Annotated in this window: 99 protein-coding genes (2 of these 99 cut by a window edge); 44 read left to right on the top strand and 55 right to left on the bottom strand. The window is 29.5% G+C overall.

Features of this window, described 5'->3' with window-relative positions; all coding sequences use genetic code 11:
* From argH to AQ1685_RS09065, 6 genes are all read left to right on the top strand, one after another.
* Window positions 1–529, top strand: partial view of an argininosuccinate lyase gene (gene argH / locus AQ1685_RS09090; protein WP_095071452.1) — the 3' end only. The gene continues 743 nt to the left of window position 1, outside the view; 529 of the gene's 1,272 nt are visible here — the last part of the coding sequence; the start codon falls outside the window, past its left edge; its stop codon occupies window positions 527–529.
* 741 nt (window positions 530–1,270) lie between these two features.
* On the top strand, window positions 1,271–2,473 hold the full coding sequence (locus AQ1685_RS09085; RefSeq protein ID WP_095071450.1) for an exonuclease SbcCD subunit D C-terminal domain-containing protein: 1,203 nt from the start codon (window positions 1,271–1,273) through the stop codon (window positions 2,471–2,473).
* Window positions 2,474–2,485: 12 nt separating this feature from the next.
* Window positions 2,486–6,139: an AAA family ATPase gene (locus AQ1685_RS09080; protein ID WP_095071448.1), complete on the top strand. Its 3,654-nt coding sequence runs from the start codon at window positions 2,486–2,488 to the stop codon at window positions 6,137–6,139.
* A 247-nt stretch (window positions 6,140–6,386) separates the two neighbouring features.
* Window positions 6,387–7,115 (top strand): hypothetical protein, encoded by a 729-nt coding sequence (locus AQ1685_RS09075; protein ID WP_157730166.1) that lies wholly within the window; start codon window positions 6,387–6,389, stop codon window positions 7,113–7,115.
* Between the two features lie 6 nt (window positions 7,116–7,121).
* Window positions 7,122–8,075 (top strand): hypothetical protein, encoded by a 954-nt coding sequence (locus AQ1685_RS09070; protein WP_095071445.1) that lies wholly within the window; start codon window positions 7,122–7,124, stop codon window positions 8,073–8,075.
* Window positions 8,076–8,528: 453 nt separating this feature from the next.
* Complete coding sequence (locus AQ1685_RS09065; RefSeq protein WP_095071443.1) at window positions 8,529–10,691, top strand: CBM35 domain-containing protein; 2,163 nt, start codon at window positions 8,529–8,531, stop codon at window positions 10,689–10,691.
* Window positions 10,692–10,769: 78 nt separating this feature from the next.
* Here the strand turns inward: AQ1685_RS09065 and AQ1685_RS09060 are convergent, their stop codons facing one another.
* The 9 genes from AQ1685_RS09060 to AQ1685_RS09020 form a co-directional block, all read right to left on the bottom strand.
* A complete protein-coding gene (locus AQ1685_RS09060) occupies window positions 10,770–12,953 on the bottom strand; it encodes a T9SS type A sorting domain-containing protein (RefSeq protein ID WP_157730165.1) in 2,184 nt (727 codons plus the stop codon).
* Window positions 12,954–13,067: 114 nt separating this feature from the next.
* Entirely contained in the window at window positions 13,068–15,608 is a 2,541-nt protein-coding gene (locus AQ1685_RS09055; RefSeq protein ID WP_095071439.1) for a fibronectin type III domain-containing protein, read from the bottom strand.
* A 209-nt stretch (window positions 15,609–15,817) separates the two neighbouring features.
* Window positions 15,818–18,703 (bottom strand): fibronectin type III domain-containing protein, encoded by a 2,886-nt coding sequence (locus AQ1685_RS09050; RefSeq protein ID WP_095071437.1) that lies wholly within the window; start codon window positions 18,701–18,703, stop codon window positions 15,818–15,820.
* Between the two features lie 230 nt (window positions 18,704–18,933).
* On the bottom strand, window positions 18,934–21,657 hold the full coding sequence (locus AQ1685_RS09045; RefSeq protein ID WP_095071435.1) for an RICIN domain-containing protein: 2,724 nt from the start codon (window positions 21,655–21,657) through the stop codon (window positions 18,934–18,936).
* Between the two features lie 493 nt (window positions 21,658–22,150).
* A complete protein-coding gene (locus AQ1685_RS09040) occupies window positions 22,151–22,828 on the bottom strand; it encodes a lycopene cyclase domain-containing protein (RefSeq protein WP_095071433.1) in 678 nt (225 codons plus the stop codon).
* A complete protein-coding gene (locus tag AQ1685_RS09035; RefSeq protein ID WP_095071432.1) occupies window positions 22,828–23,277 on the bottom strand; it encodes a sterol desaturase family protein in 450 nt (149 codons plus the stop codon). The genes AQ1685_RS09040 and AQ1685_RS09035 overlap by 1 nt, the downstream gene beginning before the upstream one ends.
* The gene (locus AQ1685_RS09030; protein ID WP_095071430.1) at window positions 23,277–24,119 is read right to left on the bottom strand and encodes a phytoene/squalene synthase family protein; all 843 of its coding nucleotides are present in this window, start codon (window positions 24,117–24,119) and stop codon (window positions 23,277–23,279) included. Before AQ1685_RS09030 ends, AQ1685_RS09035 begins: the two co-directional genes overlap by 1 nt.
* On the bottom strand, window positions 24,116–25,585 hold the full coding sequence (locus tag AQ1685_RS09025; RefSeq protein ID WP_095075041.1) for a phytoene desaturase family protein: 1,470 nt from the start codon (window positions 25,583–25,585) through the stop codon (window positions 24,116–24,118). Before AQ1685_RS09025 ends, AQ1685_RS09030 begins: the two co-directional genes overlap by 4 nt.
* 82 nt (window positions 25,586–25,667) lie before the next feature.
* Window positions 25,668–26,561, bottom strand: coding sequence for a MerR family transcriptional regulator (locus tag AQ1685_RS09020; RefSeq protein ID WP_095071429.1), 894 nt, complete (start codon window positions 26,559–26,561; stop codon window positions 25,668–25,670).
* A gap of 123 nt (window positions 26,562–26,684) precedes the next feature.
* Here AQ1685_RS09020 and AQ1685_RS09015 point away from each other — a divergent pair, with 123 nt between their 5' ends.
* The 3 genes from AQ1685_RS09015 to AQ1685_RS09005 are packed head-to-tail and all read left to right on the top strand — an operon-like array spanning window position 26,685 to window position 28,297.
* On the top strand, window positions 26,685–27,179 hold the full coding sequence (locus tag AQ1685_RS09015; protein WP_095071427.1) for an RNA polymerase sigma factor: 495 nt from the start codon (window positions 26,685–26,687) through the stop codon (window positions 27,177–27,179).
* Window positions 27,180–27,187: 8 nt separating this feature from the next.
* Window positions 27,188–27,796, top strand: a complete 609-nt coding sequence (locus AQ1685_RS09010) for a hypothetical protein (protein ID WP_095071425.1) — start codon at window positions 27,188–27,190, stop codon at window positions 27,794–27,796.
* A gap of 9 nt (window positions 27,797–27,805) precedes the next feature.
* A complete protein-coding gene (locus AQ1685_RS09005; RefSeq protein WP_095071423.1) occupies window positions 27,806–28,297 on the top strand; it encodes a hypothetical protein in 492 nt (163 codons plus the stop codon).
* A 1-nt stretch (window position 28,298) separates the two neighbouring features.
* On the opposite strand, the gene AQ1685_RS09000 is transcribed toward AQ1685_RS09005, so the two are convergent.
* Window positions 28,299–29,333: a threonine aldolase family protein gene (locus AQ1685_RS09000; RefSeq protein WP_095071422.1), complete on the bottom strand. Its 1,035-nt coding sequence runs from the start codon at window positions 29,331–29,333 to the stop codon at window positions 28,299–28,301.
* 34 nt (window positions 29,334–29,367) lie between these two features.
* A complete protein-coding gene (locus AQ1685_RS08995) occupies window positions 29,368–31,743 on the bottom strand; it encodes a zinc-dependent metalloprotease (RefSeq protein WP_095071420.1) in 2,376 nt (791 codons plus the stop codon).
* Between the two features lie 71 nt (window positions 31,744–31,814).
* Here AQ1685_RS08995 and prfB point away from each other — a divergent pair, with 71 nt between their 5' ends.
* The 3 genes from prfB (at window position 31,815) to AQ1685_RS08980 (ending at window position 36,178) form a co-directional block, all read left to right on the top strand.
* On the top strand, window positions 31,815–32,909 hold the full coding sequence (gene prfB / locus AQ1685_RS08990; RefSeq protein WP_095071419.1) for a peptide chain release factor 2: 1,095 nt from the start codon (window positions 31,815–31,817) through the stop codon (window positions 32,907–32,909).
* 47 nt (window positions 32,910–32,956) lie between these two features.
* Entirely contained in the window at window positions 32,957–33,298 is a 342-nt protein-coding gene (gene arsC / locus AQ1685_RS08985; RefSeq protein WP_095071418.1) for an arsenate reductase (glutaredoxin), read from the top strand.
* 96 nt (window positions 33,299–33,394) lie between these two features.
* Window positions 33,395–36,178 carry a M16 family metallopeptidase gene (locus AQ1685_RS08980; protein WP_095071417.1) on the top strand — a complete coding sequence of 928 codons (2,784 nt, stop codon included), beginning with the start codon at window positions 33,395–33,397 and terminating at the stop codon, window positions 36,176–36,178.
* A 69-nt stretch (window positions 36,179–36,247) separates the two neighbouring features.
* Here the strand turns inward: AQ1685_RS08980 and AQ1685_RS08975 are convergent, their stop codons facing one another.
* The 9 genes from AQ1685_RS08975 to AQ1685_RS08935 form a co-directional block, all read right to left on the bottom strand.
* Window positions 36,248–36,463 (bottom strand): hypothetical protein, encoded by a 216-nt coding sequence (locus tag AQ1685_RS08975; RefSeq protein WP_095071415.1) that lies wholly within the window; start codon window positions 36,461–36,463, stop codon window positions 36,248–36,250.
* A 14-nt stretch (window positions 36,464–36,477) separates the two neighbouring features.
* Window positions 36,478–36,693, bottom strand: coding sequence for a hypothetical protein (locus AQ1685_RS08970; protein ID WP_095071413.1), 216 nt, complete (start codon window positions 36,691–36,693; stop codon window positions 36,478–36,480).
* A 21-nt stretch (window positions 36,694–36,714) separates the two neighbouring features.
* Window positions 36,715–36,894 (bottom strand): hypothetical protein, encoded by a 180-nt coding sequence (locus tag AQ1685_RS08965; protein WP_095071411.1) that lies wholly within the window; start codon window positions 36,892–36,894, stop codon window positions 36,715–36,717.
* A 167-nt stretch (window positions 36,895–37,061) separates the two neighbouring features.
* A complete protein-coding gene (locus AQ1685_RS08960) occupies window positions 37,062–37,832 on the bottom strand; it encodes a hypothetical protein (RefSeq protein ID WP_095071409.1) in 771 nt (256 codons plus the stop codon).
* A 116-nt stretch (window positions 37,833–37,948) separates the two neighbouring features.
* Window positions 37,949–38,692: a LytR/AlgR family response regulator transcription factor gene (locus tag AQ1685_RS08955; RefSeq protein WP_095071407.1), complete on the bottom strand. Its 744-nt coding sequence runs from the start codon at window positions 38,690–38,692 to the stop codon at window positions 37,949–37,951.
* Window positions 38,685–40,583, bottom strand: a complete 1,899-nt coding sequence (locus AQ1685_RS08950) for a tetratricopeptide repeat-containing sensor histidine kinase (RefSeq protein ID WP_095071406.1) — start codon at window positions 40,581–40,583, stop codon at window positions 38,685–38,687. Before AQ1685_RS08950 ends, AQ1685_RS08955 begins: the two co-directional genes overlap by 8 nt.
* A 146-nt stretch (window positions 40,584–40,729) precedes the next feature.
* Window positions 40,730–42,046 (bottom strand): sugar MFS transporter, encoded by a 1,317-nt coding sequence (locus tag AQ1685_RS08945; protein ID WP_095071404.1) that lies wholly within the window; start codon window positions 42,044–42,046, stop codon window positions 40,730–40,732.
* 3 nt (window positions 42,047–42,049) lie between these two features.
* Complete coding sequence (locus AQ1685_RS08940) at window positions 42,050–43,045, bottom strand: isoaspartyl peptidase/L-asparaginase family protein (protein WP_095071402.1); 996 nt, start codon at window positions 43,043–43,045, stop codon at window positions 42,050–42,052.
* Window positions 43,046–43,064: 19 nt separating this feature from the next.
* Entirely contained in the window at window positions 43,065–45,986 is a 2,922-nt protein-coding gene (locus AQ1685_RS08935) for a GH92 family glycosyl hydrolase (RefSeq protein ID WP_095071400.1), read from the bottom strand.
* A gap of 39 nt (window positions 45,987–46,025) precedes the next feature.
* Here AQ1685_RS08935 and AQ1685_RS08930 point away from each other — a divergent pair, with 39 nt between their 5' ends.
* Together AQ1685_RS08930 and AQ1685_RS08925 are read left to right on the top strand one after the other, a co-directional pair.
* Window positions 46,026–48,308, top strand: a complete 2,283-nt coding sequence (locus AQ1685_RS08930) for a beta-N-acetylhexosaminidase (protein ID WP_095071398.1) — start codon at window positions 46,026–46,028, stop codon at window positions 48,306–48,308.
* Window positions 48,308–48,916, top strand: a complete 609-nt coding sequence (locus AQ1685_RS08925; protein WP_095071395.1) for a copper homeostasis protein CutC — start codon at window positions 48,308–48,310, stop codon at window positions 48,914–48,916. The genes AQ1685_RS08930 and AQ1685_RS08925 overlap by 1 nt, the downstream gene beginning before the upstream one ends.
* Before the next feature lie 101 nt (window positions 48,917–49,017).
* Here AQ1685_RS08925 and AQ1685_RS08920 read toward each other — a convergent pair whose 3' ends face one another.
* The 13 genes from AQ1685_RS08920 to dapA form a co-directional block, all read right to left on the bottom strand.
* Complete coding sequence (locus AQ1685_RS08920; RefSeq protein ID WP_095071393.1) at window positions 49,018–49,398, bottom strand: hypothetical protein; 381 nt, start codon at window positions 49,396–49,398, stop codon at window positions 49,018–49,020.
* Window positions 49,399–49,495: 97 nt separating this feature from the next.
* Window positions 49,496–50,431, bottom strand: a complete 936-nt coding sequence (locus tag AQ1685_RS08915) for a UDP-glucuronic acid decarboxylase family protein (protein ID WP_095071391.1) — start codon at window positions 50,429–50,431, stop codon at window positions 49,496–49,498.
* Entirely contained in the window at window positions 50,432–51,436 is a 1,005-nt protein-coding gene (locus AQ1685_RS08910; RefSeq protein WP_095071389.1) for a glycosyltransferase, read from the bottom strand. It lies immediately after the preceding gene.
* Entirely contained in the window at window positions 51,433–52,209 is a 777-nt protein-coding gene (locus tag AQ1685_RS08905) for a DUF3050 domain-containing protein (protein WP_095075040.1), read from the bottom strand. Before AQ1685_RS08905 ends, AQ1685_RS08910 begins: the two co-directional genes overlap by 4 nt.
* Window positions 52,210–52,277: 68 nt before the next feature.
* The gene (locus AQ1685_RS08900; RefSeq protein ID WP_095071387.1) at window positions 52,278–53,090 is read right to left on the bottom strand and encodes an enoyl-ACP reductase FabI; all 813 of its coding nucleotides are present in this window, start codon (window positions 53,088–53,090) and stop codon (window positions 52,278–52,280) included.
* 18 nt (window positions 53,091–53,108) lie between these two features.
* On the bottom strand, window positions 53,109–53,624 hold the full coding sequence (locus tag AQ1685_RS08895; RefSeq protein ID WP_095071385.1) for a tetratricopeptide repeat protein: 516 nt from the start codon (window positions 53,622–53,624) through the stop codon (window positions 53,109–53,111).
* Window positions 53,625–53,630: 6 nt separating this feature from the next.
* Window positions 53,631–55,283 (bottom strand): DNA repair protein RecN, encoded by a 1,653-nt coding sequence (gene recN, locus AQ1685_RS08890; protein WP_095071382.1) that lies wholly within the window; start codon window positions 55,281–55,283, stop codon window positions 53,631–53,633.
* A gap of 83 nt (window positions 55,284–55,366) precedes the next feature.
* Window positions 55,367–56,272 (bottom strand): type IX secretion system protein PorD, encoded by a 906-nt coding sequence (porD, locus tag AQ1685_RS08885; RefSeq protein WP_095071378.1) that lies wholly within the window; start codon window positions 56,270–56,272, stop codon window positions 55,367–55,369.
* A 48-nt stretch (window positions 56,273–56,320) separates the two neighbouring features.
* Window positions 56,321–57,532: a bifunctional phosphopantothenoylcysteine decarboxylase/phosphopantothenate--cysteine ligase CoaBC gene (coaBC, locus tag AQ1685_RS08880; RefSeq protein ID WP_095071375.1), complete on the bottom strand. Its 1,212-nt coding sequence runs from the start codon at window positions 57,530–57,532 to the stop codon at window positions 56,321–56,323.
* 3 nt (window positions 57,533–57,535) lie between these two features.
* Window positions 57,536–57,862 (bottom strand): DNA-directed RNA polymerase subunit omega, encoded by a 327-nt coding sequence (locus AQ1685_RS08875; protein ID WP_095071373.1) that lies wholly within the window; start codon window positions 57,860–57,862, stop codon window positions 57,536–57,538.
* Between the two features lie 2 nt (window positions 57,863–57,864).
* Window positions 57,865–58,689 carry an outer membrane protein assembly factor BamD gene (locus tag AQ1685_RS08870; protein ID WP_231970292.1) on the bottom strand — a complete coding sequence of 275 codons (825 nt, stop codon included), beginning with the start codon at window positions 58,687–58,689 and terminating at the stop codon, window positions 57,865–57,867.
* A 117-nt stretch (window positions 58,690–58,806) separates the two neighbouring features.
* Complete coding sequence (locus AQ1685_RS08865; protein ID WP_095071369.1) at window positions 58,807–59,853, bottom strand: hypothetical protein; 1,047 nt, start codon at window positions 59,851–59,853, stop codon at window positions 58,807–58,809.
* 120 nt (window positions 59,854–59,973) lie between these two features.
* Entirely contained in the window at window positions 59,974–60,849 is an 876-nt protein-coding gene (dapA, locus tag AQ1685_RS08860) for a 4-hydroxy-tetrahydrodipicolinate synthase (RefSeq protein ID WP_095071367.1), read from the bottom strand.
* Window positions 60,850–61,067: 218 nt separating this feature from the next.
* Here dapA and AQ1685_RS08855 point away from each other — a divergent pair, with 218 nt between their 5' ends.
* A complete protein-coding gene (locus tag AQ1685_RS08855) occupies window positions 61,068–61,451 on the top strand; it encodes a DoxX family membrane protein (protein WP_095071366.1) in 384 nt (127 codons plus the stop codon).
* On the opposite strand, the gene AQ1685_RS08850 is transcribed toward AQ1685_RS08855, so the two are convergent.
* The 6 genes from AQ1685_RS08850 to AQ1685_RS08825 all read right to left on the bottom strand — a co-directional run bounded on the left by AQ1685_RS08850 (window position 61,440) and on the right by AQ1685_RS08825 (window position 68,374).
* Window positions 61,440–62,060, bottom strand: a complete 621-nt coding sequence (locus AQ1685_RS08850; RefSeq protein WP_157730164.1) for a lysoplasmalogenase — start codon at window positions 62,058–62,060, stop codon at window positions 61,440–61,442. The genes AQ1685_RS08855 and AQ1685_RS08850 overlap by 12 nt on opposite strands.
* Before the next feature lie 39 nt (window positions 62,061–62,099).
* Window positions 62,100–62,756, bottom strand: a complete 657-nt coding sequence (locus AQ1685_RS08845) for a hypothetical protein (RefSeq protein WP_157730163.1) — start codon at window positions 62,754–62,756, stop codon at window positions 62,100–62,102.
* Window positions 62,757–62,762: 6 nt separating this feature from the next.
* On the bottom strand, window positions 62,763–64,760 hold the full coding sequence (gene ligA / locus AQ1685_RS08840) for an NAD-dependent DNA ligase LigA (protein ID WP_095071363.1): 1,998 nt from the start codon (window positions 64,758–64,760) through the stop codon (window positions 62,763–62,765).
* On the bottom strand, window positions 64,761–65,321 hold the full coding sequence (locus AQ1685_RS08835) for a DinB family protein (RefSeq protein ID WP_095071362.1): 561 nt from the start codon (window positions 65,319–65,321) through the stop codon (window positions 64,761–64,763).
* Between the two features lie 100 nt (window positions 65,322–65,421).
* A complete protein-coding gene (locus AQ1685_RS08830; RefSeq protein ID WP_095071361.1) occupies window positions 65,422–66,864 on the bottom strand; it encodes a glyceraldehyde-3-phosphate dehydrogenase in 1,443 nt (480 codons plus the stop codon).
* A 124-nt stretch (window positions 66,865–66,988) separates the two neighbouring features.
* Window positions 66,989–68,374 (bottom strand): trypsin-like peptidase domain-containing protein, encoded by a 1,386-nt coding sequence (locus AQ1685_RS08825; RefSeq protein ID WP_095071360.1) that lies wholly within the window; start codon window positions 68,372–68,374, stop codon window positions 66,989–66,991.
* Window positions 68,375–68,511: 137 nt separating this feature from the next.
* Between AQ1685_RS08825 and dapF the strand changes: the two genes are divergently transcribed.
* The 4 genes from dapF (at window position 68,512) to AQ1685_RS08805 (ending at window position 71,616) form a co-directional block, all read left to right on the top strand.
* Window positions 68,512–69,288: a diaminopimelate epimerase gene (gene dapF / locus AQ1685_RS08820; protein WP_095071359.1), complete on the top strand. Its 777-nt coding sequence runs from the start codon at window positions 68,512–68,514 to the stop codon at window positions 69,286–69,288.
* On the top strand, window positions 69,288–69,815 hold the full coding sequence (locus AQ1685_RS08815; protein ID WP_095071358.1) for a GNAT family N-acetyltransferase: 528 nt from the start codon (window positions 69,288–69,290) through the stop codon (window positions 69,813–69,815). The genes dapF and AQ1685_RS08815 overlap by 1 nt, the downstream gene beginning before the upstream one ends.
* Entirely contained in the window at window positions 69,805–70,830 is a 1,026-nt protein-coding gene (gene mltG / locus AQ1685_RS08810; protein ID WP_095071357.1) for an endolytic transglycosylase MltG, read from the top strand. Before AQ1685_RS08815 ends, mltG begins: the two co-directional genes overlap by 11 nt.
* A 222-nt stretch (window positions 70,831–71,052) precedes the next feature.
* The gene (locus AQ1685_RS08805) at window positions 71,053–71,616 is read left to right on the top strand and encodes a peptidoglycan-binding protein LysM (RefSeq protein WP_231970291.1); all 564 of its coding nucleotides are present in this window, start codon (window positions 71,053–71,055) and stop codon (window positions 71,614–71,616) included.
* A 35-nt stretch (window positions 71,617–71,651) separates the two neighbouring features.
* Here AQ1685_RS08805 and AQ1685_RS08800 read toward each other — a convergent pair whose 3' ends face one another.
* The 3 genes from AQ1685_RS08800 to dnaA are packed head-to-tail and all read right to left on the bottom strand — an operon-like array spanning window position 71,652 to window position 74,241.
* A complete protein-coding gene (locus AQ1685_RS08800; protein WP_095071356.1) occupies window positions 71,652–72,356 on the bottom strand; it encodes an SAM-dependent methyltransferase in 705 nt (234 codons plus the stop codon).
* A gap of 2 nt (window positions 72,357–72,358) precedes the next feature.
* Window positions 72,359–72,805, bottom strand: coding sequence for a low molecular weight protein-tyrosine-phosphatase (locus AQ1685_RS08795; RefSeq protein WP_231970289.1), 447 nt, complete (start codon window positions 72,803–72,805; stop codon window positions 72,359–72,361).
* A gap of 11 nt (window positions 72,806–72,816) precedes the next feature.
* Entirely contained in the window at window positions 72,817–74,241 is a 1,425-nt protein-coding gene (gene dnaA / locus AQ1685_RS08790) for a chromosomal replication initiator protein DnaA (protein ID WP_095071352.1), read from the bottom strand.
* A gap of 180 nt (window positions 74,242–74,421) precedes the next feature.
* Here dnaA and AQ1685_RS08785 point away from each other — a divergent pair, with 180 nt between their 5' ends.
* The 7 genes from AQ1685_RS08785 (at window position 74,422) to AQ1685_RS08755 (ending at window position 82,335) form a co-directional block, all read left to right on the top strand.
* Window positions 74,422–74,820, top strand: a complete 399-nt coding sequence (locus tag AQ1685_RS08785) for an acyl-CoA thioesterase (RefSeq protein WP_095071351.1) — start codon at window positions 74,422–74,424, stop codon at window positions 74,818–74,820.
* A 19-nt stretch (window positions 74,821–74,839) separates the two neighbouring features.
* Window positions 74,840–75,412: a cob(I)yrinic acid a,c-diamide adenosyltransferase gene (locus AQ1685_RS08780; protein ID WP_095075038.1), complete on the top strand. Its 573-nt coding sequence runs from the start codon at window positions 74,840–74,842 to the stop codon at window positions 75,410–75,412.
* 98 nt (window positions 75,413–75,510) lie between these two features.
* Complete coding sequence (locus AQ1685_RS08775) at window positions 75,511–75,732, top strand: DUF2795 domain-containing protein (protein ID WP_075343250.1); 222 nt, start codon at window positions 75,511–75,513, stop codon at window positions 75,730–75,732.
* Between the two features lie 114 nt (window positions 75,733–75,846).
* Entirely contained in the window at window positions 75,847–79,197 is a 3,351-nt protein-coding gene (secA, locus tag AQ1685_RS08770; protein ID WP_095071350.1) for a preprotein translocase subunit SecA, read from the top strand.
* A 211-nt stretch (window positions 79,198–79,408) separates the two neighbouring features.
* A complete protein-coding gene (locus AQ1685_RS08765; RefSeq protein WP_095071348.1) occupies window positions 79,409–80,287 on the top strand; it encodes a UDP-2,3-diacylglucosamine diphosphatase in 879 nt (292 codons plus the stop codon).
* A gap of 2 nt (window positions 80,288–80,289) precedes the next feature.
* On the top strand, window positions 80,290–81,309 hold the full coding sequence (locus AQ1685_RS08760; RefSeq protein ID WP_095071347.1) for a glycosyltransferase family protein: 1,020 nt from the start codon (window positions 80,290–80,292) through the stop codon (window positions 81,307–81,309).
* Window positions 81,310–81,423: 114 nt separating this feature from the next.
* Entirely contained in the window at window positions 81,424–82,335 is a 912-nt protein-coding gene (locus tag AQ1685_RS08755) for a hypothetical protein (RefSeq protein WP_157730162.1), read from the top strand.
* A gap of 6 nt (window positions 82,336–82,341) precedes the next feature.
* On the opposite strand, the gene ung is transcribed toward AQ1685_RS08755, so the two are convergent.
* A complete protein-coding gene (ung, locus tag AQ1685_RS08750) occupies window positions 82,342–83,007 on the bottom strand; it encodes a uracil-DNA glycosylase (RefSeq protein ID WP_095071344.1) in 666 nt (221 codons plus the stop codon).
* A 34-nt stretch (window positions 83,008–83,041) separates the two neighbouring features.
* Between ung and AQ1685_RS08745 the strand changes: the two genes are divergently transcribed.
* The gene (locus AQ1685_RS08745; RefSeq protein WP_095071342.1) at window positions 83,042–85,252 is read left to right on the top strand and encodes an endonuclease MutS2; all 2,211 of its coding nucleotides are present in this window, start codon (window positions 83,042–83,044) and stop codon (window positions 85,250–85,252) included.
* A gap of 15 nt (window positions 85,253–85,267) precedes the next feature.
* Here the strand turns inward: AQ1685_RS08745 and AQ1685_RS08740 are convergent, their stop codons facing one another.
* Both AQ1685_RS08740 and AQ1685_RS08735 read right to left on the bottom strand, forming a co-directional pair.
* On the bottom strand, window positions 85,268–87,982 hold the full coding sequence (locus AQ1685_RS08740; RefSeq protein ID WP_095071340.1) for a carboxypeptidase-like regulatory domain-containing protein: 2,715 nt from the start codon (window positions 87,980–87,982) through the stop codon (window positions 85,268–85,270).
* Window positions 87,983–88,013: 31 nt separating this feature from the next.
* Window positions 88,014–88,841 carry a GLPGLI family protein gene (locus tag AQ1685_RS08735; RefSeq protein WP_095071338.1) on the bottom strand — a complete coding sequence of 276 codons (828 nt, stop codon included), beginning with the start codon at window positions 88,839–88,841 and terminating at the stop codon, window positions 88,014–88,016.
* 160 nt (window positions 88,842–89,001) lie between these two features.
* Between AQ1685_RS08735 and AQ1685_RS08730 the strand changes: the two genes are divergently transcribed.
* The 5 genes from AQ1685_RS08730 to AQ1685_RS08710 all read left to right on the top strand — a co-directional run bounded on the left by AQ1685_RS08730 (window position 89,002) and on the right by AQ1685_RS08710 (window position 93,082).
* Window positions 89,002–90,261 (top strand): hypothetical protein, encoded by a 1,260-nt coding sequence (locus AQ1685_RS08730; RefSeq protein ID WP_095071336.1) that lies wholly within the window; start codon window positions 89,002–89,004, stop codon window positions 90,259–90,261.
* 33 nt (window positions 90,262–90,294) lie between these two features.
* Window positions 90,295–90,852: a TetR/AcrR family transcriptional regulator gene (locus AQ1685_RS08725; RefSeq protein ID WP_197697497.1), complete on the top strand. Its 558-nt coding sequence runs from the start codon at window positions 90,295–90,297 to the stop codon at window positions 90,850–90,852.
* Window positions 90,853–90,915: 63 nt separating this feature from the next.
* The gene (locus AQ1685_RS08720) at window positions 90,916–91,662 is read left to right on the top strand and encodes an SDR family NAD(P)-dependent oxidoreductase (RefSeq protein WP_095071332.1); all 747 of its coding nucleotides are present in this window, start codon (window positions 90,916–90,918) and stop codon (window positions 91,660–91,662) included.
* Window positions 91,663–91,672: 10 nt separating this feature from the next.
* The gene (locus AQ1685_RS08715) at window positions 91,673–91,981 is read left to right on the top strand and encodes a carboxymuconolactone decarboxylase family protein (protein WP_095075037.1); all 309 of its coding nucleotides are present in this window, start codon (window positions 91,673–91,675) and stop codon (window positions 91,979–91,981) included.
* Between the two features lie 48 nt (window positions 91,982–92,029).
* Window positions 92,030–93,082, top strand: a complete 1,053-nt coding sequence (locus AQ1685_RS08710) for a flavin monoamine oxidase family protein (RefSeq protein WP_095071330.1) — start codon at window positions 92,030–92,032, stop codon at window positions 93,080–93,082.
* A gap of 43 nt (window positions 93,083–93,125) precedes the next feature.
* On the opposite strand, the gene AQ1685_RS08705 is transcribed toward AQ1685_RS08710, so the two are convergent.
* From AQ1685_RS08705 to AQ1685_RS08695, 3 genes are all read right to left on the bottom strand, one after another.
* On the bottom strand, window positions 93,126–95,012 hold the full coding sequence (locus AQ1685_RS08705; protein WP_095071328.1) for a T9SS type A sorting domain-containing protein: 1,887 nt from the start codon (window positions 95,010–95,012) through the stop codon (window positions 93,126–93,128).
* A 448-nt stretch (window positions 95,013–95,460) separates the two neighbouring features.
* The gene (locus tag AQ1685_RS08700; RefSeq protein ID WP_095071326.1) at window positions 95,461–95,685 is read right to left on the bottom strand and encodes a hypothetical protein; all 225 of its coding nucleotides are present in this window, start codon (window positions 95,683–95,685) and stop codon (window positions 95,461–95,463) included.
* Window positions 95,672–97,060 carry an MATE family efflux transporter gene (locus tag AQ1685_RS08695; RefSeq protein WP_095071324.1) on the bottom strand — a complete coding sequence of 463 codons (1,389 nt, stop codon included), beginning with the start codon at window positions 97,058–97,060 and terminating at the stop codon, window positions 95,672–95,674. Before AQ1685_RS08695 ends, AQ1685_RS08700 begins: the two co-directional genes overlap by 14 nt.
* Before the next feature lie 90 nt (window positions 97,061–97,150).
* On the opposite strand from AQ1685_RS08695, the gene tpx reads away from it, so the two are divergent.
* From tpx to AQ1685_RS08660, 7 genes are all read left to right on the top strand, one after another.
* Window positions 97,151–97,648 (top strand): thiol peroxidase, encoded by a 498-nt coding sequence (gene tpx, locus AQ1685_RS08690; RefSeq protein WP_095071322.1) that lies wholly within the window; start codon window positions 97,151–97,153, stop codon window positions 97,646–97,648.
* The gene (locus AQ1685_RS08685) at window positions 97,648–98,034 is read left to right on the top strand and encodes a diacylglycerol kinase (RefSeq protein WP_095071320.1); all 387 of its coding nucleotides are present in this window, start codon (window positions 97,648–97,650) and stop codon (window positions 98,032–98,034) included. The genes tpx and AQ1685_RS08685 overlap by 1 nt, the downstream gene beginning before the upstream one ends.
* A gap of 37 nt (window positions 98,035–98,071) precedes the next feature.
* A complete protein-coding gene (locus AQ1685_RS08680) occupies window positions 98,072–100,543 on the top strand; it encodes an FtsK/SpoIIIE family DNA translocase (protein ID WP_095071317.1) in 2,472 nt (823 codons plus the stop codon).
* Window positions 100,544–100,566: 23 nt separating this feature from the next.
* Window positions 100,567–101,220 (top strand): LolA family protein, encoded by a 654-nt coding sequence (locus AQ1685_RS08675; RefSeq protein WP_095071309.1) that lies wholly within the window; start codon window positions 100,567–100,569, stop codon window positions 101,218–101,220.
* Between the two features lie 348 nt (window positions 101,221–101,568).
* A complete protein-coding gene (locus AQ1685_RS08670) occupies window positions 101,569–103,014 on the top strand; it encodes an LptF/LptG family permease (RefSeq protein ID WP_095071306.1) in 1,446 nt (481 codons plus the stop codon).
* 5 nt (window positions 103,015–103,019) lie between these two features.
* The gene (gene ribB, locus AQ1685_RS08665) at window positions 103,020–104,162 is read left to right on the top strand and encodes a 3,4-dihydroxy-2-butanone-4-phosphate synthase (protein ID WP_095071303.1); all 1,143 of its coding nucleotides are present in this window, start codon (window positions 103,020–103,022) and stop codon (window positions 104,160–104,162) included.
* An 84-nt stretch (window positions 104,163–104,246) separates the two neighbouring features.
* Window positions 104,247–106,007, top strand: a complete 1,761-nt coding sequence (locus AQ1685_RS08660) for a WD40/YVTN/BNR-like repeat-containing protein (RefSeq protein ID WP_095071300.1) — start codon at window positions 104,247–104,249, stop codon at window positions 106,005–106,007.
* Between the two features lie 54 nt (window positions 106,008–106,061).
* Here AQ1685_RS08660 and AQ1685_RS08655 read toward each other — a convergent pair whose 3' ends face one another.
* The 5 genes from AQ1685_RS08655 to AQ1685_RS08635 all read right to left on the bottom strand — a co-directional run bounded on the left by AQ1685_RS08655 (window position 106,062) and on the right by AQ1685_RS08635 (window position 110,827).
* The gene (locus tag AQ1685_RS08655) at window positions 106,062–106,880 is read right to left on the bottom strand and encodes a hypothetical protein (protein WP_095071297.1); all 819 of its coding nucleotides are present in this window, start codon (window positions 106,878–106,880) and stop codon (window positions 106,062–106,064) included.
* A gap of 235 nt (window positions 106,881–107,115) precedes the next feature.
* A complete protein-coding gene (locus tag AQ1685_RS08650) occupies window positions 107,116–108,060 on the bottom strand; it encodes an NAD(P)H-dependent flavin oxidoreductase (RefSeq protein WP_095071294.1) in 945 nt (314 codons plus the stop codon).
* A gap of 10 nt (window positions 108,061–108,070) precedes the next feature.
* Window positions 108,071–108,841, bottom strand: coding sequence for a hypothetical protein (locus AQ1685_RS08645; RefSeq protein ID WP_095071291.1), 771 nt, complete (start codon window positions 108,839–108,841; stop codon window positions 108,071–108,073).
* Window positions 108,842–108,852: 11 nt separating this feature from the next.
* Window positions 108,853–110,040: a tRNA 2-thiouridine(34) synthase MnmA gene (gene mnmA, locus AQ1685_RS08640; RefSeq protein ID WP_095071288.1), complete on the bottom strand. Its 1,188-nt coding sequence runs from the start codon at window positions 110,038–110,040 to the stop codon at window positions 108,853–108,855.
* An 82-nt stretch (window positions 110,041–110,122) separates the two neighbouring features.
* Complete coding sequence (locus AQ1685_RS08635; RefSeq protein WP_157730161.1) at window positions 110,123–110,827, bottom strand: toxin-antitoxin system YwqK family antitoxin; 705 nt, start codon at window positions 110,825–110,827, stop codon at window positions 110,123–110,125.
* A gap of 63 nt (window positions 110,828–110,890) precedes the next feature.
* On the opposite strand from AQ1685_RS08635, the gene AQ1685_RS08630 reads away from it, so the two are divergent.
* The 3 genes from AQ1685_RS08630 to AQ1685_RS08620 all read left to right on the top strand — a co-directional run bounded on the left by AQ1685_RS08630 (window position 110,891) and on the right by AQ1685_RS08620 (window position 112,896).
* Complete coding sequence (locus AQ1685_RS08630; RefSeq protein ID WP_095071285.1) at window positions 110,891–111,472, top strand: adenylosuccinate lyase; 582 nt, start codon at window positions 110,891–110,893, stop codon at window positions 111,470–111,472.
* A gap of 21 nt (window positions 111,473–111,493) precedes the next feature.
* The gene (locus tag AQ1685_RS08625; RefSeq protein WP_095071282.1) at window positions 111,494–112,534 is read left to right on the top strand and encodes a hypothetical protein; all 1,041 of its coding nucleotides are present in this window, start codon (window positions 111,494–111,496) and stop codon (window positions 112,532–112,534) included.
* A gap of 101 nt (window positions 112,535–112,635) precedes the next feature.
* Window positions 112,636–112,896: a hypothetical protein gene (locus AQ1685_RS08620; RefSeq protein WP_095071279.1), complete on the top strand. Its 261-nt coding sequence runs from the start codon at window positions 112,636–112,638 to the stop codon at window positions 112,894–112,896.
* A gap of 49 nt (window positions 112,897–112,945) precedes the next feature.
* Here the strand turns inward: AQ1685_RS08620 and AQ1685_RS08615 are convergent, their stop codons facing one another.
* On the bottom strand, window positions 112,946–114,445 hold the full coding sequence (locus AQ1685_RS08615; RefSeq protein ID WP_162288570.1) for an Ig-like domain-containing protein: 1,500 nt from the start codon (window positions 114,443–114,445) through the stop codon (window positions 112,946–112,948).
* Window positions 114,446–114,634: 189 nt separating this feature from the next.
* Between AQ1685_RS08615 and AQ1685_RS08610 the strand changes: the two genes are divergently transcribed.
* Both AQ1685_RS08610 and AQ1685_RS08605 read left to right on the top strand, forming a co-directional pair.
* Window positions 114,635–114,832, top strand: a complete 198-nt coding sequence (locus AQ1685_RS08610; RefSeq protein WP_095071273.1) for a hypothetical protein — start codon at window positions 114,635–114,637, stop codon at window positions 114,830–114,832.
* Between the two features lie 27 nt (window positions 114,833–114,859).
* A complete protein-coding gene (locus AQ1685_RS08605; protein WP_095071270.1) occupies window positions 114,860–115,120 on the top strand; it encodes a hypothetical protein in 261 nt (86 codons plus the stop codon).
* Between the two features lie 32 nt (window positions 115,121–115,152).
* Here AQ1685_RS08605 and AQ1685_RS08600 read toward each other — a convergent pair whose 3' ends face one another.
* A protein-coding gene (locus AQ1685_RS08600; RefSeq protein ID WP_095075035.1) for a sterol desaturase family protein crosses the window boundary here: on the bottom strand, window positions 115,153–115,343 show its final stretch. 646 nt of this gene lie beyond the right edge of the window; only the last 191 of its 837 coding nucleotides appear in the window; its start codon lies beyond the right edge, outside the window; its stop codon occupies window positions 115,153–115,155.

Genomic DNA, 115,343 nt, shown 5'->3' with positions numbered 1-115,343 from the left:
ATTAAGTAAATTCTCTATGGATATTTGCTTGTATATGAGTCAGAATTTTGGTTTTATTTCTTTTCCTGATGAATTAACGACTGGAAGTAGTATTATGCCTCACAAAAAAAATCCTGATGTATTTGAACTTATCAGAGGAAAGTGCAATCAAATTCAAGCCATTCAAACCGAAATGCTTTTAATTACCAATAATTTACCTAGTGGATATCATAGAGATTTTCAATTATTAAAAGAAAACACCATCAAAGCAATTGAAAATACAAAGACTATTCTAGATATTTTTAATTACAGCATTCAACAAATCATTGTAAAAGATGTAAATATTAACGATGAAAAATATAAATATCTTTTTACAGTAGACAATATTAATAGCTTGGTTACAGAAGGTATGCCTTTTAGAGAAGCGTATTTAAAAATTAGTAATGAGGTAGAAAATAAAACCTACTTTCCCGACACTTCAAAAAAACATACACATATTGGAAGTATTGATAATTTGAGCTTAGAGGAAATTAAAGGAAAAATCGGATAAAAACATTTATAATCTGAGATTGATTAACCTCCAAAAAACTAAAACAATACATTACTTTGAACAACTTCTCGACTACGCTCGAAGAGACATCAAATACATTAGAAAAAACTCTTTAATAATGGTGTCAGATCGAGCGCAGTCGAGATCAAAGTAATATGTTAACTAAACAACCTCTCGACTTACTTTGTAAGCTATTTTCGTTTAAAAGCTTTTAAACTCAATAATGCTCGAGGAGACAGAATCTAATATTTTTAAAGACTACCAACTAAATCACTGCATACTACTAACTAAAAAAAATTATTATAAATGCTTTTGTCCGATCGAGCGCAGTCGACACTTACTGTAGTTATAAAATTAAAAAGCTGATAGTTTAAAAAGATTTTCTAATTCATCACTGAGTGTCATTCTGTGTCAGATCGAGCGCAGTCGAGATCTTCTCTAAACACCTTAAGTAACTTATTTTAAACACTTTAAAAAAAATCAAGATTAATATCCCAACTATCTGAAATTTTATAGAAAGGATGGTTTCACTACTAGAAAAACGAATAGTCTTCTAATCATAAAAAATTATGTAGAGAACAATTCGTCTCACAAAAGCTTCTCAATAGTTCTGCTGAGCGAAAGTCGAAGTACAAAATTCTTTTACATTTCATTACAAACAATTTCACTAGAAATGACAATGTTTTTCACTAAATAATTACTCAAAATTAGTATTATACTTAAATTTACATTTTAGTTTAAATGAAAATACTTCACACCGCCGATTGGCATTTAGGACATAGATTACACGAACAATCTCAAGTAGAAGAACAAAGCTTGTTTTTACATTGGATTGAAAATTATATCATTGATCATAAAATTGATGTCTTACTGATATCAGGAGATGTTTTTGATACAGGATCGCCTTCCAATCAAAGTTTAGAAATGTATTATAATTTTTTGGTAAAATTAAAAGCCACTTCCTGTAAATCGATTATCATTACAGGAGGTAATCATGATTCACCAGGAACATTAAATGCACCGAAACATATACTAGATGCGCTTTCTATAAAAGTTGTGGGAAAAGCTACTGAAGATGTTGCTGATGAAGTTTTTAAAGTAGCTATCAATAACGAAACTGTGATAGTAGGTGCTGTTCCTTATTTACGTGACGGAGATATACGACGTGCAGTTGCAGGTGAAACATTTGAAGAACTAACCGATAAATACAAAACAGCCTTAATTAATCATTATAAAGCTGTTGCCGAACAATGTGAATTAGTAAATACTAAAAATGCTCCAGTAATTGCTATGGGACACTTATTTGCTACAGGAGGTTCTATTTCTGATAGTGAACAAAATATCTATGTAGGTACTTTAGGTCATATTGGTGCCGAAGATTTTCCTGATTATTTTGATTATGTAGCGTTAGGGCATTTACACAGACCTCAAATTGTTGGCGGAAATGATAAAATTCGATATTCAGGATCACCCAATGTATTAAGTTTTAGTGAAATTGGTTACGATAAAAAAATACTTGTACTAACAATAGAGAACAATAAAATAACTAATGTATCGGATGAAACAATTCCTTGTTTTAGATCTTTTTACAAATTAAAAGGTACCATAAATGAATGTATTGAGAAATTTCCAACAATTACTTCCAATACATACAAACTAACTCCTTGGGTTGAAATTGTCTTAAAGGAAGATAATAATATCAATATTGATGTTTTAAAAAAAGCAGCTGAAAATTACTCCTTTGAAATTTTAAAAACTTCTTTAAAAAACAGACGTCAAACAAAAGGTATTGAAGAATTGTTAGAAAATACAAAATCCATAAAAGAATTGGTTCCTGAAGAAGTGTTTAAAATGAAGTGTCAAGAAATGAGTTACGATTTAGAAAAAAATCCGGCTGTTTTAGATGCTTTTAATGAAATTTTACACACTGTTAAAAATCAATAAGGTATAATTTATATGAAAATTTTAAAAATAACACTCCAAAATATAAATTCATTAAAATCGAACGTACCTATTGTTATTGATTTTGAAAATGACCAATTTAAAGATGTTGGTTTGTATGCCATAACTGGTTCTACAGGAGCAGGAAAAACAACAATTTTAGATGCTATTACCATTGCTCTTTATCATAGTGTACCTAGATTTAATGGTACAAAAGCGACCTTAACTGATGTAGTAAGCCATGGTGCAAAAGAAGCATTTAGTGCAGTTACTTTTGAAAATAACAATACGATTTATGAAGGTTATTGGGGAATTAGACTTGCCAATAAATCAGGAGTACTTCTAAAAAATCCTATTGAAAAAGTAAGTTTAAAAAACCTATCAACACAAAAGACCTTAGCAGATCAAAAACGAAAATATCTTGAGGTTGTTGAGAAGGTAACACAGTTAGATTATACACAGTTTTTACGTTCTGTTATGTTGGCACAGGGAGACTTTGCTTCATTTCTAACTGCTAAAGGTCCGGAAAAAGGAAAACTGTTAGAACAAATCACTGGTGAACAGGTTTATAAAAAAATTGGACAAAGTATTTTAGAACGAAAATCTAAAGAAGAAAACATATTAAAAGAGCTTCAATCTACTATTAATTCGGCAGATGTTTTGAATGATGAAGTTAAAAACGAATTAATTGCTAAAGACAAATCATTAGATACCAATCTTACAGAGATAGAGAAAGAAATAAAGGCGACTCAACTAATCGTTGATTGGTATATCAAACAACATAAATTAAATGAAGAAGCTAAAAAATTAGAAGAAAACTCTGAAAAAATAGAGGTTTACATTAAAAAGCATAAAACTGAGTTAGATGCCTTAGCATTACATGAAAAAGCGATGCCTTTTAAAGAAATTATTGATAACTTTAATAGGGTAGAAAAAAGTAAAAATGATCAAATAAATCAATTAAAATTAATTGATGCCAGTTTAGTTACTCTAAAACCAAAGATTGAATCTTTAGAAAAACAAGTAACGGTAAGTACTAAAGAATTAGAATTAGCAAATAAAGAATTTAATGACTGGTTACCAAAATTTGATATCATTACTAAGTTAGATAACTCTCTGAAAATAGAGCTTGAAAACAAACAAAAAACGAGCTTGCAACTTAATGAAGTAACTAACAAAATTAAAAACTGTAAAGCAGAACAAAAAGATTTCATTGATAATATCAAAGAAAACAAAGAAGCTATTAAAAAATCGGAATTGTTTTTAAATGAAAATGCTTTCTTAAAAGAAGTTGCTTTGGAAATTTCATCATGGACCAAAGATTTAACTACCTTAAAAGTTGATACAAAGTCTCTAAAAGAAGATGAAAATACTATTTCATTAAAAAAGAAAGAGATTGAAAAAACCAATTCACTTTTAAAAGATGAAACGTCGCTTTTAAATCAAAAAACAACTGCTCTAAAAAAAGTAGAAAAAGAATATGATGATGTTTCAGAAAAACTTCTAAAAAATAATATCACTGATCTTTTAAATCAAAAAAAGGAATTCACTAAAAAAGAAGCTAACTGGATACAGTTTAAAAATCTTTCCATTCAAACCATAAATGCTCAAAAAGAGTATTCAAATTTACTAGTAAAAAAGAAAACGAAAGAAAATGATTTAAAAGCTATTATTGATCAATTACAAATTGTTCAAAAAGATCTTACTAATCAAGAAAAAGCGGTGTCTGATGCCTCTAAAATTTTAGATTTAGAAAAAAGTATTGCGAAATATGAAACAGACCGACAACATTTAGTAAAAGGAGAACCTTGTGGATTATGTGGTGCTACAGAACATCCGTATGCTGATAACTTGAAAGTAATAAATATTTCTAAGGCAGAGGAAGAATTGCTACATCGACAAAAAAGGTTGAAAGAAATTACAACTGAAAAAAGTGATCTAGATAAAAATGAAGTTGCATTAAATACCTCTATTAAAGGATTTAATACACAACTTAAAACTATTGAAAATGAATTAATTTCTTTTAAAACAAGTGCTACTCCTCTTTCTATAGACTGCGAATTAACAGATAGTTCTAAAATAACATCTGAATTAACACAGATAAGTAAACAAATTTCTAAGGTGGATGATTCTTTGAAAGTTGCTCAGAATTTACAAAAAACTAAAAATGAATTATCAGAAACTATAAAAACTCAAAAAACGACTATAAATACGTTAAATACTTCTCTTGCAACACACAAAGAAAAGATTAAGAATATAGAAAAAAATATTGTTGCTATTCAAAAAACAATTGATTCATTAACCAAATCATGTAGTGAATTAGAAAAAGATTTAACTACCAAATTAGCTAAATTTAAGTACGAACTACCAGCTATTTCAAATGTAGATTCTTTCATTAAAGAAATAGAAACAGCTATTTTACAATTTAATCAAAACCAAAAAGTATCGGATCAGTTAAAAGCTAATGACAAGTTATTTAACAGTAAACTAGAAAATACAAATAAACAATTAGAAACATACAACACCTCTGAAAAAGAATATCTGCTAAGTATTAAAAATAGTGATAAAACATTTGCTGACTTACAAACTAAACGTAGCACTATTTTACCATTAAACACAAGTGTAGAAAATAAAAGAGCTACTTTAAATACCAACAAAAATAAATTAACCGAACAGCTTGATGGTATACAAAAAGAATTGCAAAAACAACTGAAAATTAAAACCGAAAAAGACACTTTAAAAACACAAAACTTAGAGGATCAAAAAAAGTTAACCAAAGAACTAAATACTTTAAAAACAAATCTTAATGCGTTAATATTAGATAGTGATTTTGAGAATAAAGAAACAATTGAAAAAGCATTATTAGATAAGGAAACAGTTGTGAAGTATAATGATTCAAAAGAAAGTATTAAAAGAAATCAGCTTAAAATAAAAGCTTTAAAAGAGGAAAATGTAAAAGCTATAAAGGAATTAAACGAAACAAAAAAATTTGAACTCACTCAAACGGAAAGTACGTCTACCTTAGAACATTTAAACACCGAAAAGAAAAACAATCTAACAGAAAAAGGTAAAATACAAGAAGCTTTTAGAAAGGATAAAGAAATTAGAGACCGAAACCAGAATATTTATAAAAAAATAGATACACAAGAAAGTATCTGTTCCGTATGGAGAGATTTATTCAGAGTAATAGGAAACTCTAAAGATGCTTTTAATGTATATGTACAACGATTAACTTTAAAACATTTATTAGATTTAGCTAATGTTCATTTATATAAATTAAATAAGCGATATTCTTTAAAAATGGAAGACAATTACAAACCAAAAGAAGAGCTTAATTTTAGTTTAATTGATCATTATCAAACAGATCAGGTAAGATTAGTAGATACCTCAAGCGGGGGCGAAAAGTTTATTATTAGTTTAGCTCTAGCCTTAGGCTTATCTGATTTAGCTAGTAAAAATGTTCGAATTGATTCTCTTTTTATTGATGAAGGTTTTGGAACACTCGATAAAAACTCTTTAGAAATAGTAATTTCTACCTTAGAAACGCTCCAATCACAAGGTAAAATGATAGGAATCATATCTCATGTAGAAAACTTAAAGGAACGTATTTCAACTCAAATTAAAATCACTAAAAAAAGTAATGGTGTGAGTGCTGTAGATATTGTTTAAAACATTTTTATTCATCTGAAAAGCTATAGTGATTCTGTTTCACTCAGGATTTAAAACCTATTTTATCATCAAATAAAGTTTAAAAGCAAATATAAAGTCAGCACTTTCGAATATACAACTATCAATTATATCATAAAGACAACTACTTAATTTTGGAGCATACTAATTAACTTTTAAAACAATCATGCTTCAAAAAATAAACAAAATATCTTCTAAACTTCAATTATTGGTAATCTGTACTTTTATAATGATATTTTACTTTAGCTGTTCTAGTGAAAAAACTAATGACTGGAACGAAGAAAATATCAATGGAAAAGTAGAATCTTATGAAGAAAAATCATTTAATGTTGTTAATGACGAAAAACAAGAAAAAAGCTTTGTAAAAGAGATCAAAAATTTTGACCAAAAAGGAAAAATTGTTGAAGAATATCTTTATGAGTTTGATGGAGTTGGAAGTAGATTTGTTCCTAAGTATGATGAAAAAGGCTATAAAACCGAAATGTTTTGTTACTCTACTCAAAGTAATAAACTAGTGTATAAATGGTTATATACTTATGATGATAATGGAAATAAGATTAAGGATGAAATATATAATTCAGGCAATCAAGTCATATTAGAACGTGATTTTAAATATGATCAAAAAGGAAATAAGATTGAAAGCATTGAAAAATACAAATACAATCCAGAAGGTGTTGTGAAGAAAAAAACATTTGAATATAATGACAATAATGAAAATTCAAAAACTACTACCTATGATCCTTTTGGAAAGAAAATAAAAAACTTTTACACTTTTGTATATGATAAAGATGGAAATAAAATAGAGGAAAATATTCATAACTCTAATGGTAAATTAACAAGTAAATGGATTTACAAATATGAGTTTGACAATCAAGGAAACTGGATAAAGAAAACTGAGTTTGATCAAGGCTTATTTCCAAAAAATATTATTGAACGTACCTATAAATATTACAATTAAACATCCATGTTAAAAAAAATAACTTTTATAATATTAACCTATATTTCTATTTTATTGAATGCTCAAAATGATAAAAATATCACCGTAAAAGATGGTATTACAGAAGATACTAAAGGAAATATAACTTCATACAAGAACGGTAAATTACATGGCAAACAGGTAAAAATTGAAGGATATTCCAATAGAAAAGAAATCTCATATTATGATAATGGAGAGATTCAAAAGAAGGAATACAATTACATATGGCTCGAAAATGAAGAAAATCCAACAGGAATTTATAAAAATGGAAAACCTTATGACGGTTATTTCCCTGTGAAAATGCAAGAAATTTTATTAGTTGATTTCTATAAAAAAGGAAAGAAAAAATATCAATACTCTAAAGAAAATGTTATTCAATTTAAGAACGATATTTTATCTATAAAATCTGAATATAAGAATGGTAGAATATATGATGGGCGCTCTTATGATTTTTCGGAACAGAATCAATATTTAAAAATTGATTATTTAAAAAAGGGAAAAGTAGTACAACAGATTTTTTGGGTCTTTGCTGTTCATTATGCTAATGCATTTACGATTCATTACACCAAAAATGGTTACACTATAACAGAGAAAAGAGATAAGAATGTAAAAGTTATTAGAAAACAAGATAGGATATCATTTTTTTATAAGGAAAAAGAAGTTCTTTTTATTTCTCTATTAAAAAACACTTTGGCGTCTAAAGATATTGGTTACTATGAAATTAATGGTAATTTAAAAGAGATTGTTAGGAATGGACTACAGTTTAGTTCTAAGGATGAAAAAGATATCGACGATAGTTATTTTCGTAGTTTATTGTTTAAAATATTTATGGAACTACGTTACGAAAAAAATTCTGACACAAACATTCCAAGCATAATTAAAAACATTAAAAACTCTCAACATGAAGATGTTTTTGCTCAAATAACTTACGATACAATTTGAAAACCTCTTTCTGGTATTATTGTTTCACAAAAAAATAAAAAATATACAGGTAAAGCCTATGATAATGGCAAACTTGTTAAAACTGTAACAGAAGTATCGAAAGATAGCATTAGAAACCTATATAGAAAATTATTAAAGTTATAGTTCATTTCAAATCTTAATATACTTTACTGAATTTATAATTTACGTTAATGAAATATTTGAGTGCAAGCATTGGTAGAAAATCGAATAGTTTAGTTTTTAATAGAGGGAACTTACGTCCACCACCAGATCCAAAAAAATAATGTTATATTCTATTCTATACACAGCGTAGTTTATCTTATTATTTAGATGAATTACGCTGTTTAGGCTTCACTTTAAAAAGATAATTTTAAATCACAAAAAGATAATTTTCTACCTCTAAAATTTTAAGCTTTACGTATCTTGAAAAATACCCTAAAAACAATATATGTAATGAAAACCAAAATTTTAATTAACCTCTTTTTTTTAATTAGTGTATTTTCTTTTGCTCAAAGATCTAACAAACCATGGAAAAATGGTCGAGATAGAGAAACTAACCAATACAACTTTGTACCCAGTAATCTAGATTTAAAAAGCATTCGATCTCAATTCGAGAAAATTAATTATAACAAACTATCCAACAAGTCCTCTCCTATTCCTAATCCAAAAAATCAAACATTTGAAAAAGCTAACGGAATTAATATTGCTTGGATAAATTATGGAAGAGATACTGGTGTGGATCCTAATGGAGGCAAAAATTTCAGACCTAACCTTAAAAAATTTGAAGAAGTTATGGACTTTGTTAGTGCTAATAATGGTAATGTGATTCGATGGTGGTATCATACCAATGGATCAACAAATCCTGTTTTTGATAATAATCAAATGGTAGCTAAAAACCCTAATTTTTTCCACAACGATGTAAAAGCTATTTTAAACTTAGCACAACAAAAAGGACTAAAAGTTCAAATTTGTTTATGGTCTTTTGACATGCTTAAAGATCAATGGGCTGTAGATGCCGTTGCTAATAAAAAATTACTAACACAAAATGCATATACAAAAGCATACATTAATAATGCTTTGTTACCTTTAGTAAACGCTATTGGAAATCATCCTGCTTTGTATGCTTGGGAAATTTTTAATGAACCAGAAGGTATGACCAGAAGATATGCTGATCATTGGCCTGGATTTTTACAAAAAATAGAAATGAAAGATATTCAATCTTTCATTAATAAAGTTTCTGGAGCTATCAGAAAAGCACAACCTAAGGTAAAAATAACTAATGGAGCTTTAGGCTTTTTAACAAATGTAGAAGATCCTGAAAAAGGATTTTGGAATGCTTACACCGATATTAATCTAATTCAAGCTGGTGGAGATTTAAATGGGTATTTAGACTTTTATAATATTCATTATTACAAATGGGCAGGAATTAATGGTTCTCCTTTTCACAATGCTTTTGATACTAGTAAAATAGATAAACCTACTGTTATAGGTGAATATTATCCTGATAATCTAGTACTTCAAGGAACTCCAAATATTAATGCTAAAGATCTTGGTAAAAAACTAAATGAAAACTCATGGCAAGGTTCTATCGTATGGTCTTGGACAGATAGAACAAACACTACTGCAAGAAATAATATGGCTAATATTATAAGTGGTTATAATTCAGAAATACAAAATACCTTAGTTGCTGATGCTGGTAAAGATCAATCATACAATGACTCAGACAATGATGGTCAGGAACGTATCTCTTTAGATGGTTCTAAAAGCTCTTATACAGGCAGTAAAATAAAATCATTTGTATGGAAAAATAAAGGGAAAGTAATTGGTACTGGTGCAAAAATAAATACAACACTTCCTTTAGGTACTCACAATATCAAATTAGTTATTAAAAACCATGAAAACATGACGGCTACTGATGTTGTTACTATTACAATTGAAGAAGGTAACGCGGGACCTCCAGTGGTAATAGATGAAAAACTTGAAGCTGAAAACGCAATGATTTTATCTGAAGTAGAAATAAAATCTGATGGTTCAACAAGTAATGGAGCTTATGTGTATCTGAAAGGCGATAATGGTAAAATAACATGGGGATTTGATGTTCCTTCTGATGGAGATTATTCGGTAAACTTTAGATACAATGTCCCATTTGGATTTAAAAAGCAATTTTTAAACGTAAATACTTCTTACATAGGTGAAATTGATTTTAATGGTCCTCAAAACACATGGCAAACCAAAACGATGAGCTTAAATTTAAAAGCTGGATTTAATACTGTTACGTTAACAGCTAGTTGGGGATATATGTATTTTGATTTTATAACTATCAAAACAGAAAAATCAGCTACTGAAACTTCCAATGATCTATTTTTAGCTTCATCTGACGTATTTGGTAAAAAGAAAAAAGCTTTTGCCATTTATCCGATTCCTGCTAAAAATTATTTAACCGTAAAAGGAAGTGAACTTGGCGATAAGATTAAAGTTTTTGATACTTATGGAAACATAATCTTAGAATCTACTTTAAACTTACATCAAGAAAGTATTGATGTATCTGGCTTAAAAAAGGGAACCTATATTATTCAAGTTTCTAATAAAGGGAGACAATTTTTAATAAAAGAATAAGTATATCATTCTTATCAAACAAAAAGCGACTGATATTCAGTCGCTTTTTTTATGCAGTCGTTTTTAAGTAATTCAAATTTATTGAAGTACTATTTTTTTTGTTATTATGTATCCTCCTTGCTGAATTTTCACAAAGTACAATCCTTTTTTTCCTAAATTCTCAATTTTAATCTCAATTGTATTTTCATTAAATTGATTGTTATATACTTTTTCTCCATGCAAATTAAAAATAGTTATTTCTGAAGATGTATTTTTAGTCAAATGAATAGTAAGATAATCTCCTAAAGAATTCATAGAAATATATGCTAAGTCTTGTTCTATTTTCAAATCACTCTGAAAATCTTGCTTTAAGATATTAGATTTTGTTCTATTTGATTGCTCCACACTAACAATTCGCCAATTTTGATTTTTGTTATTCACATCAAAAGACCATAAAAGTAATATTGGTTTATTTTTAGGTCTATCCACAGCTTTATCACAATGCAATGGTCGTAAAAAATAATCTTCACCAATTTTTGTTATTTTCCATCGTTGATGATCATCTAACACTTTTGAATAGGTTGCTAAATTCACATTTAAATTCCGTGGATCATCTCCAATATTACATACTTTATAAGGTACTTCTAAATACTCATTATTACGTAAATTTTTAATTAAATAATGAGTATCAACTTTGGTAAACATCCATTTGGCACTATCACCATTTGTGTCTGATTGATTTACTAAACTTCCACTCGGACTATTAATTCTTATATCTCCTGAAGGATTCTGAATATAATAAACACCATCTGCTAAATAATCATCTGAAGTAGTAGCATTGATATGAGATATTTTAGTTGATTTCCCTACTTCACAAACTCCTCGTAAAACAAGTGTATATTCTGTATTTATATCTAAATCTGATATTGTTAAAGGAGATGAATTTCCACTTTTAAAAGAAATAGCTTTTGTTTCATTAATGCTACCTGTAAAATCACCTTTTTTCCAAGCTCTTAACTCATAAAAATCAACTCCAGAAATTTCATCAAATTCAACAGTTATAGATGTCTTTGTATTTGAAATAGCTGCTAACCCTGTTAATGAAACATCTCTACCACAAATTGCTGTGTTATTTTCTGTTAAAATAGCTGGATAAAAAGTTTTTCCTTTTGGTGGTGAATAACTTAATAATCTTGGTTCTCCATACCTATCAAAAACAAATACCTTATCACCTGAAAATCGTTCTGAATTACTTCTTCCTCTGGTTTTATTATTAAAAATAAGATTATTAGAACCTGGCTTTTTATGTCCATATTTTGATCCTCCAGAAGCAAAAGCTCCCCACGATCTCCATTGTAAACTACTTATCTTATTATTCTCTATTAAGTTATACCCTTCATCTCCATTATGAAAGTTAACATCAACCTCTAAATTACAATTTGTAACAACATTATATTTCGCTTTTTGCTGAATAGCAAAATGTCTAATTCTACGCACGCTTTCATTTACAAAAAGACCATAATTTCCTCTAATATCATAATATCCATTTCCACCACCTCCTTTGTTAAAACAAGCATCAATAAAATTATTTCTACAGGTAATATAATCTCCACTAATCTTTAACGGATTTGTTCCTGAATTTTTAAAAACACAATTATCAATCCAACAATTTTTAGATCTTTTGTCTATTTCTACAAATGAAACATACATGTTTTTAATACCATCAGGATCATTACTAAAACAATCACTACCACAAAAACGATTCTCAGCTTTATTACGATCGTCATAAATAGTAGTTGATTTAGTTGGAATGTACTCAAAAGTTATATCTTCTAATCCTGATTTTCTTACATCGTTAAACTTTAAAGCACTTGCTTTGCTATTTTCATAAGCCCTTATAGTTACATTAAAAATAACCTCATCTTTCGTTTCTCCTCTTAAAATTATATTCGACTTTATGTTTAAAGAACGATCAATAGTATAGCTACCTTTTTTTAATAACACTACGCTTAATTCTCCTTCTGTGTTTACACTATTTATTGCTTCTTGAATTCCTTTTGAATTTGTTGGTGCAACAATTAATTTTATTGGCAATGTATTTCTTTTAGGAATGCCTCCTTGCACTCCTGCTTTTTGCCATTCTTTCATAAAAGGATACTTAGCATCGTTTTTTGAATTATCAAATCTAACTCCAGAATCCCCTAAAGATAATTGTGCATTAATATTGATGATGAATAACAGTAAAATAATTAGTATACCTCCTTTATTTTGCTTTTTCTCCATGACTTTATTCTCTTTACAGTAAAAAACTATTTTGTACATATAAAATATTGCTTGAAACAATTAAAAAAGCGGCTAAAAATTTAGCCGCTTCTTATTGGTAAATTTTACCTCTTACTATAGAAGCATGATCTTTTTGGTTATTGTAGTTTCACCTTGTTTGATTTGAATAAAATACAAACCTGATTTTCCTAAGCTACTTTTATTTAATTCAATAGTTTGACTATTAAATTCTTTTTGAAAGATTTTCTTTCCTTGAATATCAAAAACATTTATTTCTGATGTTGTATTGTCTTTCAATTTTATAGAGAAACGATTTTCTTTTACAGGATTAGGAAAAATGACAACTTCCTTATGATTATCTAAGTCTTTATTTACTGTTCTTAAAAACACATCTTGAGTTACAGTATTTAGCGTTGAAATTTCAGTAGATTTCCCTTCTTCGCAAACTGCTCTTAAAACCAGTGTATATTCTTTACCTGGATTTAAATTTTCAATGGTTAATGGAGATGTATTTCCGCCTTTAAAAGCAAACGCTTTTGGCATATTGATACTCCCAGTAAAATCGCCTTTTTCCCATGCTCTTAACTCATATATGTCAACTCCAGATAATTCATCAAAAGCCACTGTTATTGAGCTTTCTGTATTAGAGATAGTTCGTAAATTACTTATTGCTGTACCTAAATTACATTTAGATACATCTGCAATAGTTTTTACGTTTATTTCTGATAATTTTGTTGAGCCTCCTAAACTACAAACCGCTCTTAAAACTAAGGTATATTCTTTACCTGAATCTAAATTTTCTATGGTCAATGGAGAGGTGTTTCCTCCTTTAAAAGCAAAAGCTTTTGGCATATTAATACTACCTGTAAAATCACCTTTTTCCCATGCTCTCAATTCATATGTATCTACTCCAGATAATTCATCAAAAGCCACTGTTATTGATGTTTTTGTTTTTTCCGTAGCTTCTAAACCAGTAATAATTGCTTCTGTGTTACAGCTCGTAATATCAGTAATCGTAGTTGCATTAATTTCTGATAATTTTGTTGAGCCTCCTAAACTACAAACCGCTCTTAAAACTAAAGTATATTCTTTGCCTGAATCTAAATTTTCTATTGTTAGTGGAGAGGTATTTCCTCCTTTAAATGCAAAAGCTTTTGGTGTATTTATACTTCCTGTAAAATCGCCTTTTTCCCATGCTCTCAATTCATACATATCTACTCCAGATAATTCATCAAAAGCTACAGTTATTGATGTTTCAGTTTTTTCTGTAGTTTCTAAACCTGTAATTATGGTTTCCATATTACAGCTAGTATTATCTGTAACAGTAGTAGCGTTAATTTCTGATAATTTTGTTGCCCCTCCTAAACTACAAACACCTCTTAAAACTAAGGTATATTCTTGTCCAGACTCTAAATCATTTATAGTTAATGGTGAAGATTTTCCTCCTTTAAAAGCAACTGCTTTTGGCATATTAATACTCCCAGTAAAATCACCTTTTTTCCATGCTCTTAACTCATAAGTATCCACTCCTGATATTTCATCAAAAGCAATAGTTATAGAATTCTCTGTGCTTTCGATAGCTTTTACTCCTTCTAAAGCAGTATCTATACTACATGATGTTTCATCTATAGTATCTCCTTTTTTCCAAACTCTTACATAATCCACATACATTGATTCTGGTAATTCTCCTAATTGTCTTCTAGCTCTTTCAGCTAAATTTTTCAAACGATCGTTGTTTGGATAATTTCCTTGAGGATCAAAAGAAGTAAAGGCATTTCCTCCGAAGTCAACAAATGGAACTCTCATTCCTAATGACATAATAACACGTAATGGTAATTTACTCCAATGTGTATTTTTTAATGTTTTTCCTACTTTTTTACCGTCAACAAAAAAATTAATTTCTTCCTTGGTTATTTCACAACCGTATGTATGCCACCCTTCTCTTGGGTCAAAACCTAATTCATATTTATTTAATTGTTCTTCAGGATTTCTCTTTGGTCTTACCCATCTTCTTCTATTCCCATCTTTAAAGGCGATATGTAAATTAGATTCTGTATCCTCTACTCCATCTTGTACGCCATCATAAAAATCGTGTTGCTGTAATTCTTGTATGTCAATCTCTGTATAAACTACACCTCCTTCAGCTGGATTTCTATCAAAAAATTTACTGTAAAGCCAAAAAGCAGGACACAAACCTCTAGAACGATCAATTCCTCCATTAAAAGGATGTGGATCAGAATTATCAATATCGGCTCCTCTTATGGTCGCTTCAATATAACCTTCAAAATTGGCAGGCAATGATTTTTGAGATTGAAGACAACCTGCATTATAAAACTTTCCATTTATGGCTATTGAGGTACCATTATTATTTTTACCGTTATATCTTGCTGTAATTTTGGCGGCTCCTCTATTAAAATAATTACCTTCTGCAACATTGGTTTTGTTTGTTAAATTCCAAGCTGCTATGTTTGGTAAATTATTTGTTTGTTCCCATTTTTTTGACCAGTTAATACTTCCTGTATTAAATTCATCTGACATATCTTCTAATAAGATAAATTGATCATTGGGGTTTACGGTTTTTAATGGGCTTTGACCGTATGTTTTTACTAAAAAAAGTACTAAACAAATACTTAAAATTAAATTGATTTTTTTCATGATTATTTATAGGATTATTTTTGCAAATAAAGCTCTCTCCCTTCCCAACAACTAACTAATAATTAACCCTTAATAGCTATAATTTACCTTGTTTAAAATATTTATAATTGGTAAAAAATATTTTGAATTAAACCAAAAAAAGCGACTAAAAATTAGTCGCTTCTTCATTTTAAATCACTTTGTAATTGTGGGCCTAAAACTCAAATTTGTTATTGAAGAATTACCTTTTTAATTGTTGTAGATAATCCTTGTTTTATTTTTATAAAATACAATCCTGATTTACCAATATTTTCTTTCTTAAGATTGATCGATTTTTCACTTGATTGATGTTGATATACTTTTTTACCTTGAATATCAAAAATTACGATTTCTGAACTTTCTGCTTCACCTAAAAGAATAGTAAAATTCTCATCTACTACAGGGTTTGGAAAAATATTAACAGTTTCATTACTTGGATTTAAATCCTGAAGTTTTCTACTATTCACAGAAGTTGTAGCTTTAACTATTCTCCAATTTTGATTGGTATTATTAGTATCTAAAGTCCATAATAATATAATTGGTTTGTTAGCTGGTCTATCAACAGCCTTATCACAATGTAAAGGTTGAATAAAATAATCCGCACCTACTTTTGTTATTTTCCATCGTTGATGATCACCACGAACTTCTGAATATGTCCCTAAATTCACATTCGGATTTTGTGAAGCTTCTCCAATTTCACATGCCTTAAATGGTACTTCTAAATATTCATTATTTCTTACATTCTTAATTGTATAATAATCATTAACTTTAGTAATTTCCCATTTAGCACTGTTCCCTGAAGTATTAGCTTGATTTACCAAACTTCCGCTAGGACTATTGATTCTTATGTTACCTATAGGATTTTGGATATAATAAATTCCATCAGTTAACATATCATCTTTAGTAACTGCATTAATTTGTGAAATTTTAGTTGACTTTCCTACTTCACAAATACCTCTTAATACTAGTGTGTACTCTTCACCTAGATTTAACTCAGTTATTGTTAATGGTGAAGCATTACCTCCTTTAAACGAGACTGCTTTTGGTTCATTAATACTTCCTGTAAAATCACCCTTTTTCCAAGCTCTTAATTCGTAAAAATCAACTCCAGAAAGTTCGTCAAAAGCTACTGTTATAGAATTTTTTGAATTGTCTGTAGCTTTTAAAGCTGTTATTACTGAGTTTATGTTACATTTTGGAGCATCTGCAACTGTAGTAGCATTAATTTGTGAAAGTTCTGTTGATTTTCCTACTCCACATATTCCTCTTAATACTAAAGTATATTCAGTACCCTCTGTTAAACCAGAAATTGTTAATGGAGAAGAATTACCTCCTTCAAAAGCAACTGCTTTTGGTTCGTTTATGCTTCCTGTAAAATCACCTTTCTTCCAAGCTCTTAATTCATAATTTTCTATACCTGAAACCTCATCAAACTCAAGAGTTATTGATGTTTTTGTACTTGCTATTGTTTTTAATCCTTTAATAACTTTAGCATTACAAACATTCGTATTACCATTGTCATTATCGTTATCATTATCACAATTAGCTGCAACTGCATTTAAACCATTACCTGTTGGTTTTACATAAGTTTTAGATAAAATAAATTTATCTATTTCAAAACCATCTTCTCTCATAGAAAATGAAACGGTATGAACTCCTGCCGAAGGTACATTAATAAAAATCTTCTCTGGCTCACCACAATGATTCGCATTAGTTCTTTGTTTACTTTCCCAAGTCCACTGGTTTTTACCTGTACACCATTGCATTTTTCTACCAGATGAAGGCCATGTTCCATCAATACCTACGTGAATTCCGTTATCTTCAGAACCTGTTGAATATGCTCTTACCCAAACAAAATACTTTCCTGGAGAGTTAAACTTTATCTTATAATCTAATACTGCTTTTCCTGGTGTATCAGAGAAATTTACTCCAACTCTTAATGGATCTCCATGCGTAACTCTTGTATCTGGTAATAACTCTACATATTTCCCTCTACTTGCTGTTGATGCGTGACTTCCATCTGGATCAGGTTTAGGTGTATTACCTCCATTACCTATCACAAACCATTCTCTATCGTTGGTTTCCGATTGTTTCACATAATCTTCTGCTTCTACTGCAACAATTCCATTTTTTTCTTCAAAAACTTTCCCTGAACATGAGTCTGAATCAGAATCAGAACCTGTATCAGGATTAGAACCAGTTGTGTTCACTACATATCTATCCCAAAATTTAGCTACATTATTAACTTTATCTCCGATGTTTAAAATCCACCAATTTTCAACACAATCTGAATAATCTAGCCCGTCATTTTTCATCCATGACCAATCATAAGGAACTCCTTGTGGATATCTACGCCTCACAACACGATCTGCTTCTATCCAAATTTCTCTAGCTTTTTTGTTAGGAGAACTTTTTGCTTGTGCTATCCATTTACTATCTCTCGATCTATATCTTGGAGTATCATATGGTCCATGATCTCCCCAATTTTCAGTAAAATCTGCATTTCCATCATCTATGTAAAAATAATTTGTTTTACTTCTTACATAATTAAGATCGCTTGGAGTTGTTTGATCTTGGTTCCACTTACTATGCTGAACTACAATTACATTATTTTTAACGGTAGTACCTCCAACTGCTTTGATTGCTTCAGCTACCCAATCTGCTGTAATATCTGATTGACCAGCTTCTTGAACCCAAACTTTTCCTCCATTATTTAAAATTGGAATAACTTTATTTTTAATTCTATTTACAGATGCAGTCCAATTTTCATCAGCATCAGTCCAATTATTTTTTCCGAATGCTAAATCAAATAATTCATCAGAATCAATAAAACGTCCATTTTGACGTCCATAAGCTCCTGCAACAGCAAAATAATTAACTCCTTTTAAATCGTTATGCAATAACATAGAACCTAATGCTGCTTGCGCATGAATATCATCAGGATCTGGTTTACTATCAAACTGAGCTATTAATAAATCTTTGTTTTTATTAAAAAAAGGTCTCTGTGCATTTGTGGTTAATCCTAAAAATAATAGCGCACATGTTACTATTATTTTCTGCTTAAAATTACTTTTCACTTTATAATTATTTTAGGGTTGAATAAATATTAGATTATACATTACTTTAGTGATTACTTAACAATACTGTACCAACAATCAATTCACTCTTTATTGATAAGTAATTATGGATGAAGAGATTTTCATCTTTTACCCAACAAAGAATAAATAACTTGCTAGTTTCGTTTTAAATAGGTGAAAAGTGCAGTTATTATTCAAATAACTACACTCATAAGAACACGAAAATTAGTTTATAAAACCATTAGTTTTATAACACTATCTTTTATGGAAACCAAGTACATACCACTTGCTAGATCATTCACTGGTATGCTAGAGTTTTCTAATGTAAGCTCTTTTACTTTTACTCCTGAAATGGAATAAATCCTTACTTTTTCTCCTATAACTTTTCCAGTAAAAGTCAATACATTGGTTACCGGATTAGGATATATTTTAATAGACTTATCATCAATCTCATCTTGAGCTAATTTTCTGTTAGATGAAATTGGCTGTATCTTCCATTTTTGATTGTTGTTATTTTCAGAAAATACATAGGTTATAATATTTGTATTTAAAGTACCTTGATTACGATCTAAACCTTGACTCATACAATGTGCTGGCATTAAACTATAATCATTCCCATTCTTTACTACCTTCCAACGTTGATGATTTCCTGTTGCACTTGTGTATGTTGATACTGCTGTACCATTTTCACACTTTGCAAAAGGAACTTCTAAATATCGTCCTGTTTTTTCATTTTTAAGAGTGTAAACGTTATTGCCTAAATGAGTAAAAGCCCACATTTGATTTTTTCTAAAAAAAGGATTAAACATTATAGCCAAATGATTGTTGTAAGGTTCTGACTGTAATCTTTGATCAGAAGTAACCGACTCTAAAAAGTAAACTCCATCATTAATTAATTGAGTCGGTGTATTTACTTTTTCTTTTTTTAATAATGCTATTGATGAATACGGAGGTATCGCTACATTTCCTGTATATTCGATATTCTTGGCATCTACATACTTGATATTTCCTAAGTTTATTGTTTTAGAAGTACCTGTTGCATTAATTTCAAATTTTATTATTGAATTAGCATCGGTTGATGATGGATATTGAATTGGTGCATTCTTACCATTTTTCTCATAATTTGGAAAAGCAATTTTAAATTCTGATAAAGTATGCTGTGTTTTATTTCGAACTAAAAATGTTTCTATTTGCTTTGCACCATTAAAAGGCTGGCAATAATAATTTTTATTTACCTCTCCTAAGAAAGTATTAAATCCAGACGCTGTTATTCTATTCGTAAATTCAGCACAAAGTTGATTCGCTTTTTTAGGGAAAAAGATGTTATTCACAAATGTATTATTAGTTGCTCTTGCAACTCCTCCACCAGCAGCAAAAGAATTAAAGTAAGTAGATGACACAATAGCTGTACCACAATTATATACTAAATTATCTCTAAAAGTACTTTTACTAGATAGATTAGCCATAAGTCCCCAACCAATAACATTTGAAACAGAGTTTTCATAAATTAATTGATTTTGAGAGTCATTGTCTATATAAATTCCTGCAGTTTTAGGACCACGATTATTTGGAGCACCTAATGCTGCCCCAATACCATCAGTGACCACGTTTTTGTATATACGATTGTTAGCGTTTTTATTTCCTACTGTATAAATACCACCGCCATCATCTTTTGTTAAACAAAAATTTCTAACATAATTAAAACGAATTTCAAAATTTCCTCCTGAGTAATTAATACCATGGTATCCTATTTTATTGACTACATTTTTTTCAATTATGTTTTTTGCTGAGCCATTTTCACTAATAATTCTTACTCCTGTATACGGAACAAAACTTGAAGCTCCCATTCCAGATCTGGTTCCTACATTTCTAACTAAATTATTAGAAAAAGTAATTCCGTTACATTGTTCAAATCTAATACCTATATTATTTCCATTCTGAATAGTACTATTAGTGAATTTAAAGTTTTTTAAACCAAAGCCTAAACCTAAATAATTACTACCATTATTTAACTCACAATTATCAATGGTAATATTATTCGCCTTATTAATACTTAATACAACATCATTACCTCCTTCAAACTTTATATTTTTAAAGTTAATATTACTACTATTTTTAAGACTTATTGCATATGCTCCTAACGGAATTTCTACATTTATGGTATTAGGATTTACCTCACTGTATAAATACAATACTCCATTTACAATATCATGAGCCCATTCACCATTCATGTCTAAAGTGTTTACATGGTTTTGAAAAAAGTAACCAAAATTATTTTCAATATTATTTACAAAACCATTGCTTGACGATAATTGAAAGTTTACTGTTTTACCTGAATGAGAAGTAATTATTTCTGATTTGATAGAATCATCTGTCGTTCTAATTGTTATTTCTCCTCCTTTAAAGAAGTTAGTAGCGTAAGGTAATGCTGAAGATTCTGAAATAGAACGATTGTTATTTGAATGTGAACTAATGGTTCTATATCCACCATTAGTTGCATTGTAATTAGGTTCACGACCAATTTGTTGCGAAACATTATTTAAATACAACGCTGTAATTCGATTACCATCAACTTTATTTAAAGGAATACGCCAAATATCCCCTCTAAATCGAGACCAATTTTTTAAACTTTTAGCAGCTCTAATTATTGGACGATTACCTGATCCATAGGCGTCATATTGGATTCGTTTTGCAAAACTTCCATTTTTTCCTTTGACATCTAAAGATCCGTAAAAAACATCACCTCGTTTAAAATTGATAATATCACCATTATTTAGTGATTGCCTATTTACTCTATTAATTGTTTTCCAAGGAGAGTTTATAGAAGTTCCTGAATTTGCATCATTTCCTGATGCACTGATGTAGTAATTTTTTTGTGCTACCAACGAATTGATTCCACAACAGCAAAATAATAAAATTGCATACTTTCTAACTGAATTAATTAGATTTTTCATTTTAGAAGAAGAGGTTATTTTAGGGATTAATTATATTAATAAAGGAATAATTAACTTACTCTCTATTAACGCCGCAAAGGTATTAAGTTTCTTATTTTTTTTTGGCTCTACCTCTGTATCACTAAATTTCATTAGTCTGAAAACTTCTAATTTTCACTAATTTTCACCTAACAATTCAAGTGCTTTATTTGAATTTAAATCAATTTATACTTCCCTTTATTTACGTAGAAAAGCTAACCTTTTTAGGTTAAAATTATAGAATACAAATAGGGAAAAATCATAGTTAAATCAGCTATTTTTGAAGTATTTTCTCTATTAAAAAGATGATAAAATAGGTTTAGTTAAAGATAATTTAGATCTATTTTTAAAATATGAATTTGAAGTTTTTTTTAGACAAAATTGATTTTTTCTCTGAATAAAAAGCATAAAAAAACTCTTTGTTACAAAGAGTTTGAATTAATCTATATATTGATTTATAATAAGTCGTAAGTATTTACTTTTTAAATTTTTCTATTAAAAACACATTACCAAATAACATCGTAAAGGCATAACCAATATCTTCAATAGGTATAGTTACTAATCTGATAGATAGATTTTCATCGTTATTATACCAAACTACTGGCTCTTCAATTCCTGTACCTGTTAAAACACCATTCACAATAAAAAAAGGAATTAAAATGATTAAAAAAGCAATATAGAAACGTCTTAAATATTCAATTCCATATAAAAAACCAATGAGTAGAATTCCTATTAAAAAGGAATAATTTACTGTTGTGTATGCTTTACCCCAATTTAAAACTAGTACTGGTGCAACTATAGCAATTAGAGCTAACGTAATGAATTTCGTATTCTTTTCTGTTATTAATAAGTTAGGTTTAAAATATTCTAAAGAGTAATGAATGAAAATACTTGCATAAGGAATACAAAAGAAAAATAACCATTCTTCTATCGGCATACCTAATAATAAAAAAGGCAAATGATAATCTGGATTAAATCCCCATACTCCGTTTTTTGTAAAAATAGCATCCCAAATTAAAAAAACAGTCGCTACTATAGTTAAAGACAATAGAACAGCTTTCCAGTGTTTGATAAAACGCATATTCTTTTCAAAAGAATACAACAGAGGAATACTTAAGGAACCTAGATTTAAAAGTAAATAAAGATATACCACTATTTTAAATATTCTTTAAAATACTTAAAAGGAACAAATAACATTCCGAAGCATTCTCCTTCATGTTTTCCTAATTTTTTGTGATGTATTTTGTGAGCTTTTCTTAAACCTCTGAAATACCAATTATCGGTTTTGTCAAACCATTTAAAACGACGATGAATTAATACATCATGAATTAAAAAGTAAGCTAAGCCATAAAATAAAATACCAAGGCCAATAAAAAACAGAAAATTCAACTCGGGGCGAATACCAAAGAAAAAAAGCATCATACTTGGTATTGCAAATACAACAAAAAAGGCATCATTTTTTTCAAAAACATGTGGATAACCTGGTTGGTGATGATCTTCATGTAAATACCATCCAAAACCATGCATTACATATTTATGAGTACACCATGTAATACCTTCCATTAAAATAAATGTACCTAAGGTAACTAAAGCAAATGTCATTAAATCAAGTTTAATTTATATTTTACATAACTTCTAGCCAACAAATTTATCTTCATCGGATTAGAAATCCTAATTCTAGTATCCATAATTTGAGCAGATGGAGTAGCTTTTAACTTATTCAATAGTTTTCTGTAATAACGATAAGCCATGTACACTCCAAACTTAGCATCAACAGGTAATTGTAAAATTCCGTTAGAAAAAGCATAATCAAAATCTGCTTCAATTTCTGCTATTATCTCTTCTTTAGATTTATTATCTAATTCTTTCAAATTTACATTTGGAAAATAAGAGCGATTTAATAGTTCTACATCATCTTTTAAATCACGTAGAAAATTCACTTTCTGGAAAGCAGAACCTAAACGCATTGCAGGATCTTTCAAAGCTTCATATTTACTATTATCACCTTTCACAAAAACCTTTAAACACATTAATCCAACAACATCTGCAGATCCATATATATATTCGTTATATTCTTCTTGTGTTTTGTATTCAGTTTTATGTAAATCAGCACGCATACTTTTTAAGAAAGCTTGTACCATATCATCAGTGATTCCAAACTCATTTACAGTATGTACAAATGAATTTAAAATAGGATTCAAGCTTATTCCAGAATGCTTTGATAAATAATAATCTTTTTCAAAACGATTTAATAACCCTTCTTTATCGTAATCATGAAAAGTATCTACTATTTCATCTGCAAAACGCACAAAACCATATATATTATAGATGTGTGACCTAATTGACTTAGATAACATTTTTGTGGCTAATGAAAATGATGTACTATAACTGTTGGTAACAATTTTACTACACTTATAAGAAACGTCGTCAAATAAATTTTTCATGATAGGTGGTTTTTTAAAATTAAATCTGAAGCTATTTTACCCGAAATTAAAGACGGTGGAACACCAGGACCAGGTACTGTTAACTGTCCTGTAAAGTATAAGTTCTTAACTTTTTTACTTTTTATATTTGGTCTTAAAAATGCCGTTTGTGTTAAGATATTTGCTAATCCGTAAGCATTTCCTTTATATGAATTATAATCTTCTATAAAATCATTAACACAATAACTCTCTTTAAAGATAATATTTTGTTTTACATCTTGATTAGTTAAACGTTCTAATCTTTCAATAATTATGTTAAAGTATTTCTCTCTTATCTCTTCAGTATCTTCTATACCAGGAGCCAATGGAATTAAAAAAGTACCAGCTTCTTTACCATCAGGAGCAAATGAGCTGTCTGTTATACTTGGAAAACTAGCATAGAACAAAGGATCATCTGGCCATCTTGGAGTATCATAAATATCTTTTGCGTGTACATCAAAACTTGTATCAAAAAACAATGTATGATGCTCTACGTTTTTAAGTTTTTTATTGAATCCTACGTAAAATAATAATGATGAAGGTGCAAAAATTCGTTTGTCCCAGTATTTTTCTGAATACTGTCTTAGATTAGCATTTAACAAGGTTTCTGTGTGATGATAATCTGCACCACTCAATAATAAGTCGGTTTGAATTTCTTCTTTGTTAACTGTAATACTTTTTACCTTATTGCTAGCATCAACATTAATACTTTCTACAACTGCATTAGTTTTAAAATCTACACCTAATTGTTTAGCTAAAGCAACCATTCCTTCTATCACCTTGTACATTCCTCCTTTTGGGTGCCAAGTACCAAGTCCAAAATCGGCATAATTCATAAAATTATAGAAAGCTGGCGTATTACTAGGTTTTGCTCCTAGGAATAAAACTGGAAATTCTAATATCTGTATTAGTTTCTGGCTCTTTATTTTTTTTCGAACTTGTTTTCTAATCGTTGAAAAAAATTGCCCCACTCTTACAACTGTTTCTGGAGTAACTAATTCTAAAGGAGATACTCCTGGCCTGTATACAACATCTTTAACTGCTATATTGTAGTTATCCTCTGCACTTTTTATAAATTTTCTTAAGTGTTTAGAACTACCTTTCTCCTCATTCTCAAAAATTTCACATATCTCCTCAAATGTACCTGGAATGGTAATTGAATCATTTTCGCCAAAATAAACTTGATATGCAGGATCTAATTTTTCTAAAGTATAATAATCAGAAGGTTTTTTACCGAAATCTGCGAAGAATTTCTCAAACACATCTGGCATCCAATACCAAGTTGGGCCAATATCAAAAGTAAAACCGTCATTTAAATATTGTCTAGCTCTACCTCCTATAGTATTATTTTTTTCGTAAACCGTTACTTTGTAACCTGATTTAGCCATGTAACAAGCTGAAGATAATGAGGAAAAGCCTGATCCAATTATTGATATAGATTTATTCAATGTTAAAAGTTTTAGATACCCTAAAGGTAAAGAAAATATTTTTTTGTTTAATCGTTTTAATGAAAAATTAAACAAAAAAAAATTACAAGCTGTCTACCATATCTATCAAAGATGGGTAAATTTCAATGTTTGACTTGAAAGTATTCTCTGAAACAGTCATCGCTTTTTTACCTACAGCTATCAGTTTGTTATCAGTTCCTTTTAAAATTTCATCTATTTCATTAAAATAGTGCTCTATTTTGTCGTCACTAGGTTGAATAGTCATAGAAGTAATAAAACAAACTTTCAATTCACCTTCAAAGAAATAATTTAAATTATCTAGAGGTAAACTCTGACCAAGATAAATAGTTTGACAACCTCTAAGAACAAGTTCAAAATTTAGATACATTAAACCTATCTCATGAATTTCACCATCAGGTAAAAATAATACATAAGTATAATCTTCATTTGTTGCTGAGTATTCAAGCTTTTCGGTATTCAACTGAATTTTTTGAATAATCAGATTAGAAATAAAATGCTCATGTGCAGGCATTAAAGTTTTAGTCTGCCATAACAAACCAATGTGATTTAAAAAAGGTATGAAGACTTCTTTAAAAATTTGTCTGAATGTTTTCTTGTGTAAAAGTTTATCGTAAGTACTATTAAACAATACTTTATCAAACTGAAACATCGACATTTTAAAAGCATTAATAGCTTCATCATTTGCTGCAAACTTAAAAGCTAATTCTCTTGTATTTGAAAGAATTTGCTCTTCAGACATTTCTGCAATTTTAGAAATTTTGAAGTTGTGCTTATTTAATAAGGCTACATTCAATAATTTTAATAAACTATCTGCAGAGTAATATCTAATATTCGTATCTGTTCTGTTAGGTTCTAGTAAATTATAACGTTTTTCCCAAATACGGATAGTATGTGCTTTTACTCCAGAGATATTTTCTAGATCTTTTATAGTAAATACTGTCTTTATATTGTTCAACGTTGAAGTGTTTTTATTAAACAAAGATAAGGAATAATACAGTGATTTCTAAAATTTTCTTACAAAATGATGTAACATTTTATATATTACGCCAACTAACAGTGTAACTAACTAAAATATATCGTGCTAAAAAGTCTGGAAGACAAATTTTTAGATGACTTTGAGTCAAATCAAAATATAGTTCATAAAATTTGTAGAATTTATACTACAAATCAAAGTGACCATAATGATTTGTTTCAGGAAATAACTATTCAAGTATGGAAAAACTATGCAAAGTTTAGAGGAGATGCTAAGTTTAGTACTTGGTTGTATCGAGTAGCTTTAAATACTGCTATTTCTTTATTTCGTAAATCATCTAAAAAAATCAAAACTCAAGATATCTCTGATATAGCTTTTAAAATAAAAGCTGTGGAATACGACGACACGCAAGAGGTACAATTGAAATCGCTATACGTAGCTATTCAAAATTTAAATGATATAGATAAAGCTCTCGTATTTCTATATCTAGAAGATAAATCTTACAGAGAAATATCTGAAACTTTAGGTATTAGTGAAGTTAATGCCAGAGTAAAAATGAATCGAGCAAAAGACAAACTTAAAAAAATACTAAACCCATAAACAGTAGTATGGACGTATTAGAAAAATATAAAGAAGCTTGGGATAATCAACCTGAGAATGAAAATAAAGTTTCTAAAAAAGAGATTTATAAAATGATGAAATCTAAATCTTCATCAATTGTAAAATGGATTTTTATTATTAGCATTTTAGAACTTTTATTACCTCATTTGGTATACTTATTTACAGATTATGAGAATTATAACAAAATATATGTAGACCTTGGTATAAAAAAGATTCATGTTTTTGTTTCTATCTTTTTGTATGTAGTAGCCTTGTTTTTCATTTTTAAATTTTACACGAATTATAAAAATATATCTGCAACATCTAGTACTAAAGATTTAATGCATCAAATATTAAAAGTTAGAAAAACAGTAAAAACGTATTTCTTAGTTAATATTACTTTATTTGTGCTATACTCTGTCTTTGTATCTATCACCATGTTATATGATACTTTAAAAACATTATCTGGTTCTAAAGTTTTAATAACCATCATAGTTTTTATCATTTTACTGAGTGTTTCAATAACTATATTTTGGTTAATTTATCAGTTACTTTATGGAATTTTACTTAAAAAGTTGAACAGAAACTACAAAGATTTAGCTAAATTAGAGGAATAAAGTTCTCTTATGAAAAAATTTATATTCCTTTTTACACTACTTACATGTAGTATTATATTTTCCCAAGAAAGTGATACAAACTTTTGGGAAAATGTTCAATTTGGTGGTTCTTTTGGTTTAGGCTTTGGAAATAACTCTACAACTATTGCAATAGCACCAAGTGCAATTTATAATTTTAATCCTAGTTTTGCTTTAGGTTTAGGTGCAGGTTATCAGTATGCAAAAAGAGGAGATTTTAAAAATAACGTATTTAGCAGTAGTTTATTAAGTTTTTATAATCCTATTCCTGAAGTTCAAATTTCTGCAGAATTTGAACAATTATTTGTCAATCGTACTCTTGGAAATATTAAAGATAACTTCAGTTACCCTGCTCTGTATCTAGGTGCAGCATATCGAGTTGGTAGAAATATTTCTATTGGTTTTCGTTATGATGTACTATTTGATGAAAATCAAAGTATTTATGGCTCTGCTATTTCTCCCGTTTTTAGAGTTTTCTTCTAGATTAAAACTTTAACATTTGATAGTTTTGTAAAGCTTGTAACAAAATTTTATGCATTTTATCCGTATAATCTAAATGTGTTACAATTCTGATTTTTCCTTCGCCCATAGGAATTAATAAAATTCCTTTGTCTTCCATATCTTTAATAAAATCATTGGCATTAATATTTTCGTTAACATAAAAGATAACAATATTAGTTTCAATTGGCTCTACTTTTTTAACGTAAGATAATTGAGCTAAGGTCTCACCTATTTCTTTTGCTTTTTGATGATCTTCTTGCAAACGTATTACATGATGATCTAAAGCATAAATTCCTGCTGCAGCTAAATATCCTACTTGTCGCATAGCTCCTCCAAATAATTTTCTAATACGTAAAGCTTTTTCCATATGTTCTTTAGATCCCACTAAAACAGAACCAATTGGCGCACCTAGACCTTTAGATAAGCATATAGAAATTGTATCAAATAACTCTCCGTATTGTTTAGGTGTTTCATTCTTCTCTACAAGAGCATTAAATAATCTTGCTCCATCTAAATGATAACTTAAGTTAAACTGATCTGAAACTTTTTTAATGTTTTTCAATTCTTCAAAATCCCAACAAGCTCCTCCACCTTTATTGGTAGTATTTTCAATACAAACTAATCGAGAATATGGAACATGAATATCCGATCTTCCTTCAGCAGCATATTGCAATTGATCAGCTGTAAACATTCCTCTATCTCCGTCAATTAACTTACAAGATACTCCAGCATTAAAAGCGGCTCCTCCACCTTCATAATTGTATACATGAGCCCATTTGTCACAGAACAATTTATCTCCTGGTTGTGTATGTAGTTTTATTGCTGTTTGATTAGCCATTGTTCCTGAAGGAAAAAATAAAGCATCTTCCATTCCAAACATATCTGCTACTTTTTCTTGCAATAGGTTTACAGTTGGATCTCCTTTAAATACATCATCACCTACATTAGCATTCATCATTGCTTTTAACATTCCTTCTGTAGGTTTAGTAACAGTATCGCTTATTAAATTTACTTGCATGCTGTAATATTTCTTTTTGTGTTGTTGTTTTGTTTTATTTCATTCCTATTGGAGATCCATCAGGAATTTTTAAAGTTTTTTGTTTCTTATTGTATTTAGAAGGATTGCTTTTAAAATCGTTAATCAACAATAAAAACTCTTTGTCAATTACCTTATCACTATTCTTCAAATCCATTGCAATACTATTTATTTTTTCGTTAATAATCGCTTTTCCTTCAAAATAAATAGTGCTGTTGTATAAATAAAATAGATTTGATAAAATTTCGTTTTTAACTACGTTATGCAACCCTCTGTAATAAGAGTCTTTATATTCTTTTTTGAAAGAACTTTTAATTACTGTTGTTAACATTTCATCTAATCCAAGTTGAGAGTTATCAATATTATAATGTTGTAATAAACGATTTACTCGTTCTGGATGAAATAAATAATCTAATGTAAACGCAACATTGGTTTGAATAGCTCCATAAGGATCGAAAGCTACGCCCGATTTACTTTTAAAACTTTCTCTAGTTCTGTTATAACCGTAGGCTCTAGGTGGAAAAAGTGCTAATAATCGTTTCGGAACTGCAATTTCATTTACGTTTATAGTTCTTAATAGTTGTTGCAAGGCTTCACGTTCTACATTTCCTTTAATTCGTTTTACAACAATATCTTTCTGTCCTTTTACAGCATAAGTATAATCAAGACCACCAATTAATTTTGAAGCTGCATCAGTTTGATATCTGTGTAAGAAATACAAAGGAACAAATACATCTTCCAAAACTGAATAAGGTTGGTTACTTTTTATATTATCAATTGAAAAATTCTTAATAGACTTGTTTCTAATTTCTAATATATTTTTTAATTCTTCAGAAGCACTTTTTCCATTATCCCACAAATGAGCGTATGCATGTGCACTTCCTTTTGGTCTTGCATCTGCATCAGAAATAAATCGCAATCCTTTTTGCGAAGCTTCATCTAAGATTTTAACTAAACCTTCTTTTTCTTTACTTGGAAAATCTTGATAAGCATAAGCAACTGTTATTTTATCCCAAGCTCCAATTTTATTATCGTAGGCCTTAGAAAAATCAATTTTACCATTTTTAAGTGTAAGTTTTGGATGCGGATAATCCATTACTGAAGATCTCTCATTTGTACTTGCAGCAAAATTATGTGCAAAACCTAATGTATGTCCGATTTCATGAGCCGATAATTGACGAATTCTTGCTAAAGCCATTTCTAAAGCAAATTTATCTTCACTTTTACCATTTGCATAAGGAGCTTGTAAAGCTTGAGCTATTAGAAAATCTTGACGAATTCTTAATGATCCTAAACTTACATGACCTTTTAAAATTTCACCAGTTCTCGGATCTGAAATATTTCCTCCATAACTCCAACCTCTTGTAGAACGATGCACCCACTGAATTACATTATAACGAACATCTAACGGATCGGCATCTTTTGGTAACATTTTTAACTGAAAAGCATCTTTATAACCAATTGCTTCAAACGCTTGGTTCCACCATCTTCCTCCTTCTAATAAAGCAGAACGTACAGGTTCTGGTGTTCCTCTATCTAAATAATAAATAATCGGTTCAACAGCTTCACTAATTTTTGCATTTGGATTTTTCTTCTCTAGTCTATGTCTATAAATGAATCTTTTTCTAATGGATTGGTCAACTGGAGTTGCATAATCTAAATATGTCATTTGCCAAGAACCACAACGAGGATCGTATACTCTAGGTTTGTATTTATTGTCTGGTAATTCTACGAAAGAATGATGTTGATGAACAGTTACTAAAGAAGCATTTGGAGTTACACTTCGAATATTATATCCCTTAGGTTTTCCTGAAAAAGTAAGCATCAAATCAAACTCTACATTTTTAGGAAAAGCTTTTGTTCTTTCTAAATAAAACGCACTTTTACTCTTATCTAATCTATAATTCCCCTGATTATTAGAAGCTAACCTATCTGCTACTCCATGAGCATCACGCATTAAAAAGTCGGTTGCATTAATTAAGAACTTATTATTTTTTTCTTCAGTAATTATAAATCCATGTAATATCGACTTTGCAAACGCTTCTTTTACGGATTGCTTCTCCTCTATATTTTCTGTAACAGCTCTATAGTTTTGATTGGGTTGAATTAATAATAACTTATTACCTGCTTTAACAAACTTCACTACTACTCCACTTCCTAACTGACCTCTATCTAAACCAATGTCATTAGAACCAACACCTTCCGACAATGCATTGACATATAATAACTCCCTATTTAATTTTGAAATCTCAAGGTAAACTTCATCAGTATTTTCATTATAGTAAAAAGGAATAAATCCTTCGTATTTCTTTACATTTTTCTTTCCTTCAAAAAATTGTGAAAAAGTAGAAATAGCAAAAAAATAACAGATAAAAAATATTGTTTTTTTCATGTAATACTTAGGTTTAGATTTAAAAGGCTGTTAAAAATACTAAATCTTTTTTTTACCTTATTTTTGCCATTATGATTACACACGACCAGTTAAAAAACATAAGTGAACGCGTAGAAAAACTTAAAGGTTATTTAGATATAGAACAGAAATTAATTGAAATTTCTAACGAGGAAGAAAAAACAGCCGATCCTAATTTTTGGAATAATCCTAAGGAAGCTGAAACTTTAATGAAATCGCTACGTTTAAAAAAGAAATGGGTAAATGATTATGATGAAATCGTTGCTTTAAATGAAGATTTAAATGTTCTCTATGATTTTTACAAAGAAGGCGATGTTGAGGAGGATGAAATTACAGAACAATTTGAAAAAACAAATACATTCTTAGAAAATATTGAATTCAAAAATATGCTTTCTGAAGAAGGTGACAGTTTAAGTGCTGTTATACAAATTACAGCTGGAGCTGGAGGGACTGAAAGTTGTGATTGGACAGAAATGTTAACTCGAATGTATACGATGTGGGCAGAAAAACAAGGTTTTAAATTAAAAACTTTAAATTATCAAAGTGGAGATACAGCTGGAATTAAAACAGTTACTATTGAAATTGATGGAGATTATGCCTTCGGATGGTTAAAAGGTGAAAACGGAGTACATCGTTTAGTAAGAATTTCTCCGTTTGATAGTAATGCAAAACGCCACACTTCTTTCTCATCTGTTTATGTGTATCCGGTTGCTGATGATTCTATAGAAATTGAAATTAATCCTGCTGATATTGAAATTACAACAGCTCGTTCTAGTGGTGCTGGAGGACAAAATGTAAATAAAGTAGAAACAAAAGTTCAATTACATCACAAACCTACAGGAATTCAGATACAATGTTCTAATTCTAGATCACAACACGACAACAGAGCTACTGCATTACAAATGTTAAAGTCTCAATTATATGAAATTGAATTACAGAAAAGACAAGCAGCTCGAGCAGACATTGAAGCTAATAAGATGAAAAATGAATGGGGAAGTCAAATTCGTAATTATGTAATGCATCCTTATAAACTAGTTAAAGATGTTAGAACTGCTCATGAAACTGGAAATGTAGATGCTGTAATGGATGGAAACATTAACCCGTTCTTAAAATCATATTTAATGATGATGGGACAGAAAGAGCGCTAGAATTCTATAAATATTATTTACAATTCACTTTAATAATTAATTTAAATATGATCAAAATATATCACAACCCTAGATGTTCAAAATCTAGACAAGGACTGGCTATTCTAGAAGAAAGTAAAAAAGAGTTTTCAGTAGTTAAATATTTAAACGATACTTTAAATGAAACAGAACTAACTGAAATTATTACACTATTAAATATTTCTCCAATTGATTTAGTTCGAAAGAATGAAAGTATTTGGAAAGAAAAGTATAAAGGAAAAGAATTAACTGATAGTGAAATTATTAAAGCTATGGTTGAAAATCCAAAATTAATAGAAAGACCAATAGTTATTCACGATAAAAAAGCTGTAATCGGTAGACCTCCTCAAAAAATTTTAGAAATTCTGTAACAGATTCTCAATAATTAACACTTATTAACAGAGAAAGTGCAAAATTAAATTGCTTTCAGCGTATATTCGCATCAATCATTAATACTTCAATTTACTATGAAAAAAGTTGTAAAACTATTTACACTTGTACTATTTGTATCCCAAATAGTCGTAGCACAGTCTACAAAAATTCCAAATGATCCTTCTGTAAAGACAGGAAAACTTTCTAACGGATTGACTTATTTTGTAAAACAAAATGCAAAACCTGCAAACAAAGTAGAACTTCGTTTAGCAATCAAAGCTGGTTCAGTTTTAGAAGATGAAGATCAATTAGGTTTAGCTCACTTTATGGAGCATATGAACTTTAATGGAACTAAAGATTTTAAAAGAAACGAATTAGTTGATTATCTACAATCTATAGGTGTTAAGTTCGGTTCACATTTAAATGCATATACAGGATTTGATCAAACTGTATATATTTTACCTATTCCAACTGATGATCCAGCTAAACTTGACAAAGGTTTTCAAATTATAGAAAACTGGGCACATGGAGCCTTATTAGAAGGGAAAGACATCGATGAAGAGCGTGGTGTTGTTCTTGAAGAATACCGTTCTCGTAGAGATGCAAACTCTAGAATGTTAGAAAATTATATTGATAAAATTGCATATGGATCTAAATATGCAAAGCGTTTGCCTATTGGAACTAAGGAAAATATTGAAAACTTCAAACATGAAAGTATTCGTCGTTTCTTTAAAGATTGGTACAGACCAGATTTAATGGCTGTAATTGCTGTTGGAGACGCAGATGTAACTGTTCTAGAAGAAAAAATTAAAAAGTATTTTTCTAAAATTCCAGCAGTAAAAAATCCTAGAAAGAAAGAATCTTACACTTTAAAAAATCATAAAGAGACTTTCATTGCAATCGAAGCAGATAAAGAAGCGCCATTCTCTAGTGTAGAGATTATGTATAAAGATCGTGAAGATAGAAAGCCAGTTACTACAGTAGACGGATATAGAAAATCTTTAATCAACAACTTATTCGATCAAATGATCAACAACAGATTTGATGAATTAGTAAATAGTGAAAATCCTCCATTTACTTACGGTTTTAGTTACTATGGTGGAACATTAGCTAAAGATAGAGGAGCATTTCAATCGCAAGCAGGAACTAGTGCTGAGGGACAATTAAAAGGTTTAGAAGCATTATTAACTGAAAATGAAAGAGTGAAGCGTTTCGGTTTTCAAAAAGGAGAATTTGAAAGAGCTAAAAAGAATATTGTTTCTCGTATTGAAAAATCTTTTAAAGATAGAAACAAAAGAGAATCAAGTCGTATAACAGGTGCTTTAGTGAGTGGTTTCTTAGATAATAGACCTGTAGCAAGTGTTGAGTGGAGTTATGAAACTACACTTAAAATGTTACCTTCTATTCAATTATCAGAAGTAAACAATTTAATTAAAAACTATTTACACGATGACAATAGAGTTGTTGTAATAACTGGACCAAAAAAGACAGTTACTGAAGCGCAAGTATTAAAAGCTTTAAACGATGTAAAAACAAAAGAATTAAAGCCTTATGAAGACAAAGCTGTAGCTTCTTCTTTAATTACTAAAGTTCCAACTGCAGGAACTGTTACTAAAACTATGACAAACGACAAGTTAGGTTCAAAAACAATAGTTTTAAGTAATGGAGCTAAAATAACTTTTAAGAAAACTGATTTTAAGAATGATGAAATTTTATTTAGTGCATTCAGTTATGGTGGAACTTCTTTATATACTAACGAGGAATTAAAAGCTACATCTTTTGCTAATGGTGGTTTAACAGAAGCTGGAATTAACGGTTTCAATTTAAATGACATGAGTAAAATGATGTCTGGTAAAATTGCACGAGTTAGACCTTACATTGGTAGTATTAGTGAAGGATTTTCTGGAAGTGCTTCTCCTAAATATTTAGAAGAACTTTTTCAGCAAGTTCACTTATATTTTACTGCTTTAAATAAAGATGAAAAAGCGTTTAAATCATTTGTAAACAAACAAAAAAGTTTCTTAGGAAACGTATTAGCTAGTCCTAGATTTTTCTTCCAAAAAGAAATGGGAGATTTCATGAACGAAGGAAACCCTCGTTACAACGGATTCCCATCTCCAGAAAAATATGAAGCTGCTGATTATAATTTAGCTTACAAAAAGTATCAAGAACGTTTTGCTGATGCTAGTGACTTTAATTTTTATTTTGTAGGAAATGTAGATGAAAATAAACTTACTGAATTAGCTAAAAAATATATTGCAAGTTTACCTAGCACAAACTCTAAAGAGTCTTATAAAGTACATGATTTCCGTCCAAAAACAGGATCTCACAAAAAAGTTGTTTCTAAAGGAAAGGATCCAAAAAGTACAGTAAGTATTAGATATCAAGGTGAAGCTGATTACAATGAAAAAGATGCTTTAGTATTTGACTTTATTGGTGAAGTCGTTGGAATTAAATTAACTGAGAAATTACGTGAGAAAGAAAGTGGTGTATATTCTGCTGGTGCACGTAGTGGTATGAGTAAACTTCCTTATGGAAGATATAGTTTCTCTATAGGATTCCCTTGTGCTCCTGAGAATGTTGATAAATTAAAAGATATTTCTATCGCAGAAGTTGAGTCTTTAATTAAAAACGGACCGTCTGTTGAGGATTTAGAGAAAGCTAAAAAAGGAATGATTAATGACCATAAAGATAACATTAAGAAAAATAGGTTCTGGTTAAATACTTTACAAGGAATTGATTACTCTAATAGTAATCCTGATGATGTATTTACTTTTGAAGAAAGAGTTAATGCTGTTACTGCAAAAGATATTCAGAAATTAGCTAAGAAATATCTTTCTAGTGGTCCTATTTTAGGAATCTTAAATCCTGAAAAGTAAGATTTAAAAAAGTCTATATATTTAAAAAGCTCGCCATTAGCGAGCTTTTTTTATTCTTTACTTTACTTATTAAGCAACATATCCCACACAAATACCTTCTTCTCCATTCGGAGCAGCAAAACATTCCATAACACATCTTGGACTGAAACTTATGCAATCTGAAGCTGTAAAACATTTTTTACTAACTGCACATTTATAAGTAGTCAAACCTTTTCCTCCTTTAATATCTTGTTGTGTCGCTTTGTTTAATATTTGTACGCCTGGTAAATTCAATAATTTTTTCATTTCTATTTTTTTAATTATCTACAATTATTATTAAGTGTTCCCATATCACTGTTCGCTACAACACAGCCATAATTTCCATGACTATCATATCCACAACATTTACCTGGTGTAATAGAACAGATACTGTTATCACATTTTTTTTTGGTTGTAGTAAATAACCCTCCTGTAACACTTTTTTGAGTTCTTTTATCTAGTATTTGAACTCCGTTTAAATTCATTATTTTTTTCATGATTCTGATAATATTTAATAATTAAAATTTTCTTTTTTCTGAGTCGCCTTCTAAAGCACAAAAACATTTAAAGTAGAAAGGATTAGAAGGTCCTTCGTTACATGCATTTTCACAAGTAAAAGAAGCCCAGCCTCCTTTAATTTTTTGCTGTGTACTCCTATCTAATATCTGAGTACTTTTTAGATTTAATATTTTTTTCATGATTAATATTTTTAATTCATCCAATATCAAACCTTTATAAACCTCATACAAGCTAGAACTCACGAACGTTATTGATAAATGTATTAACGCTTTTCATTTTAAGTCATAAAAAAATCCTCTCACTTTTTAGGTGAGAGGATCTATTTTTAAAAAATTTATGTAGTCTATTAATTAGATAAAAAAGTTCTAAAATCTTCAATAAAAGAATATTCTGTATATAAACATCCTCTTTGATTTCCTTGTGGTCTTTTAAATCTAGCAATTACAACATTTCCAGGTGTATTAGCATCAACAGTAGAAGTTTCTATTCTACATTCTACTCTATTTATATACGATTCGTTAGTTGATGCATTTGTTAACGGATGAGCTGAAGAAATAACCTCTGGGAAATCAACTTTAAGAAGATTATAATCTATACCGTTAGGAAAGTACAATTCGATACAATGTTCGTTTAAAATAGCATTTAGGTAATTAGAAAATGATCCTACGGGAGATAACAGTAATAAATCTACTTCTAAAGTCGGTGGTTCTTCTTCTTCATTAGGTCTACTACAATTAAAAGAAGGATCACCATAAAGTTCTAAATATTCCATCTCAAAAGATTCTAGAAAAGGATTAATTGAGTTATCAGTATTTAACACATCAATTAAACTAACACTATTTCCATTATTATAAATAGTGTTCATTACTTCAGAAAAATAATCTCTTGCATTTGGATGTTTTATTAATACTTTTGAGAATAGAATACCTACAGATTGTAGCAAATTTTCATCATAGTTTACCAGTGTTTCTCCAAAGTCTCTGCTATTTCTCTCTTTTAAGTTTGATACTTGTTTAATTGTTTGTGTAACTTCTATATTATCAATGGTTTCATTCTCTTTTGAACATGAAAATATTAATAGTAAGGATAAAAAACACAATACATTAAATTTACTCATAATTTATAATTTTAGTTGAAACTAAATATTCAGTTTATATAATATCAGGTATTTGTATTAAAGTGTAAATTCAATTCACTAACGTAAGAAATAAATTCACTATCGCTTGTATCTTATTATTTAAAGATTTCTTGTATGATAAAATCTTTTCGTCTACTAGAAACAGGAACTTTATGAGTTTCATTTATAATTAAATGACCATTTTTATTGTATTGAATTACATGTTTTTTATTAATTAAATACGATTTATGGCAACGAATAAAAATATCTTTAGACAGTAATTCTTCCATCATTTTAATTGGTTTAGACACTACTATTCTATCGTTTTTCTGGGTATAAAATGTTGTGTAATTACCTTCAGATTTACAATAAAAAATATCATCTTCATAAACGATAAAAATGTTTTCCAAAGTCTTTAAAATAATCCTCTTTTTAGCAGATGTATTGGTAAAATGTTCTTTAGAAACCTCAACAGATTTCTCAGTAAAATTATCTACTTTATAACTTTCTATTACTTTCAATACTGCTTCATTAAATTCGGTAGTATCAATAGGTTTTATGATATAATCTAAGGCTCCTACTTTGATGGCTTTAATGGCATGATCATCGAAACCAGTAATGAAAACGATACTTAAGTTCTTATGATCTATTTGAGATAAAATATCAAAACTAGTTCCGTCTTTTAAATGTATATCTAGAAATAATAAATCTGGTTTTAGTTCTTTAATAATTGTAACGGCATCTTTTACAGTGCCAGCTTCACCAATGATCTCTATTTTATCTTTAAAATTAGCTGTTAACTTTTCTTTTACGATTTCTCTAATGTAAATCTCATCATCAATCAGTATTGCTTTAATCATTATTTGTTAATTTATAGGGAATTAAAAACTTTACATATACTCCATTTTCTTCTTTATTTCGTTTTTTCTTATCTAAAATGATAATCTTTTGCTTCGTCGTTTTATAAATAAAATTTGATATTAAATCAGTAGAAACAGACTCTTTTTCTTTACCTTCCACTCTTTGCTTTTGCAAACCAGCTCCATTATCTTCTATAACACATTCGATATACTTTTCTAATAATTTTAATCGAATATGAATACATCCTTTATAATTGATTGTTGAAAAACCATGTTCAATACTATTTTCAATAAAAGGCTGTATTAACATTGGCGGAATATATAAAATATCGTCTTCTTCAAAATTTTCTAATGCTATATTAAACTCAAAACTATCAGGAAAACGAAATAACTGTAATTCTATGTATCGCTTTAATAAATCTAATTCATCTTCTATTAAAACATAATTTTGTAGTGAATTTGTTAATAAAAGTCTTAGTAATCTAGAAAATTTACCTAAATAGCTCACTGCTATATTTTGATCTCCATAGAATTGATTTTGGATAACAGATAAGGTGTTAAATGAAAAATGTGAATTCATTTGTGATCGTAATAATCGTTGTTGAATTTGCATTTCTTGACGCTCATAAGCGTAATTTCTTTGCCTGTAAAATAAATATCCTGTAACTAATAATAGTAAGGCAACACTTGAAAGAGCTATAAGTTTAATATTTCTAGATTCTAGTTTTACATTATCAATTATCGTTTTATTTTTTTCTTGAATTGCTATTTTTTCTTTTTCATTGGCTAATTCTAATGCGTAGAGTTTTTCATTTATTTTTTCTTCTTGTTGCTTCGTACTCTCTTTAATAAATGAAAGGTATTCTTTTAAAATGTCGTCTTCATTTTTTAATGTTCTATTATGAATTAAAAAACGATATTTCATGTAAGAAATAATATGTACTTTCTTAGTATTTACATCTAGTAAAGGTTTTACAGAATCTAGATATTTAGTAGCTATATCATTCTTTTTAATCTTTAAAAATGCTTCTGAAATATTATTATAAGCTTCTATCAAATTATTGTTGAAGTCTATTTTTCGTTCAAAACTTTTACTTAAAACACCTTGTTCTTTGGTAAGCTGTATAACTTTTTTGTAATAAGAAATTGCTTTAGTAAAATCATTATTATAAAAATTTAAAACTCCATATCTTCTGTAAATCTGACGTTTTGAATCGATACTACAATCTATTTTAGATAAACTATCTAATAATGTTACTGCTTTTTCTTTTTCTTTTAAATAATAGGATAAAATTCTAGATTTAGCGATAGCAGTAATTACATACATATCAACATTATTTATCTCATCTGCTATTTTTAAAATTTTATTGTTGAACTGTAATGCTTCTTGATATTTACCGAATATTAAATTTTTTCTTGCTAAGTAATTATACGCGTAAATAAGATCTTTTTTAAACTTCTCTTTATCTGATATTTCTATAAAATTTCGAGCTATACTTATTGCGTTTGTAATATTACCTTTGAGATTTTCCATTTCCCAAGCACTTCTAAAAAAGAAAATTGTTCTAGAACTTGAATTAGGCTTTTTTACTAAAGAAATTGTTTTATGAAAGTAATGTCTAGCTGAATCAAGATTATTCTGTTTCTTATAATAATTCCCTTTTAAAAATAAGTTCTCTAATAGCAAAGAATCATTAATTTTTGGGTTTTTATTGAAGATTTTATCAGCTTTATCAATGTAGTAAAGAATAGAATCTTTCTTAGCTTTTCTCGACTTTTTTTGAAGCGATTTAATAGCCTGTAATTTACTTTCTGTAGTATCTAAATCTTTATTATAACTACAACTTATGCAAATTAAAATAAATAAGAAAAAAGCCCCCGTTTTTTTCATTCTATCATTATTATCTTAATCAAAGTTAATTTTTTTTAATGAATTAATTAAAAATCTTAACATACGCTTACTTTTATTGTTCTTAAATTCAAAAAAAAAGACCCACCAAAAAGTGGGTCTCTCAAATTTACGTATATAAATAAGCATTAGCTTTTAACTAATGATTTTGTTCTTCCGAAATACCAGATGTAAGCATAACAAATTAATGTAAGTATAAATGCAATTTTAAATCCGAAATAATCAATTAATCCTCCAAACATAAAAGGAACAATAGCTCCACCAACAATTGCCATACATAATAATCCTGAAGCTTGAGCTTTTAAATCTCCTAATCCTTCTAAACTTAAAGTGAAAATAGTTGGGAACATAATAGAATTAAATAATCCTACAGCTAAAATTGACCACATAGAAATTAATCCGGTAGTTGTAATTGATATTACAATCATAGCTACGGCTAAAATTGCAAAAATCGCTAATACTTTACCTGGAGAAATAATTTTTGTCAAATACGCTCCTATAAAACGCCCAATCATTGCTCCACCCCAATAGAAAATCACAAAGATTCCTAATAAAGATTTTGGATCGGAATTTGAAAATGTTTTATTAAAAACACTAGCAATGGTATTTGCAATATTCATCATCGTTTCATTTTGAGAAATGATAGTTGCTAAATTCATATCTTGGAAATAATTCACTAAAAAACTTCCAATAGAAACTTCTGCTCCTACATAAACAAAGATTCCTAACGCTCCAAGTAACATTACTTTATTATTCAGTAATGATAAATAGCCTCCTTTCGGACTTTCTTCCATTACTTTTGGTAACTTTATAAATGAAAATACTAGAGCTAAAACTCCTATAAAACCTGCAATAAATAAAAATGGGGTTTGTACTGTAGCTGCTTCTGCAGCATAGTATTCCGTTTTTGCAACTTCTGATAATTGCTCAATTTCTTCTGATGTTTTTACAGTATCACTCAATAAGAATAAAGCTCCCACAATTGGCGCTATAGTAGTTCCTAAAGAATTAAATGCCTGTGATAAGTTTAATCTACTTGATGCTCCGTTTTCACTTCCTAATAGAGCTACATAAGGGTTTGCTGCTACTTGTAAAACTGTAATTCCACCAGCTAATGTGAAATATCCTGTTAAAAACACAAAGAAACTTCTATACGAAGAAGCTGGATAAAATAACAAACAACCTAAAGCCATTATTGTTAACCCTAAAACAATTCCTTTTTTGTAACCTATTTTACTTAATAGTTTTCCTGCCGGAACAGAAACTACAAAAAAAGCTGTAAAAAAAGCAAATTGAACCAATACTGTTTTCGCATAAGACATTTCGAAAACATCCTTTAAACGAGGAACTAAAGAATCTACCAATACTGTGATAAATCCCCATAAAAAGAATAAAGTGGTTAAAAATATAAAAGCTGTTTTGTAAGATTTATTGGTTGTTGTCATAAATTATGATTTGTCTTTTAAATAAAAATCTGATTTAATGTTTTTGTATCCTTTATTATCAAATTTGCTATAACTAAACCATTCGTGAATAGCATAACTTCCTATTTCTCCTTTCTTATTCATTGCGATATAACAAACTTGAAAGTTTTTAAAATCGCTATTGGGCTTTGTTACAATTCTTTTAATCGCTTCTTCACAAGCTTGTTGTGGTGACATTCCTTGTCGCATTAATTCTACAATTAAAAAACTTCCTACTGTTTTTAAAACTTCTTCACCTAAACCTGTAGCTACAGCTCCGCCAACTTCATTATCGATAAATAATCCAGATCCAATAATTGGTGAATCCCCTATTCTACCTCTTAGCTTATACGCTAAACCACTTGTTGTACATGCTCCTGAAAGATTTCCATCAGCATCCATTGCTAACATTCCAATGGTATCGTGATTTTCAATATTAATTATCGGTTTGTATTCTGATTTCACTTTCCATTCTTCCCAAGCTTTTTTTGATTCCTCAGTTAAAAGATCCTCTTTTTTAAATCCTTTTGAAACCGCAAATTGCTCAGCTCCTTTACCTGATAATAATACGTGAGGTGTATCTTCCATAACCTTTCTAGCTACAGAAATTACATGCTTAATATTTTCTACACCAACTACAGCTCCGTAATCACCTTTTTCATTCATAATACAAGCATCTAAAGTCACAAAACCATCTCGGTCTGGTAATCCTCCAATTCCTACAGTTTGATTTTTAGGATTTGCTTCTTCTACTCTACATCCTTGTTCAACTGCGTCTAAAGCTGTTCCTCCGTTTTGTAAAACTTTGGCTGCTGCGTTTACAGCATCTGGTGTATTCCAAGTAGCTATTACTAAAGGTTTATTTACAGTGGTAACTGTTTGAACTTTTACTGGTTCTTCAGGTTTCTTTTCTGTTTTACAACCTGTGATTAAGACAGTAGCTAACAAACCTACACTAAATAACGTTGCTTTATTTATCATTTTTCTTCCTTTAGTTCTATTATTTTATCATTATTTCGTCAATAAATATCCAAGACTTACCATTATGCTTGTATCCTAAATGCCATTCTGGTAAATCACCCAGTTTTTTAGCAACAACTTTTACATACCTCACATTACTTCCTTTCAAATGCATTGTTACTTCTTTTATATTAGTATTTTCTTTAGGTTTAGCTGAATCAATTTTTAAATCAGCTACTTGCTTGTACGTTTTTCCATCTACAGAAGTATAATATGAAACTGATGTTGGTAAGAATATCCAACTACGTTGATCTTCTAAATAATTTGTACTGATACTTTCAACCCACTTTTCTTTTCCTAAATCGACAGTTGCAACTACATCTACATTAGAATATCCTTGCCAAGTTCCAGTTCTAAAATCTCTGGCTCCTTTTATTCCATCGATTAGTGCATGATCACCTCCAGCATTATATTGATTTGCATATGCTGTTTCTAAAGAAATTTTAATATTCGGATCAATTTTCACAAAGTTTGTTTTAATAACTGCACTTTTAGTCTCTCCTATTTTTGAATAAGCTGATAACTTTGTCTTTTCTGAAAGTTGAATCGGTTGCTCGTATTTTTTAAATTCTCCATCATTTAATTTGAAATATACTTCAGCATTTGTGTCAGCATTCGCTAATACAACTTGGGTATTTCCTTTAAAAGCTACTTCTCCTTTCTCTATGAATGGAGCAGGAACAATTAAATGATCTTCTATACTACTCTTTGGTAAAGTATTTTCTTGTGTTCCCCAATTACTTGGTGAATTTGTCATTTCAAATTCTAAAGAACCTCCGTTTACAATTTCCTCATGTGATATAAAAGTTCGATCTAAAGTTTTACCATTTAATCTCGCGTTTTTAATGTATTTATTTTCTGCATTAATTCCTTCAGCAACTACTGTAAATGTTTTACCGTTTTCTAAATGGATTGTAGCTTTTTTAAGTAATGGTGTACCAATAATATATTCGTTAGAACCTGGCGTAACAGGATAAAATCCTAACGAACTAAAAATATACCAAGCGCTCATTTGTCCGCAATCTTCATTTCCAGAAATACCATCTGGAGCATTTGTGTATTGCTCTGTTAAAATTTGATATATCTTCTCTTGCGTTTTACTTGGTTTCCCTACATAATTATACAAATATGCCATATGATGACTTGGCTCATTTCCATGTGCATACTGACCAATTAATCCGGTAATATCTTTTTGATGACGCCCTGAAGTATTTGATTCAGCAGCAAAAAGTGTATCTAAATTCTTTTCTAAAACAGAAACTCCACCTAATAATTTTATATATCCTGAAACATCTTGAGGAACATAATTACTGTATTGCCAAGCATTCGCTTCTGTATAATTAAAGTTTACTTCATACGGATCGAAAGGTGCAAACCAAGTATTTCTGAATCGACCTCTCATAAATTGTGTTTTCGGATCGAAAATATTCTTGTAATACTGTGCGCGTTGAATATATTCTTTATAATCTTCTTCTTTTCCCATTTGTTTAGCCATCTGAGCGATTGTCCAATCGTCGTAAGCATATTCTAATGTTTTAGAAACCGATTCACTTTCTTCTTCCACAGGAATATATCCTAAAGATTTATAAGACTTTAATCCTAACTTATCTCTTGTCGCAGAATGTTTCATTGCTAGCAAAGCTTTTTCTGCGTCGTAATCTTTAATTCCTTTTAAATATGCATCTGCAATTACTGGAACGGCATGATAACCAATCATACAACCTGTATAATTAGCAGATAAATCCCAAATTGGCATAATACCTCCTTCGTCATATTTTGCTAAAAATGTATTAATGAAATCATTCGTTCTATCTTGCTCAATAATTGTATATAGTGGATGCGTTGCTCGATAGGTATCCCAAAGAGAGAAAACTGTGTAATAATCAAAATCTTTCGTTTCATGAATTTTTAAATCCATTCCTCTGTAACGACCGTCAACATCTTGATATAAATTCGGAGCAATCATTGTGTGATACATAGATGTATAGAAATTGACTTTATAATCTTCGTTATCACTTTCAACAACTATTTTTCTTAATTGCTTTTCCCAAGTTTTTTGAGCTTCTTTTTTAACTGTTGAAAAAGTTTTATTTCCTATTTCTTGTGCTAAATTCTTTTTCGCTCCCTCAATATCTACCGCTGAAATTCCTATTTTAACATAAACCGGTTCATTATTTGGGTTAACAAGTTTAAAAGCATAACGTTCAGCATTTTTTTGAGCATAATGTTCAAAACTAGTATCGATAGGATGTGAAAGCTGAATTGAATAAAATAATTTTTGATTTGTAGCCCAAGCTTTTGAACTTCTACTACCTTTAAATTCAGTATTCGAAACTATTTCTAAAGAAGCATTTAATAACTGATCTCTATGTTCTAAATCTAAAACGATCACTTGGTTTTCAGCAGAAGGAAACTGATACTTATGCATTCCACTACGTTTAGCAACAGTAAGTTCAACATCAATATCAGTATCATCTAAATGTACTTTGTAAAATCCTGGTTCTGCTTTTTCTTTATCATGTGAAAATTTAGAACGATAACCTTCTTCACCATCTGCTCCATTATTAAAAGTTACTTTATTTGTTGGCATCAATAAAATATCGCCATAATCAGAAACACCAGTTCCGCTTAAATGTGTGTGCGAAAATCCGTAAATATATTCATCAGAATAATGATAACCAGAGCAACCATCCCAACCATCTAAGCGTGTATCTGGACTTAATTGCATCATTCCGAAAGGCGTTGTTGCTCCTGGATATGTATGTCCATGACCACCAGTTCCTATAAAAGGATTAACATAAGTTAATAACGATTTTGTATCTTGTGCATGAGAAATTTCTCGCTTTTTACAACTAATAATTGAAAAAATAACTAGTATAAATAGCAGTTTACTAAAATTCATTTGGTTTTGTTGTTATTTTGAAAATTCTAAGATAATAAAATGAAATCGTATCTGTTTTTGGGAATCCTATGTTTTTGTCTTTTTAACTGTAAACAAGAAAACTCAAAGAAAACTCCTATTCCTCCTAATATTATCCCAATACCTTTAGAACAAGAACTAAAAGAAGGTACTTTTAATCTTACAAAAGACACAAATGTTAGTGGTGAAACCCGATTTCATAGTGTCATTCGCTACTTAAGATCTTATCTTGATGATCAATTGCAATTACATAGTAATACTACTACTGCTCAAAATGAAATAAAATTTGTTACCGATACTAACATAACAGATAATGAAGGTTATTCTCTTGATATAAATGAAAACTCAATAATAATTGGATCTAAAACAAGTAAAGGAGCTTTTTATGCTGTTCAAACTTTATTACAGCTAATACCTGTGGTAAATAATGGGGAAGAAATTCCTATTCAGTGTATAAAAATAAAAGATAAACCTCGATTTCAATATAGAGGAATGCATTTAGACGTAGCTAGACATTATTTTTCTGTAGCTTTTATAAAAAAGTATATCGATTTAATCGCTTCATTGAAGTACAATACATTTCATTGGCACTTAACTGAAGATCAAGGTTGGAGAATTGAAATAAAAAAATATCCTAAGTTACAAGAAATTGCTGCTTATAGAGATGAAACTTTAATTGGACACTATAACGATCAACCACAAAAATTTGATGGTAAAAAATATGGTGGTTATTACACTCAAAAAGAAATTAAAGATATTGTTGCTTATGCTAGTGAACGTTTTGTCACTATTATTCCTGAAATTGAAATGCCAGGACATTCACAAGCTGCCATCGCGGCTTATCCGGAATTAGGTTGTACAGATACTCCTGTAAAAGTTGCTACAACTTGGGGAGTTTTTGATGAAGTATATTGCCCTACAGAAACTACATTTAAATTTTTAGAAGATGTTGTAGACGAAGTTGTTGATTTATTTCCTGGAAAATATATTCATATCGGTGGCGATGAAGCTCCAAAAACAAAATGGAAAACTTCAGAATTTTGTCAGCAATTCATCAAAGAAAAAAATTTGAAAGATGAACATGGCTTACAAAGTTACTTTATCACTCGAATGGAAAAATATATCAACAGTAAAGGAAAACAAATTATTGGCTGGGATGAAATACTCGAAGGTGGCTTAGCACCAAATGCAACTGTTATGTCTTGGAGAGGAGTTGAAGGTGCTGTAAAAGCAGCTAAAAAAAAACATAATGTTATACTCACTCCAACTTCTCATTGTTATTTTGATTATTATCAATCAGAGAATGAAAATGAACCTTTGGCAATTGGAGGCTACTTACCATTAGAAAAAGTTTATCATTTTAACCCAATTCCTGAAGATTTAACAAAAGAAGAAGAAAAATATGTTTTAGGTGCACAAGGAAATGTTTGGACGGAGTATATGAAAACCCCTGAAAAAGTAGAATATATGGTCTTTCCAAGAGCTGTAGCTTTATCTGAAGTACTTTGGTCTAGTGAAAATCAAAAAAAATATGTTAATTTTACATCGAGATTAAGATATTTTCAGCAAAGATTTAACCATATAGGTGTTAATTATGCAAATCATATATATGAAATTAATGGCAATTTGATAGACAGAAACGGGAAGTTAACATACCGACTTTCTACTGCTAACAATGAAGAAATCTTGTATACAATTGATGGTTCTGTACCTATTTACAAACAATCAAGCTTATACAAAAATCCAATAGATATCAAAAAAACAACTCATCTTAAAGCATTGGTTTTTGATAAAAATGGAAACAAAATAAGTCCGCTTTTTTCAACAAAAATTAATTTGCATAAAGCTGTAGGGAAAAAAATAACATTAAATACAGAACCGAATCCATCGTATAATGCTGGTGGATCTAAAGCTTTAATTAATGGAGTTTCTGGCAGTAATAAACGATATGGTGACAAAGAATGGTTAGGTTTTTTTGGAAAAGATGTTAATGTCTCAATAGATTTAGATACCCTTACTCCTATTAATTCAATAAAAATACGCTTCCATAATGGGAATGGACAGTGGATTTATGCCCCAAAGAAGATCAAATTTGATTTCGTTGGTACTGAACAAGTGAAAAAACACGATTTTATTTCAATACAAAATCGCGATTCTCTCCTTTGTAACGTACATGTGAAGTTTAATAACATAAAAGCTTCTAAAGTTTATATCGATATTCCTAATTACGGAATAATACCAGAAGGAAAACAAGGTGCTGGATATAAAGCTTGGACTTTTATTGATGAAATAATCATTAATTAATGAAATTAGAAATTTGTGCTAACTCTTTTCAATCTGCTTTACATGCTGAAGAAGCTGGAGCTCATAGAATTGAATTATGTTCTGAATTACAATTAGGAGGTATTACACCATCTTATGGAGTATTAAAACTTGTAGCTGAAAATATTAATATTCCTTCTTTCGTATTGATACGTCCAAGAAGTGGTGATTTTAACTTTTCTCCAATAGAATATAAAATAATGAAGGAAAATATACTGCTGTGCAAAGAGTTAGGCTTTTCTGGAATTGTTTCAGGTGTATTGAATAGTGATAATACTATACATGTAGAGCGTACAAAAGCTTTAATAGAATTAAGTAGACCACTTTCTTTTACTTTTCATAGAGCTTTTGATATCACTCCAGATCCTTATAAAGCAATAGAACAACTTATTGATTTAGGTGTTGATCGTGTATTAACATCTGGACAAAAAAATACTGCTGAAGAAGGTTTAGTTCTACTTAAAGACTTACATGAAAAATACGGTGATAAAATTACCATTTTAGCTGGTAGTGGAATTAACGCTAATAATGTTGAATTATTTAAAGAAATAGGTCTTACTGAAGTTCACACTTCTGCAACTAAAAAGTAAAAACAACGAAAATAAGAATTAGATGTTTTAGAATTTCTGATCAAAAACATCTAATAATCAAATAATTAAAGTTTTAATGAATCGTATTTTTAATTAAGCCTTTACAAATCGTTTTCACCTAACTCAATACATTTATAATTATTATTAAGATATTGTGGTACTAAATGCTTAATTTCAAATACTACTTTATTTAATTTTTCATCATAAAGCATTTCTAAAAAAGGTCTCATTACTTTTCTTTTTTTATCATGATTAACTGATAAATTACAAATTTGTCCCCTGTTTAAAAGTAAAATTCGATTTTTATTTATATTATCTAAGATTTTAGAAGTAGTTAAATTGTTTTTTAATAGAATTATAGTATCATTTTTAATTGGTTTTATTCTTTCTTTCCCTACTCCATCTTTATAATATTTAAAATGAAAATCGTTAGTCAATAACTCATATAGAGAATCATTATTGATTACATTTATTAATCCCACTTTAACTTTATCTTCAATTCTTGAATTACAGGAAAATAAAAGGAAAATTACTATTATTAGATACTTTTTAAACAAACTTAAAGTAAATAGTTTTAATTTAAATCACACCTTTAAAATAGTCGATAACCTTAAGTAATCCTTCATCTAATGGAATTTTAGGTTCCCAATCGTTTAATGTTTTCTTGGCTAAAGAAATATCAGGTTTACGCTGCATTGGGTCATCTTCAGGTAATGGTTTGAAAATTAATTGTGATTTAGAATTGGTGATATCTATGATTTTTTTGGCTAAATCTAAAATAGAAAACTCTCCTGGATTACCAATGTTTATAGGACCTGTAATAGTATCATCAGTATTCATCATACGAATCATTCCTTCAACTAAATCATCTACATACTGAAAGCTTCTAGTTTGACTTCCATCTCCGTAAATAGTAATATTTTCTCCTTTTAAAGCTTGTACAATAAAATTAGAAATAACACGACCATCATTCGTATTCATTCTAGTTCCATAAGTATTAAATATTCGAATAATTTTAATTCGAACATCATTTTGCTTGTGGTAATTTATAAATAAAGACTCTGCACATCTTTTTCCTTCATCATAACAAGATCTTAAACCAATAGGATTTACATTTCCCCAATAAGACTCTGGTTGTGGATGAATTTTAGGATCTCCGTAAACTTCACTCGTTGAAGCTTGTAAAATTTTTGCATTAATTCTTTTAGCTAATCCTAACATATTTGTTGCTCCAACAACAGACGTTTTAATCGTTTTAATAGGATCATGCTGATAATGAATTGGTGAAGCAGGACAAGCTAAATTGTATACTTCATCTACTTCTGCATAATAAGGTTCAGTAATATCGTGACGAACTACTTCAAAATAAGGATTATTTAAGAGGTGAATTATATTTTTTTTACTTCCAGTAAAATAATTATCTAAACTAATTACCTCATTACCTTCATTTAATAATCGCTCGCATAAATGTGAGCCAATAAAACCTGCTCCTCCTGTAACTAATATTCTTTTCACCTATTTAAAAAATAATTTTGGAAATTGTGTTTCCGGATTTCTATTTAATAAGCGAATGTAAAAAGTAGATTTCAAAAAAGCCAATCCGTAGCCAAAAAATTGAATAAATACTGCGTAAATAGATAAAAATCCAACTTTAATACTTTTGTTTAGAATTGTTGAGTGTACAAATAAAAGTAATAAATAACTTACTAAAGGAATTAAAGCTACGGGATTAACTAATACTCCTCCCAATAGAGATAAAACTACAAAAAGAACAAATAAAGTTGGAAACCAAAATGTTAATTTGGCTGTAACTGGATGCCATTTGGTTAAAATTGGACGCACTAGGCCAAATTTTTTGACTTGTGTATGGAATTTCTCCCAAGAAATTCTTCTTTTATGATAAACATATGCATCTGGTAAAAAACCTGTAGTAAACCCTTTATTTACTATTCTTTGAGATAAATCGGGATCTTCACCAGGATGAATTTTAGAGAAACCTTTTGTTACTTCAAAAGCTTCTTTTGAAATTCCCATATTAAAACTTCTTGGTTCAAACTTTTGAACTTTTACTTTACCACCTCGTATTCCTCCAGTAGTAAAGAAAGAAGTCATTACATAATTTATTGCTTTTTGAAGATCTGTAAAACTTTCATGTGCTGCATCTGCTCCACCAAAGCAATCTAAATAATTTTCGGATAGAAATTTATCAATCGTAGATAAATAATGACTTGGTAATATCACATCAGAATCTAAAATGATAAAATAATTTCCCCAAGCTCTTTTCATACCATAATTTCTTGAATCACCTGGACCACTATTTGGTTTGAAAAAGTAACTGATATTTAATTGTGAAGCATATGTATTTACTATAGCTTCTGAAGATTCTGTTGAACCATCTTCTACAATTACTATTTCATACTTCTTTTTAAAATCTTGCTGAGTTAAGCTTTCTAGAAGTTCTTGTATTTCATCAGGACGATTATAAACCGGTACAACAAGTGATATCCTTATTTCACTCATACTAAAACAGATTTCTTAATTTTTTTTTCAATTCCATTCCATAAATTAATACGCATTTGCATTGATTTTCTGGCATATTTTAAAACATCATTCCATTTTTGTTCATCATTTCCACATAACTCACTAATCATTTGTAACGATAATGGTCCGTGTTCATCTCCATCTAATTCTATATGTCTTTCTAAGTAATATTTAAGTTTTGTAAACTTTTTATCACCATCTAACTCAGCCTTTTTGATGATCTCTAAAAACATATCTGGAATAATATCCTCTCTACCAAACGTAAAACATGCAGCAATAATATGCGGTTGATTAACTTTTATGACATCGAAAGTAAACGCTACAAATTTTTGAGTAGTTTCACTTATTTCAAGTTTTTTTAACGTATTTATTACAGAATTAATATCAGTAATCTCTTCAACGAATGTGTCTATTTCAGAAGTGTTAGCTCCAACTTCATTCATAGCATCTAGATACATTTCAAAATGACTTTTAGGCTCACCTAGTTCATTAATATCTGTTTCTTCTCCATGCACAATTTCATTTATAAATCTTGCCGTAACAGAGTTTCTTACTGGTAACCATGGAACATTTGTATTTGTTAAATGGAACTGTAATGCTTTTAGTAACGACATAAAATCCCAAACAGCAAATACATGCTCTTCCATAAAAGTTTTAATATCTTCTATATCCTTCAAGGTAGCATATAAAGAGTGAGCTTGTAACTGTTTTCTTAAATCTTCAAGTTGATTTTCTATAAATTCTATGCGCATTTTGTGGTAAGTTTTTACAAAAAATGCAAATCTAAAGATTTGCATTTTTGTATTTGGTTTAAATTACTTTATTCTTCAGTAAAACGTTCCATAACAGCATCACTAACACCTACATTAGAGAATCCTCCATCATGAAATAAGTTTTGCATGGTTACTTTTTTTGTTAAATCAGAGAATAATGAAATCGTGTAATCAGCACATTCTAAAGCTGTAGCATTTCCTAATGGAGACATTTTTTCAGCATAACTGATAAATCCATCAAATCCTTTAACTCCTTGTCCAGCTGTAGTTGGTGTTGGAGATTGAGAAATTGTATTTACACGAACATTATGATCTCTTCCGAAGAAATATCCAAAGCTTCTAGCAATTGACTCTAAGAAAGCTTTATTATCTGCCATATCATTATAATCAGGAAAAACTCTCTGCGCAGCCATATAAGTTAAAGCAACGATACTTCCCCATTCATTCATTGCCTCTTTGTTATATAAAACATTCATTGTTTTATGAAAAGAAACCGCAGAAACATCCCAACCTTTAGTTGTAAAATCATATTTAGGATCAGTATAAGCACGTCCTTTACGTACGTTAACAGACATTCCTATAGAGTGCAAAACAAAGTCTAATTTTCCTCCTAAAATTTCCATAGACTTTTCAACTAAATTCGTTAAATCTTCCATAGAAGTTGCATCAGCAGGAATAATTTCAGAACCAGTTTTTTCAGCTAATTCTTTTAATTGTCCCATACGTAACGCAATAGGTGCATTAGTTAAAACAAACTCTGCTCCTTCCTCATGAGCTCTCTCCGCTACTTTCCATGCTATAGAGTTTTGGTCTAACGCCCCAAAAATAATTCCTTTCTTACCTTTTAATAAGTTATACATAATTTAGTGTTTATTATCTTATTGGTTAATTAATTTCAATCTTTGTATCAGACTCATTTTTTTCTTAACTCTGCTAATTGAAGCATAAATTGAGTCTAATGTTTTATTATTTAGTGTTTCTTTAATTGCTAATTTATAATGCTTGTGAGCATTCATAAACTCTCCTTTTAACTCATAAGCTTGCGCCATTTTGTTAAAAATTGTAGACTTATCTGCTGTTGATATTTGTCTTACTTTGTTGCCAAATGTAATCATTTCATCATTAAGATTCATATCGATTAATAGATATGAATAATTGCTATATGCTGCATGATAATCTGGTGCAAATTTAATAGCTAACTCTAGGTGTTTTTTAGCCTTAGGATAATTATTAAATTTTAAATTATATAACCAACCTAAATGATTATGTGCTCTACCATAGTCTGGGAATTCTGCCAAAAGATCAATAAGCATTTCTTTTGCTTCTATAATTCTATTTTCATCAATTAATTGATCGGCTTCAAAGAATAAATTTTCTGCTCTATTATCACTCATAACTTCTTAATTTAATAATTCTTTAGCATGAATTAAAGCGCTGTCAGATATATCTTTACCGCTTAACATTTCAGCTATTTCTACAATTCGTTCTTCTTTGGTTAATTGTTTTAAATTAGAAGATGTTATTCCATCTACTTCTTCTTTATATACTTTAAAATGTGATATTCCTTTAGAAGCAATTTGAGGTAAATGGGTAATAGCTATTACTTGCATATAATTTCCCATTTTTTGCATAATGTCTGCTATTTTATTTGAAACTTCACCTGATACTCCAGTGTCAATTTCATCAAAAATAATAGTTGGTAATTTCGTATTTTGAGATAAAATCTTTTTTACAGATAACATTATTCGAGATAATTCTCCTCCTGAAGCTACCTTTTTTAACTCTCCGTAGTTACCACCTTTATTTGCAGAAAATAAAAACTGTAATTCGTCTTTACCATTAGACTGATATTTTTCTGTAGGTTGAACGGCTATAGAAAAAGTCGCATTTGGCATACCTAATTCTGAAAGTAAAAACTCTAGCTCTTTTTTTAGTTTAGGAATGGCTTTTTCTCTAGCTTCTGTGATTAATTTCGCAACACTATCTAATTTTTCAGCTACCTCATCAATTTCTTTTTGTTTATTAGTTATAATTTCTGAAGCATTTTCAACAGAATTTACTTTTTCTGCCAAACCTTCATAAATAACTAACAACTCATCTATAGTCGCTACTTGGTGCTTTTTTTGTAAACTATACAATAATTGAAGTCTATCGTTTATAGTTTCTAATTCTACAGGGTTAAATTCAACAATCTCATTAGAGTTTTCTATTTCTGTAACAATATCATCTATTTCAATTTTTACACTAGTTATCCTTTGATGTAATGTTTCATATTCCTTAGAAAAACCACTTATTTTTTGAATACTATTTTCTAATGAATTTAATAAATTTTGCACTCCAAATTCTTCACCAGTCGTAATTTGAATTGCTTCTGATAAGCTTACTTTTATATCTTCTACATTATTTAAAACATCGAGTTTTTTTTCTAATTCATCTTGTTCATTAGATTTAAAATCTGCTTCTTCTAATTCCTTAAATAAGTGTAAATTGTATTCGTATTGTTGTTGTTCTTGTTGCTGATTTTCTTTAAGTTTCTTAAGTTCAGAAACTAATACATTATATTGTTTTAAACCTCGTTTATATGAAGCTATTTTTTTATCATTCTTCGCTAAAGCATCTAGAATAGAAAACTGAAAATCTACATCAGATAATTGTAATGTTTGATGTTGTGAATGAATATCGATTAACTTAGATTTTAATTGACTTAAATTACTAAGATTAACTGGTGTATCGTTTACAAATGCTCTTGATTTACCTGAAGGAAGTATTTCTCTTCTAATAATCGTATTCTCTTCATAATCGAGATCATTTTTTGAAAAAAATCGCTCTAATTTATATGCTGCTAAATTAAATTCAGCTTCAATAATACACTTTGTATCATTATTTTTTAGTGATGATAAGTCTGCTCTGTTTCCTAATACTAAACCTAAAGCTCCTAAAAGAATAGATTTACCAGAACCAGTTTCACCAGTTATAATAGATAAACCTTCAGTGAAATCGATAGATAACTTATCTATCAACGCATAATTTTGTATAAATAATTTTGCTAACAAATTCCAACATTTAGAGCGAGTAAAAATACGGAATTTAAGTAAAAAAGAAATAGTAAACTTATAACTATAATCTTAAAAGAAAACTAAGATTTTATTTCTTTCCACTGATTGTTTAAAGTAGGTGATATTCGTTGTAGGGTTTCTTTCAGTTTATTTTCCATCCCTATTGTTTTTCCTTGAGAAAAAGTTTCTCTAATCTCATTTGATTTAGCATCAAGAAAAACACGAATCATATAATTTCCAACAGTAATATTGAATAGCTTATCTAACTGTAGTAAGCTATTTGCTATATTTTGCTTAGCTTCTCGTTCTTTATCTGCAAATAAATCAAAGCCTTTTCTATGATATTCATAATAAATAGAACGTAAAGCTCCAAATTTAGACGATAATAAACTATCAATTAATGCGAAACGATTCTGCTCACCTATTTTGTTCTCCCATCCAGATTCTCCTCCTTGTTGTGCTTGCAACATTACATTTTCGGCTTGCTTAAAATAATTTTCTCCTCCTCTGAGTGCAAAACTATCAGCATCTACTCCTAAAATTACGTAAACATAAAATACCATGATAGAAACTAAATTAGAATCAAAAGAATTCGGATTGAATAGCAATTGTTCGAATTCGTTGTATTGAAAATTTAAATTTGTATCATTAATATTTAATAAAGGAGTTTCGTAAGATGAATTATAAACGGGTCTAGAAGATTGTACCTGTAAAGTAGCTGAGAAATTATTCGCATTTTGTTCATTTATAATGATCGTAAAAGCACAGTTTATTCTCTCTTGAGGTGAAAACTTCTTATTCGTCCATTTGGTTTGATTAATGAATTCTGTTAGTGATTGCTCTAGTGTACTGAATACTTGTTTGTTTGTACTTTGAACTCTATCTGCATTTACAACAACTACAGCATTTAATTCTTCTTGAGCTATTATTGTTAATGTTGATAATAATGCTATGAATAAAAAAACAAGTCTTTTTTGGGCAATCATAATACTTGGTAAATATTAAATTAATATCGTTTGAAATCAAAGAAAACTTTAGTGACTTAGTTTTTGAATGATTTCATCGATAATGTCTTTAGCTACTTCTTTTTTAGATTTTAATGGAAATGATTTTTCTTTAAAATCTGAATCAATAATAGTAATTTTATTTGTATCTCTGGCAAATCCAGCTCCTTTATCTCTTAAAGAATTTAAAACGATTAAATCTAAATTCTTCTTTTCGATCTTCTTTTGAGCATTTGATACTTCATCATTAGTTTCTAAAGCAAAACCAACCAATAGTTGATTTTTCTTTATTTCTCCTAAAGATTTCAGTATATCTTTTGTCGGTTCTAACTCAATTATTAACGAAGCATCCTTCTTTTTTATTTTTTGAGTTGCTACATTTTTTGGTCTATAGTCTGCAACTGCGGCAGAAAGAATAGCAATATCGACGTTAGCAAAATATTTATGACAAGCATCATACATATCTTGAGCTGAAGTTACATCTATTCTGTGTACTAAAGAATGTTTTATTATTTGATGAGATGGTCCAGAAACTAGATATACTTCTGCTCCTAAATTTGCTGCGGTTTTTGCTATAGCAAATCCCATTTTACCAGAAGAATGATTTCCTATAAAACGCACAGGATCTATAGCTTCATAAGTTGGTCCTGCTGTTAACAATAGTTTTTTCCCTTTTAAAGGTAATTTTGCTAATATATCATCTTCTATAAAACTAACTATATCTTCTGGTTCTGCCATTCTTCCTTCTCCAACTAAACCACTAGCTAATTCACCTGAAGTAGCTGGAATCATTATGTTTCCAAATCGTTGTAAATTCTCTAAACTAGATTTTGTTGATGGATGTTTGTACATGTCTAAATCCATCGCAGGAGCAAAATACACAGGACATTTTGCTGACAAATATGTTGCTAACAATAAATTATCACAACTGCCATTTGTCATTTTAGATAATGTATTGGCTGTAGCAGGTGCTATAACCATAATATCTGCCCATAAGCCTAGATCAACATGATTATTCCATAATTCATTTTCATCTTCTTTGTCGTAAAATGTAGAATGGACAGGATTTTTGGATAATGTGGATAACGTTAAAGGTGTTATAAAATCTTTAGACGCAGGAGTCATAACTACTTTGACTTCTGCGCCTGATTTTATAAATAAACGGACTAAGCTAGCCGTTTTATATGCTGCTATACCAGCGGTAATACCAAGTAATACCTTCTTGCCTTGAAGTATAGACATTAATTATTTCTTTTTATCAGTAGTAGAACGGTGATAAATTTTGTCGCTTAACCACTCTTCTACGGCTATAGCTGTTGGCTTTGGTAATCTTTCGTAAAATTTAGAAACTTCGATTTGTTCTTTGTTCTCGAAAACCTCTTCTAAGCTATCGTTATAAGTTGCAAACTCATCTAATTTGTCTACCAATTCTTTTTTTAAGTCAGAATTAATTTGAGTCGCTCTTTTAGCTATGATAGAAATAGCCTCATAAATGTTATCAGTAGATGCTTCAATAGCTTCTCTATCATAAGTCACTGTACTAACAGGGGCTTTAGTTTCTTTGTAATTCATATTTAACTTTTAACTAATTGTTTTTGTAAATCTTGTTCTATCTCTTTTAAAGTAGCATACATTTCTTCAGACTCTTTTTCAAACCTTGTCTTTGGAAAATTACGTTTTAACTTTTCATAAGCTTTTAATGCAACTTTAGTTCTTTCTCCTCTCTTTTTCACTCTACTTTTTACTGCTAAATCGTGAGCTGCTTTTAATCTATAAAACAAAGCTTCTTCTTTGTAAGTAGTTCCTAGAAAATCTGATAATAAGTTATCAAATGCTACAATGGCAGCTCTATAATTTCTTGGATCTGTTTCAGCCGTATTATAGTAATTTTTTGCTATATCAAAAGCTTTACTTTCTAACATATAACGTAATTCTTGATAATATTTATTTGCTTCAGCCAACTTTGGTGAATCAGGATATTTATCAATAAAAGATTGAAAAGCATCAATAGCTTTGTTAATGTTAGTTGGATCTTTTGTGTAAGATGGTGTTGCTTTGTAATAACTTAATGCAGAAAGGAAATCTGCTTCCTCTCTTTTAGAACTCTTTGGATAATTGTCTGAAAAGCGTCCAAAATAGTATCCAGCAATTCCATAATTTTTTTCATTTAAGTTAGAATTGGCCACCATATATTGTATACGCTCCATTTGAGGTTTTCCTCTGTATGAAGGTGTGATTTTTTCAAACAAACGTAAAGCCCTACTGTATTTTTCAGCTTCGTACATTTTTATTGCCATCTTGTACTGTTCATCTGTAGTACCTCTATTTAAAGCTCTGTGGTACTCTCCACATGAAGTTAACATTAAAAATGCAATTACTACGTATACTATTCTCTTCATTTTTTGCATTTTGCAAAATTACTAATTAATTATGTATTATTAAAATTGAATTTCCTTTGAAATTCAAAAGCAATAACGGATAATATAAATGAATAAGCTACTAAACGTATGTTAAATTTATTTTTTCTCTGAACAAGAGCTCGGATATTTAGCTGGATTTTTACAAGGTCGATACCAACGAACTGGTTGTCTTGCTAACTCAGAAATAATTGGATTTATGACTTCTGCGCCTCCTTTAAACGGTTTATATATACCTACTACTCTAGGAGAAATAACAATTCCATCTTTGTTTGTTTCGCTTTTTTCATCTTTAGGAGTTAATGAGTATAATTGAGCTTTAATCGTTCCTATAGATAAGATAGCATTTTGTATAGTAGTTTCATTTATTTCACTTGGTAAAGGTAAAGCAGAAGACACACTTCTTCCTGTAATCCCTAATGTTTGTACGCTTAAACTTCCTTTTAATCGTCCTGCTTTTGCTTCACTTCCAATAACTCCTAAACCTGATAAGTTCACATTGGCATCTAAAACAGTTACTCTTGCTACAACTCTTAAACCAACTCCTATGTACACAGGAACGACTTTCTCTTGCCATCCTTTATCAAAAGGAAATTTTTTTCTAATTTCTTCTTTTTCTATTCTATACATTTTATTAGCATCTGTATTTGGTATTTGCCCACATTCATTTGTATGCTCATCATATCGAATACTTGGTTCTATATCGTAAACTGTCTTTTTTTTCTTTTTTTTATTATCAGTCTCTTCGAGGTTAGCATAAGTTACTCTTTGTCTGTAAAAAAAGGGAATTTGAGTAACATCTACATTTACATAATCTAAAGTTACTTCATAAGTTTCATTTTTTGCTGTGGCTTTTACAACACTTCCATAAGTAATTGAACCATCTGTATTTAATTTAGCAACTGATAGACGAACTGTTTGATCTGGAAAAGAGTTCAATAAAGTCTTATATGGAATAATTTCATTGGGTTGGCATGGTAAACAACTATTACCCATAACGGTAGATACCGGAAAAGGATCTATCGGAACATAAGAATACGAAGAGTTTTCTTCTCCTAAAGTTTCTGCTTTAGGTAATTTTATTGATTCACAATTGCACAATAAAAAGCTAAGTAAAAAACAAGATAAAATTTTAGTTGGTTTCATTAGTAGTAAGGTTTAGTTTTTAAACTTATTAAATCTTAAAACTTAACATATTTAATAAACCACAAAACCATACACTTAAGGTATAAGCGTATGGTTTTTTAACTTTATTTTGTCTAACTTTTACAAAGTATCTACAAAATCTGAAATTTGAGTTTGTAATTCTTCCGAAGCTTTTACTAAAGGCAAACGAACTTCATCTAAACAAATTCCTCGTTTCTGTAGTAACGATTTTATTCCTGCTGGGTTTCCTTCAGCAAATATTAAATCGATACTGTTCATTACTTTGTAATGTAATTTATAAGCTTCCTTAGTTTTTCCTTCTAACCCAAGTTGAATCATCGAAGAAAACTCTTTTGGTAATCCTTCACCAATTACGCTAATAACTCCAGAACCACCTGCCAAAGTCATAGGTAAAGCAATCATATCATCTCCTGAAATTACTAAAAAATCTTTTGGAGCTAACTCAATAATTCGCATGGCTTGAACTATATCTCCTTTAGCTTCTTTAACAGCTACAAGGTTTTCGAAATCTTTTGCTAAACGAACTATAGTTTCTGGTAACATATTAGATGAAGTTCTACCAGGAACATTATATAATATAATAGGTTTATCTGTAGCTTCTGCAACTGCTTTAAAGTGTTGATAAATTCCTTCTTGAGTTGGTTTATTGTAATATGGAGAAACCGATAAGATCGCATCAAAATGAGTTAAATCTGTATTTTTAATCTCTTCTACTACTGCAGCTGTATTGTTTCCTCCAATACCAATTACTAATGGCAATCTTCCATTATTAACTTCTATGATTTTAGTTTTTACAGCTTCTTTTTCTTCATTTGTTAAAGTAGCTGGCTCTCCTGTAGTTCCTAAAACAACTAAATAGTTTACACCATTATCTATTTGATAGTTTACTAATCTTTCTAAACCATCAAAATCTATACTTCTATCTTCGTTAAAAGGAGTTACTAAAGCCACTCCTGTACCTATAAATTGTTGCATTTTAGTGATAAATTTTGAGTAAAATTAAAGCTTTATTTGATTTTAGTCAGGCTTTTAATAAGAATACACAAATTTTTGTTTCATGTTTAATTTTTTATTTAATCTGAATACTTGAGAGAAACTGATGATATTAAACCTCTTGTTTATATTTTTTTAATTTAATTGAAAAGATATCAGACTTCTATCGTCTAAGCTGTAAAATATATTTAGTTTTTATTATGAAAAAACATTTACCCTTAGCTCTTAAAGTCCTTGCAGGTATTATTATGTTACAAACTTTATTCTTTAAGTTTACTGCGGATATGACTAGTGTTGACTTATTTACAAAAGTAGCTGGTGAAAATGAAGCTTTCATGAGAATTGGAACCGGTATTATTGAACTAATAGCTACAATTTTACTTTTTTTACCTAAAAAAACTTGGCTAGGTGCATTAATAACAGTTGGTGTAATGTCTGGAGCAATTTTTTCTCACATTATAAAAATTGGAATTATTCACAATAATGATGGTGGTGCATTATTTATAATGGCTATTATTACTCTAATTAGTGGAGGAATACTTTTATTTCTTAATAAAAAAGATATTCCTTTTTTAAACTTCTAAATTACCTTTAGAAATCATCCCTTTACATATATAAAACTGAGCTACGATATAAGTGATCATTATTGAGTTCAAAAAAATTGGCTGTGGACTGTAAAACTTATGTAATGCAAGTATCGTATCTGAAAGTATAAAAATCAATGCTCCAATGAATAACCATAAACTTTCTGTAGTCTTGTTATTAATGTAATTTAATAAAGCTGTAGTACCAAACAAAGAAATAACTATACCATACATTATTACAGGAAAAAATAGTTCTTTAAGATTATTTTGTATCAAAAAAATAATAGCAGAGAAATAGATTAAAAACGCTAGAAAAGAAAACATCTTTGTACCTAATTTAATTTTCTTGATAAAACCTGAAATAATTTTTATATAAATTACATGCGTAATTAGAAATGATAATAGCCCTAAAACAAAAAAGTCTTCAGGAAATAATAATAAAACATCTCCCCAAAAAGAAAAGAATAAAGCTGAAACATACCAAAAATTTGGTTTAGTTACACTAACTAAATATAAAGCTACAAGAGTAGAAGTTATTAAAGGTTTGAAAATAAAATCTAGTTCATTCTTGTTATAAATTACAGCATAAATCTCAATGATTGATACCAAAAAAAATAATATGTAGAAAAATATTCTTTTGCTTCCCATTCAATTATTAGGTTGTTTTAATAAGAATCCTCTGTAAAATAAATAATTAGAGACAAAATAAATTGAATAGGCTAAAACTGCATAGTAAATGTCATAATTATTAAAAAGTACCACGGTTAAAATAGAATCTGATAAAATTCTGGTAGCTACCGCTAAAAACAACATATAATTAGCTGGTATCATCATCTTCAAGTAATTAGTGAATAATAAAGAGGTAGCTAAACAAATAGATATTCCATAAATAAATATTGAAATGTATGCATCACCTTTATCTTTAATCGTAAAGAAAAATATAATTAAAAATAATATAAGAAAGATTAAGAAGTAGTTTATGATTTCTTTTCTAACTTTTTTCTTGAAAAAACTATAACTTAAAAAGCATAAAATTAAAAAGCTTAAACTATGAAAATACAATCCAAAAGCAAAGTTTCTTAAATTTACTATAGTAGTATCTGCAATAATGATAGAAAAAAAGAAAGCTAAAATACGTTTATCTACATTCTTGATTTTCAAAAAGCAAGCTAAAAACACTACCATTGTTGGTAATATTTTTAAGCTATACTCTTCGTCAAAATTCACCAACACATACAATGCTAGTATGCTAGTTAAAATATAACTTATAGATGTTAATAATTTTAAACTTACTTTTTTGCTCAATAGATGTTAGTTAATCATTTCGATAAAATCTTCCTCAGAAATAATAGGAATATTTAAAGCTTCAGCTTTAGCTAACTTACTAGGTCCCATATTATCTCCAGCGACAATATAGTTTGTTTTTTTAGAAATAGAACTACTTACTTTCCCCCCATTATCTTCAATTGCTTTTTTTAGTTCATTTCTACTCATTTGATGAAAAACTCCAGAAACTACAAAAACTTTACTTTCTAATTTATTAGTTTGATTTGCTAAAGCTTCTTGAGAAACTTCTAATTGCACACCATGAGTTTTTAATCTACTTATAATTTCGATATTATTTTCATCAGATAAAAAAGCAATAACACTTTCTGCTATTCTATCTCCTATTTCATCTACAGCTATTAAATCTTCAAAACTTGCTGATGATAAATTATCTATGGATTTAAAATGTTTCGCTAACTTTTTTGCTACTGTTTCACCTACAAATCTAATTCCTAAAGCAAACAATACTTTTTCGAAAGGTATTTCTTTTGATTTTTTAATTCCTTCTACCATATTCATAGCAGATTTCTCTGCCATCCTCTCTAAAGGAATAATTTGCTCAACAGTTAGCTCGTAAATGTCTGCATAATTCTTAATTAATCCTTCTTTATGTAGTAAATCGACAGTTTCAGATCCTAAACCATCAATATCCATTGCTTTTCTACTAATGTAATGTTGGATTTTACCAGTAATTTGTGGCGCACATCCAAACTCATTTAGACAATAATGTTTAGCATCTCCCTCTGTTCTTACTAATGGAGTATTACAAACCGGACAATGTTCTGCATATTTAGTTGGTAAAGAATCTTCTGCTCTTTTTGATACATCTACTCCCATTATTTTGGGAATAATCTCTCCTCCTTTTTCAACAAAAACTGTATCACCAATACGAACATCTAATTTTTCAATCTGATCTGCATTATGAAGTGAAGCTCTTTTTACAATTGTTCCTGCTAAATGAACTGGCTCTAAATTTGCTACGGGAGTTATGGCTCCAGTTCTTCCTACTTGGTAAGTAATTTCATTTAAAATTGTAGTAACCTGCTCTGCTTTAAATTTGTAAGCAATTGCCCATCTTGGTGATTTTGATGTATAACCTAATTCTTCTTGCTGTTGTAAAGAATTTACTTTTACTACAACACCATCGGTTTCATAAGGTAAATTATGTCTTTCAACATCCCAATGATTCACAAATGCTAGAACTTCGTCTATAGATTTTGCCAATGCTATAGTATCTGGTATTTTAAATCCACAGTTACGAGCTGCATTTAAACTCTGGAAATGAGTTTTATATTTTCTTTCATTAGTTACAACTTGATATAAAAGACAATCTAAAGGTCTTTTTGCTACTTCTGCACTATCTTGTAACTTTAAACTTCCACTAGCTGTATTTCTCGGGTTTCTATAAGGATCTTCTCCGTTTGCAACTCGATCTTCATTCATTTTATGAAATCCTTCTAAAGGAAGTATGATTTCTCCTCTCATTTCAAAATTTGACACAAAATCTTCGGAAAGGTGTAATGGAATAGATTTTATGGTACGAATATTTGCTGTTACTTCATCACCTTGAAAGCCGTCTCCTCTAGTAACTGCGCTAAAGAATTTTCCATTTTCATAAGTTAAGTTGATAGATGCTCCATCGTACTTCAGCTCACATGTATATTCAATATCTGTAGTTCCTAAGTTTTTCTGAATACGTTTTTCCCAGTCTAATAAATCTTCTTTAGAATATGAGTTATCTAAAGAATACATTCTATTTTTATGGGTAATTGTATTGAAGTTCTTAGTGATTTCACCTCCTATTCTTTTTGTTGGTGAATTCGGATCGAAAAACTCAGGATTTTCTTCTTCTAACTTTTCTAATTCTTTAAGTTTAATATCAAACTCATAATCAGAAATTGTAGCGTTATCTAAAACATAATAATTATAATTATGCGTATTTAATTCTTTTCTAAGCGATTCTATTTTATCTTTAATTGTCATTTATTTTCTAACTTTTCCTGTAAATACACTAACTCCTTTAGGGAAAGGGTTTCCTGATGATCTTCTAAATGTTACAACTTGCCCAACGTGCCACATTGCATCTGCTATTGGACCATTAATTGCATTCCAAAAAGGAAATTTATTTTCTCCAAAAATTACTTTAAACTCTGTCAAATCTGTTTCATTCTTTAAAATATCGCTTGCTTTTTTAAGATTCTGTAGTGTTTTCTCTCTTTTCTCTTTAAAACTCATTTCTGGTTGTTTTTCTCCGTTTGGCTTTTTTAAAGCTGCATTTAGTACTACTTGAGATAATCCTAAAATATGATCTATAGTTTCCCCGGATGTTCTAGACTCTGGAGTTGGTTTAAAAGCTAGATCTTTTTCAGTTAAACCTTCAGTTGCCCAATAATAACGAAACCCCAAACCATCTATCAATCTACTTGCTACAGAACCTGCTGTATAGGAATCTGAAGCTTTTGGAATTTCATAATATGGTAAATCTTGTGCTTGAATTTGAATTGACATCACTAAAAGTATTAGTATTGGGAAAACTTTTTTCATTTGTATTGAATAATTTGAGAAACGCAATTTACTATTTTAATTAAAAAAGTTCGAAGTAATTACTTCGAACTTTTTAACATTTATTATATAAAATCGTCTACTAATAATACGTATATCTACGAACTTTAGCGATATGTTTCGCTAAGCGCATAACTTGATGAGAATACCCATATTCATTATCGTACCAAACGTAAATTACGATAGTATCTCCATCAGCAATTGTAGCCTTACTATCAAAAATTGAAGGTGCAGTTGTACCAACAATATCAGTAGAAACTAACTCATTACTTAATGAATATTTGATTTGCTCAACTAAATCTCCTTCTAAAGCATACTGCTTCATAATAGCGTTAATAGCTTCTGCAGTTGTTTCAGAATTTAATTGTAAATTTAAAATAGCAAGAGATCCGTTTGGTACTGGTACTCTAATTGCATTTGAAGTTAATTTTCCTTCTAATGCAGGTAATGCTTTAGAAACTGCTTTTCCGGCTCCAGTTTCAGTAATTACCATATTTAAAGCAGCAGCTCTACCTCTCCTATATTTTTTATGCATATTATCTACCAAATTTTGATCATTAGTATATGCATGAATTGTTTCTAAATGTCCTTTTTTAATTCCGTAATTATCTTCTAAAACTTTTAAAACAGGAGTAATAGCGTTTGTAGTACAAGATGCAGCAGAGAAAATATCGATAGTATCAGGATTATTTTCTAAGTGATTTACACCATGAACGATATTTGGAATTCCTTTACCTGGTGCAGTTAATAAAACTTTTCCTGCTCCTTTAGCTTGTAAATGTCTACTTAAAGCTTCTTTATCTCTAAAAGCTCCTGTGTTATCAATAATTAAAGCATCATTAATTCCATAAGCAGTATAATCAATATCTTCTGGTGCAGCAGCTGAAATCATTTGTACTGAAGTTCCATTAATGATTAACGCATTATTTTCAGCATCTACTCTTACAGTTCCTAAGAAATCACCATGAACAGAATCAATACTTAACAATGAAGCTCTTTTTTCTAAGACACTTTGATCAATCTTTCCACGAGTAACAATAGCTCTTAATCGTAATTGAGAACCTTTACCCATTTTACTGCTTAATTCTCTTGCTAATAAACGACCGATACGTCCGAATCCGTATAAAACAACGTCTTTTGGTTGGATACCATTAGCTTGATTAGCATCTTTTAATTGATTCTTTACAAAATCAACTTTTTCTAAACTAGCATCATCTATTAAATGATATTCGTAAGCTAATTTTCCTATATCTAATTTTGAAGCAGGTAATTCAATAGACTGAATTGCTCTAGCAATATCTAATGCATCTTGAATAGAAATTGGTTTTGCAACAAATTCTTTAGCATAATCAATTAAATTTAAAACTTCACTAGCTCTTTTATCTACTAATGGGTTTCTAAATAATACTAATTCAATTGATTTATCGTACCATAAATCGTTTACAATATTGATAAATTCAGTTGTAGCTCTTCTAATTTGAGCTTGATTAGCAACTTCTTCCTCGTAATTTGTTATTATTGACATAGTTGTGTGAACTAATTTTTTTAAAATTTGGTGCAAAAGTAGTTATTTCAAACGATTTCGTAACTTTTTTTCAAATAAAAAAACTCGATATTTTTCATATCGAGTTTTTTTATTTAATTAGCTTTTAAAATCTATATCTCTGTAGTTCGCCTTCTGGACTTATAATTTCAATATCTAATCTCTTATCAGATCTTGGTGGATGCAAATCTAAAATTTTAACAGCTTCTTCTGCATTGTTAATTTGCTTTCCATTTATTCTGATAATAATATAGCCCTTTCCAACTTTATATTTAACAAATCCCATTCTTCGTGTTTGAACTATTTTAGCACCTCCTTTGATATTAAATTTTTTCTTATCAAGATCATTTATATCTCTTAAATGTATTCCAAAATTATTAGCTTCATAAATATCCCTTTTTGATAATTTTACTGTTTTGGTTAATTCCACACCATTTCTATCAACAGTAATATCTACTAATTCTCCAGGTCTTTTAGCAGTTAATTGTCCTTTCAAATCTGAAAACTTAGATATCTTAACATTATTAACTTTAGTAATGATATCTCCTGCTCTTAATCCTGCTTTTGTTGCTTCACTATCCTCATCAATTGCACTAATTTTAGCACCTTCAATTTCACTTGTAGAACTATCTATACTAACACCTATAATAGCTTCTTGTACATTACCAAACTCTAAAAGATCATCAATTATTTTTTTAGTAATGTTAGATGGTACAGCAAAAGAATATCCAATAAATGAACCTGTTCTAGAAGTAATTGCTGTGTTAATACCAATCAATTCTCCTCTTGTATTTACCAAAGCTCCACCACTATTTCCTGGATTAACTGCTGCATCTGTTTGGATGAAAGATTCGATATTAGAGTTTCCTTCTAAATCACGTCCTTTAGCACTAACAATCCCTGCTGTTACTGTAGAATTTAAATTGTAAGGGTTTCCAACTGCTAACACCCATTCTCCAATTTTAGCATTATCCGAATTACCAAAAGTGATAAATGGTAATTCCATATCAGCTTCTATTTTTAGTAAAGCAATATCGTTTTTAGGATCAGTTCCAATTAAATTTGCCTTTAACTTTTTTCTATTGTTTAATGTAATTTCAATATCTGTGGCTCCATCAATAACATGATTGTTTGTTACAATATATCCATCAGAAGAAATAATTACTCCACTTCCAGTTCCTACTTGTTCACGCTTGCTTCTTCCATCTCCACGACCAAAAAACTCTTCAAAAGGATTATACACCTCTTTCACAGCTGTGTTTTTTACATGTACTACTGTATTCACAGTTTTTTCTGCAGCATCTGTAAAATCTGTAGGCACAGAAGATGTATTTAAAACTGCGGGCGTGTAGCTAGCCTTAACAGTTTGTAATTGTGGATCTATTGTTTTTTCAATGATCACCTGAGGTTGTTCAACAAATAATTTATAACCTCCTAAAGCGGTTGCACCTCCTAAAAATGCAACACCTATTATTCCTAAAACTCTCTTCATATTGTTCTAAAATTTTTTGTTACTCAAATATACAATTTTAACATTTTAAGCTTATCTGTTTAACTTGATTTTAACGCACTTTAACCAGCGTTTAACATCTCTATTTTCCTTAGTAAATACATATATTTGTAATTCATATGGAAATTACTTTTTACAAATATCAAGGAACAGGAAACGACTTTGTTATGGTCGATAATAGAGCAAAAACCTTTCCAAAAAATAACACTAAGATTATTTCACAACTATGTCATAGAAACTTTGGTGTTGGTGCAGATGGATTAATCTTATTAGAGAACGATGATAATACCGATTTTAGAATGGTTTATTACAATGCTGATGGTAATGAAAGTACAATGTGCGGAAATGGAGGTAGATGTATTGTCGCTTTCGCCAATAAGCTTGGAGTTATTAATAATAAAACTACATTTATAGCTATAGATGGTTTACATGTTGCTGAAGTTAATAATGATATTGTGAAATTACAAATGATTGATGTTGATACTGTAACGATTCATGAGAATTATGCTTTTGCTAATACCGGCTCTCCTCATCATGTGCAGCTAGTTGAAAACATTGGAGATTATGATGTTTTTTCAAATGGAAGAAAACTAAGAAATTCTATTTATGGAAAAGAAGGAAGCAATATCAATTTTGTAGAACAGACAAATACAAATTCTTTTCGTGTTAGAACATATGAAAGAGGTGTTGAAAATGAAACTTTAGCCTGTGGAACCGGTGTAACTGCTGTTGCTTTAGCCATGCATAAGTTAAATAAAATAGAAAGTAACACCGTAGATTTACAAGTAGAAGGTGGAAATTTAGCGGTTACCTTTGATTACACTGATAATAGTTATAAGAACATTCTTTTAATAGGGCCTGCTACTTTTGTCTTTAAAGGAAGTATTGAAATTTAATGAAGACTTTAGAAAGTGAACATATTGTCTTAAGAGCAATTGAGCCCGAAGATTTAGATTTTCTATTTACTATCGAAAACGATGAATCATTCTGGGAAGTGAGTCATACTCAAACTCCATTTTCACGTTTTTTACTAAAACAATATATTGAAAATTGCCATTTAGATATATATGAAGCTAAGCAACTTCGTTTAGTTATAATTGAAAAAAGTTCAAATAAGAGAGTTGGGTTGATCGACTTATTTGATTTTAATCCACAACACCGAAGAGCTGGAGTTGGAATAATCATTCATAAAAACTTTCAAAATCAAGGATATGCTTCTGAAGCTTTAAAAATTTTAATTAACTATAGTTTTTTAACCTTACATTTACATCAATTGTACGCCAATATTACAGAAGATAATCATAATAGTTTGTCACTGTTTAAAAAGCATCGTTTTAAAAACATTGGAATTAAAAAGGATTGGATATTGGTTAATGGAAAATATAAAAACGAAATTTTATTTCAATTAATTCATGAAGAATAAAATCATATACATAACTCTTGGTTTATTTATAGTATTAGGAATTGTAGGATTTACGTATTATCAAAAAATTTTTGCTCCTGCTGTTATTAAAAGTGGAGATATTTTTATTCCTTCTAAAACTACAATGACAGAACTTAAAGAGTTACTTAGTGGTTTTATAAAAGATACAGATGATTTTAATTGGGTTGCAGAAAAGAAAAAATTCACAAAACCCAAGGGTGGTAAATATACTTTAAAAGAACAAATGAGTTTGAATGATCTCGTTAATGTACTTCGTTCTGGTAATCAAACACCAGTAAAAGTTTCATTCAACAATCAAGATACTTTAGAAAAATTAGCGGGTAGAATTGCGCAACAATTAGAAACAGATAGTATTACTCTTTTAAACTCTTTTAAGGATAGTGATTTCTTGAAAAAACAAAATTTTACTGAAGCTTCTGCTCTTGCTATGTACATTCCTAATCAATATGAATTCTATTGGAATACTTCAGCAGATAAGTTTAGAAACAAAATGCTTTCCTATTATAATAAGTTTTGGAATGCCTCAAGGCTAGCAAAAGCTAAAAAACAAGGCTTGACTAAAGATCAAGTAATTGCTTTAGCATCTATAGTTCAAAAAGAAACAGCAAAAATTTCTGAGCGTCCAAAAGTAGCTGGATTGTATTTAAATCGCTACAAAAATAAATGGCCTTTAGAAGCTGATCCTACTATTATATATGCTTTAAAACAAAAACATGGTCAAGATTTTGTAGTTAAAAGAGTACTTTTTAAAGATTTAGAAATAAAATCACCATATAACACTTATAAGAATGTTGGGCTTCCTCCTACTTTGATTGCTATGCCTGACATATCTTCTATTGAAGCAGTTTTAAATCCTGCACAACACGATTACTTTTTTATGTGTGCTAGTGTAGATAATATTGGCTTTCATGAGTTTGCTAAAACATTATCTCAACACAACAGAAATGCTAAGAAATATCAGTTTTGGATTAATAATCAAGGAATTAAGCGATAATTTTAACAAAAAATTATTTCAACTCAATTAACTTATTTTAAAAGAATTTAACACTGAATTTACATTCTTTTTTATAAATCCTTTAAAATAAATTTGAAATTTTACGAATAATTAAAAACCACTAAATCTACAAAATCCTGAGATTTGTTTTAATCCTTTTTTTTGTCATACCTTTGCGCCCGCCAAATAGAAAGTATATTAATTATCAGAAAATTAGGGATATTGTTAGTTAGTATTACGCTTATAAGTTTTACTACAAAAAAATTAGAAAAGAAAGACGAAAAAGGTGTAACAACACCTGTAAACTACGAAACGACTAAAGACATTCTTAAACTTGAGAAAAACTTCGTTGGATTCAAAGAAGCTTTAGCTTTTAAAGAATCCCAAGGAAGATACTATGTGGTTAACACGCATGGATTTCTAGGTAAATATCAGTTTGGGAAAGGTACTTTAAAGAGATTTAAAATTTACGATACTAAAAAATTCCTGAAAAACCCTGAACTACAAGAGAGGGCTTTCACTGCTCTTTGTAGGGTGAATAAATGGATTTTAAGAAGGGATATTTCCCGTTTTGTTGGTAAAAGAATAAATGGAATACTTATTACGGAGTCTGGAATAATAGCTTCTGCTCATTTAGCTGGACCTGGTAATGTAAAGAAATTCTTACGTTCTTATGGAAACTACCAATTTAAAGATGCATATGGAACATCTATTAAAAGTTATATGAAAAAATTTGCTGGGTATGATTTATCACATATCAAGGCAGACAAAAAAGCAACTGTATAAGAAACACAATTACTTTATAACTTTTTTTAATTTACTTACGCTTGAATAATAAAGATCGCTGGTCTTTTATGTAAATCAACGTTTTCAGTTTTCCATTTTTGAATGGGAAAAGTTTTAATGTATTCTGTAGGTAAAGAAATATCACAAGCTACACACAATTGAGTATTTGATTGTAGTGTAGCTTTTAAATCATCAAGCATTTTATTATTTCTATAAGGAGTTTCAATAAATAACTGTGATTGTTCCTTATCTCTTGATAATTTTTCTAACTCCTTTATTTTTCTTTTTCTATCAGATTTATCAATAGGTAAATATCCATTAAATGCGAAATTCTGCCCATTTAAACCAGAAGACATCATTGCCATTAAGATAGAAGATGGTCCAACTAAAGGAATTACTTGTATTCCTTTTTCATGTGCTTGTTTAATTACTGTGGCACCCGGATCAGCAACTCCAGGAACTCCTGCTTCAGAAAGAATTCCCACAGAAATACCTTCATCACAAACATCTAAATAATTTCTGGTTTCTAGTTCGTGTGAATATTTATCAATCATCATAAAGTTTAAAGATGATTGTGGTTTGTTTGGCGTTATTTTTTTAATATACCTTCTCGCTGTTTTTTCATTTTCAACAATGAAATAATCTAAACGTTCAATAACTTTTTTTACAGAAATAGGCATGACCTCTAAAGGTTCTGTATCTCCAAGTGTAGTAGGAATTAAATATAACTTACCAATCATAATTATTGAATTTTAGATGCAATTATTTCACATGCTTCATCAAGCATATTATATACATTAACAAATCCTTGATCTCCTCCATAGTAAGGATCTGGAACATTCAAATTATCTCCAGGAGAAGATTCATTTAATATCATTTTCACTTTATCAACATCTTCTTCATTTCTTGAAAGCTGAATAATATTATGATAATTACTAGAATCCATAGCATAAATCATATCAAAATTATCAAAATCATTTACTGTAAATTTTCTTGATCTTTGATCCGTAATATCTAAACCATTTAATCTTGCTATTTCAATAGATCTTCTATCTGGTAACTCTCCACTATGATGACCAGAGGTTCCAGCCGAATCAACAAAATGCTCGGCATCTAATTTGGATTTTAAAATCCCCTCTGCTAATGGTGAACGGCAAATATTACCTAAACAAACCATTAGTATATTCATTATAAATTAAATTAGAATGTTAATTTCTTCGTTAAGTCTTCTACGTACTTTCTAAATTGCTTGTCAGTTTCTGTTAAATTATCAACAGTTTTACATGCATGAAGTACAGTAGCATGGTCTCGTTGTCCTATTTGACTTCCAATACTTGCTAAAGAAGATTTTGTCATACGTTTTGCGAAATACATGGCTAATTGTCTTGCTTGTACAACATGTCTCTTTCTAGTTTTAGACTGTAAAGTTGCTACATCCATATCAAAGTATTTTGAAACTACTTTTTGAATGTAATCTATAGACACTTCTTTTTTGGTATTCTTAACAAACTTATCAACAATTTGTCTTGCTAAGTCTAAAGTAAACTCTCTTCTATTAAATGAAGCTTGAGCTATCATAGAAATAATTACTCCTTCTAATTCTCTTACGTTAGTTTTTACATTTTTAGCAATGTATTCAACTATGTCTTCAGGCATCTCTACACCATCTCTGAATAATTTCTTCTGTAAGATAGAAATACGAGTTTCATAATCAGGATTCTGAAGTTCTGCTGAAAGTCCCCACTTAAAACGAGACAATAAACGTTGTTCAATATCTTGCATATCAACAGGTGCTTTATCAGAAGTAAGAATTACCTGTTTTCCATTTTGATGTAAATGATTAAAAATATGGAAGAAAACATCCTGAGTACCAGCTTTTCCTGATAAAAACTGAACATCATCTATAATTAACACATCTATCATTTGATAGAAGTGAATAAAATCATTTCTTGTATTAGATTTTACAGAATCTATAAATTGTTGGGTAAATTTCTCCGAAGAAATATATAGAACAGTTTTATCTGGATATTTATCTTTAATATCAACACCTATAGCATGAGCTAAGTGTGTTTTTCCTAAACCTACTCCACCATAAATTAACAAAGGATTAAAAGAAGTTCCACCTGGTTTATTAGCAACAGCCATACCAGCAGATCTTGCTAATCTGTTTGAATCACCTTCAACAAAATTATCAAAATTGTAATTTGGATTTAATTGAGATTCGATCTTAACTTTTTGTAATCCTGGGATAACAAAAGGGTTTTTCAACTCTCTTTTTGTTTCTAAAGGTACAGTTACTTTTTGTGGTTTGAGTGGATTTCTGTTTGCGCTTGGAATTTTAACAATCTTAGGATTGTTACTACTGTAAGTATTTTCCATACGAACATCATAAATTAATTTGGCATGTTCACCAAGTTCTCGAACTAAAGCGACACGTAATAATTTAATGTAATGTTCTTCTAACCATTCATAAAAGAATTTACTAGGTACCTGAATTGTTAATGCCTCTCCAGATAATTTCACAGGTTTTATCGGCTCAAACCAAGTTTTATAAGCTTGGGGCTTAATATTGTCCTCTATGAAAGACAGGCAATTTAACCATACTAATTCAGCAGTTTTATTCATCTAAGCTCTTCACAAATTTTCTATTTTTCACCCTAAAAAAGTAGTGAAAAATAACGTTAAAAATCCTTCCGTTTCGGACGAACAAAAGTGTGAATAAATTTCAGTAAAAAAAAATCAAAATGGTATTGATTATTATTTTTTTTTTATGTAAGATTTGATTTAATCAATCACATTACAATTTTGCCTGAACATTATTCAAACATTAGAGTCCGATATGCCGAAACAGATCAAATGGGGGTTGTTTATCACGGTAATTATGCGCAATATTTTGAAATTGGTAGAACAGAGTGGCTTCGTTCCTTAGGGGTGAATTACAAAGATATGGAAAAAAATGGAGTAATGCTTCCGGTTATTTCCTTAAATTGTAATTTCAAAAAATCAGCTTTGTATGATGACCAACTTACCATAAAAACCATTTTAAAAAAGAAGCCTGCTGTTAAAATCGAATTCGACTATGAGATAACGAACCAACATCAAGAATTATTATGTTCTGGAAGCACAACTTTAGCTTTTATTGATATTAAGACCAATAGACCTACACGTTGCCCAGAATATATCTTAAATAAAATTGAATTTTAATCAGAAAACAAACAACCGAATGAAAATATACACTAAAACTGGAGACAAAGGTACTACTGCCCTATTTGGAGGTACTAGAGTTCCGAAAGATCATTTACGAATTGAAAGCTATGGAACTGTTGATGAACTCAATTCTTACATAGGTTTGATTAGAGACCAAAATATTGATGATTTATCTAAAAAAACTTTGATAGATATTCAAGATAAACTTTTCACAGTTGGAGCAATGCTAGCTACTCCTCCAGAAAAAGAAACATTAAAAAACGGAAAAGAGCGTTTAAATATCCCAAAGGTTAATGATGAAGCAATTCAGTTTTTAGAAACAGAAATGGATCGAATGAATGATTTACTTCCTCAAATGACACATTTCATTTTACCAGGCGGACATCAAACAGTGTCATTCTGTCATATTGCACGCTGCGTATGTAGAAGAGCTGAGCGTTTATCGGTAACTTTAAGTCATGAAGATGAGGTTAATTCTAACGTTTTAATGTACTTAAACCGACTATCTGACTACCTTTTTGTATTGGCACGGAAGTTGTCGAAAGACTTACAAGCTGATGAGGTTAAATGGATACCAACAAAGCTTTAGAAAAAGTTCTTTATTTATTGAATTCAGATTTTTAAGAAAAAACTTGACTTTTTCAGTTTAAATTTTATTTTTGCAGAAAACTAAAAACAGATTTAGAAATGTATTGGACACTTGAATTAGCATCTTATTTAGCAGATGCACCATGGCCTGCCACTAAAGACGAATTAATTGATTATGCAATTCGTACTGGTGCTCCTCTAGAAGTGGTAGAAAACTTACAAGATATTGAAGATGAAGGAGAAGTCTACGACTCTATTATAGAGATATGGCCAGATTACCCAACCGAAGAAGATTATCTTTGGAATGAAGATGAATATTAACGAAAACAATAAAACTTAAAAGTCTCATACGAGGCTTTTTTTTTGCTTATTTTTAAGCAATTCATAATCAACGACATAAATAAGAAGTAATTCTTCTTTTTAAAACCACATAGAATGAGCATTTTAAACTCAATTATAAAAATATTTGTTGGAGACAAACAACAGAAAGATTTAAAGAAACTACAGCCTATTATAGATAATATAAAGGCTTTTAATGATGATTTAGCTAAATTAAGTCACGATGAATTAAGAGCTAAAACTGTAGAATTTAAATCTAAAATAACTGCTGCAACTCAATCTTTTGAAGATCAAATATCTCAATTAGAAGAAGAAGTTAAATCTGCAGATATAGACAGACAAGAAGACATATATACTCAAATTGATAAACTTAAAGATGAAGCTTACGAAGCTTCTGAACAAGTTTTAAAAGATATTATGTCTGAAGCTTTTGCTGTTGTTAAAGAAACGGCTAGACGTTTTGCTACAAATGAAAATATTGAGGTTAATGCTACTCCTTTCGATAGAGAGCTTTCTGCTACAAGAGAACATATTGAATTAGATGGAGATAAAGCGCTTTGGGCAAATACTTGGGATGCTTCTGGTAAAGAAGTAACTTGGGATATGATTCATTATGATGTACAGCTAATTGGTGGTTCTGTATTACATAATGGAAAAATTGCTGAAATGATGACCGGTGAAGGAAAAACTTTAGTTTCTACGTTACCAGTATACCTAAACGCACTTACAGGAAAAGGAGTTCACGTAGTAACTGTTAATGATTATTTAGCAAAACGTGACCGCGCTTGGATGGCTCCTATCTTCGAATTCCATGGTTTATCTACAGATTGTATTGATTTCCATCAACCAAATTCAGAAGAAAGAAGAAAAGCTTACAACGCTGATATCACCTACGGAACAAACAATGAGTTTGGTTTCGACTATTTACGTGATAACATGGCTTCATCTAAAGAAGATTTAGTACAACGTGCACCTAACTATGCTATTATTGATGAGGTAGATTCTGTTTTAATCGATGATGCTAGAACTCCGTTAATCATTTCTGGTCCAATTCCTCAAGGAGATATTCACGAATTCAATGAATTAAAACCTTTAGTTGCTGATTTAGTTTCTTTACAAAGTAAATATTTAGTAGGTGTTTTATCTGAAGCAAAAAAATTACTTAAAGAAGGTGATACTAAAGAAGGTGGATTTTTACTTTTGAGAGTTTACAGAGGTTTACCTAAAAATAAAGCTTTAATCAAATTTTTATCTCAAGAAGGAATTAGACAAATTCTTCAAAAAACTGAAAACTTCTACATGCAGGATAATAATAAGTTAATGCCTGAAGTAGATGCTGAATTATGGTTTACTATTGAAGAAAAAAATAACCAGATTAACTTAACTGATAAAGGAGTTGGTCATCTTTCAGAAAGAACACAAAATGATACATTTTTCGTTTTACCAGACATCAGTATCAAAATAGCTGAAATTGATGGTAACGAAGGTACTCCAGAACAAAAAGCTGAATTAAAAGAAGAATTATATAGAGATTTTAGTGTGAAGAGTGAACGCATTCACACCATGAATCAACTTTTAAAAGCTTATACTTTATTTGAAAAAGACGTTGAATATGTTGTAGTAGATAATAAAGTAATGATTGTAGATGAGCAAACAGGTCGTATTATGGACGGTCGTCGTTACTCAGATGGTTTACACCAAGCAATTGAAGCTAAAGAAAGTGTAAAAATTGAAGATGCTACACAAACGTTTGCTACAGTTACTTTACAGAACTACTTCAGAATGTACCGTAAATTATCTGGAATGACAGGTACTGCTGTTACAGAAGCAGGTGAATTCTGGGAAATTTATAAACTAGACGTTGTAGAAATTCCAACAAATAAACCAATTGCACGTGACGATAAAGAAGATTTATTATATAAAACTACTCGTGAAAAATATAATGCTGTAATTGAAGAAATTGTAAAATTAGTTGGTGAAAACAGACCGGTGTTAGTGGGTACAACTTCTGTAGAAATTTCTGAATTGTTAGGTAGAATGCTTAAAATGCGTAAAATACCTCACAACATCTTAAATGCAAAATTACACAAAAAAGAAGCTGATATTGTAGCTGAGGCTGGTAAACCTGGACAAGTAACGATAGCAACAAATATGGCTGGTCGTGGTACCGATATTAAACTTTCTGATGAAGTTAAAGCTGCTGGTGGTTTAGCTATTATTGGTACAGAACGTCATGATTCACGTCGTGTAGATCGTCAGTTACGTGGTCGTGCTGGTCGTCAAGGAGACGTTGGTTCTTCGCAATTCTTTGTTGCTTTGGATGATAACTTAATGCGTTTATTTGGTTCTGACCGTATCGCTAAGGTTATGGATAGATTAGGATTAAAAGAAGGTGAAGTTATTCAAGATAGAATGGTAACTAGATCTATCGAAAGAGCGCAGAAGAAAGTAGAAGAAAATAACTTTGGTATTCGTAAACGTTTATTAGAATATGATGATGTAATGAATGCTCAACGTGAATTCGTTTACAAACGTCGTCGTCATGCTTTAGATGGAAAGCGTTTACAGATCGATATCGCAAACATGATTTATGATACTTGTGATGCTGTTGTTCGTCAGAATAAATTAACGAAAGACTTTCAAAATTTCGAATTTGAACTGATTCGTTTCTCGTCTATGACTTCTCCTTTTACTGAAGATGAATTCAATGCTAAACCAGAACAAGAATTAATTGATCAATTATACAAATTAGTTACTGAAAACTATAAAGCAGATGCAGATAGAAATGCTTCTCAAGTGTATCCAGTAATCAAAGGAGTTTTTGAAAATGAAGGAGATCGTTACGAAAGAATCGTAGTTCCTTTTACTGATGGAACTAAAACGTTACGTGTAGTTACCAACTTAAAAGAAGCATACGAATCTAAAGGTAAATCATTAGTAAACGATTTTGAAAAGAATATCACTTTAGCAATAATTGACGAAAACTGGAAAGATCATTTACGTAAAATGGATGAATTAAAGCAAACTGTGCAAAATGCAACATATGAGCAAAAAGATCCGTTATTAGTATACAAGTTCGAAGCTTTCGAATTATTCCAAAAAACAATCGATAAAGTAAACAAGGAAGTATTATCATTCTTATTTAAAGGGAAACTTCCGCAAGAAGATGAATCTCAAATTTCTGAAGCGCAAGAGCAAAAAAGAGAGCAATTAGACTTACGTAAAGACGAAGTTCAAAACTCTACTCAACAAGCTATCAGTAATGCTCGTCAACAACAAACTCAAGAACAACAAGCTGTAGAAACAGTAGTTCGTGAGCAACCAAAAATAGGTAGAAACGAAAGAGTTACTATTAAAAACGTAATGTCGGGTGAAGAAAAAGAAGTTAAGTATAAACAAGCAATTCCTTTATTAGAACAAGGAACATGGGTTTTATACAATAAATAAAAAACATACTTTTTTTAAAAGAAAGCACTGAAGGAAACTTCGGTGCTTTTTTATTTACACAAAATTTACAATGTTTACTTTAATTTGAATTTTCACTAACAATCAATTAATTAAAGGTTTACGATTACACTGCACTTAAACTATAATTTAGTACAAATTATTTTAACCTCTTTCTCTTAAGCCATTAAGAAGAAAAACTATCTAACTTAAAATGAAAAAAAGCAAACGTCGTAAACTAGACATCGCTGTGATATCAGATGTACATTTAGGAACTTTTGGATGTAGAGCTACGGAACTGAATAATTACTTAAAAACAATAAATCCAAAAATATTAATCTTAAATGGAGATATTGTAGATATATGGCAGTTTAAAAAGAGGTATTTTCCTAAAGCTCATATGAAAGTTATTCGTCAACTGATGAGTTTTATTACTTCTGGTACAAAAGTTTATTATATCACAGGAAACCATGATGAGATGCTTCGTAAGTTTAAAGGATTTCAATTAGGTAGTTTCGAAATTGTAAATAAAGTTGTTTTAGATATTGATGGGAAAAAGGGATGGTTTTTTCATGGAGATGTTTTTGATGTTACGATGCAACATTCTAAATGGCTTGCTAAGCTTGGAAGCGTTGGTTACGATTCCTTAATCATGTTAAATACTGCTGTAAACTGGATTAGTGAAACATTAGGCTACAATAGATTGTCTTTCAGCAAGAAAATAAAAAACGGTGTAAAAAGCGCTGTAAAATTCATCAATAACTTTGAAACTACAGCTGCTGAAATTGCTATTGATAATCAATATGATTACGTAGTGTGCGGACATATTCATCAACCAGAAATGCGTAGCATAGAAAATGATAAAGGAAAAACAATGTATTTAAATTCTGGTGATTGGATTGAAAATCTAACAGCATTAGAATACAATAATAAACAATGGAAATTATACGAATACGAAAAAGATAATTTGGCTAAAAAATTACCAAATAATATCGAAGTATCTGATGTAGAATTAATACAAGCTGAACAAAGTAATAGTCAGCTTTTTGAAGGATTATTAGAAGAGTTTAACATTCAAAAATTTTCAAAATAATTATGAAGATTTTATACGCAATTCAAGGTACAGGAAATGGTCATGCTAGTAGAGCTTTAGAAATAGTTCCTCATTTACAAAAAAGAGCAGAAGTAGATATATTAGTTAGTGGATACCAGTGTGAATTACAATTTCCTTTTGAAGTTAAATACAAAATGTATGGTTTGAGTTTCATTTTTGGAAAAAAGGGAGGAATTGATTTACTGGAAACTTTTAAAAAATCAAAATTTCGTAATTTATGGAGAGAAGTAAAATCTTTACCAGTTCAAGATTATGATTTAGTTATAAACGATTTTGAACCTGTTTCTGCTTGGGCTTGTAAATTGAGAAATACCCCAATAATTTCTTTAAGTCATCAAAATGCTGTTGCAGATGAAAATGCTCCTAAATACGGTAGCAATTTTAAACTAGAACGTTTTATCTTAAAATATTATGCTCCAGCTAAAAACAGATTTGGTTTTCATTTTAAAACCTACTCTTCAGCAACCTTCTTACCTATTATCAGAAAAGAAATTCGTTTAAGAAGCATTACCAATAAAGGACATTACACTGTATATCTTCCTGCTTATGGAGATAAGAAATTAATTAAACTACTTTCTAAATTTAAAACTACAAAATGGGAAATATTCTCAAAACACACCAATCAATTTCAATTACACAATAATATTATCATAAGACCAATTGATGGAAAAGAGTTTATAAAAAGTATTGCTTCTTCTAGTGGTGTTTTATGCGGTGCTGGTTTTGAAACCCCAGCAGAAGCCTTGTATTTAAGGAAAAAGTTAATGGTTATTCCTATGAAAAATCAATACGAGCAACAATGCAATGCGCTTGCATTAAAAGAAATGGGAATCTCTGTGCTTAAGAAACTAAGTAAAAAACAACTTCCAAAAATTGAAAAATGGTTAAAATCAAAATCAATAGTGGAAGTTAAATATCCAGATGTTACAGAAGATATTTTAGATGCTATTACACTTCCTTATTATAATCAAACAATTTTACCTCATATAGCAATAGAATAATTTTTTTATAACTTAAATACCATTTCTCATACCTAAAAAAGGCACTCCCATAGTTTTTAATAATAACCTTTGTGATTAAAACGATAAGTTTGATATAATCAAAGCGTTATTAAAATGAAATTTATAATTAAGAGTATTAGTATTGTACTATTTCTATTTTACACTGTCGGACAGTCTCAAAATAATTATAATGTGAAAAATACTGGATACTTAAACTTCAGTATTTCTAAAAGTACTTTACCTCATAAAAGTAAACAACAAATTTCATTGTATGGTTGTAATACAAGTATTAAAATTGACAGTGGAAAAATAGTTAGTCCTAGATATAGTGATGGAACTATCGCTGTTAAAAGGCTTAATGGTTTTAGTTGGGATACAAATAACCAAGAAGTTTCAGGAATCCCTTTTGGACATCAAAAAAATAATACAGAGAATAAAAAATTTAAAGATTTTTATGTGTCGAAGTATTATATAGCTTCTCCACCTGTTGTTAAAAAATCAAAGAATAACGCAAATGACGATGTATATGATATTGGTTTAATTACTCCTGATACTTTTACTTTTGATGGCGTTAAACCAAATCAACTAGTTTATCTTAATTATTCTATTCTTAAAGAGACTTACATTGATTATATTCCTGTTCACTATGATGAATCCTTCGATAAACTTAAGGTCTATTTAATTCCTTTTAAAGTAGAATCTGTAGATTTTCCTTGGAAGAATACAAAGATTATTAAAAACGCCAAAGGTGCTTCGGGTATTGGAGCTTTAAACAAAAGAGACAGTATCAATAAACTATTTTTACCTTATAATTACATTAAAAAAGAGAAGAAGCATTTACAATTCAAAGTAACAATTTTGAATGATATTCTCTTAGATCATAAAATCTTTTTTGTTGTTGATGGTAAAAAAAGAGAAACTATCGACCTAACTCAATATTATAAAGAAAATGGGACAAAGAAGATTCATCTTAAAGTAGTAAGACGAAAAAAACCTCCTTGTGGATGTTTAATTCCTAAAAAATAAAGAAAACTACCAATTGATTGTTGTTAAATCTTTTTGCTTTAAAAAATCATTAGTTTGTGAAAAATGTTTGTTTCCAAACCAATAACCACGATTTGCACTCAATGGCGAAGGATGACCAGAAGTTAATACATGATGCTTTTTTTTATCAATCTTAGCTCCTTTTTTCTTCGCGTATCCACCCCAAAGTAAAAAAACGACATCAGATTTTTCTTCTGAAATTTTGCTAATAATAGCATCTGTAAACTGTTCCCATCCTTTTTTCTGATGACTTCCAGCTTCATGTGCTCTAACTGTTAATGTTGCATTTAATAATAAAACTCCTTGCTTAGCCCATCGTGATAAATCACCAGATTTTGGATACGAAATACCTAAATCGGTTTCTATTTCCTTAAAAATATTAATTAATGAAGGAGGATGTGTAATTCCATCATGAACAGAAAAACATAATCCGTTCGCCTGCCCTACTCCATGATATGGATCTTGACCAATAATTACAACTTTTACATCCTCAAATGCACAATAATCAAATGCAGCAAAAATATCTGAACCTTTAGGATAACATGTATGATTTTGATATTCACTTTTTACAAAGTTTACTAATTCATGAAAATATGGTTTTTCAAACTCCTCTAGTAAAATATGTTTCCAGCTTTCAGCAATATTTACTTGCATTCTTATTATTTTTGTTTATCCAAAAATAGGAAATTTGAAACATAATATTTCAGAAAAAACATTGCAAGATTTAGAATTCAACACTGTTTTACAACAAGTGTCTGAATTTAGTATTACATCATTAGGAAAAGAACACGTATTAAAAATAACTCCAATTCAGTCTCAAGAAGAGTTACTTTTTGAATTACAATTGGTTAATGAATATTTAAGCTCTTTTGAAAATGAAAATCGAATTCCAAATCATGGATTTGATAATATTTCAGAATTCATTAAACGCTTAGCTATAGAAAATAGTTATTTAGAAACAGAAGCTTATTTAAAAATTGCTACTGTAGCTAAAACTGTAAACGAACAAAAAAAGTTTTTAAAGAAATTCAAAGAATATTATCCTAATTTATTTCAACTGAGTGAAGATATTGAGTTTACAACTTATGTATCTGATGCTATTCATAAAATTATTTTACCTCATGGTGAAATTATGAATAATGCTTCTTCTACGCTAAAACAGTTAAGAAAAGATATAAATTATGTTAGAGGTAAGATTTCTGAAAGTTTCTCTAAAGCTTTAAGCAGCAGTATAAACAATGGGTATTTAGATGATATTAAAGAAACTATTATTGACAATCAACGTGTTTTAGCTGTTATTGCTATGCACAGAAGAAAGGTTAAAGGTAGTTTACTAGGCTCTTCTAAATCTGGAAATATTGTTTACATAGCTCCACAAGCAACATTATCTTACAGTAGAGAATTACAAAATCTCCTGTACGAAGAAAAACAAGAAATCGTGAAAATTCTTCGTGCTTTAGCTGAAGAAATAAGACCTTTTACACCTTTATTAGAGGCATATTTAACTTTTTTAATTCACTTAGATGTAATTGCCTCTAAAGCTAAATATGCTAGAGAAATTAACGGATTATTACCTAAAATTTCTACTGATAAAAGAATCTTTTTAAGAGACGCTTATCACCCAGTTTTATGGAGAAAAAACAAAGAACAAGGAGTAGAAACCATTTCTCAAACTATCGAGCTGAATACAAAACAGCAAATTATTGTTATTTCTGGTCCGAATGCTGGTGGTAAAAGTATTACATTAAAAACCATAGGTTTATTACAGGCCATGCTACAAAGTGGAATGTTAATTCCTGTTCATGAGCGAAGTGAGACTTGTATTTTTGGTACTATTTTAACTGATATTGGAGATAATCAATCTATAGAAAATCAATTAAGTACTTACAGTTATCGTTTAAAAAATATGCGCTATTTCCTACGAAAATGTAATGACGATACGTTATTCTTAATAGATGAATTTGGAACTGGATCTGACCCTGAATTAGGTGGTGCACTAGCAGAAATTTTCTTAGAGGAATTTTACGAGAAAAAATCCTTTGGAATTATTACTACGCATTATGCTAACTTGAAAGTATTGGCTAACGAACTTGAAAATGTTACGAATGCTAATATGCAATTTAATGAGCGTACTTTAGAACCAATGTATAAACTCTTTGTGGGTCAGGCTGGAAGTTCTTTTACGTTTGAGGTAGCTCAGAAAAACGGAATTCCTTACAGTTTAATTAACCGAGCTAAAAAGCGTGTAGAAAGTGAAAAAGTTCGTTTAGATAAAACCATTTCAAAACTTCAGAAAGAACGAAATAGACTTCAAAAAACGTCTGATAACTTAGAAAAACAAAAATCTAAAGGACAGCAACATATTGAAAGTTTACAGGAAAAAGAGCAACGTATTCAAGAGAAATTAGAAGGTTTTCAAGAGTTGTATGATAACAATCAGCGTATGTTGTCTTTAGGAAGAAAACTGAATGAATTGTTGAATAAATACTTTCAAACCAATAATAAGAAAGAATTATCTGCTAACTTTTTTAAATGGGTAGCTTCAGAGAAAACAAAACACACAAAAAAGAATCCACCCAAAAAACAAACTAAACAACAAAAAGCTAAGGATAAAGCCTCTGAAACAAAACAAAAAGAAGCGATAAAAAAAGTAGAACAAGAAGTACTTAAACAAGTCATTGAAGTTCGAAAAGAAAAGAAAGTTGAAGCTCAAAAAGAAGCAAAAGCTAGATCAGAATACGTATATAAGACTGGAGATAGAGTACGTTTAATTGACGGAAACTCTGTTGGAACTATTGATAAAATTGAAAAGAAAAATGCATTTATCAATTACGGACTTTTCACCACCAAGACATCTTTAGAAAAAATAGAATTAGTAGAAAAAGCGAAGAAAAAATAATTTCTTCGCTTTTTTTTATAGGTTGTATACAAACCTAAAGGTTACAAAACGAGGTTGTATAAAAGTCTCTGAACTAAATACAGAGAAATTATTTGCATTATTTCGTATCTGGGAATCTATATTTAACAAGTTTGTTGCTTTTATCTCATATTCCCATTTTGCATCATTATTTTTTCTGTATGAAAATGTTGCATTCCAATTTTGAAAAGATTGAGAATTCCCTTCATTAGAACTCTGATTTGTATAGGAATAATCTGTTCGAAAAGTTACTGATTTCCATATGTAAGCATCGAATTCAATCGATGGTGTATTTGTTGTAAAAGTTGTTTTTCTACTACCTTGAATATTGGTAGACACACTGTAACGATATCTTAAATTGATGTTAGGAGCTTTTAAGTAATTCGTTCTAATACCTGGAGTGTATGTTTGAACATAACGCTCATTTAACGATTGAATTCCTTGAATAAACTGATTAATCTTACTGTAATTTAAACCTGTTCCAAAACTAGCTCTTATTTTACCGAATGTCTTTTGAATTCTTCCAAAAACATTAGCATTTTCATCTGCAAAATTAGAATTGAAAAATGTACTCGTTCGTATGACATTTTCAAAATTTGTTAAGCTCCTAATTTGATCTATATTTCTAGAATAAGAAGCTCTTGCAAATATATTTGTATAGTTGAATAAATTAAAACTACTATAAAATAAACTCAAATTATGCGACAAAGCATTTTGTAGTTCTGGCTCTCCAAATTGAATATTATTAAAATTATTCAACACCAATCCTTCTGCTAATCGAGTAACGTCAGTAAATTGATTTCTCATTTCGTAACGAAAAGTAAGTGCTTCACTTTTCTTGAATTGAACTCGTGTTTCAAAATCTGGTAAAATTCTAAAAAAACCTTCGTCGTATGTTACTCCAAATTGTGTGTTACTATTTCCATAAGCATGTAACGAAAAACCTGGTGTAATTGTGAAAATTCCCTTTTTTACTCTATAGTGAACTCCTAAATAAATATCACTAAAATTATATGTAATGTTATTTCCTAATTTACCATCGTTTATTGTTGGAGTCGGATTAAATTCTGATCCATCATTTAAAAACTGAAATACATTAGAATCAAATTCTTGAGAACTTAAAATGGTTCCGAAAGTTAAATTGATATTACTTTTAGAATTAATTAAATTGTAATAATCTAGTTTAGCATCTAATTGATTCGATTTTATCCTCCTATTTTGATTGATATTATAATTATCTTGAGTTGTATCTAATCCTAAAGCTGCAGCTGTTGTATCGAAAGGATCTGAAGTACTGTTGGTATTGGCTAATACAGCATTATAAAAAGGATCTTCATTTTTAATTAAATGTTGTGCTTCTAAGGCAAAAATATTAGTATCATCTAAAGTATAATAGTAATTCAAATTTTGATTGATACTATAAGGAGAAACTTCATCAAATTGTGTTGTCGTTCCAATTACTGAAGAAAACGAATTTTGATCTTGTTGATCTTTTGAAACTCTAGCTATTACATCATAATCTACCTGATTATTTACATTAGGCTTGTAAGATGCACTTAACTTTAATAATCCTTGATCTGAACGTTCTGTCGTAGATTGATCAGTTGCTTCATCTGGTATACCTAATTCTTGATTTGTATATTGAACAAAACTTGTTTCTCTAGATAATATTTTGCTATTGTTATAAATTAAAAAACCACTTAAATCTAAAGTAGATTTTGGCGAATAATTAAAATTCATCGTCGCCAGTTTGTTTTCTATTTTAAGTGCGTTACTCTGGTTGGTTAGAAAATTTAAGCTATTATCTCCTAAATTTATACTCGTTCCACTACTCCTACTTGGAGCTCTAAATCCACCTCCAAAACCTCGAATATCTCTTCTGTTTAAAGCTACTTCTCCAATATTATTAATATCTCCAATGAAATTGATGCTATATTTTGGACTGTAATAAAATAATTTTGGTTGTAATAAATACAAACTTTCGTCTGGAGACTTTCCTCCACCTGCTGTTACATTTCCAAACCAAAAATTCTCTTTTCCTTTTTTTAGTTTGATATTTAAAGCAACATTATCTTGATTATTTCTTACACTTCTTAACTGACCAACTTCAGCATAATTTCTTAAAACCTGAATTTTATCTACAGCTTTAGAAGGAATATTCTTTGTGGCTAATTTCGTGTCGCCATCAAAGAAATCTTTACCGTTCACCATGAGTTTATTTACCACCTTCCCTTCTACTTCTATTTGTCCATCTTCATTAATTTCAACTCCAGGAAGTTTTTCTAAAACATCTTCAAGCTTTCGTTCTGTACCATTTTTAAAAGAATCTGCATTATAAATTAATGTATCACCTTTTATAGTTACTGGCATTTCGTAGGTAATTTCAACTTCATCTAAAGAATTATCAGGTTTTAAAATGAAATCTTTCTTAAGATTCACTTCTTTTACCTGAATAATTTCTTCATAAGTTTTCATACCTATATAACTGATTTGAATTTTATAGGATTTATTTTTCGATAATTTAAGTTCAAACTTTCCTTTCGAATCAGTAATTCCGTAAGATTCTAAAACTTTAGTTGTTTGGTTTATAGCAATAATATTTGCTAAGTCTAACGGAGTATTCAAAGTATCTTTAACTACTCCAGAAATAGTAACTTGTGAAAATGAATTACTGATTATCGAAAAGAAAAAAAGAAATATTATTTTCTTCATAAGAATACAATTAGGTATTTATTATTGGTTTTTATCTTCTCCTTCTACCTCTATTGTTTCTCATTTCAATCATTTTACCTTTTATGGTTTCTTGATATGCCATTTTAGTAATCTCTTTTCCTTTTTCAGGAGCTTCAATTTCTATTTTATCTTTAGGATTCATAATAACTTTAGAACATAACATAATTTGATTTCCTGCACTTACTTCTAAAATTAACCCTGGTAACCCCCAATATTCTGCTGGACCATGACTTACAGGAATTTGTGGTGTGTACCAAGCCTCTACTTCAGTCATTTCTATTTTTGGCTCAACTGTGTTTCCTAAAGAATCTTTTTTCTGTTCAGTTTTTCTTAAATCACTCCAAGAAAAATTATACCAAGTGAGTTCTTTTGTAGGAATAGAAGCTGTAGCTTTCATACATAAATAATTGCCTATTTTTTTTGATTCGCTCCCTATTTTCCATTGAATTTTTTGCAATTGATCTTTTACTAAAAAACGTTTACCATAAAATTCTTGACTCTGAATTAACTCGTTAGATTGAATGTTTTTATACTGATCACCTGGTGAGAAATTTTTCCCCCAAGAATCTGTTGCGCCAGATATTGCATCAATTTTTTCTTCTTCTTTAAAGAATGATTCTTTTCTATTAAATGTTAATACATATTCTTTTTCTAATCTATTTTTTAATCTAGCCTTTATCTGTTTTTTTTGCATTTCACTCATTTTAGCTCCCCATCTTCCTAACTCTAACTTTGCTTTAGAAAAATAAATAGCTTTACCTTGAAAAGTTTCATATTCAGGTGTAGTAAAACCTAAAACTAAGATTATAGCCAATAGTTTAAAAAGTAGTGATTTCATGATGTTTGATTAGTTTTGTTTAACAAATATATAAAAAGAGTGAACAAATAAAATTTATTTTATTAAAGATTTAACAATCTTTATGTTAAATCTGAGAGAATTGTATAATTTATTGATGATCAACTTAAATACTTTATATTCGTAAAAATTAGTTCTAGAAATGGAAAAATCAACTGAAAACTCTGCAAAACAATGGTTACAAAGATTAAAAGATGAAAGTTGGGAAGCCGAGCTTTTAGTATCTGCTGTAGCTATATTTGGTACATTTAAACTTTTTGGAATTATTGGATGGCTAACGAACAAGTTTATAGATATTATTAGTCTCGATTTATATTTTTCTGCCTACATGGTTGTATTCTTTGGTTTATTTGCCATTAGCATTTTAGCTTCTATGTTTGTTATTCATTTCTCTTTAAGAGCTTATTGGATTGGGTTGGTTGGACTAAATTCAGTTTTTCCTGATTATAGTATAGAGGATAGTGCATATTCTAAAATATACACAGAAAAGATGTTAGAAATTTTACCTAAACTCAAGGATTCTATAGAAAAAGTAGATGAGTTGTGTAGTGTTATCTTTTCTGTAGCTTTTACATTCTTACTCATATATTCTTACTTTTCTTTCTTAGCAAGTATTTATATCTTAACCTATAACGCTTTTTCTGAAACGGTTGATCCTATCTACTTATTAATACCTCTTTTTATATTAGGAATACTATTTGTATTGCAAATGTTTCTTTCAGTCTACGCTAATTTAAAAAACAACAAGGAAAAAAGTGAACTTCAAATTTTTACTTTCAAAGTGAATAAGTTTGTTTCTATGGTTACTTTCGGACCGTTATATAAATCGATTTTACAAGTAAGTATGATTTTTGGATCTAACTTTAAAAAGAAAAAAAGACTTGTACTTTTAATGTTAGTTTTCATATTTAGTGGTGCATTTACAGCTATATACCAAATTTCAGAAACCAATATTCTGTATTTAATTAATCCTAAAAAATACCACAATAACAATTTAATTCGTCCTGTTTTCTATGCCGACACTAATTCAGAAAGTACATATTTAATAGAACCAGAAATTGAATCAGAAAAAATAGATCATAAATTATTCAAAGTTTTTATCCCTTTATTTACCTATGAAAATAGATTACGTAGAAAAATTTGTAAGTATACTGATGAAGATTTAGACAGTGATAATAAAAATGAAATTCTACAAAATTGCTACAAAACTTATGTTACTTTAAAAGTAAATGATAAAAAAATCTTAGCTCCTAATTATATCAGACAAATACATCATAGAACTGGTCAATTTGGTATTGTAACCTATATAAATACTGAAGAATTAGCTATGGGACAACATTACATTTCTATAAAAAAAGGAGAACATAAAGAGTGGAAAATTCCATTTTTTTTAGAAAAATAGACAGACTTGTCTATTTTTTTATATCTTTGTCATGTGAAACGAGATGTAAGACAACATATTATTGCAACAGCTTCTGATTTATTTTACAGAAATGGCTACAATTCTACAGGAATAAATGAGATTATTTCTGAATCTGGAATTGCAAAAGCAACTTTATACAATCATTTTAAATCAAAAGAAGATATTTGTTTGGCTTACTTGCAACACAAGCATAATAAATTTACTCATGATATCAAAGCATTTTGTAGTTCTAAATCTTCTGGTGAAGATCAAGTTCTTGCTGTGTTTGATTTTTTAAGTTTATTCTTTAAAGAAAAAGACTTTAATGGTTGCTGGTGTATTAAAACGGTTTCTGAAATTCCAAAAGATAACGAGAGAATTAGAAATGAAATTCAAAGTCAGAAAAAACAATTAATAGCTTTCATTTCTGAATTAATTACTAAAAACTTAACTATTGTATCTGAAAAGGAGTCAGAAAGTTTAGCTAAACAAATTTATTTGTTATACGAAAGTGCTGTTGCAGAAAGTCATTTGCACCAAGAAAACTGGCCTATTATGCAGGCTAAGAATATATGTCAAAAAATAGTTTAAAAAATTTTACAATAATAAAGACAGACTTGTCTGTTCATTAATAAACAATTAAAATTAAATAAAATGGGAAATTTTAACAACAAAGTAGCTATCGTAGTAGGTGGTACAAGTGGAATTGGTTATGCAACTACACAACAACTTTTAAACGAAGGTGCAACTGTACATATCGTAGGTAGAAGTATTGATAAAGTTGATAATCAAGAAAACTTAGTAAAACATAAAATCGACATTACAAACAAAGATGAAGTGTCTAATTTAATCGATACAATTGGTGGATTAGATAATGTAGATTACTTAGTAAACGCTTCAGGTATTTTTGGTCCTAAACCTTTCTTAGATCATACTGTAGCAGATTATGATTCTTATTTAGACTTAAATAGAGGATTCTTTTTCATAACACAAGCAGCAGCTAAAAAAATGAAAGAAACTAATGGTGGATCTATTGTTAATGTTGGTTCAATGTGGGCTAAACAAGCAGTAAAAGCAACACCATCCTCTGCTTATTCAATGCAAAAAGCTGGTTTACATTCTTTAACTCAACACTTAGCTATGGAATTAGCCGATCACAAAATTAGAGTAAATGCGGTTTCTCCTGCTGTTGTTCAAACACCTGTTTATCATGGAGTTTTTGGTAGTAAAGATGCTGCAGATGAAGCTTTAGAAGGATTTAATGCTTTTCACCCAATTGGAAGAAATGGATTAGCAGATGATGTTGCTAACAGTATTACATTTTTATTATCAGATAAATCTTCTTGGGTTACTGGTGCTGTTTGGGATGTTGATGGTGGTGTAATTGCAGGTAGAAACTAATATTAAAAAAATGCATTTAACGATAAAAGAACTTTTTTCAAAACTAGGAAGTTTAGGAAAAAAATCTCCAAAATCAATGGAAGCTTTTCAACAGTTTGATAAAGTAGCCATGGAAGATGGAGCAATTCCAGCAAAGTATAAAGAATTAATAGCTTTAGGTGTAGCATTGACAACACAGTGTGTCTATTGCTTAGAAATTCACAAAGAAAAAGCTAAAAAAGCTGGTGCAACTCAAGAGGAAATTGCTGAAGTAACTTTTGTCGCTGCTGCATTAAGAGCAGGTGCGGCTGTTACTCACGGTACACATACAATAGATTAATTTTTTAAGGTTAAGCTAAATTTATTAGCTTAACCTTTTTTTAGGTTCATGGAAAAAAACATCGTTATTCTTGGTGCTGGATTATCTGGCTTAACAACTGCCTATTTATTACAAAAAGAGGGCTTTTCAGTAAAAATTTTAGAAGCTAATACAAGATTAGGTGGAAGAATTTACACGAAGAAAACAAACAATGCCAATATTGAATTAGGCGCAACTTGGTTATGGAAATATAACACAGCATTAATTCAATTATGTAAGGAATTAGATATTCAACTTTTTGAACAGAAAATGGATGGCGATGCTTTATTTGAAGCCATGAATGCTCATCCCCCACAAAGGTTTAACCTACCTCCAAATCAAGAGATAAGTTATAGAATTGTAGATGGTACACATACTATTATTGAAAAATTAGCTTTTAAAATTGGAAGAGAAAATATTTATCTTGATGAAAAAGTTACACACATAAATCAGTTTGAAAACCAATTAACAGTTACATCAAAAAATAAAACATATGAAGTTGATTATGTAATTTCAACTGTTCCTCCAAGATTATTAATACAATCTATTACTTTTTCTCCTGAATTACCTAAAGATGTAATTACTGTTGCAAATCAAACACATACTTGGATGAAAGATTCAATAAAGTTTGCTATTGTATTTGATACTCCTTTCTGGAGAAAAAACGGACTTTCTGGTGTTGGGTTTAGTAATGTTGGTCCTTTTACCGAATTATACGATCATTGTACTGTACAAGAAAACGGTTTTGCGCTAATGGGATTTTTAAATGGTGGATTAGCTGAGCTAACTAAAGAACAACGAGAAGCTAAAGTTATTCTACAATTAAAAAAGTTTTTTGGTGAACAAGTAAACAATTATTTAGTTTACGATGAGAAAATATGGAAAAAAGAAACGCTTACTTGTATTCATGATAATCAATTTATTTTTCCGCATCAAAATAATGGGCATGAAGTATTTCAAGACTCTTTCATGAATCATAAACTATATATATCTGGTACAGAAACATCAAAAACATATGGTGGTTACATGGAAGGAGCGGTAAGAAGAGCAATTGAAATAGTTCAACAAATAACAAAAGACTGATTTAAAAATTTAAACCAGCCTTTCTTTTGTAATAAATAAATTACTACTTCACTATTAACTTATGTGTTTCTGTTTTGTCAAGAGTAATAAAATAAATACCTGCAGATAATTCTGAAGTACTTAGTATACTTTCTTCTTTATTAATTTTCATCATATTTAGAATAGTTTTTCCTGAAATATCTGAAAGTGTAGCTTCTTTGAATGTTCCTTTTATAACTACCTGATCTCCTAATTTTACTGGATTCGGATATAAATATATATTATCTTTTTTTGAATTTTCTACGATATTTGTAGTTGTTCGAGACAAAGTTCCTGTATTTGTATCTATAAATTGCCATTGTGTCCAATTTCCAGACCAAGTGGTTGGTCGCTGTTGAAGTTCGCTTCCTATATTGGCATTTTGAGGTCTAAAATACATTCCTGTCGCTTTATTTTGTAAATAGAAATAATCATCTGAACTATTTACTCTTCTCCATTGTGTATAAGCTCCTCTGTACGTATTAGGAACTTGTTGAATAGTACTTCCATTTGTATTGTTTACTGGTCTAAAAAATAAGCCTGTAGCTTTATTTTGTAAATAATAATATCCTCCACCAGCATCTATAGCAGACCATTTAACAGTATCAACTGTTGTTGAAGAAGACGTCATTTGTAAGCTAGAAAAGTTTGCCGTTCCATTTGAACTTAACCTTCCTCCTGTTTGTCTATTTTCGATATAAAAACTACCATCTGAACTTCCTCCGTTATCTCCTCCAGAATTATCAACTGGTTTGTAAACACGAATCCAATCTACTAACATTAAGTTGTTATCAAAATCTTGAATTTCTGTATTATTTGGTGAACGATTAGCTGCTGTTTGCCAACTTTGATCTTCAACATTAATAATGATATCCATTTCACGAGAAAATTGTTGACCATTGTTTAAATAATTAAAAGGATCGATAACGCTGGTATTAGAAGCATTCTTAGCAACATTCAAATTATTCTGATTAAAACTGTTAGAAGTAGAACTAACTACCATTTTTTGAAACCCAGCTTCTTGTCCGGTTGTTTCTCTAATAAGTTGACCATTTTGTGTTCCTGCTGGATACGTATATTGCCATGTTCCATCAGGTAAACGAGAAGCAATAGCGTCATCATCTAAAACTCGAACTAAATCGCCGTCGATATAATATTCTAAGATTCTTGGAGCTTTCCAATATACACCAATACGAACTACTCGTCCTCCCCATTTAGAAACTCCATTTTGCCTATACCAACTATTCCAATCACTCGGTTGGTAATCTGCAAAATTTTGAGGACGACGAAAAACATGATGGCTTAAATGAACTCGTTCAGAAAAGAAATTATTTCTTCCGTCGTCTCCAGTTCCTCCATAACATTCAATTATATCAATTTCTTCTTTATCATCTGGACTTAACAACCAAATGTCTGTTGCCAGGGTTGAATTAGCAACTTTTAATTCTGCTTCAACAAAAACAGGATATTTTACTCTAGTTTTAGAAGTAATACAGCCAGAAATTGTTTCTGGTCTGGTAATATTTGTTCCATTAAATTCAAATGTTTTTGTGTACGGATTAGTTTTAGCAGCATCAAAAAATCTTCTGCTGGCCCAAATATTTAAGTTTCCGCCTGAAACTGCTACATGATTCCTTTGCCATTTGGTAGCTCCCGGCCCATCCCAACTATTATGGTAAAAATTATTCCATTTCGCAGGTTTTCCCGAAGGACCAAAATCTGCATTATTATTTGTTGGATTAAATGTGTAATTGAAATCATCTGAAGCATTCTCTATAAGATTCCAGTTATTGATATTTCCCAGTCTTGTGGGTAATGGAGTATTATCAAAGTCTAGTTGTGCATTTATAACATTAAATACAAGGAATAATGCTATAAATAGTAATTGTTTTTTAGGGTTTGATTTAGACATTACTATGGTTTTTGGATTATTATTTTGAGGTTAATTTATTTTTTTAGCTAAAAAATTAAACTTTACTCAAAATTAAAGCTATTTATTAATGAATAATCAGCTCCATCCTGTTTCCTAGTCTATTGTCAAGTTTTAATAAAGTAATAAGAAATCATCATAACTACCTAAATATAAAGTACTAAAAGTAAACAATTAAAATATAAAGACTACTAATGTAAGTGTATTGAGTTTTATACTTTGTTTCAAACAACTATTTCAATAGTAACTTACACAATTACTGAAATTTTTAAACGAAAGATAGTGTTGCGTAAATATTTTGTCAAGTTATATTTCCAAAAAATTGATCAAAATTTAACTTTGATATTACATCTATTGACTAAAAACTGTCAAGCATTATTTTGGGGCGTGGAGAAAAACAAAAAAGGCTAGACTTTTTGTCTAACCTTTTCTATTCGTATTGTTTCATTTCTTCATCGTAGAATGCACCAGCCTGTTCTATTAAGCCTTCTAGCTCATTTGCTAATTCCTGCTCATTTTCATCGGCAATATCTTCAAACCATTCTACAGAATCATCTTTTAAGTTGATTAAAAATCTAGGATATTCAGTATGTAATACAAAAATATCTTCTTCGAAATCACTGTTATCAGCTAATAAAAATTTAGGTAAGTTCATTATGTTTTGTTTGTATCAATTTTTGAGTTAGATAATTAAAGCGTAAAAATAATAATATTGAAGCAGAAGTTAATCCAGCTAATAACCCTAGCCAAATTCCAAAACTTCCATACATTTCCTCTTTTCCTAAAAAATAACTTACAGGAAAACCAATTAACCAATACGCTATAAAAGTAATTAGTGTAGGTATAGCTACATCTTGTAAACCTCTTAGTGCTCCTAAAACCATTACTTGAATACTGTCACTTATTTGAAAAAATGCAGCTGCGATTAATAACGTAGAAGCTATTTTAATTACTTCCATATTATCTGTATAATTTTGAGCGTCATTTAAATCAACATATACATTTGGTAAAATTTTATGAAAAGAGAAAAAGATAATTGCAAATCCGACAGCTAAAATTACACCTAAAAAGAAAATTGAAAAAGCAATTCTTCTTAACTCAATATAATTTTGCAACCCTTTCTGATTACCAACCCGTATCATTGCAGCAACACTTAATCCCATTGCCACCATAAATGTCATAGAAGATAAATTTAAAGCAATTTGATTTGCAGCTTGTGGGTTTTTACCTAACAGTCCACTTAACCAAATAGCAGCGGTGAAAATAGCTACTTCAAAAAACATTTGCATTGCACTTGGCGCTCCCAAACTAATGATCTTTTTCAACATTAACTTATCTAATACAAAGAATTTTATGTTGGTAACCAATCGTTTTGTTCGTTCTTTTTGAGTTAATAACCACCATAAATACAAGACCATAACAAAACGAGATAATAAAGTGCCATAAGCAGCACCTACAATTCCCATTTCAGGAAAACCAAATTTCCCAAAAATTAACAAGTAATTTAATATTACGTTAGCAACATTCGCAATAATTGTTGCATACATTGGGTAGCGTGTCATAGACATTCCATCACTAAACTGTTTAAATGCTTGAAAAACAATCAGCGGAATTAAAGAAAACGCTACTAAATTCAAATAAGGAATTGCTAACTCAACAACTTCAATGGGTTGTTTCATTAAATATAATAATGGTTTAGAGAAAAATACCATCAAAAACATTAGAATTCCAAGAGTTGTACACAAAAACAGTCCATGCTTAAATGTAGCTTTAACTTTATCAAAATTTTCAGCAGCATCAGCTTCAGCAATTAATGGTGTAATAGCTGTAGAAAAACCAATACCCAAAGACATCGCAATAAACATAAAGCTATTTCCTAAAGAAACTGCTGCTAATTCAGCTGTTCCTAATTGTCCAACCATAATATTATCGATAAAACTCACAAAAGTGTGTCCTAACATTCCTAACATTACAGGAGCAGCTAATTGCCAATTATATTTAAATTCAGATGTATATTTTGCTAAATTCACTAAATAAATCTTTCTTTTGAATAAGTACGCGAAGATACTTCAAATTGACAGATTTTAGTTATTTTTGATAGGAATAAAAACAAAAAACAAATGGCTACAGTAACGCTTAAAGGAAACCAAATACAAACTAACGGAAACTTACCAGAAGTAAACTCTAAAGCTCCTAACTTTAAATTAGTAAGTGGTGATTTATCTGTAAAATCTTTAGAAGATTATGCAGGTCAAAAATTAATCTTAAACATTTTTCCTAGTGTAGATACAGGAACTTGTGCAACTTCTGTAAGAAACTTTAACAAAGAAGCTTCTCAGTTAGAAAACACAAAGGTGTTATGTATCTCAAGAGATTTACCTTTTGCTCAGAGTCGTTTTTGCGGTGCCGAAGGTATAGAAAACGTAGAAATGCTTTCTGATTATGTAAACGGTGATTTCGGTAAAAATTATGGTTTAGAATTTACTAACGGACCTTTAAATGGTTTACACTCTCGTTGTATAGTAGTAATTAACGAAAATGGAGAAGTAAGCTATACTGAACAAGTTCCTGAAATTGTTGATGAACCAAATTATTCTGAAGCTTTAAAAGCATTATAATGGAGACATCATCTAAAGATGGATTCATAAAGCGGCGAATAAAAGGTGTTAGTTATGCTTTTAAGGGCATGAGAATACTAACAACAACCGAAGATAGTATCAAAGCCCAATTTATTATTGGGCTTTTTGCTGTTGTATTAGGTTTTGTTTTTAATATTTCTGCTACAGAATGGATGATTCAACTTACTGTTTCTGGATTAGTACTGGTTGCCGAAGCGTTAAATACAGCTGTTGAAAAAGTTGCCGATTTTATTCATCCTGAGTTTAATAACAAAATAGGAGTTATAAAAGATGTTGCTGCAGGAGCTGCTGGTTTTGCGGCAATAATTTCTATAATTGTGGGTTGTATTATATACATTCCAAAAATTACAAGCTTATTCTTGTAATATTTCTATATTTACAGGTCGAAATTTTTACTAGTTAATGGCAAAAAAAACAGTTTCAAAAAAAACAAAGAAAGTAGAGAAACCTGCTAAACCTTCTCTATTCAAACAAGCTAACGAATTCTTTAAAAATAGGCAAACACAAACGATTTTAGGCGTTTTTCTAGTGCTTTTTGCCATTTTTTTATGTGTTGCTTTTATTTCATTTTTCTTTTCTTGGGAATATGATCAAAGTATTTTAACAGAATTTGATAACAAACAACTAAAAGCTAAGAATTTATTAGGAAAAATCGGTTCTAGTTTAAGCCACATATTAGTTTATAATGGTTTCGGATTAGCAGCTTTTATACTTCCGTTCCTTATTCTTTTAACAGGAATTAGCTTTTTATTGCAAACTCGACTAAAAAGTATGGTTGCCAGATGGAATTGGGGACTGTTTAATATGTTATGGGTAGCCATTGCTTTAGGATTTGTAGAAAAGAAATTTGCTTTGTTATCTGGAACAGTTGGTTACGAGTTAAATGAATATTTACAAACCTTTATTGGTAAAACAGGTTTAGCAATAGTACTTATGTTTTTTCTTCTTTCTTATGTAGTTGTTCGATTTAGAATGACTCCTGAAATGATTAGCGAAAAGATAAAAAAACATGAAAAATCAAGTGATCCTGTTGTTGATACTACTTCAGAAGTTATTGAAAATACTACAACACCTGTAAGCAAAGAAGTAGAAAAACCAACAGAAAAAACTAAAGTAGATGATAGTAAATCTGACTTTGAACTTTCTGTAGATAACTTAAAACCTACAATAGGGAATCATTCTACTATTGAAAAGAAAAAAGAGGATAACTTAAATTTAGAAATTAACACTCCTACTCCAACACTAAAAGATGAAACAGAAACTATTATTTCTGATTCAAATAATGAAGTAGAAATCGCAATCGAAAAAGTAGAAGAAGAAAAAAGTGTAACTGAAAATTTATCTGATCAATTAGTTCAAGATTTTGGAGAGTTCGATCCTACTTTAGAGTTAGGTCAATATCGCTTTCCTACCTTTAACTTATTAAAAGAGTACAACGAAATTATTTCTATCGACCCTGAAGAATTAGAAGCTAATAAAAATCAGATCGTAGAAACGTTAAAGAACTATAAAATTGGAATTGCACAAATAAAGGCTACAGTTGGACCTACAATTACTTTGTATGAAATTGTACCAGAAGCTGGAGTTCGTATTTCAAAAATTAAAAACCTAGAAGATGATATCGCTTTATCGCTTTCTGCTTTAGGAATCCGTATTATTGCTCCAATTCCAGGAAAAGGAACTATAGGTATAGAAGTTCCAAATAAGAAGGCTACAATTGTATCGATGCATTCGGTAATTACTTCAAAAAAATTCCAAGAAAGTCAGATGGAATTACCTTTAGCTTTAGGTAAAACTATTTCAAATGAAACGTTAGTTGTCGATTTAGCTAAAATGCCTCACTTACTTATGGCAGGTGCAACAGGTCAAGGTAAATCTGTTGGATTAAATGCAATACTAACTTCATTATTATATAGAAAACATCCTGCGGAAGTTAAATTCGTTCTTGTAGATCCAAAAAAAGTAGAACTTACTTTATTTAACAAGATAGAGCGTCATTATTTAGCTAAACTTCCAGATGCTGAAGAAGCAATTATTACAGATACATCTAAAGTTGTAAATACTTTAAATTCTCTTTGTATAGAAATGGATAATCGTTACGATTTATTGAAAAATGCAATGGTTCGTAACATTAAAGAATATAACACTAAGTTTAGAGCTCGTAAATTAAATCCAGAAAACGGGCATCAATTTTTACCATACATTGTATTAGTTATTGATGAATTTGCTGATTTAATTATGACAGCAGGTAAAGAAGTAGAAACACCTATTGCTCGTTTAGCTCAGTTAGCCAGAGCAATTGGAATTCATTTAATTGTAGCAACTCAGCGTCCATCTGTTAATGTAATTACCGGTATTATTAAAGCAAACTTCCCTTCTAGAATTGCGTTTAGAGTAACTTCAAAAATTGATAGTAGAACTATTTTAGATGCACCTGGAGCAGATCAATTAATTGGTCGTGGAGATATGCTTTATTCTGGAGGAAATGACATTACTCGTATACAATGTGCCTTTGTTGATACTCCTGAAGTAGAAAAAATAACAGACTTTATTGGATCGCAACGTGCTTACCCTGAAGCACATCTATTACCAGAGTATGTTGGTGAGGAAGCTGGCACAACTATTGATAATAATATTGCAGATAGAGATAAACTGTTTAAAGAAGCAGCAGAAGTTATTGTAACTGCTCAACAAGGTTCGGCATCATTATTGCAAAGAAAGCTGAAACTCGGTTACAATAGAGCAGGAAGATTAATAGATCAGTTAGAAGCAGCTGGTATTGTTGGTCCTTTTGAAGGAAGTAAAGCTCGACTAGTTTTAGTTCCAGATTTAATTGCTCTAGAACAGTTATTAGAAAACGAAAAAAATATTTAATTTTGAATAATTTTAAGATCAGTATGAGAAAATTAGGAATATTTGTATTAGGATTATGTCTTTCAGTGAATGTAATGGCTCAAAATACATCTGAGAAGGCAAAAAGTCTTTTAGATGAGGTTTCTACAAAAATGGGAGCTTATAAAAATATGAATATAGGCTTTACTTCTACACTAGTTAACAAAGAAGCAGGAATTACAAACGATCCACCTATTCGAGGAAACATCACTTTAGCTGGTGAAAAATATAATTTAAACTATTTAGGAAACAACTTTGTTTTCAACGGAAAGCGTTTAGTTGTAATTAATGCCGATGAAAAAGAAGTTACTATTACAGATGGTGATTTAGAGGAAGAAGATGGATTTATTTACCCTTCAAAATTATTAACTTTTTATAAGGAAGGTTATAATTATAAAATGGGTGACTTAAAAAACAACAAAGGAAGAAAAGTTCAGTATGTAGATTTAACACCAATTGATAGTAATTCTGATATTATCAAAGTTAGATTAGGTATAGATGCAAAAACAAAACACATCTATAAATTAATACAGATTGGTTCCAATGGAGCAGAAACTACTTTTACAATCACCAAATTTAAAAGTAATCAAGCTATTTCAGAGAATTTATTCTCTTTTGATAAAGATAAATACGAAAAATTAGGATATCTAATAGACTAGTTTTTCTATAAAATATTTTAAAAGCCACATCAATGATGTGGCTTTTTTTGTTGATAAAGATAAAATACAAGTCTTCTTGTTTCGTTTAAATAAACTTACAGCTATCCCCTTTTACAACTATAATGTAAACTCCTTTACCTAGTATAGACTGAGGTTGAAAACTTATAACTTTTCAAATATAATTTAGCTCACTATTTATTTATACCCTGAAAACAGTGATAAATTAAAAATCAAACTAGTTTTAAAACTAAACTTTAAGAATGTTTAACTATAAATTAGTTTTTTTTAAATTTTCAATTAACAAAACTTTTTCTGTTTTTTAAAAGTAAGCTCCCTATTTTTGCAATAGTGAAAAGATTAGACAAATACATATTAAAAAGTTTCTTAATTCCTTTTTTAGCAACTTTCTTTATTATACTTTTTGTATTAGTAATGCAGGCTTTATGGTTAGCTTTTGACGATTTAGCCGGAAAAGGAATAAGTATTACCATCATTCTAAAATTCCTTTGGTACACCACTTTAATTGTTGCTCCTCAAGCACTTCCTATAGGAATTTTATTATCCTCAATCATGACTTTAGGTAGTTTATCTGAAAATTATGAATTTGCTGCTACTAAATCTGCTGGAGTTTCACTTCAAAGAATGGTAAGACCTTTGGTCTTTTTTGCTGTTTTTATGAGTGCTATTAATTTTGTTTTTCTAGATTATGTGTATCCGTATGCGATTATGAAACAAATTAATCTTAAAATCAATATCAAGAAAAAACAACCAGCACTAGCATTAGTACCTGGAAGTTTCAATACAGAAATTCCTAATTATCAAATAAAATTTGATGAGAAATATGGTGAAGATGACAAGCTTTTAAAAAATGTACTTATTTACGATCTATCTGCGAACAGAGGTAATAATAAAATTATTTCCGCTAAAAATGGAGAGTTTCTTTCAGAAGAAGGTAGTAAATACCTAACTCTTAGACTTAAAAATGGTCATTTTTTTGAACATCATGTAAAAAACAGAACAGCTTACAAAGAGCGTTTTAAAATGAAAGCCTCATACGCTGATTTTGATGAATACACTATTAATATTGATATTTCTTCTTTCAGTGACGATGATATGGATAAAACTAAGCATAAAAATAATTTTAATATGCTTAGTTCTAAACAGCTAAAAGATACTTTACCAAAACTTAAAATTAACTACGACGAATATGTAGCAACAAGAGCTAGAAGTTTATACTTAAACACGAATGCCAACAGACTATATGCTTATCCAGATTCTTTAAAAATCGAAGGTCTAAAAGAAGACATTTTAGAGAATTTTGACTTAGATTCTAAATTAGAAATTGCTAATAATGCCATGTCTAAAATAGACAGAACTATTAATAATTTTACTGCAAATAAAGGTTCATTTAAACATCAAAGAAAAATTATGAATCTTTATGATATCGAATTTTATAATCGTTTTGCATTTTCTTTGTCTTGTTTATTACTATTTTTTATTGGTGCACCACTAGGTTCTATTATTAGGAAAGGTGGAATGGGACTTCCAATGATATTGGCTATCGCCATATATGTATCCTATTTCTTTTCTAATACATTTGGTAGAAATATGGCAGAAGAAAGTTCAATATCTGCTGTAGCTGGTTCTTGGTTAGCTGTTGCATTAATGTTACCTTTGGCAATAATTTTAACAACAAGAGCAACACAAGATAAAGGGTTATTTGATATTAACGGTGTATTCGTTAAAATTGGTAATTTCTTCAAAAAAGTTATTCTCAAAAAAAGAGAAAATTAACACACATGACAACACAAACTAATCAAAAAATACAGCTTAACACAATACAAGAAGCTATTAATGATATCCGCCAAGGAAAAGTAATCATTGTAGTAGATGATGAGGATAGAGAGAATGAAGGTGATTTTGTTGCAGCTGCCGAAAAAGTTACTCCAGAGATGATTAACTTCATGGCTACTCATGGAAGAGGTTTAATTTGTACTCCATTAACAGAAAATAGATGTAAAGAGTTAGAATTAGGAATGATGGTTAATAATAATACCGATCCTATGGAAACTGCGTTTACGGTTTCTGTTGACTTAAGAGGAAATGGTGTTACAACTGGTATTTCTGCATCAGATAGATCTAAAACTATTGAAGCTTTAATTAATGAAGACACAAAACCTTTTGATTTAGCTAGGCCTGGACATATTTTTCCTTTACGAGCTAAAGAAGGTGGAGTTTTAAGAAGAACTGGGCATACTGAAGCTGCTATTGACTTTGCACGCTTAGCTGGTTTACAGCCTGCAGGTGTTATTGTAGAAATAATGAATGAAGACGGAACTATGGCTCGTTTACCTGAACTGGTAAAAGTTGCTAAAAAGTTTGATCTTAAAATTGTCTCTATTGAAGATTTAGTCGCGTATAGAATGGAACATGATTCTTTAATTGTAAAGAAAGAAGATTTTACCATACAAACTCGTTTTGGTGATTTTAGATTAAGAGCTTACCATCAAACTACAAATAATCAAATTCATATTGCATTAACAAGAGGTACTTGGAGTAAAAATGAACCTATTTTAACTCGGGTAAATTCTACCTTAGTTAATAATGATATTCTTGGAACATTAACCAATGATGCCGATCATAAATTAGATCGCATGTTTAAGGTTATTAATGATGAAGGACGCGGAGCTATTTTATTTATTAATCAGCAAAATCAATCATTAAACCTATTAAATCGTTTACGTGGTTTAAAAGAAAACCAAGCTGAAGGAAATATCAAAGCTCCAAGAATTTCTTTAGATAATAAAGACTTTGGTATTGGAGCTCAAATACTACATGATTTAAACATTCATAAGTTAAAACTTGTATCGAACAGCAAACAAGAAAAACGTGTTGGTATGATCGGTTACGGACTTGAAATTGTCGATTACGTAAATTTTTAACTTTATAAAAAACACTAGATAGATAATTAGTTTATCGTTAGTTAATTCTATATTTTTGAGAGCATTCTTGAAAAAATTATACTAATGAAAAAAATTGTCTATCTAGCTGTTATATCAGCTATTATACTTTTTAGCTGTTCTAAAGAAAATGGAATAACTGGTTTACCCATTTTAGAAACCAATGGAAATGTATCTTTTGGCTTCAAAATCTCTGCAAATAGAGGTTTAATAAACAAAGCAATTGCTAACGAAACACCTGTAGCTTTAATCATTTCTGTTGTTGATGAAAATGATGAAACTGTTTTTGAAAACAAACGTCATGAACTAATTAATTTTAATGGCAGTTTTTTAACTGAAGATATAGAGTTAAAAACCGGAACGTATAGACTTACTGCTTTTAATGTTATTAATAGTGACAACGAAGTTATTTTATCAACTCCAATCACAGGCTCTGATTTTGCAGATTTAGTTCAAAATCCCTTACCTATTGAATTTACTATAGATGAAGATGCAAGTATCACTGTTACTCCTGAAGTTTTAAGAGTAAATGAAGATGATACAGCAGAATCATTTGGTTATGTTTCTTTTGGATTTGATATAGTAGAAACTCAAAATTTATTTATTACTCTTATAAATGAATCGGTTACTCCAAATGTATCTATAGACGGAAGTATCGAAATAAAAATTAATGATATTAATTTTACGACTACTAAAGATTTAGAAGTTGGTGTTAACAAAATTCGTATTCCTTTAGTTGATAATTCTTCTGAAATAAATTTTATCATTACTTCGGATAGTTTTAGCGAACAAACTCTAAATACTAATTCAGATGAAATAAATAATACTTCTTCAAGCAATCCTTTAGAAATTAGTTTTGGAGAAGCTCCATCTACTACTATAATTCCAGATACTTCTCCTTCTGAAAGATTAGAATTGGTAATTTCTGGAGTAACAAACTCTTCTTCTACAGAAATTCTTGATGTATTTAGTGATATTGAAAATTTTGGAGATAAAACCTATGCTATAGGTACAGATGCAGGTTTTTCTAATATTATTGAAATATCTAGAAATCCAGCAGGAACAAATATAGATTACACATACTACAGATTCCCAGATAGCTCTATAAATCTTCTACGTTTGGTAAGAGTCGGAGATTATTTAATCGCATCTGCTTATGGTGGTGATTTGTATAAAATTAATATTATTGATAAAAACTATGTAAAGTATAGTTATTTGTCTTACTCTGATAATTTCGCAGACAATATTTATGCGCTAAACAATACTTTATATGCTCATCAAGGAAATGAATTATACAAAAGCGAAGATTTTGGAGCAACTTTTGAAATTGTTAATAATAATTTACCTTTTGCTTCTAGTTTTCCAAACTCTAGCGATGATCAAAAACGTAAATTATTAGCTATAAATAGTACTATTTATGGTATTGAAAGTCCTTTCTTATATAAAAGTACTGATGGTGGAGCAACTTTTGAAGTCGTAATGGATGGAATGAATGACACAAATGAACTATACGAAGTAAATGGTAATATTGTTGTAGCAGGAAATAATAGCGTTATTTTATTTAGCCCTTTTAATGATGAATGGTTAGGAGCTTATAGTCCTAAAACAGAAGATGGTAATTTTTTAAATGTAGCTGGAGTAGACGGAGAAACTAGAGTTTTCTTTGAAAATGCAGTATACGATAATTCAATATTTACTTTCGATGGAGTTGGAACTTTAGATCCAATAAGAACAGGAAATTATAACTTAACTGATGTTATTACCTCTACAGATTTTCAGCAAATTTATGGTATTGGAGGAAATACACTTTATTTAGAATTAAGATAAAATTATTTACAATAAAAAAAGCTTAGAAAAATTCTAAGCTTTTTTTTATTTCTTTTATCCTCTACAGCCTCGTAAAACACCAAATACATAATCGTCTGCTGCTTCATTAAATTCATCTCCACAATTAGGATCAGAAGATCCACCAGAAGCATTAAAAATATTACTACACTGGTCATGGTCCATACAATCTTTAGTCCATGCACTAGGAATCCACCATCTTCCACAATCAGCTCCACATCTTCCCATACATCCATAATTTGCTCTTGGCTTACTACCTACTTTAACATTATCAGAATAACTTCTTCCATTTCTGTCATCATATTCTGCTTTAACATAAGAATTTCTTCTAATACAAGTAATACCTTCATTTCTACTTCTTAATTTAACATCTAAATCAGAATTTACTTTTCTACTATGAAAAACATGTTGAGAAGGAGCTTGAGACCAATATTCCATCAACTTAATCATAGCATATTCATGCATGTCTATTTTTGCTTCTTTTTCTTCTAAAAAATATTCAGCAATGTCAGCTGTAGACATTAATAAATCTACTTTTTCCATATCAGAAAATTGAACATCAGCCGCTTTAAAATCAATTGTAGAGTTTTCATAATCTACTACAGCAGTAATTTCTTTATTATTAATATTTACTGAAATTGTGTAGTTCAGTTCAGAATTTTGAATTACACCATAAGCTATTTTACTATTATCAATACTTATTTTTCCTGAAAATTCTTTATTCGAATTTTCAATTAATCCGATAGCTTGTGCTCCAGGATTTGTTTTTTCGTCTGTATCAGAACAACTTACTATTGATAGTGAAATAAGTACTAAAATTATCCATTGTTTACATTTAAAATTTAAAGTTCTCATAAAGGTTTTTTAATTGATTAACTCTATAAAACTAATCATTTATTATTAAATTCATAATTTCTAACCTTTATTTTTAAATAATCAACATATTAAATACTTTAAATTAAAAAATTAACAACAAGCAGTAAAATCAAACAATTTTGAGCAGCAAAGATTTGTGATAAATAAAAAAATCCAATTAAAAACTATCAATTTTTAATTGGACTCTTTCTTTTAAGTAATTATAATTTTATTTTTAAAAACTTTTAAATTCAGTATTTAAAACCTGATTATACTCCTTTACAATCTCTTCTAAAACTTGTGCTGCAGGTTTTATTTCGTGAATTAAACCAGCTATTTGTCCAATTTCTAATTCTCCTTCATCTAAATCTCCTTCAAACATACCTCGTTTAGCTCTTGCACGACCTAATAGCTCTTTAATTTCTTCAATAGAAGGATCTTTTTGATATAGCTCTTGAACATCGTTAAAAAACTTATTACGAACTAGACGAACTGGCGCCAATTCTTTTAAGGTTACATATGTATCTCCATCTTTTACTTTTACAATAGTATCTTTAAAATTATTATGAGCTGAAGACTCTACAGTAGCAGCAAACCTACTTCCAACTTGAACTCCATCAGCTCCTAAAACCATGGCCGCCAACATACCTCTACCCGATCCTATTCCTCCAGCAGCAATTACTGGAATTGTTACCTGTTCTTTTACCATAGGAATTAAAGTAAACGTTGTGGTTTCTTCTCTACCGTTATGACCTCCCGCTTCGAAACCTTCACAAACTACAGCATCAACTCCTGCAGCTTCTGCTTTTAAAGCAAATTTTACCGAACTAACTACATGAACTACAGTAATTCCCTTTTCTTTTAAAAAATTAGTCCAAGTTTTAGGATTTCCTGCAGAAGTAAAAACAATCTTCACTTCCTCTTCAACAATAATATCCATAATTTGTTCTATATCTGGGTATAACATAGGTACATTTACTCCAAAAGGCTTATTTGTCGCTTTTTTACATTTTTGGATATGTTCACGTAAAACATCAGGATACATAGATCCAGCTCCTATAAGTCCTAGTCCACCAGCATTAGAAACAGCCGAAGCTAACTTCCATCCAGAAACCCATATCATTCCACCCTGAACAATAGGATATTTTATATTAAAAAGTTCGGTGATTTTATTTCTCAAAATTTTATTTTTAGTTGATTAAATATAGAAAAAGTAAAAGTGCTGATGATGAAAAAAAGAAGAAAACTAACATCGGGATTTTTAATACTCTGAAAACAAAACTTATAAAAGTTTCTAGTCCGTTTGAGGTTGCAATAATAGTTTTCATGTATGCTGTGTACAGTTTGTGCTTCTCTTCTAATGGTGATGCTACAAAATCTTCAATATTATCTTCCTTAAATTCTAACCTGTTTGATACAACAGTTAAAACTCTTTTTATTAAACTGCTGGCTATTCTGCCTATAAAAGGAATTTTACTAGTTACTGATTTCGTAAGTAAAGGTATTGTTACAATGTGAATTATTCCTTTAAACACTAAGGAAAGTACATCGTTCTTGTTATCTACTGTGATTTGATTGTTAATTTTTGATATGTCTTGAATCGCTAGTTTTAGAATGTCAAGTGAATAGTCAACTATTTCCAAAATATCATTTTTCATCTTAAATACTAAAGATAAAAAACCAAAAGAAATGCCAAATACGATAAATAAACCAAATCCAATAATTGCATAAAATACATATTCAATATGCACTAAATTAAATACGTAAAAACCAAAAATATAGATTAAAAAAGAGATAAAAATTGGTCTGATTACCCAAGAAACAATATAGTTAGGAAGCAGTAGTATTTCCACAAAATTCTCTACTACTTCTTCATCTTTGTATTTACTGACATCTAAACCAAGTTCTTGTTTTATCTTCTCTTGTAATTTTAGAACATCCCTTTTGGTTTTTACTTTCATATTCTATTTAATTAGGAAATCACACCAGATCCTAAAAGTTCTTCGTTAGCATACCAAGCTACGAATTGTCCTTCTTGGATGGCAGATTGAGCATTTGCAAATTCTACAAATATCCCATTTCCTACTTTATATATTTTAGCTTTTTCTAGAGATTGACGATAACGAATTCTAGCTTCTACCTCCATTGTTTCACCCACACTTAAAGCTAAATCTTCACGTACCCAATGTAATTCTTCATTAGATACAAAAAGTACATTTCTATACAATCCCTGGTGACTTTTTCCTTCACCTGTGTAGATGATATTTTCGTCTACATCTGTTTCTATAACAAAAAGAGGTTCTTTGGTTCCTCCTACAGCTAATCCTTTGCGTTGTCCTTTTGTAAAATAATGCGCTCCTTGATGTTTACCTACTGTTTTTCCGTCAGAAACTTGGTAAGTAAATTTTTTCGACTTGTATTCAAGCTCAGCTATCTTATGTTCAAATTTAGGTAAAGATTTTGTATACGCTTCAAAAGTGCTAGGTATTTGAACAATAACACCTTCTTTAGGTTGTAGTTTTTGCTGTAAAAAATCTGGTAATCTTACTTTTCCTATAAAACACAATCCTTGAGAATCTTTCTTTTCAGCAGTAATTAAATCTGCCTCTTTTGCAATTGCTCTAACTTCTGGCTTTGTTAACTCTCCGATAGGAAATAAAGCTTTAGCTAATTGCTCTTGCGATAGTTGACATAAAAAGTAGGATTGATCTTTATTATTGTCTTTACCTGCTAATAACTTATATACTTTTTTTCCATTGATTACTTCCTCTTCTTTTCTACAATAATGTCCTGTAGCTACATAATCTGCCCCTAAACCCAAGGCAATGTCCATAAAAACATCAAATTTAATTTCTCTATTACAAAGTACATCTGGATTTGGAGTACGACCTTTTTCATATTCATCGAACATATAATCAACGATACGTTCTTTATATTGTTCACTTAAATCTACAGTCTGAAAAGGAATTCCTAACTTCTCTGCAACAATCATTGCATCGTTACTATCCTCTAACCATGGGCATTCATCTGAGATTGTAACAGAATCATCGTGCCAATTTTTCATAAACAAGCCAATAACATCGTAGCCTTGTTCTTTTAATAAGTAAGCCGTTACACTACTATCTACACCACCAGAAAGCCCAACAACAACTCGTTTCATATTTTACATATTTTAGGCTGCAAATTTACGAAATTGTTATTGATAGTTTTATCATTAAACTCAATGGTTAAATAGCTATTGTTTATTGTTCTTTTTTCTTCTTTTTTATACTCGTATCTGGTCTTCCTTTTTTAGATAACTCACCATCTATATAGAACTCCCATTTTCCAATACGTTTTCCTTCCTTATACATTCCTTTTTCTTTAATGATTCCTTTTAAGTCGTAATATTTACCTTCACCTTCAAGGTTACCATTTACATAATTTACGTGTTCTATTAAAACTCCGTCTTCAGTATAAATTTTAGAAGAACCATTCCTTTTTCCGTTTTTATATTCTGAAATTTCAGTTACTCTACCGTTAATGTAGTAGTTTTTTAATATTCCGTGTAACTTTCCATCCATGTAATGCTCTTCAGAAAAAATAGTTTTTCCGTCTGAAAAATAGTATATCCATTTTCCAACTCTTTTTCTTCCTACCATTTTCCCTTTAGTTTTTACTCTACTTTTATTGTAAAACTTTACTGAAGCTGTATCTGACTTTTCAGAAAAAACCTTCACTATAGATGGATAAGACGCCCCTCTATCATAAAAAGAAAACATTCCTACTTCTTTTCCACTTTTAAACTGACCTTTGTAACGAACATCTCCATTTTCATAATTCTTTCGCCATAAACCAGTTCTTTTACCATTAGCATCAACCTGATTAATTTTTTGAGCTGATGACACTAATGTAAATAACATTGTAAATACAAAACTTAAAACAACATATTCTTTAGCTTTTACCATTGCCTCTCTTTTTGTTTTTATATTTAGTAAATTTTTCTGTAAAAGTACACAAACCATACCAATATGAGTATTGATTTTCTAATTTCTATATTAAATACCGTTGAAAACCCTAAAAAAGTAAATCGAAATAAAGCTGCAAATATTGTATTAGAGCAACCTGAATTAATAGAATTCTTGGTAGATTTAACATTTAAGACTGATGAAAAAATATCTATAAAAGCAGCTTGGATACTAGAATGGATTTGTACTCATCATGGAATTAACTACCTGATTCCTTATATAGATACTTTTACGACTAATATCCATAGTTTACGTTTTGATGGTGTGCTTCGAACTTGTGCTAAGAATTGTGAACATTTAGCTATTGCATTTGATGAAAAGAATCATAATAAAACCAAAGAAACATTAACAGACTCTCACATAGATGCAATTATTGAAACTGGTTTTGACTGGTTAATTTCTAATCAAAAGATAGCAGTAAAAGCTTACACAATGAATACTCTTTTTCTTTTTGGCAAATATAAAGATTGGGTTCATTCAGAACTTGAACATATAATAAGGACTAAAGTGATTCATGAAAGTAAAGGTTGTGAAGCTAGAGGTAAAAAAGTGCTATCATTAATTCATAAAAGGAATAATTCTTGATAGTTGTTATTAAATTTAGATATGAAAAAGCTATTTTATCTCTCTTTAGTTTTTGTACTAATTTCTTGCTCAAAAGTTATTAAGAAAGAAGATTTACAAGGTGTTTGGATTTGTAATTATAAAGCACATTCTAACTCTTTCTTTCATGAAATTTACTTCAAAAATGATTCTATAACATTAATTGATTTTTTCGATTACAGTTTTAAAGGTAAATATGAAATACAAGGAGATTCTTTAAGAATTTATCTAAAAAATAAAACACTCAAAAAGAAAATTGATTTACAACAAAATGACTCAATAGTAATTCTAAACAATAGTACATTTTTAAGACATTCGAATATTATTGAAAATGAATATATAACTTATAACCTTATAAATTTAGATTCTAATATTAAAATACATTACGATAGTCTATCAACAAACCATAAAACATTCAATTTAATTAAAAGAGAAAATAAATTTATACTTGAAGATTACAGTGGTTTTGATAATTTAAATTTAAAATTATATAACTACCCTGTTCATACAATTTTCATCACTTATAATATACTATTAAATAGAGAAATTACACTTAGACAATTAAAAAATATACTTTCAAAAATAAACCTTACTTCTCATTGTAAAATAAACTTAATTACTAAGATTGACTTACAAAAGGAATTATATCATGTTTTCCCTTTAATTATAAATTCATGGGAAGAAGATTTGAAAAAACTACAAAAAGAAAATAAGGAATTATATCATGTTTTCCCTTTAATTATAAATTCATGGGAAGAAGATTTGAAAAAACTACAAAAAGAAAATAATGGTTTTCCGCCTAGGCCTCCAATAACAGAAGATGAGAATAAAGCATCATATATTGAAGCCTATCATCCTGAACTTTTACAAATAAAATCCAAACAAGACTTTGATAAAATACAACATATCAAACCTAACTCGCATTATTTAATTAGTATTAATATTGAATTACCTGTTCAAGAATATTTAAAACTAACTCAGAAGTTAAATTTCATTCGAAAAGACAAAAACACCAGAATTCGAACAGAACTTATTAATTTTTAATTTCTAAAACTATTCAGAAGTTGATATGGTTCATTCGGAAATATTCTACCTAATAATAGGTTAATTAGCAATACATTGATATTGAATTAAAAATATCAATCATGAAAAAAAACATTTTAAACTTAAACGGTATTAAAATTTTATCTAAAAAACAACAAGGTCAAACTCTTGGTGGACATTTAACTGGTATCGGAGATTCTAAATCTCATATTACTTGGAGATGCTTTAGAAATGACTCTGGAAATAGATATTTCTTCTCTCCTGTAGATTTATCTAGTGCAACTACCGTGTGTTACCCTTTTGATAATTCTGTTAACGCTCCTACTCACCCAACATCAGCAGAACCACATAAACCAATATAAAATCTATTATATAAAAAAAAGCAAACCTTAATCGGTTTGCTTTTTGAAATTATTGTTTACAATTACCATTTACTAAATTTTCTTTGGTCGGATTGTATAAATTATTCTCTGTACCTATATAATAATCTGTTGTTTGTGTTTTCACTAAATTATCTAAAGCACAGTAATCAGATAGCTTGGGATTATCTTTAATAATTATAGATTTTATTTTCTTAAGGTTTTCGAGTCCTTTTAAACTAGTTAACTCGGTATTTGTTATATAAACTTCTCCATCAAATTCTTCAACTTTTTCAAAAGCTGATAAATCTTTTATCCTACTTCCATCTATAAATAATTGTCCTGAAATTTTTGTGAATCCTTTCTCTTTGAAAAAATCTAGCCAGTAAGGTCCAGAAACTCTGGTTTGTACTCCCTGATACTCGTACGAAGGAACTAATCTTTCACATTCAAATGCTATACTTCCTGGATTAAATCTATTACGATTCATCAAATAAAAAGTTCCTCTAATTTCTCCATCAGTAACCAACGGAAGTAATCCACAAAAACTATATAAAGCTTGATTATTACTAATCGATAAATCTTCTCCTACTAATTTCAAATTAGTTAATTCATTTAAATTTTCTATACGTAAATTACCTTGGATTCTTAAATCTTGCTCAACTTCAGTAACATTATTTAATCCTTCTAAATTAACTAAGTTAATATTATCTCCTATGCTTAACCATAAAAAAGATTTTACATGAATTAAATCCTTTATATCTTCTAATTTATGATTACCATTTAAATTTAAAGCTACACCTGTTTCTTTAATGTTAGGAAATCCTTTAAGGTTTAATAACTCATTGTTGAAGGCTATTTGAATAAAACCTTCTACTTCCATATCTTCTATTCCTTCTACACTTGTTAAGATAGTATGTATAATATCTAATCTTTTTACAAATTTGATCTTTTTTAAAGGAGTCAAATCATTTACAGCATAAGGAAAAGCATATCCATTTGTTCCAAAAGCGTTACCTATGTGAAGTTCTCCATTAATAGAAGTGTATCCTCTCGAAACAAAATCTTCTAATTCTTCTTGATTTAATAAATTTACATCTCCTTCAAAAACTTCACTAACTCCTGTTCCTTTTAATGTAATAGAAGAATTGTTTGATGTAGCATTACTTATGATTTCTATAGTGCTAGTATATGCTCTTTCTTCAACAGGAGTAAAGGTTATTTTTAGTTCTTTTTTGGTACTAGGAATTATCTCTAACTCTTTCTGATCTATAGAAAAACCATCTGCCAAGATAATATCTTCTATTTTTAAAGTAGCATTACCTTCATTTGAAATCTCGATAGGAAAAGATTTACTTACAGTATTTACGATATTTCCAAAATCTATATAATCTGTATCGTTTTCTACTTTAATTGTTAAAATAGCAATAGGATCAGGATCTGGATTTGAATCAGGATCTGGAACTATAATATCAATGTTTTGTTCGTTTGCATCTTCTCCTCCACAAGCAAGTAAGCTTACTGTAAATAAAAGAAATATAATTTTTCTCATAGTTTTATTATTATGTTTAAAAGATTGCAAAACTAAATAAAAAAGCCAATCCTTAATTATATCCATCTTAAAAATATTTTACCTCTATTATTTACAGGTAAAACCCATAATTAAAGAAGTTTTATTCCTCATCATTACACTATTTACTCTAAGTAATTTGCACTCGAATTATTAATCAAAAACAAAATCATGTTAAAGAATATTTTAAAACAAAAAGGTGTAAAAAAACTAAATAATAAAAGTTTAACACGAATTAACGGAGGATATCAAGAATACTATTGTTGGACTAGTTCTGGTAGAACATACACTTCTAATATTGATATTTCTTCGTCATCTACACATTGTGTTCCTATAGTAGAAGTAGTTGCTGAACGAGTAAAAGAATAAACTAATTTTTAATTAAATATAACTATTATGAAAAAAGGTATTTTAAACCTAAAGGAAGTGAAAAAAATCACAACAAGTGATCAGAAAAAGATTCGCGGCGGTGGTGGTGGCCATGGCTTTGGTAATCCTATTGATGCTACTCCTGTAGATCCTGTAGGGCCAGCTTTACCAAATTGGCAGTGGATGTGTTATTCTTCGGGTACAAAACCTTATAACAAACCACAATTTTTTAAATCTGAAACGAATTTAAGTTTAACAGATTGGAGATATAAATGCTTCAAATTATAATAAAAAAACGAGCTTTAAAGCTCGTTTTTTTATTATAACTCATCCAAATTTGTTGGTTTTCTATATCCTTGAAAAGGTTGTTTTAATAGTTCAACTAAATCTGAGTTTTTTACTTCATCTGGAAATGTATCTACACCATACACTATTTTTTCTCTGTCTAATTCCATGTAAGTTCCCAATAATCTATCCCAAATAGAAAAAATATTTCCAAAGTTAGAATCTG

The sequence above is a fragment of the Tenacibaculum jejuense genome, assembly GCF_900198195.1.
Classification (GTDB): Bacteria; Bacteroidota; Bacteroidia; order Flavobacteriales; family Flavobacteriaceae; genus Polaribacter; species Polaribacter jejuensis.
Note: the sequence above shows the minus strand (reverse complement) of the source record. Positions and strands in the feature narration are given on the sequence as shown.

Excerpts from the sequence above, each read along its gene's own strand:
- AQ1685_RS08605 (WP_095071270.1), top strand. The coding sequence starts at position 114,860 with ATGAAAAAAGGTATTTTAAACCTAAAGGAAGTGAAAAAAATCACAACA.
- mltG (WP_095071357.1), top strand. The coding sequence starts at position 69,805 with ATGAAGAATAAAATCATATACATAACTCTTGGTTTATTTATAGTATTA.
- AQ1685_RS08620 (WP_095071279.1), top strand. The coding sequence starts at position 112,636 with ATGAAAAAAAACATTTTAAACTTAAACGGTATTAAAATTTTATCTAAA.
- prfB (WP_095071419.1), top strand. The coding sequence starts at position 31,815 with ATGATTACACACGACCAGTTAAAAAACATAAGTGAACGCGTAGAAAAA.
- AQ1685_RS08795 (WP_231970289.1), bottom strand. The coding sequence starts at position 72,805 with ATGAATATACTAATGGTTTGTTTAGGTAATATTTGCCGTTCACCATTA.
- dapA (WP_095071367.1), bottom strand. The coding sequence starts at position 60,849 with ATGCAACAATTTATAGGTACAGGAGTGGCTTTAGTAACTCCTTTTAAC.
- AQ1685_RS08675 (WP_095071309.1), top strand. The coding sequence starts at position 100,567 with ATGAGAAAATTAGGAATATTTGTATTAGGATTATGTCTTTCAGTGAAT.
- AQ1685_RS08625 (WP_095071282.1), top strand. The coding sequence starts at position 111,494 with ATGAAAAAGCTATTTTATCTCTCTTTAGTTTTTGTACTAATTTCTTGC.
- AQ1685_RS08925 (WP_095071395.1), top strand. The coding sequence starts at position 48,308 with ATGAAATTAGAAATTTGTGCTAACTCTTTTCAATCTGCTTTACATGCT.
- secA (WP_095071350.1), top strand. The coding sequence starts at position 75,847 with ATGAGCATTTTAAACTCAATTATAAAAATATTTGTTGGAGACAAACAA.
- AQ1685_RS08930 (WP_095071398.1), top strand. The coding sequence starts at position 46,026 with ATGAAATCGTATCTGTTTTTGGGAATCCTATGTTTTTGTCTTTTTAAC.
- AQ1685_RS08960 (WP_095071409.1), bottom strand. The coding sequence starts at position 37,832 with ATGAGTAAATTTAATGTATTGTGTTTTTTATCCTTACTATTAATATTT.
- AQ1685_RS08730 (WP_095071336.1), top strand. The coding sequence starts at position 89,002 with ATGGAAAAATCAACTGAAAACTCTGCAAAACAATGGTTACAAAGATTA.
- AQ1685_RS09010 (WP_095071425.1), top strand. The coding sequence starts at position 27,188 with ATGGACGTATTAGAAAAATATAAAGAAGCTTGGGATAATCAACCTGAG.
- ligA (WP_095071363.1), bottom strand. The coding sequence starts at position 64,760 with ATGACAATTAAAGATAAAATAGAATCGCTTAGAAAAGAATTAAATACG.
- dapF (WP_095071359.1), top strand. The coding sequence starts at position 68,512 with ATGGAAATTACTTTTTACAAATATCAAGGAACAGGAAACGACTTTGTT.
- AQ1685_RS09075 (WP_157730166.1), top strand. The coding sequence starts at position 6,387 with ATGATATTTTACTTTAGCTGTTCTAGTGAAAAAACTAATGACTGGAAC.
- AQ1685_RS08680 (WP_095071317.1), top strand. The coding sequence starts at position 98,072 with ATGGCAAAAAAAACAGTTTCAAAAAAAACAAAGAAAGTAGAGAAACCT.
- AQ1685_RS08780 (WP_095075038.1), top strand. The coding sequence starts at position 74,840 with ATGAAAATATACACTAAAACTGGAGACAAAGGTACTACTGCCCTATTT.
- AQ1685_RS08685 (WP_095071320.1), top strand. The coding sequence starts at position 97,648 with ATGGAGACATCATCTAAAGATGGATTCATAAAGCGGCGAATAAAAGGT.
- AQ1685_RS08655 (WP_095071297.1), bottom strand. The coding sequence starts at position 106,880 with ATGAGAACTTTAAATTTTAAATGTAAACAATGGATAATTTTAGTACTT.
- AQ1685_RS09005 (WP_095071423.1), top strand. The coding sequence starts at position 27,806 with ATGAAAAAATTTATATTCCTTTTTACACTACTTACATGTAGTATTATA.
- AQ1685_RS08875 (WP_095071373.1), bottom strand. The coding sequence starts at position 57,862 with ATGAATTACAAAGAAACTAAAGCCCCTGTTAGTACAGTGACTTATGAT.
- AQ1685_RS09080 (WP_095071448.1), top strand. The coding sequence starts at position 2,486 with ATGAAAATTTTAAAAATAACACTCCAAAATATAAATTCATTAAAATCG.
- AQ1685_RS08645 (WP_095071291.1), bottom strand. The coding sequence starts at position 108,841 with ATGAAAGTAAAAACCAAAAGGGATGTTCTAAAATTACAAGAGAAGATA.
- AQ1685_RS08975 (WP_095071415.1), bottom strand. The coding sequence starts at position 36,463 with ATGAAAAAATTATTGAATTTACCAGGCGTACAAATATTAAACAAAGCG.
- arsC (WP_095071418.1), top strand. The coding sequence starts at position 32,957 with ATGATCAAAATATATCACAACCCTAGATGTTCAAAATCTAGACAAGGA.
- AQ1685_RS08855 (WP_095071366.1), top strand. The coding sequence starts at position 61,068 with ATGAAAAAACATTTACCCTTAGCTCTTAAAGTCCTTGCAGGTATTATT.
- AQ1685_RS09065 (WP_095071443.1), top strand. The coding sequence starts at position 8,529 with ATGAAAACCAAAATTTTAATTAACCTCTTTTTTTTAATTAGTGTATTT.
- AQ1685_RS09035 (WP_095071432.1), bottom strand. The coding sequence starts at position 23,277 with ATGACATTTGCTTTAGTTACCTTAGGTACATTTATTTTAATGGAAGGT.
- AQ1685_RS08610 (WP_095071273.1), top strand. The coding sequence starts at position 114,635 with ATGTTAAAGAATATTTTAAAACAAAAAGGTGTAAAAAAACTAAATAAT.
- AQ1685_RS08705 (WP_095071328.1), bottom strand. The coding sequence starts at position 95,012 with ATGTCTAAATCAAACCCTAAAAAACAATTACTATTTATAGCATTATTC.
- AQ1685_RS08935 (WP_095071400.1), bottom strand. The coding sequence starts at position 45,986 with ATGAATTTTAGTAAACTGCTATTTATACTAGTTATTTTTTCAATTATT.
- AQ1685_RS09070 (WP_095071445.1), top strand. The coding sequence starts at position 7,122 with ATGTTAAAAAAAATAACTTTTATAATATTAACCTATATTTCTATTTTA.
- AQ1685_RS08905 (WP_095075040.1), bottom strand. The coding sequence starts at position 52,209 with ATGCGCATAGAATTTATAGAAAATCAACTTGAAGATTTAAGAAAACAG.
- AQ1685_RS08910 (WP_095071389.1), bottom strand. The coding sequence starts at position 51,436 with ATGAGTGAAATAAGGATATCACTTGTTGTACCGGTTTATAATCGTCCT.
- AQ1685_RS08895 (WP_095071385.1), bottom strand. The coding sequence starts at position 53,624 with ATGAGTGATAATAGAGCAGAAAATTTATTCTTTGAAGCCGATCAATTA.
- ung (WP_095071344.1), bottom strand. The coding sequence starts at position 83,007 with ATGCAAGTAAATATTGCTGAAAGCTGGAAACATATTTTACTAGAGGAG.
- porD (WP_095071378.1), bottom strand. The coding sequence starts at position 56,272 with ATGATTGCCCAAAAAAGACTTGTTTTTTTATTCATAGCATTATTATCA.
- AQ1685_RS09060 (WP_157730165.1), bottom strand. The coding sequence starts at position 12,953 with ATGGAGAAAAAGCAAAATAAAGGAGGTATACTAATTATTTTACTGTTA.
- AQ1685_RS08955 (WP_095071407.1), bottom strand. The coding sequence starts at position 38,692 with ATGATTAAAGCAATACTGATTGATGATGAGATTTACATTAGAGAAATC.
- AQ1685_RS08995 (WP_095071420.1), bottom strand. The coding sequence starts at position 31,743 with ATGAAAAAAACAATATTTTTTATCTGTTATTTTTTTGCTATTTCTACT.
- AQ1685_RS09055 (WP_095071439.1), bottom strand. The coding sequence starts at position 15,608 with ATGAAAAAAATCAATTTAATTTTAAGTATTTGTTTAGTACTTTTTTTA.
- AQ1685_RS08700 (WP_095071326.1), bottom strand. The coding sequence starts at position 95,685 with ATGAACTTACCTAAATTTTTATTAGCTGATAACAGTGATTTCGAAGAA.
- AQ1685_RS08635 (WP_157730161.1), bottom strand. The coding sequence starts at position 110,827 with ATGGTAAAAGCTAAAGAATATGTTGTTTTAAGTTTTGTATTTACAATG.
- AQ1685_RS08755 (WP_157730162.1), top strand. The coding sequence starts at position 81,424 with ATGAAATTTATAATTAAGAGTATTAGTATTGTACTATTTCTATTTTAC.
- AQ1685_RS08720 (WP_095071332.1), top strand. The coding sequence starts at position 90,916 with ATGGGAAATTTTAACAACAAAGTAGCTATCGTAGTAGGTGGTACAAGT.
- AQ1685_RS08710 (WP_095071330.1), top strand. The coding sequence starts at position 92,030 with ATGGAAAAAAACATCGTTATTCTTGGTGCTGGATTATCTGGCTTAACA.
- AQ1685_RS08870 (WP_231970292.1), bottom strand. The coding sequence starts at position 58,689 with ATGAAGAGAATAGTATACGTAGTAATTGCATTTTTAATGTTAACTTCA.
- coaBC (WP_095071375.1), bottom strand. The coding sequence starts at position 57,532 with ATGTCTATACTTCAAGGCAAGAAGGTATTACTTGGTATTACCGCTGGT.
- AQ1685_RS08835 (WP_095071362.1), bottom strand. The coding sequence starts at position 65,321 with ATGAAAAAAGTTTTCCCAATACTAATACTTTTAGTGATGTCAATTCAA.
- AQ1685_RS08900 (WP_095071387.1), bottom strand. The coding sequence starts at position 53,090 with ATGTATAACTTATTAAAAGGTAAGAAAGGAATTATTTTTGGGGCGTTA.
- AQ1685_RS09085 (WP_095071450.1), top strand. The coding sequence starts at position 1,271 with ATGAAAATACTTCACACCGCCGATTGGCATTTAGGACATAGATTACAC.
- AQ1685_RS08775 (WP_075343250.1), top strand. The coding sequence starts at position 75,511 with ATGTATTGGACACTTGAATTAGCATCTTATTTAGCAGATGCACCATGG.
- mnmA (WP_095071288.1), bottom strand. The coding sequence starts at position 110,040 with ATGAAACGAGTTGTTGTTGGGCTTTCTGGTGGTGTAGATAGTAGTGTA.
- AQ1685_RS08735 (WP_095071338.1), bottom strand. The coding sequence starts at position 88,841 with ATGAAATCACTACTTTTTAAACTATTGGCTATAATCTTAGTTTTAGGT.
- AQ1685_RS09045 (WP_095071435.1), bottom strand. The coding sequence starts at position 21,657 with ATGAAAAATCTAATTAATTCAGTTAGAAAGTATGCAATTTTATTATTT.
- AQ1685_RS08715 (WP_095075037.1), top strand. The coding sequence starts at position 91,673 with ATGCATTTAACGATAAAAGAACTTTTTTCAAAACTAGGAAGTTTAGGA.
- AQ1685_RS08825 (WP_095071360.1), bottom strand. The coding sequence starts at position 68,374 with ATGAAGAGAGTTTTAGGAATAATAGGTGTTGCATTTTTAGGAGGTGCA.
- AQ1685_RS08950 (WP_095071406.1), bottom strand. The coding sequence starts at position 40,583 with ATGAAAAAAACGGGGGCTTTTTTCTTATTTATTTTAATTTGCATAAGT.
- AQ1685_RS08800 (WP_095071356.1), bottom strand. The coding sequence starts at position 72,356 with ATGATTGGTAAGTTATATTTAATTCCTACTACACTTGGAGATACAGAA.
- AQ1685_RS08945 (WP_095071404.1), bottom strand. The coding sequence starts at position 42,046 with ATGACAACAACCAATAAATCTTACAAAACAGCTTTTATATTTTTAACC.
- AQ1685_RS08970 (WP_095071413.1), bottom strand. The coding sequence starts at position 36,693 with ATGAAAAAAATAATGAATTTAAACGGAGTTCAAATACTAGATAAAAGA.
- AQ1685_RS08980 (WP_095071417.1), top strand. The coding sequence starts at position 33,395 with ATGAAAAAAGTTGTAAAACTATTTACACTTGTACTATTTGTATCCCAA.
- AQ1685_RS09000 (WP_095071422.1), bottom strand. The coding sequence starts at position 29,333 with ATGCAAGTAAATTTAATAAGCGATACTGTTACTAAACCTACAGAAGGA.
- AQ1685_RS08965 (WP_095071411.1), bottom strand. The coding sequence starts at position 36,894 with ATGAAAAAAATATTAAATCTAAAAAGTACTCAGATATTAGATAGGAGT.
- AQ1685_RS08865 (WP_095071369.1), bottom strand. The coding sequence starts at position 59,853 with ATGAAACCAACTAAAATTTTATCTTGTTTTTTACTTAGCTTTTTATTG.
- AQ1685_RS08830 (WP_095071361.1), bottom strand. The coding sequence starts at position 66,864 with ATGTCAATAATAACAAATTACGAGGAAGAAGTTGCTAATCAAGCTCAA.
- AQ1685_RS09030 (WP_095071430.1), bottom strand. The coding sequence starts at position 24,119 with ATGAAAAATTTATTTGACGACGTTTCTTATAAGTGTAGTAAAATTGTT.
- AQ1685_RS08615 (WP_162288570.1), bottom strand. The coding sequence starts at position 114,445 with ATGAGAAAAATTATATTTCTTTTATTTACAGTAAGCTTACTTGCTTGT.
- ribB (WP_095071303.1), top strand. The coding sequence starts at position 103,020 with ATGACAACACAAACTAATCAAAAAATACAGCTTAACACAATACAAGAA.
- dnaA (WP_095071352.1), bottom strand. The coding sequence starts at position 74,241 with ATGAATAAAACTGCTGAATTAGTATGGTTAAATTGCCTGTCTTTCATA.
- AQ1685_RS08760 (WP_095071347.1), top strand. The coding sequence starts at position 80,290 with ATGAAGATTTTATACGCAATTCAAGGTACAGGAAATGGTCATGCTAGT.
- AQ1685_RS08815 (WP_095071358.1), top strand. The coding sequence starts at position 69,288 with ATGAAGACTTTAGAAAGTGAACATATTGTCTTAAGAGCAATTGAGCCC.
- AQ1685_RS08940 (WP_095071402.1), bottom strand. The coding sequence starts at position 43,045 with ATGATAAATAAAGCAACGTTATTTAGTGTAGGTTTGTTAGCTACTGTC.
- tpx (WP_095071322.1), top strand. The coding sequence starts at position 97,151 with ATGGCTACAGTAACGCTTAAAGGAAACCAAATACAAACTAACGGAAAC.
- AQ1685_RS08630 (WP_095071285.1), top strand. The coding sequence starts at position 110,891 with ATGAGTATTGATTTTCTAATTTCTATATTAAATACCGTTGAAAACCCT.
- AQ1685_RS08765 (WP_095071348.1), top strand. The coding sequence starts at position 79,409 with ATGAAAAAAAGCAAACGTCGTAAACTAGACATCGCTGTGATATCAGAT.
- AQ1685_RS08660 (WP_095071300.1), top strand. The coding sequence starts at position 104,247 with ATGAAAAAAATTGTCTATCTAGCTGTTATATCAGCTATTATACTTTTT.
- AQ1685_RS08740 (WP_095071340.1), bottom strand. The coding sequence starts at position 87,982 with ATGAAGAAAATAATATTTCTTTTTTTCTTTTCGATAATCAGTAATTCA.